A 94,839-nucleotide genomic window follows, 5' to 3' on the forward strand; every position below is an offset into this window, starting at 1 on the left:
TTTTAATTTTGTTGTATTTTTTTAAACATATTTTATACAATTATTTCTCTCTCAAATATTTCAAGCATGAAGTAAAATTTCTGGTTTTTCTTCCCTTTAAGATACATTTATCCACCCAAATAGGACAAGGTTTTAGTAGAAGTTCCGCTATATATAGGGCAAATTCAGGAACACTAAAACTTTTACAGCTTAAAAAGAGAAAGTTTTAGTGTATTAACAGCATTTAAGCTGACAGCAGCGAATGAAGCATCCGAGGGAAAAGCGCAAAGGATCGGAAAAGGAGAAAAAATTATACCTAAAATAGATCCTAGACGGAGAAATAGCCTCTGAAGCTAGTTTTTTATCGATTAGCAATATTAAAAAGTAAACCTCACACGAATCTCTTGGAGCTGTAGAATGATTTTCTCCTGAAGAGAACATCATTTGGGGGAAACCGGACAGTTACGCATTTTATCCAGCAATTGTTTATGAAATTTATGTTCAACCCAATCCAATTTCAAAATTTTCGGAGAGGGAATGACAGCTAATAATTTATGATAATATTCCTTTTTGATATCCAGTATTTGTTGTTCCGTAACCAACGTCTCCTCCACCACTTTCAACACCTGAGCATTGGTCAGGTTCTTGGCATCCCGGACAGCCTTGGTATTTTTTCGGATTTGGAATTCCTTATCCCGGATCTTTTTAACCATCTCATTATAAAGGGGCCAAAAAACAGCAGCTTCTTCAGGGGTCAAGTCTAGTGCCTGAGTAAAAAAAGCCACTTTCTGTGCCTCAAATTCATGTCGTTTTTTTTCTGTTAATTTAGATTCCTGTCCCCAAAGAGTCATTCCATACAGAGACAGCAAAATTGTTATCCAAAATCTCATATGCTTTTTAATAAAGTTCTGCATAAATCAAATCATAATCACTCACTTCCGTAGACAGATATTCCAGGATTTCTTCGCTCGTCGGATTAAAACTTCCGTCTAGGACTAAATCATCTGCAACTCCCTCTTCCGTATTCGCAACGATCTCCGTGCTCGCTTTTTTCAACATTTTATTGCCATCAATAAAATGAGGTACGACAAATTGAACGATAAGGAAAGCCAGCAAAAAGATGGCAGCCAACCCCATATAAGGTTTCAGTAAATTTACAAAAGAAACTTTCTGTGGCTTTTCTTCCTCCCTTATTCTCTCCAGCACCTGATCTGTCAAATGTCCAAAATATTCTTCAGGCACCGAGAAAGGATTTTTCTTTTTATATTTATCATCAAAATTATCCATCATTCAAAATTTAGAAATTGAACAATTCAGAATTGACTATCTATGATTCTCATATTTTCTTCTATCTTCTTCACTGCATTATGATAAGTAGCTTTCAGTGTTCCTACAGCAACATCCAGAATAGCAGCAATATCTTCATAAGGCATATCATCAAAATATTTCATATTGAATATCAGACGCTGGCGGTCGGTCAATTTCAATACTGCTTTCTGTAATTCTTTCTGAATTTCATCCCCGCTGAAATAGACATCACTTTCCAGAATATTTTCCAAAGCCTCTGTAATTTCCCCGGAATTTCCATATACTTTCCGCTTTTTCTCAGCTGAATTCAACTTGCAAATGCAACAGAATTCTGATTAATAATTTGTTTAAATATTTCGTTTGGCGTGAGGTATCCAAGTCTTTTACGAGGTCGATTATTGAGTTTATTTTCAATCCACTTAATCTGTTTGTTGGTTACTTCACTAAAGTCCTTACCCTTTGGGATATACTGCCTGATAAGCCCGTTGGTGTTTTCATTGGCACCACGTTCCCATGAGTGGTATGGTTTGCAAAAATAGAATTTTATTTCCAATTTTTGCGCAATTTCCTCGTGCTTTGCAAACTCCTTTCCATTGTCAGCCGTAATTGTGTGTATTAAGTTTTTCACTTTCCGCAGTGCCCATACTGCAATCTTAGCTACCGGGATGGCTTCTTTTCCCGACAACTTGCGTATCCAGACCCTGCTTGTTGCTCTGTCGTTAATGGTAAGAATGGCACCTTTGTGGTTCTTACCAATAATTGTATCTATCTCTAAATCACCAAATCTCTCCTTCAGTTCCACTATCTCGGGACGCTCATCAATATCCACCCTGCCTGGGATAAATCCTCGCCCTGCATTTTTAGAACCACGTTTGGCATACCTGCGACCTTGTCTGCGAAGATATTTGTGCAGTTTGCCACCCCGCCGCTTATCCTCCCAAATCCAGCGATATATCGTTTCGTGAGATACCATCGCAATTCCCTCCAAGCGGCTCCTGCCGACAATCTGCTCCGGGCTGAATCCTTTCTTCAACAGCTTTATTATCCGTTTTCTCATTGCCGGTGTAAGCACTTCCTTGCGATGTTTTTGCTGCTTGCGCCTGTCTGCTTTTCGCTGGGCAAGCTCCATGCTATAGCTACCACTTCGGGCGTCGCAATTGCGCTTTATCTCCCTGTAAACAGTGCTTTTATCTACTCCGATAGCTTCCGCTATTGCTTTTTTGCTCATCGGTATTTGCAACATCATAGAAATTGCATACCTTTGTTCCTCGGTTATATGTTTGCTCATCTGCAACTTTTTTTTCTTTGGACGGACAATTAAAGCAAAGATAGCAAACTTTATCCATTCAGAGTGAGAGAAAGGGGGACATTGTCTCTCTTTCCTCTCTGAAAAATAAATGTTTTTATTGCTTATTATCCGCACCCAAAAAGTTGCATTTATAAGTTGAACTCAAGTCATTCAAAAAGTTAATGGATTCATTCGTTGCAATCCGGTACATCCAGGTATATAATCCGGATTCATACCGAAATTCCTTTAGACCTTGCCATATTTTTACAAAAGTATTCTGTAGTATGTCGTTACTATCTTCATGGCTTAAGACGATTTTCCGGATGTGCCAATAGAGTTTCTCTTTGTATTTATCCACGAGCAACCGAAAAGCTTCTTCCTTCTTATTCTTAAGATGAAACAATTCTATTATTTCATTATCTGCTATAGACATACCGACAATTTTGCCTTGTTTTCAATTATATTGACAATAAAGTTCTCAAAAGGTTTATTTCTCCCCCCCTGGTTTTCTTCTCCATGGTGAAAAATTGATATCCTATTTTCTTTTTCTCAAAGCTGTATAAGTTTTGATTCCCCTTATATAATAGGCATATACAATACTTCCTTTATAAATACAGGAATCCTGTTTAGACACCGGGATAGGGGTATATTCTTTCCTCATCGTCCAAAAAGCACGATAAGCACGAAATACAGCAGAGGCATTGGCTCCTTGTCCCCGGAGGAGGAAAATAAAAAAAGCGACTGAATCCAGTAGCAAGCGGATTATAAAAAGTTTTCTCCACGTTTTTCGATCCAGATTTTTATAAAGCATTAACAAATTATTCCGATAATTCAAAAACAGCTTTCTGGGATGGTTCATCGGCAAAGAAGCCCCTCCCAGATGATATACGACAGAAGCCGGCTGGACCTTTAAAACATATCCCTGGTTTCGCATCCGCCAGCAAAGGTCAATTTCTTCCATATGAGCGAAAAAACGTTCATCCAATCCTCCACAAGCCAAATAGACCTCTCTCTTCACGCATAAGGCGGCCCCGCTACACCAGAAAGTCTCCACTACGTCATCATATTGTCCCCGGTCGGTTTCTGTCGTATTCAGCATTCTTCCCCGGCAAAAAGGAAATCCGTACCGATCTATATATCCTCCACAGGCTCCTGCGTATTCAAATTTTTCCTTATCCTTCCAGGCTTTAATTTTAGGTTGTATCGCAACAACCTCCGGTTCCTTTTCGAACAGGTCCTCTATCGGAGATAACCAACCGGAAGTCACTTCCACATCACTATTCAATAATACGACATAAGCCGAATCGAGTAAAGCTATCGCTTTATTATATCCCGCAGCAAAACCGTAATTTTTTTCAAAACGGATTACCTTAACCTCCGGAAAATCTTCTGCCAATACCTGCAAAGAACGATCGGTAGAACCATTATCCGCCACAATAACCTCGGCTTTTTCCGGATCGGTATGCCGGACTACAGCAGGTAAAAATTGTTTCAGCAATTTTTCCCCATTCCAATTCAATATGACGACAGAAAAACGGCTCATCGTTCTTTCTTAATTTTTATCTTGTTTTCTTCCGGCTTTTTTCCTTTATTTTCTTCTAAATAAACAGCTTCTTCCCTTTTGTGCTTCCACCGGCGATGCGACCATAACCAATATTCAGGAGCTTTCTGTATTTGTTGCTCCAAAAAGCAAGTATGCATACGGGTCAGTTCCCCCGGAGCTAAAAGAGCAGGTTCTCCGCAGAGATCCACAAAATCCACTTCATAATATCCCCGTTTTAATTTTTTCATCTGCAAAGAAATAACAGGCAAATTAAATTTCCGGGCAATTTTTTCCGTTCCCATAAAAACAGGGGTATCCTGATGCAAAAATTCCATCCAAAAATTCAAATTATTGACATTGGGAGTTTGGTCGGCAATAAAACCGGCCAAAAACAAACGTCCTTCCCGCAGATTACTGACAATCAGGCGTAAGATGTCATTTTTAGGCACAGGCCGTGCACCGAAACGGGAGCGAATCTCGATCATCAACTGATCCATTACTTTATTGTGCATCGGCTTATAAAGTGTATAAAAATCAATGTTTCCCTTTGTCCATAAAGCATAAGAAGCCATCCATTCCCAATTTCCGTAATGCCCCAATACCCCTATGACACTTCTCCCCTGATCGTAATATTTTTGAAGGATTTCCGTATGTTTAAATACACAGCGACGTCTCATTTCCTGTTCCGACATATGCCAGGGCTTATAGAGTTCAACGAAAATATCTCCCAGGTTCCGGTAAAATTTCTTTTCGATCCGTGTCAGTTCTGTTCCTTCTTTTTCAGGAAAAGCATTTCTCAAATTTGTCCGAACAACATTTCTCCGGTAACGAACCACATAATACAACAGGTAATACAAAATATCCGAAAAAAAATATAATACCCGCAAAGGTAAATAGCTAATTATCCAGATAAGTCCGCGTAATAGATAAGATACCATATATTTTAATTAAGAAGTCAAAGATAAACGCTTTCAAAATCATATCCAAAAACCAACCTATTTATCCACAACCAGAAAAGCAAACAAAACGATTTTCTATCATCTTAACCATTTTTGAGATTCCAGAATTTTAACTAAATTGCCCCCCATTTCATTTGAATACAACTCAATTGATAAATGGCGTTCGTTATTAAACATTTCCATAAACTTAAAAAAAGAGAAATGAAAACACATTTTACTATTTTCCTATTATTCGTTACCAGTTTATTTTCTCAGGCAGCTTCTCATAAACAGCAAATAAGCTCTCCCGACGGGAAATTAAAAGTCATCATTGAGATCGGAGACCTCATTCGTTGGTCGGTTCTGGACAATGACCAAACCCTCATTGCCCCTTCTCCGCTTTCTTTAACTTTGGGTAATCAGGAAAGCTGGGGGATCCAACCGAAATTACAAAAAGTAAGTAAACAATCTGCAGATAATATCATTACTTCTCCTTTTTATAAAAAGTCTCAAGTGATTGACCAATACAACCAACTGACACTCCAATTCAAAGGGAATTGGGCTTTGGTATTCCGGGCTTACAATGACGGAGTAGCTTACCGTTTCCGGAATCTTTCGGACAAATCACTTACCGTCGTAAGCGAAGAAGCTGTTTTCAATTTCGATAATGATTACGAAGCCTATGTGCCTTACGTTCACGCCCGGGATAAAAAGAACAAATCTTTCGAAGCTCAGTTCTTCAATTCATTTGAGAGTACTTATACTCACGATAAAATCTCGGCTTTGGACAAAGAACGGCTTATGTTTCTGCCCTTGGTTGTCGATGTGAAAAAAGGGAAAAAAGTACTCTTGACAGAAGCAGATCTGGAAAGTTACCCGGGTATGTACCTCAATACAGCTCAAGGGAACCATTCTTTCACCGGGGTTTTCGCCCCTTATCCCAAGACGACAGTACAAGGTGGGCACAATATGCTGCAACGCTTGGTAACCGCTAGAGAACCTTATATTGCCCGGATTCCGGGGAAACAGGATTTACCCTGGAGAGTAGTGATCATCTCGACAGCAGATAAACAATTAGCCAATTCCGACATGGTCTATAAATTAGCTTCTCCTTCCCGTATCGGGGACATTACCTGGATCAAGCCTGGAAAAGTAGCCTGGGAATGGTGGAACAATCTGAATATTTACGGGGTAGACTTTAAAGCCGGTATAAATAACAATACTTATAAATATTATATCGATTTCGCTTCCCAACAAGGGATAGAATATGTCATTCTGGATGAAGGATGGGCGGTAAATAAAAAGGCAGATATGATGCAAATTATTCCGGAAATCAACATTCAGGAGTTAGTAGATTATGCAACAGACCGGAATGTAGGTATCATTCTTTGGGCCGGTTACGAAGCCTTAAAAAAAGATCTGGAAAACATTTGCCGTCACTACGCGGACATGGGAGTAAAAGGATTTAAAGTCGACTTTTTCGATCGGGACGATCAGGAAATTGTAGATTTTACTTACCAAGCCGCTGAAACAGCCGCCAGATACAATCTTCTGCTGGATTTACACGGCATTTATAAACCTACCGGTTTACAACGTACTTACCCGAACGTATTGAATTTTGAAGGAGTATATGGCTTAGAAAATGTAAAATGGGCCCCGGATTCTGTCGACCAGGTCACTTACGATGTCATGATTCCCTTTATCCGAATGGTTGCAGGACCGATGGATTATACTCAGGGGGCTATGCGGAATGCAGCTAAAAGGACTTTCGCTCCGATTTATTCAGAACCGATGAGCCAGGGAACCCGTTGCCGTCAACTGGCCACTTATATTGTTTTCGAATCCCCTTTGAATATGCTGTGCGACAATCCCAGCAACTATAAGAGAGAACCGGAATCGCTAGCTTTTATAGCTCAAATCCCCGTTACCTGGGACGAGACCAAAGTACTGGAAGGCACAATTGGAGAAAACGTCATTATCGCCCGCAGAAAAGGAAACGATTGGTATATAGGAGGACTTACAAACTGGACTCCCCGTACAGCTGAACTGGACCTCAGTTTTCTAGGTAACAATGTTTATCAGGCCATTCTCTTTCAGGACGGGATCAATGCAGACCGGGCCGGACAGGATTACAAACGAACAGCATTCTCTCTGGGAGCCGAGAAACAGCTAGCGATCGAGATGGCCCCCGGTGGAGGTTTTGCCCTTATCCTTAAACAACAATAGAGGTATAAATATTTACAGGCAGTTCCTCCAAAAGATAGAAAATATTCAAAATTTTTCAGATAAATAAACGGCTTTTAAGCCTGACTGATAAGATTTTGCAAACCTTTAACGGACAATCCTCTGGTTCTTAGATACCTATTTATCAGAACCGAAAGTTTGTCCGTTAAAAGTTTGCAAGTTTTCTTCGTTCAGCCCCAATAAACCGTTAAACTGTTCCAGAATTTTTACCTATTCCTGTCTTTCCTTCAAAGAAAATCCCATCTGGCTTTGTTATTCCCGCACTAACTTTCCAGACATACGTTTGCGTAAAAAAATACATATTTTTTTACTTAACTAAACCAAAAATGCGGTAATTTCGTACAACTGAATGAAAAGAATGTTTAATTTTCTGATAGTATATGATCGAATTCAAGCCTATAACTTTAGCAGATAAATCTTTAATCACTTCTTATACCTTAGCGTACGCACCTCAGGATTGCGATTTTGCGTTTTCCAACCTATGTGCCTGGCACTTCAGTAACCAAAGCAGTTATACTGTGATAGACAATAGTCTGGTCGTTCGTTTCCACACAGAGGACAACCGGCTTATTTATTTAATGCCTATCGGTAAGGGGAATCTGGTACATATTGTTGAGCAATTGGACAAAGAAGCACAAAAGGAAGGTCATCCTTTACGCCTACAAGGGATATATCCGGAAACACAGGAAAAACTAGAAAAAATTTTTCCCACTCTCTTTGAGTACACCTCTTACCGGGATTTTGCCGATTATGTCTATTTACGGAAAGATTTGGTCGAATTAAAAGGGAAAAATTATCAACCCAAGCGGAATCACGTAAACAAATTTACCAAAGAATACTCTTACAGGTATACCCCTCTCACCCCGGAAATGCTCCCCCAATGTTTAGAATTCGAATCCCGCTGGAGTATCGAACACGACTATGTGGAACAGAACGGTCTGAAAGATGAACGCCGGGCATTGACCTATGCGATCCACCATTATGAAGAACTGAATCTAACAGGAGGAGCCATTTGGGTAAACGAAGAAATGGTTGCTTTTACCTTCGGAGCTCCCATCAATCAAAACACTTTCGACATCAACGTAGAAAAAGCCAATATACACATTGACGGGGCCTACAGCATCATCAACCGAGAGTTCGCCTCCCACCTTCCCGAACAATATACTTACATTAACCGGGAAGAAGACTTAGGTGTTCCCGGCTTGCGTCAATCCAAACTTTCCTATCATCCGGCGATTCTTTTGGAAAAATGCATCGCCACAAAAAAATAAAGTCATGGTTAAAGAGGAAGTGATTCGTTTATGGCGGATTTGTTTTCAGGATTCAGAAGATTTCATCCGTTTTTATTTCGACAAAAAATACCGGGAAGAAAATACGCTTACCCTGAGCGAAAACGGCCAAATCGTATCAGCCCTGCAAATGCTTCCCTACCAAATGACATGGAATGGGAATTTGATTCCCGTTTCTTACATCTCCGGAGCCTCCACTCTTCCGGAAGCCCGCAAAAAAGGATATATGTCCCAACTCCTATCAAAAGCTTTCGGGGTCATGAAAAACCAAAAAATCGCTTTTAGTATATTGATTCCTCAGGAAGACTATCTGTACGATTATTATGCTAAAACAGGATATGTCCCGGTTTTCGGTTATACTCCGGAGAACTATTATTTACCGGTAAAATATACTCACAAACAGGTAGAAATTCTTTCTTCCCAAAAATGTTTTTCTTCGCTGCCGGAGCTTTATTGTTATTTTAATCGGCAGATGTTAAAACGTCCCAATTGTGTCCAACATACTGCAGAAGATTTCAAAATTATTCTGGAAGATTTATATCTGTCGGGAGGTCATTTAATTTTATTTCGGCATATTTCAGGAGAAATCGGGGGACTGGCTTTTCTTCAGCCTTTACCGGACAAACTGCACATCAGTGAATTGTTGGCCGACTCTGAAGATGAAAAAAGCGCTTTGCTGAATACAGTGGCAGACCAATGGAACAAGAGTGAAATCGAATTAAAAACTCCGCCTCGTTCCGGGCATACAATCCGCCGGGGTATGGCCCGCATGATCGATACGTTACAAGTCCTAGGCATCTATGCTCAAACTCACCCTCACCGGACCATACTTCTTCAGCTAACAGACGAAATAGTGCCTTCAAATAGCGGATTCTATCGTTTAAAAAACGGGTCCGTCTTTCGAACAGATTCCGAAATACAACGTCCGGACCTGCAACTAGACATCCGAGAATTAACCCAGATGGTATTTAACTATCCGGCTTTTATCAGTCTTATGCTGGATTAAACCCCGGACTAAAAAAAATAAACGGCTCATTTCTTTCTCTTTTTTCCCTAAAGAATGTCCTTAAAACAGAAAGAAAAGGACTTTTTATTGCTAAATATTGTCATTTTCAGATTAATTGACTATTTTCGTGTGCTAATGGAATCGAGAAATATTAACGGCAGACTAACTATGGACCAAGACAACACGTTACTGAATGAAGGGCTAAACAATTCTTCAGAAGTACCAGCCAACGAAGTAAGTGACATCCTTCCTACGGAAGAAAACATTCCTTCAGAAGAAATTAAACCGGAAATTCCGGAAATCAATTTCGCTGTTTTAAAAACAGAGGAGATTGTTGCAGAAATGCAAAAGCTCATTGAAACCTGTCCGACGGGGCAAATTAAAGATGTAATGGAGAAGCTCCCGGAAATTTTTGAAAAACAATACAAGCAGGAATACGAGCAAGCTTTGGCAGATTTCACGGCTGACGGGACTCCTGCAGCAGACTTCAATTACAAAAATGAGAATAAAGAAAAGTTTTACGATCTTTATAAACTCTTTAAAGAAAAAAGAATTACTGCCGCAAAGCAGATCGAAGTAGACCGGGAAAAAAATCTTCAGATCAAGCTCCAGTTGATTGAAGAACTGAAAGAATTGGTACAAAAGGAAGAAGCACTCAATAAAACATTTCAGGAATTCAAAGATATACAAGAACGCTGGAGAAACACAGGCCTTGTTCCCCAAAACCGCGTGAATGATTTACTAGAGACCTATCATCACCACGTAGAAAATTTCTATAATTACATCAAAATCAACAAGGAGTTGAGAGATTTGGATCTGAAACGAAATCTGGATGCCAAAATCAATTTATGCGAGGAAGCGGAAAAACTGGTGGAAAACAAGGACATCAACGACGCTTTTAAACAATTGCAACTCCTCCATACCCGTTGGAAAGAAATTGGTCCTATTCCGAAAGAACAACAAGAACCTGTCTGGGAACGTTTTAAAGCTGCCACGAGTAAAATCAATGATAGTTACCACAAGTTTTTTGAAAGCCTGAAACAAGAACAGGAAGACAATCTGAAGGTAAAAGAAGAAATTTGCGGAAAAGCGGCCGCAATTGCAGCTGCGGAATACCAAGGTATCAAGGAATGGAATGCTGCTGCCCAAAACATTATCGAACTCCAGGAAGAATGGAAACATTCCGGAACCGTTCCTCAAAAAGAACGCAACCGGGTCTTTAAAACATTCAGGGCTTCCTGTGATACTTTCTTTAACCGGAAACGGGAATTTTACAAACAAATGCTGGAAGAACAGGAAAAGAATCTGGAACTGAAAACCAAGCTCTGTGAAAAAGTAGAAGCCATTAAAGACAGTACAGATTGGAAAATTACCACAGATAAAATTATTTCCTATCAAAAAGAATGGAAAAAAATAGGTCCTGCTCCCCGGAAATATTCCAACAAAATATGGTTCCGTTTTCGTGCAGCCTGTGACGAATTTTTTAATAACAAGAATGCCCACTTCAAGAGCATTGATTCCGAACAGGAAAAAAATCTGGAGGCCAAAAAAGCATTAATTGAAGAGGTAAAACAATTCCAACTAGTAGACGATAACGAAGAAAATATCAAAAAACTAAAAGAATTCCAAGCCCGTTGGAATGATATCGGATTTGTACCCATCAAAGAAAAAGAAGCCGTCCAAGAAGAATTCCGAAAAATCATAAATACTTATTTTGACAAATTGAATTTGGATGAATTTGATAAAAACCTGGAAAAATACAGGGCTAAAATCAATTCTCTGGACAGCAGCGAAAATAAAGAATTCAAAATTATCAACGAACGGGAAAAGTTGATTGTCAAAATTCGGCAACTAGAGAATGACATCCATACCTGGGAAAACAATATCGGGTTTATTGCAAAATCCAACAAATCCGAAGGTCTTATCCGGGAGTTAACGTCTAAGATAGAAAAAACCAAACAGCGATTAGCTTTATTGCAGGAAAAATTAAAGGCGATTGACAGCCTGATTTAATACTCATAAAAAATTTCCAATCCCTAAGGTTCTCTTTCGGCTTTAGGGATTTTTCATTTTTTAACGAGGGCATTCAGGGGGATATTCATTCTTTTTTTCTTGTGTACTCCGGTCTTATTTTTTACATTTGCAACTTCGAGAAATTAATAAAATTCAAGTTATCGTGTCAACAAAATATGTTTTCGTTACGGGTGGAGTGGCCTCTTCTTTAGGAAAAGGTATCATTGCGTCTTCTTTGGCAAAATTACTTCAGGCAAGAGGATATAAAGTTGCCAATCAAAAATTGGATCCCTATATCAACATTGATCCGGGAACATTAAATCCTTACGAACATGGAGAATGTTATGTTACCGATGACGGAGCGGAAACAGACCTGGATTTAGGACATTACGAAAGATTTACAGGTTGTCCCACTTCTCAAGCGAATAATATTACGACAGGCAGGATCTACCAGAACGTCATCAATAAAGAAAGACGGGGAGATTATTTAGGGAAAACGGTACAGATTGTCCCCCACATCACGGATGAAATCAAACGCAATATAAAACTACTCGGGAATAAAGGGGAATACGACGTCGTAATCACCGAAATCGGAGGTACTGTAGGCGATATTGAATCTTTACCTTTTTTGGAAGCTGTACGTCAGTTACGTTGGGAATTGGGAGAAAAATCCGTATTGATACATTTGACACTTGTCCCCTTTTTGTCGGCTTCCGGAGAGTTAAAGACCAAACCCACTCAACATTCTGTAAAATCTCTTTTGGAAATCGGAGTTCAACCGGATATATTAGTGCTCCGTACGGAACACAAATTAAACAACGACTTAAAACGGAAAGTTGCTTTATTCTGTAACGTACAGCCGGAAGCCGTGATTGAATCCATCGATGTTTCCACCATTTATGAGGTGCCGATTAAAATGGAAGAAGAAAAACTGGACGAAATCGTACTTGAAAAATTAGATCTTCCGTTGAACAGTGAACCGGATCTGGATTCGTGGAAAAAATTCCTTTACAAATTGAATAATTACCGACAGGAAGTACAAATTGGGCTGGTAGGCAAATACGTCGAGCTGCACGATGCCTATAAATCCATTGCCGAGGCTTTTACCCACGCAGGAGCTGTGAACGACTGTAAAGTGAACATCCATTGGATTCATAGTGAAACCTTAAATGAAGAAAATGCCGAAGAAACGCTTAAAAATCTGCATGGTATTTTAGTAGCACCCGGATTTGGCCACAGAGGAATTAACGGGAAATTGCTCGCCATTCATTATGCCCGGACAAACAACATCCCGTTTTTTGGAATTTGTCTGGGTATGCAAATGGCCGTCATTGAATTTGCCCGGAACGTTCTGCATCTGGAAGGAGCGGATTCCACAGAAATGGCAGCAAAAACCAAATATCCGGTCATCGATTTGATGGACAGTCAGAAAAATGTAACGGAAAAAGGAGGGACAATGCGTCTGGGAGCTTATAAATGTGAATTAAAAGAAGGCTCTAAAGCCTACGAAGCTTATGGACAAAAAATGGTAGAAGAAAGACATCGTCATCGTTACGAATTCAATAACGAATACAAAGAAGCTTTCGAAAAAGGTGGTATGATCACCACCGGCATCAATCCGGATACAGGATTGACGGAGATTATCGAAATACCTTCCCATAAATGGTTTATAGGAACTCAATTCCACCCGGAATATAAAAGTACTGTGGTGAAGCCTCATCCGCTGTTTGTTGCTTTTATAAAAGCCTGTCTCTCATAATAAAAAGCTAAAAATAAAATCGTAAATCAAAAATAGTAAGTCAATATATGGATAGAAATACAATCGTCGGTTTAGTACTTATTTTTGTCATTCTGATCGGGTTCTCCTATCTTACCCGGCCAAATGAAGAACAATTAAAAAGGATACAGGAACAACGGGATTCCATTGCCCGGGTCGAAGCAGAAAGAATGGCATTAGCTGCCCAACAGGAAAAAAAAGATTTTGAATTAAGCCAAGAAACGGATTCGTTGAAACCCCTGTCTCCGACAGTGTTTGTGCAAGACAGCCTGAAGGAAGAAATTATTACACTGGAAAACAATAAAATTCGTCTACAACTCAGTACCCAAGGAGGACGTATCGTCAATGTCGACTTAAAAGAATATTTTACACACGATTCCCTGCCTCTGATCTTATGGAAAGCGGATAAAAGCACTTTCGGCCTGAACTTTTATGCCCAAAACAAACAGATCAACACAGAGGAATTTCTTTTTGTTCCGAATACGACAGAAACTGTTCTCAATGCAACAGAAAGTGAAAAAACATTGTCTCTGAAACTCTTTTCAGGGGAAAACAAATACATCGAATTTATATACAAACTGGCACCGGACAGTTATATGGCAGATTTCAGTATCCGCACACACAATATGAACGATGTCATCGCTTCCAATTCTTCTTTCCTGACCTTATTCTGGGGAGTCGATATGCCGCAACTGGAAAAGAGCAAGGATTTCGAAAACCGTTATACAGGAGTTTACTATGATTTTTTAAGCGACGATGTAGAAAACATGTCTACAACCTCCAACGAAAAAGAAACGTTATCTACTAAAATCAAATGGGTCGCTTTCAAACAACAGTTTTTTTCTTCCATATTGATCGCTCAGGACGCTTTTACGGATGTTGCCCTTTCTTCAGATATCAGCAACGAACCGGGATACCTGAAAAAAGTCTATGCAGAAATTCCTTTAGCTTATTCCGGGAATAACAATGAAACATATAACATGCAATTCTTTTTCGGACCGAATTCTTATCCCATTCTGAAAGAATACGGGGCGGATATTGAATTACCGAAACTGGTCAATCTGGGTTGGAAATGGGTGGCTTGGTTTAACCGTTATGTCGTTATTCCCCTGTTCAACTTTTTGGAAAACCATGTCACCGGTAACTATGGACTGATCATCCTGCTGCTGACGTTAATTATCAAACTGGTGCTGTTTCCCCTTACCTACAAATCTTATCTGTCACAGGCTAAGATGAGGGTATTAAAGCCTCAGATCGACGAAATCAATAAAAAATACCCCAAAGAAAAAGCTCTTGAACGGCAGAAGGCAACCATGGCGCTTTACAAACGAGCGGGAGTAAATCCGATGGGGGGATGCCTGCCCATGTTGTTACAAATGCCGATATTGATTGCGCTTTTCTGGTTCTTCCCGGGAGCGATTGAACTCCGGCAAAAGAGTTTCCTTTGGGCTACAGACCTAGCTTCTTACGATTCGATTGCTACTCTCCCCTTCTCTATACCTTTCTACGGGGACCACGTCAGTCTGTTCTGCTTACTCATGACAGCAGTCAATATCATCTATATGGTCATGAACAATAAAAATCAACCCCAGAACGAACAGATGAAAGGCATGCAGACAATGATGTATATCATGCCTATTATGTTCCTATTCATTTTTAACAGCTATTCTTCGGGATTGAGTTATTATTATTTCGTCGCTACACTGATCACAATTCTGCAAACTTGGCTGATCCGTCGTTATGTAAACGATGAAAAATTGCTCAAGCAAATCGAATTAGCAAAAACAAAACCGGTAAAAAAATCAAAATTTCAGGAACGACTGGAACAAATGCAAAAAATGCAAGAACAAAAAAGAAGATAAATCCGAAAGAAAACTGTCTCCAAAAGTAAAATTTCGCTTTTAAAGAGTAGTGTTTTTTCAGGTAATCAAGATTAATCGACTTAACTTGTAATGAGTTAAGTCGATTTTGTATTCCCTTGAATATTTTTACGACCATAAGACCTAACAGCCGAAACGAAGGAATTCCTCAAATAAAAATCCCGCTCTTCCTTAACCGGCTTTCGTAATTAACGTCCTGCTGATAGACTAAACTTCGAAGCTGAAAAAAATCTTATAAAATTTATAAAATAATTTGGTTTATAATATAAACTAGTTTATATTTGCATCATAAAATAATTACAAATACGAAATTTACAACATAGAAAAGCACGTCCGATTGGGAAAAACACCGATTCTCCAGCGGGATTTAATAGAAAAAATTCTAATCTTAAATAATTATGGAAAACAAAAAATTAAATGAAAAAGAAAGTTTGGAGCTTATCGCCCGAATGATCCGCAACACACATGAAAATCTGGAAACCAGAGGTGGAAAATCTATGCTGGTGAATGGGTACACGACCTTTCTCACCTCTATTGTCATTTATTTCCTTGTGGGATACACACACAATCCTTATTATCATCTTTTGTGGTTTATCATTCCTGTCGTCGGAATAATCTGGAAATATATTGATAAACGTTCGCATCCCCAAAAAGTAACCACCTATATCGACCGGGTTGTCGGATACGTATGGATGGTCGCTGGCATTATTGTGTGGCTGTCTGCTTGTGCGGCTTTTTTCTCTGTTTTCAGCATGTTACCTATCTTATTTGTAGTCGCTTTAATGATCAACACAGCAACGATAATCACCGGTCTGGTCATAAAATTCAAGGCCCTTACCATCGGAGGGTCCGCAGGTATTCTCCTGAGTTTTTCCTTGCTCATTATTTTCGGCCTTAAGAGTATATTAATCTTTGCCCTTATCTTTTTACTCTGTATGATCATTCCGGGGCATATCTTGCAATATGCTGAAAAGAAGAAACGTTTAAAATCAAGAGCATATGTTTAAAGAATTGGATCCTTTGCTGCATTCGGAATTACGGCTAGCCGTCATGTCGATTCTGATTTCGGTAGAAGAAGCTGACTTTGTCTTTATTAAAGAACAGACAAAAGCTACCTCAGGCAATCTCAGCGTTCAAATCGACAAACTCAGTAAAGCCGGATATATCGAAATTACCAAAACTTTCAAAGGTAAAATGCCTCAGACACTTTGCCGTCTTACCCCAATCGGCAGGCAAGCCTTTGAAAATTATATAGAAGCTCTGAAAAGTTATATCGGGAACATCGGATAAAAAGCAAGCCTTAAAATATAACATATTACGAATCAATTAATTATGAAAAAATTTTTCATCATTTTAGGAATGCTGTGCTTTTATGCAAACGCATCAGCCCAATACGACAATCAATTTTATCATCCACAAAAAGATTGGATACCCTGTCATTTGCCGGTATATGAAGAAATTTATTTCCATCCACAAACGGATACGCTACATTCTCTCTTATGCAAACCGCAGGGAAAGCCCAAAGCCACTTTATTCTATATTCACGGTAATTCTGGGAATATTTCCTATCATTCCGGCCTTATCAACACTTTCGTGAAAGCCGGCTTTCAGGTATTTATCGCCGATTTCCGGGGATATGGGAAATCCTCCGGACATCCTACTCATCTCAATATTGCCGCTGACGGTCAACTTATACTGGATTCTCTCTTAAAACGTCCGGATGTAGAAAATACTACCTTCATCCTTTACGGAGCTTCTATCGGAACACAACTCGCAACAAAATTAGCAAAAGACAATCAGGACAAAATCGACGCTCTGGTCCTAGAAGGCGGCATGAGTTCCTTTGCTGATATTGCATTACAAAGTATACCGGAAGAACAACGGGAAATGGCGCGGCCTTTTCTGATCTTCCCTTATTCTGCCAAAACGGACATCACTGCCATCAATCGCCTTCCAAAACTCATTATTCACAGCCCGGATGACGAAACGGTTCCTTATCGTCAGGCACAGGAAGTATTCCAAAAAGCTCCGGAACCTAAATATTTTCTGCAAAGCCGGGGAAAACATCTAGAAGCCATAAAAATAGAACCAGATACAATTATCAAAGCCATTCAAAATCTTATTCAACTTAAAAAAGAAAACGATGAAAACCACTCCAAATTTATCACACAAATTACAAGTAAGGTTATTTTACCGGCAGCTGTTCACTTATGTTGTCATGATGCTGTTTCTCCTGTTTATCAATTATATCTGTTATAACGGATATTGGTGGGTAGTCTGGCCGGCAGCCGGTTGGGGAATAAGTCTCCTCTTTCAGTCCGTCAACGTCTTTTTACCCTTAAACAAAGAAGAAGAACAAATCTGAAAAACGGATTTTTATAAAGACCGTCTTCGATTTTAAAATCTCTATTTATTTCATTATTACTAAATCCAAATGCCATGAAAAAATTAACATTATCCCTTCTCATTAGCTGCCTGAGTAGTATTCTTTTAGCAGTCTCCACGCCCCCGATTCTTCCCATACAAGAACGAATCGAAAAAGGATTATACGCTTGTTTTACAGCACAATCCGCAGAACCACTGGCCTCTCTTTACACCGAACTGGAGAAGCAACATACACCGCTAGCCTCTTATTGGATGGCGTATACAAAATTTTACGAAGCAATATATGATTTAAAAACACAAAAAGTCGATTTAGCCAAAAACTGTATTCAGCAAGCCATAACTTTACTTGAAAATACAAAAAACAAAACATCGGAAGATTACGCTCTTTTGGCCTATATTCAAAGCTTTTCCCTACAGTATAAAACGGGGATGGAAGCCGGAAAAATTTCCAGTGAAGTCGCTGCAAACGGACAAAAAGCATTGCAACTCGATTCGACAAATTTAAGAGCCTGGTATATAGTAGGCAGCCATGATTTCTATTTACCTGCCACCTACGGAGGAGGACAAAAAGCGGAAAGTTATTTGAAAAAAGCAATTGAACTCTCTCCTCAACCTGTAACCAATCCCTGGTTTCCTTCCTGGGGAAAAGAAGAAGCCTACGACCTGCTGATCCGGTTTTATTTAAATAAAGAGAAAACGGCAGAAGCCCGTAAATATTACGAAGCCTTAAAAGCATCTTATCCCGAAAGTTATTTAATTGTTCAATATGAAGAAAAATTCCAATAAATATGAGATTTTTTTTCTTTTCCCTGTTTATCCTCTTTGGAATTTATCCCCTTAAAGCACAAAAATACTGGCAAGGGAAAGTACTGGATGTGAAACGTAATCCTCTATTTGCAGTAAATATTTACTTGAAGAACGATCCCAAACAAGGGACAATTTCAGATGAACAGGGAAACTTCACCTTATTTTATTCAGATACCACGTATCCGGATACATTAGTAGTATCTTTTATCGGATATCAGGCAATCTGTTTACCTATAGACAAAATTTCTTCGGGAAAACCGTTACAGATTATACTTCGGGAAAACAATCTGGAGCTGACAGAAATCGTCGTCAAAGCGAATCCTTCTCTCTCCCAGGAATTCTCGGTTAAAGAAATTACCCGCTTGGATATTTACAACACCCCCCTTTCTTCCGGAGATGCCTTGAAAATGATTACATTTTTGCCTTCTTCCACCAATACAACCGAAGGTGCTGAACCGGAATTACGAGGAAGTGCAGCAGGCCTGAGTAGAGTCGTCTTTAACGACGTACCTGTTTACAAACCCGTCCGAAATTCTCAAATTGACATGCCCGGACACTTTAGTATTTTCAATACGGAATTGCTGGGAACTCAAAATATTTATGCCGGTAATCCTCCTCTTATCTACGGCAATGCTCTAGCCGGACTGGCAGAAATCCGTACCTTAAACCGACAACCTTTACGTCAAACACAACTTTCTGCCTCTCTGGCAAATATCGGCTTGTTATATGCTCAACCTTTAGGAAAAAGAAACTTTATGCAAAGTTATGGGAATTACCAATTTTCAGTTCCTCTCCTTGGAATTAATCCGAATAAATACCTGAAGAGTTTTCGCTCTGAAGACTTAGGAATAAATCTTCATTTTGAAAACCGGAATCATTGGACTTTTAATCTTTATTCTTATGCAATAGACGAAAATTACGAAGGATATAATTATCTCTATAATTATAAAGGAAAAGTGCAAGCGGACAAACAACGGAATTTTTATATCTTAAATCTGAAGTACCGGAAAAACCAAATGCTAATTTCGTGGAATTCAGGCTTCGACTGGTCGAGAGAAACCTATTATTTCGGTAATATCTCCTCCAGACAAAAGGAATATATTTTATATAGCGGATGGGATCTTAAATATTTTCTGAATACAGCCTTTTATTTACAAGGTGGAATATCCCTCGAACATGCCCGCAGAAATTACGGGGGGAAAAGCCCCTATTATTTTTATGCCGTTCGTCCTCAGGATCCGATCTATCCGATGGATTTGACTATTTCAAATTCTAATCTCGAATGTTTCCTTTACTCCCGTTGGCAACCTTTTGCCCGGTTAAAAATAGGAATAGGAATCCGTAAAAATATTCCGGTGTCCGGACAAAAAAGTTACTGTTCCTATCAAAGCAATATCCGTTATACGCCGGCAGAAAATCATTCGATTCTCCTGGGTATTGGACAATATAATGGATATTCCGTACCCGGATATTTTTTACAAGCGTATACGCCGATTTCTTCCCGCCAATATTCCTTGGAGTATCAATTCCGGAAAAAGGAAACGGACCTGCAACTTGCCTGTTATATAAAAGAAGAAAAATATACAGATTATTTGACAGAGATAGGGACAAGTATTCCTTTAAAGAATAAACTGATTGGACTGGAAGCCGCATTCAGCCACAACTGGAGTAAATTTCACCTTTCTGTCAGCTATACTTTTCTGTATGCCCGTCAATATCAAAACGGACAACAATACAATGCCTCCAATCGAATGAATTATCTTCTAAAATTTTCAGCAACCTATCAATCTAGGCAATGGGGTTCGCTTTCCCTCTCCGGAATTGCCAGACCAGGTCTTTATTATACCCCCGTTTATTCCGGCCTCCCAGATGCGGAGAATTCTGTTTATATCCCCCTTTACGGAACCTATCATTCCCAACGGTATTCCGCTTATTCCACTTTTGGCATCACATATAACAAAATCTTAGCTTTCAAAAAAAATTATATGGTTTTATTCGCCACACTCAATAATATTTTAAACCGGAAAAATCAAAACGATATATTTTACGCATCCGACTATTCCCATATTTCCCAATATACTTATTATGCCAAAAGAATGTTGTATTTTGGTTTGCAATATAATTTTTAAACATTAAATTGCCTTTTTACGTAAAAAAAAGAAAAACTTATGGAAGAAAGAAAAATTACTATGCACGGAAACGCCCTTACATTAGTAGGGAAAGCGATCCAAGTGGGCGAAAAAGCTCCCGTATTTTATGGACTAGGAAAAAAATTGGAGCCTGTCAGTCTGGAAGAATTTGCAGATAAAACAGTGGTCATATCGGCCTTCCCCTCTATCGATACTCCTGTATGTTCTGCACAAATGCATCATTTCAATAAAATGGCCACCGATTTCAATAAAGATGTCGTCATTTTAGCCATCTCCTGCGACCTCCCTTTTGCACTGAATCGTTACTGTGCAGCCGAAGGCATCGACCGGGTGATTACGTTATCCGACTATAAAGATCTGGAATTCGGTTTAAAATATGGCTTCCTCATCGAAGAGTTGCGGCTGCTCACCCGGGGAATCGTCATTATCGGCAAAGATCAAAAGGTAAAATATGTAGAATATGTCCCGGAAATCACAGCAGAACCGGACTATGAAAAAGCAATGGAAGCTCTCAGGCAACTTTCGTAGCATCGACAAAAAATAACCGGATTTTCGATGAAATTTATCGAAAATCCGGACATTTTTAACAGTCGAATCAGATTTGCCGGAGCAAGTTAACCATCTCAATAGCACTGCTAACCGCATCAAATCCCTTATTTCCGGCTTTCGTCCCAGCCCTCTCTACGGCTTGTTCGATGGAATCCGTCGTCAATATACCAAAAATGACTGGTACTCCGGTTTGTATACCTGCTTGTGCCACTCCTTTCGTAGCCTCCGTAGCCACCATATCAAAATGAGGGGTTGCCCCGCGGATAACAGCCCCCAAACAGACAACAGCATCGTATTTTTTACTCTCGGCCATCTTTTTCGCCACCAGCGGAATCTCAAACGCTCCCGGCACCCAAGCTACTTCCAGGTTGTTTTCATCTCCTCCGTGGCGGACAAAAGCATCTACTGCTCCTCCCAATAATTTAGCCGTAATAAACTCGTTAAAACGTCCGGCAACAATCCCTATACGTTGCCCTTCCGCCAATAATTTTCCTTCTAAAATTTTCATGGTATTCGATAGTATTAATTATTATTTATTTTCTTTATTCTCCAATACTTCTTCTTTTTTCCAATCGTTCCGCACATGCAAAATATGCCCCATTTTTTTGTATTTGGTATACATATAAAATTCATTCTTCTCGTTACAGGTCATCTCTATCGGTTCCCGTCCCACGATTTCCAACCCGTAACCGTCCAGGCCTTTTATTTTTAACGGATTGTTTGTCATCAGAATCATCTTTTTTACCCCCAGATCGGCCAATATTTCCGCGCCCGTACCATACTCCCGCAAATCGGCTTTGAATCCAAGTGCCAAATTAGCTTCCACAGTATCCATGCCTCCATCCTGCAAGTGATAAGCCTTCAATTTATTGATCAGACCGATGCCCCGGCCTTCCTGCCGCATATACAACAATACCCCGCGTCCAGCCTTTTCTATCCGGCGTAAAGCCTCTGCCAATTGTTCCCCGCAATCGCAGCGCAAAGAACCGAAGGCGTCTCCCGTCAGGCATTCCGAATGTACCCGGCACAATACCGGTTCTCCGTCAGCAATATTCCCCTTTACTAATGCAACATGATGTTCCCCACTGATTTTATTAACATAACCATAAGCTTTGAATATACCATATTTCGTCGGCATTTCAGCTTCAGTAACCCTTTCGATCAGTATTTCAGTTTTCCGGCGATAAGCTATCAGGTCAGCTACAGAAATAATTTTCAACTTATGCTTTTTAGCAAAAGCTACTAATTCGGTTGTCCGCATCATCGTACCGTCCTCCCGCATAATTTCGCAACACAAACCACATTCTTTCAATCGGGCAATTTTCATCAGATCGACCGTTGCTTCTGTATGTCCCATTCGCTCCAGAACTCCTCCAGCTTTTGCTTCCAACGGAAACATATGGCCGGGACGACGGAAATCCGCAGGCTTTGCCCCTTCCTCCACACATTTCATAGCTGTTACAGAACGCTCTAAAGCAGAAATTCCCGTGGAAGTAGAAATATGATCGATCGATACCGTAAAAGCCGTAGCATGGTTATCCGTGTTATTGGCTACCATCTGCTGCAAATTCAATTTTTCCGTCAAAGCTTTACTCATCGGCATACAAATCAATCCCTTCGCATAGGACGCCATAAAATTTACATTTTCTAAAGTAGCATGTTCTGCCGCACATATTAAATCCCCCTCATTTTCCCGGTCAGGATCGTCGACCACCACAATCATCCTACCAGCTTTTAAGTCAGCCACGGCTTCTTCTATCGTATTAAACTTAATTTCTTCCATAACGTTTTAGTTAAATATAAGCTCGTTAAATAATCTCATGTATGTATTTCCTTTTCAAAATCCATTTGCTTCTAAAAATGACAAACTCAAACCTTTTGTATTCTCTTTTCCCATCAATTTTTCCACATAGCGGACAATCATATCATTTTCTAAATTTACGATATCTCCGGTACGTTTGCGGAGCAGAGTCGTCTCTTCCTGGGTATGAGGGATCACAGACACCCGGAAAACAGCCTCATCTACATAAGCAATTGTAAGGCTCACTCCATCTATAGCAATAGAACCTTTCTGAACGATATATCTTAAAAGATCAGCCCCTGTACTAACCGTAAACCACAAGGCATTATCCTCCCGTTGCACGTCCACGATCCGGCCGGTCCCATCGATATGTCCGGCCACCAAATGTCCTCCCAAACGACTGTTTAAACAAAGAGCACGTTCCAGATTTACCGGATCCCCCGGCCGTAACAATCCCAGATTACTGCGCCTCATGGTCTCCGGCATAACATCAGCCCGGAAAAAAGAATCTCCTAAAAAAGTTACGGTAAGGCAAACGCCGTTTGTCGCAATACTATCTCCGATTTTCGTATCTTTCAGCACTTTTTCCGCTTCTACTTCTATCACTACACTTTTCCCGCCCCGAAGCATACTCTTTATTTTTCCGATTTCTTCTATTATTCCTGTAAACATATTTTCCTTATTATTTTTTTACTTTTCCACGGATCAGAAAATCCATTCCGATTTTTTCCGCCTGCAGATCCTGCAAAACCACAGCATCCGACATCCGTCCGAAACCCTTCCCTTCTACGGGAGTCTTAGCTTCCCTGCCTCCAATCAGTTTCGGGGCAATAAAAGCAAAAACTTCATCCACTAAATTCTCCTGTAAAAAAGTATAATTCAATTCCCCTCCTCCTTCCAATAAAACGGAATCTATCCCCAGCCCTCCCAATTTATTCAACATATCCTTCAATGCGACCTTTCCTTCCTTTCTGGCACAAAGCAAAGTTCGCACACCGGCTTTCCGCAGCTCTTCCAAGACTTCTTCTTCAGCCGCCGTATAAGCAACAATAAGCGGATATTCCCGGGCTGTACGGACGAGCTGCGAATCGAGAGCGATATCGGCTTTTGTACAGACAACAATACGCACCGGCTGGCGGTGTTTATCTTCCAAACGACAATTCAAAAGAGGATCATCCGCCCTCACTGTCCCGGCTCCCACCAGAATTCCCCTATACTCAGACCGCATTTGATGTACCCGCAGCCGGGCAGCCTCTGCGGTAACCCATTTCGAATCCCCTTCCGCCGTCGCTATTTTACCATCCAAAGTCATAGCGGTCTTTAAAGCAACCCAAGGTTGTTTTGTCGTTATGTATTTTAAAAATATCCGATTTTGCTCCCTCAGCAGTTCTTGTTCTATACCGACAACGACTTCTATTCCAGCATTCCTCAATTTTTCAATCCCTTTGCCAGCGACCAAAGGATTAGGATCTGTAAGCCCTACTACCACCCGAGCAATTCCCTTTTCAATTACAATATCCGTACAAGGAGGGGTTTTCCCATAATGACAACAAGGCTCTAACGTCACATACAAGGCAGCGCCCCGGGTATCTTCCGTACAATTCTTAAAAGCATTCCGTTCAGCATGTAAGCCTCCATAAAATTCATGCCAGCCTTCCCCGATAATCCGTCCTTCTTTTACAACGACAGCCCCCACTAAGGGATTGGGATTGACAAACCCTTTTCCCCGGTCCGCCAATTCCATTGCCCGTCGCATAAAACGGCAATCTTCTGCAGAAAAATTTTGTTTTTCCATAACCAAATCCCTCAAAACAAAAAACCCGAACTTATCAGTTCGGGGCAATATTATATCAATCTATATAAAGATAGATCTACCTTTATCTTTATTCCTTCTATCATCCGGACTATACCGTCGGTACCGGATTTCCACCGGTTCAGTCTTCTGAAAAGAAGAGTCGCGGACTATCACCGCCGGTAGGGAGTTACACCCTGCCCCGAAGAAATATTTATATTCTCCACAAAAATAATGATTTCAACAGGAATTACAAAACTTATATCCAGTTTATTTTCTTTCTTAGTCTCCAGACTAAAAACCGAAATCATCAATCTGTACCTCCTTTTTTTCTGTTTCCTTAAAGCGACGGGCTTCTACCTGAACAGGATTTCCTTCAATGTGAATAGCCCTGAAAGGCCGGACGGGACATACGTATTCACATCCACCACATCCCACACAAATCTCCGGATTCACCTGAGGAATTGTCAACCCGTTCTTATAGGGAACCATCGTTACAGCCTGAGTCGGACAATGTTCAGAACAAGCCCCACAACTGGTTTCATCGGTATTGACAATGCAATTCTCCACCAGAAAAACGACCCGCCCTACTTGTGTCACATGCTTTTTCTCTTTAGTCAAAGGTAAAATCGCACCGTTCGGACATACCTCCGAGCAAACCGTACAGTCAAAATTACAAAAACCATCGTCAAAATACATCTTCGGTTGCATCATCCCTCCCAAACCGTATTCCATAAAGGCAGGCTTCAAAACATGAGAAGGACATTTGGCAATACAAAGATGGCAAGCCGTACAGTGTTTCAAAAGATGCTCCGTACTCACTGCTCCCGGAGGACTTATAGGATACTCCCGCTTATAAGCTTTATGCCGGACAAATGCACCAACTTTTTCCTGAGCCATTGCTTTCGGCACAACCAAAGCAGTGGCAAAGGCCGTAACCAAAAAACGGCGCTTGGATTCATCGGTCACTTTTACGACATTTTCCACAGGCTTTCCCTTCTTTAAAGGAGAAAAAGCAATCGCCCGCTGACGGCAATTCCCAATACAATCAAAACAATCCACACAACGGCTATAATCAATTCGATGCTTTTTACTATCAATACAGGAACTCTTACATTTCAAAGCACACAATCCGCAGCCGTTACATTTAGCCGTATCAATGCGCAGCTTAAACAGGGAATACTTCGACAGAAAACCGAGGACAGTACCTACCGGACATATCGTATTACAATAAGTCCTTCCGGAACGCCAAGCCAGTATTCCCACCCCTCCCAGTGTCAGCAATGCAATTAAAAAAGCAAATGTACTGAGGATCGTCACATGAACATAATAAAAAGTATAATTACCGAACTTTGTAAATAACCAGGCTAAACCATTATTTCCTACTAAATACAAAGGCCTGAAGATATCAGTCGCCATTCGCCCATAAGCACTGTAAGGATCGAACAAACTCAAGACAAAAGTAAATCCAAACAAAAAAGCGATTCCAATCCCGCCCACAACAAGCCAACGCACCACGTTCCGGGCTGGTCTATAACCGTATTTTTTCTTTTTATTCCATCGTTTGGAAACCCAGATAATTCCATCCTGAAAAATACCCAAAGGACAGACAGAAGAACAATACACCCGTCCCAAAAGAAAAGTCAAAACGATCCAGAAAACCAATATCCCCCCGCTTACCGCCATCAAAGCAGGTATAAACTGAACCCGGGGAAGAAAAGATCTCACACCGCTTATGCCCGCAAAATCCAGAAAATAAAAAGTAATCAGGGCAAAAAATACCACCGACACCAGAATACGTAACGTTCTCCACATATCTATTAGCGTTCAGAAACCGGAAACCTGATTTCCTGTTTTCTCATTCTTTAAATTCTGATTCTCTTCACCTTTAATTTATCGATATCCATCGTGCCTATACTCAGTTCTTCTCCTTTGGCCAAATGCCCGACCACCTCAAGCGGCATACTTTCTATCTGATTAAAAAATTTGGTAGCTGCCGTATCTACAGCGACAATGTCCGTAGAAATAAACAAACCTTTAGGATTTACCACATCGGCAGCCGATTTGCCCCGGGGACCATTCGTTTTCATCACCCGGTAAGCATCCACAATATTTAATACAGCCGGCTTCTCCAAAGTACAAATATCTGCAATACATTGTTGCAAATCGTTTTTATGAAAAAAACCGCGGTCCCAAACAATCCCCATATGATTTTTCATCGAAATGGTCATTTTCGCTCCGCCATGATTCTTTAATATCGGTACATTTATCCACACATCACTATCCAAGAGGGCATTATGGACTTTTGCCTTTTTCAAATTTTTAGCTCTGGGCAACTCAATCTCCCGGTAATAGCTCTCTTCATGAGCGGGTACTACCTTAGCCCCAGCAGCCTCCGCGGCCTCTTCAATCCCACTATTTTTATAACATTTCCGCCAATCGTCGCAAGTATGATCGAATACGACCACTTCTTTGGCTCCGGCAGCAAAACACTGCCGAATAATTTCAGCGACCAAATCCGGATTTGTGTTGCCTGCCAATTCCGGCGTCTTATCCCACCCGATATTCGGTTTTACAACCACTTTCTGCCCTGCTTTTACAAATTTTTCCATTCCCCCCATCTCTGTCATAGCCCTTCGAAACATTTCCACTGGTTCCCCTCCCATAACGGCTACCAAATCATAAGGCAAACCGGTTGTCAAATTTTGTCCGCTCTGAGCCAACACACTTAAAGGATTACTGATTTTTATGGTTGCTGCCACACCGGCAAGCGCTATAGCTTTTAAAAATTCCCGACGTTCCATTGTTAGATTATTAGCATTTTATAAATTCCAGACCTTTATTTAAACGTAAGTCCCCCTACATCAGCCAAGGGAAACGAAAGCAGGCTTCATCATACAGACAGTAATCCGCCTTTCCGTTTACAGCAAAAGTTTTCACCAATTTTGCATCAGCCAGCAATTGTTGAGCATAATGTAAAGTCGTACCGGTCTTTACCCGGTCCTCCACCAACAAAATCGTTTTTCCTTTCACTTCAAACCGGATTTCTTCCAGCAAACGAGGTTGAGGATATAACTGTTTTTGAGCGGCATCCCGTAGATTCAGTTTCAACAATTGTATCTCTCTATTTAAACGCTGATTGAGTAAAGCCGCCGGAATAATCCCTCCGTTTGCTATAGCAACAATCAGGTCGAAAGACTCTTTGAATTCAATTGTCCTGAATCTTTCTAAAACTTCAGCGAAACTTTTAGAATTCATATTTCGCCAATCCTTTAAGAGCCAGCCAGCCCCCTACAATTTGAAACAACATTCCCGGTAAACCCCATGTAAAATCCTGTACAGCAGCCATAAAGCTACCCGTTAACAACCATTCTGCCATCCCTCCGAATACCTGATACGCCACAATAACGACAGCAATGTGCAAAAGAGATAGCTTTTGAGTATAATGAGCTACGCCGGCAGCAACACCTGCCAATAAGGAGGATTTTATCAGTAATACAGGCAAAATAGCTAAGGAAGGCATCCCAAAAAGCAAACAATTCAACACAGGAGAAAAAATAGCTGTCAATAAACCCACCCGAAGGCCGAATTTATAGGCAGCGATCAAAGTAAAAAAGTAAATGGGCAACCACATTTTCCCCCCATCCGGAATAAAATGACACAACTGAGGTAAAAGCAAATTTCCCAATATAAAAATGGCCCCAAACAAATAGGTACGTGACTGAGATAAGCCCATACTGATTGGCTTAAAGGTAGTGATCAGATTCATAATCAAAATATTAAAGGTTCGATATACTTATTTTATCTCTTATTTTTAAAGAATATTCAAAGTTATTTTTTTTCCTTTATTTCTCTCATTTATAAAGAAAAATTAACTTACCATAAAATATTTTTCTCTTTTTCCCAGAGAATATGTAAAAATATAAAAATATTTATATACCTGAAATTTTTAAAAGTTTCAGGAAAGAATTCCTATTTTTTCAAAAACCAAATCTCACCGTTTCAGGGAATAAACCTCCCGGATTAAAATCTCTTATGCCGGAAAAAAGTTTGTTCCTCCAGAAAAGATAGCCAAGCATAAAGTCATAATCCCCTCCCTTTATCCTCGAAGCTCTCCCTAATACTTAAACATTTTCACATTAAAAAAACCAGAATCCACCCTGTAAAATAAAAACGTTTTCCTCTTTCAATTTTATAAGTATCAGTTAGTATTTTGATTAAAAATTATTTAATTTTGTCTTTCAATAAAACATAAATTTTACAGATATGTACGGAAAATTTCAAGATTTCTTGAAGACTGAGATTCAGTCTATAAAGGATGCCGGTTTATATAAAACCGAAAGACTGATCGCCACCCCTCAGGGAGCAGAGATCAAATTAACCACAGGTGAAACTGTATTAAACTTTTGTGCAAACAATTATTTGGGACTTTCTTCTGATCCTCGTGTAATTGAAGGTGCTAAAAAAGGTTTGGATGCTCGTGGCTACGGAATGTCATCAGTACGATTTATTTGTGGTACTCAGGACATCCATAAAGAACTTGAAGCGAAAATATCTCAATTCTTCGGAAAAGAAGATACCATTTTATATGCTGCTTGTTTCGACGCTAACGGAGGTGTATTTGAACCTTTATTCGGACAGGAAGACGCTATCATTTCTGACGAACTGAATCATGCTTCCATCATCGACGGAGTACGTTTATGTAAAGCTGTACGTTACCGTTACAAACATGCCAATATGCAGGATTTGGAGGAACAATTGAAATTAGCACAAGCCCAACGTTTCCGCATCATCGTAACGGATGGTGTTTTCTCTATGGACGGAGATATCGCAAAATTAAATGAAATTTGCGATCTGGCAGAGAAATACGATGCTTTGGTCATGGTGGATGACAGCCATGCTGCCGGATTTATCGGTAAGACCGGTAGAGGCACAGGAGAATACCATGGCGTAATGGACCGGATCGACATCCTTACCGGAACATTAGGAAAAGCGCTCGGCGGGGCTATGGGTGGTTATACCACGGGTAAAAAAGAAATCATTGAAATGTTACGTCAACGGTCCAGACCTTATTTGTTCTCCAACTCTTTGTCTCCGGCTATCTGTGGAGCTTCCATTGCTGTATTCGATATGTTGAGCGCCAGCACAGAATTACGCGACCGGGTAATGGAAAATGCAGAATATTTCCGCAACAAACTGACAGAAGCCGGTTTTGATATTAAACCATCCGAATCTGCTATTGCTGCCCTCATGTTATACGATGCTGTATTGTCTCAGGAATTTGCAGCAGAATTACAGAAAGAACATATTTATGTAACCGGTTTCTATTATCCGGTAGTACCGAAAGGACAGGCTCGTATTCGGATACAATTGTCGGCTGCACACACCCGTGAACAATTGGATCGTGCTATCGCTGCCTTCATTAAGATCGGAAAGAAATTAAATGTTATTAAATAAGTGTATCTACACTCTATTTATGTCTATTTATTGAAAACGGAGTTGTAAAAACTCCGTTTTTTTGTTTATACGATTTTCCCCCGAATATATTTAGGCTTCTTTTAACAGGATAATATAAAGAATTGTGTAAGTTTATCGGTTGAATAAAAAAATTCTTTTTTCTCTTTGTGAAGAAGAAGAGAGAAAGATACCCGTACCTGAAAACTTAACATCATGAACTTATTCCTCAAATGCTTTAAAAAGAAGCAAACCCCTCACAAACAGAATTTTATTACTCCTTCCTTATGCGAAGAATTGCTAAATTCTTTCCCCGACATGATGTTTATTCAGGATAAATCATTAAACATTATTCAAGTTTTAAATGCATCAATTTCTTTATTTCCTTACCCGGTAAAAGATATGATCGGAAAAAATATCGGGTTTATTCTAAAGAATTCTCCTCTCCTGGAGGATTATACCCACAAAGTGGAGACGGTGCTACAAACACGTCAGCCACAACGCTTTAAACTTTGTTTGCAAATTCACGGGGAAAAAGTATACTTTGACACTTATATCACCACGTTTTCAGGGGATCGCATCCTCACTTTTTTCCGGGATATCACAGAAAGTACAATAAATCAGATCGAAGCCGAAAAATTAAGGTCTTATCTGAGTCAAGCACTGGAAAATATGGCCATCCCTACTTCCATAAAAGACATGAATACCGAAAAATATATTTTTTGGAGCAAGCAATCCAGTATTTTCGGACTTTCGTCAGAGGCGATTCTCGGACAGGACGAGACTTTATTTATGGAAGAAAAACAGGCTCAAAAAGCACAGGAATTTGATCGGAATCTGGCCCATAGAAACGCAAGTTATCAAGGAATAGAAAAATTCATTCTGAACGATGGGAAAGAACACTCTTTAATGATAACTAAAAACATATTTCTTCACGGAAAAACAAAATGGCTGGTCTGTAGTTCATTAGACGTTACAGACATGCAACAACAACAAGAGAAAATAAAATCTGTGACACAAAAATTAATGCTAGCCCTCCATATCGCTAAATTAATGTTGTGGGCTTTTGATGTTCAAAAGCAAGTATTCGTCATAGACTCGGAACAGGCTGCTGGAAAAAGTAAAGAAACCCTCAAGTGGGACAGGGAATTTCCGGCCGAAAGTTTCTTTAATGCCCTGCATCCGGAAGACAGGGAAGAAACCCGCTCGAGCTTTTATCGTCTGATAAAAGGAGAAACAAATACCCTGCAAAAAATTATTCGGGCCGATTTCAGACAAAAAGGAAAATATATCTGGATTGAACTCCATGCTTCCGTAGAAAAAACAGATGCAAACGGACAGGTCACTCGTCTGATAGGCACGACGACTTCGGTAGACCAGCGCCAAAAAATGGCCAACTCACTGGTAGAAGCAAAAGAAAAACTGGAAATTACGAATTCCATTTTATCCTCTGTTTTAAGTCTTTCTAAAGTATTGCCTTGGGATTGCGATATTCCGACACAGACCTTTTCCTGCGATTATCATATATATCATCACGAAGATCAGAAAGCTCCTATCCAAGGGAAATATTACTGCACCGTAGAAAAATACGTCAATTCCATACATCCTGATTTTAAAGAACATATGCAAAAAGTCTTTGAAGAACTTCTCTGCGGGAAGCGAAAAAGTTTTCACGAGACCTATCAGGTACATTGGTACAATGACCGCGAATATGAATGGATCGACAAACAAGGGGCGATTTACGAATACGACTCAGCAGGCAAACCTAAAACGATTATCGGTTCCAGTATTGTAATCACAGAACGCAAACGAATGGAACAGAACCTTTTACTGGCTAAAGAACAGGCAGAAGAAAGTAATCGTTTAAAATCAGCCTTTTTAGCCAATATGAGTCACGAAATCCGAACTCCACTCAATGCAATTGTCGGTTTTTCCGAAGTATTGGCCCAAACCGACGAGCCCGAAGAAAGAAAAGAATACCTGGATATTATAGCCAATAATAATGCTCTTCTTTTACAGCTTATCGGAGATATTTTAGACTTGTCTAAGATTGAAGCCGGAACCTTAGAATTTATTTACACCGATGTAAATATAAATACACTGCTGGAAGAGGCAGAACAAATCAATAAGCTCAAAGTCAATCCGGAAAAAATAACGCTCTCGTTCCAACAAGGCCTGCCGGAATGCACGATCCGAACTGAAAAAAACCGGCTTTTGCAAGTTATTAACAATTTTATGACCAACGCCATTAAATTTACTCAAAATGGCAGCATTTCATTCGGCTACAAATTACAAGAAGATAAAACGCTTTACTTTTACGTCACGGATACGGGCTGTGGCATCCCGGCAGATAAAAGAGACCAGGTTTTCGGACGTTTCGTAAAATTAAATAACTTTACCCAAGGGACAGGATTAGGGTTGGCAATCAGTGAAACCATTATTAAACGTTTAGGAGGAAAGATCGGTGTCGAATCAGCGGAAGGACAAGGATCTACCTTTTGGTTTACTCTCCCTTATACCCCTCCTGCAAATTCCCCACAATCCGAGGCAAAACCGCTTCCTTTTCCCGCTCCTGCTTCAGAAATACAGCAAACAGAAAAACCTCTTATTCTGATTGCAGAGGATAATTTGAGCAATTATAAATTGTTCGAAGCCATACTTGCAAAAGACTATTTTCTTTTTCATGCTCCCGACGGAAAAAAAGCTGTCGATCTCTTCCAAAAATACCAGCCTCATCTTATACTTATGGATTTAAAAATGCCCCAAATGGATGGCTATGAAGCAATCCGGGAAATCCGGAAATTATCTTCTACCGTCCCCGTTATCGCCGTGACAGCCTTCGCTTTTGCAGAAGACGAACAAAAAGTATTCAAAAGCGGATTTAATGCCTATCTTTCTAAACCTGTTCATGCAAAATTATTAAAAGAAAAAATCCAGAATTTGATAAACCTTTAAAAGAGTTCCTAAGGTCCGATTATACGAAAAACATTCTTTCCCCCTTAGCAAGAAAGCAGAAGCCCGAGAGAAAATTATACAATTCCCTCAGAATTCTATTCTTCTTTCTGTCGCTAAGAAGGTTTTCTATTCTTCGATCAAGTCATTTACCAGTTTTTCAAAAAAACCTTTGTAGGAAGATACTCTCACTTTTCCTTCCAACCGTTCTTTTTTTTCGATTTCTGCCACCGTCAATGCATACCAACGGGCAGCTTTATAACGAATGGATTTATCCCGGCAATTTTCTTTAATCACGACCCCCCAGCTGTAAAGTTCCGCCTCTGGAATCTGTTCCTCATTCCATCTTTCTTCAGCTAATTCCGCATAAACTTTCCAATTTCCGGTCTTTTCAGCAGCATTCATACGGGCTTTCCGCACAATACTCCGCCAATTTTCTATTTTCTCAGCTTTTAAACGCTTGACGTAATTTTTAAAGCCCGCCTCATCAAATACATATTTCCCCTCTTTTTTCGTCACAAAACCCTCCGCTCCCACTGTCCAGACTTGCTGAATCTTCTTCAGGACTTCCTCCCGGCCGAATAAAGAGAAGAAATCAGTCCTATACTGAGAAACATACTTAAATAGTTCCGAATCTATATCGATCACATACTCCCGGAACAACTCCCAGTATTTTTTATTCTTCAGCCGCTCCGTTCCCAGTTCTCCCAAATAACTTTCGACCACTTCTCCCGCTTTATCCTTTAAACCCGCTCTTCCCAGGATCCGGATGTATTCCTCTACAAAAACAGGTTCCCGATCGCCTCTTTTATATTTTTCCGACAGGAATTGTAACCCTCTTCCTTCAAGAGCTGACACTACAATTTCTTTAAATTCTGAGAGATCCGGAATTCCAGCAGACAGATGCACCAATTTCCCTGTACTGTCCAAAAAGACCTGACAAAAAGGCGAAGTCAGGCCATAATTTTCCGCCCAACGTTTTCCTTCTTCACTCTTTTGATCCACGGTATAATTAATAAAATGATCATTCATTAAAGCCGCGATCTCCGGATCCCGGTATACGATCTCTGTCAAAGGCCTTCTCTCCCCTCCGACTAGGGTATAACAATCCACATAGATTCCTTTTTTTTCCTGCTGAGCCAGTGCCAGTATCTGTTCCCAGCTATTATCCGAGAATTTAACCCCCTCTGCCTTCCGCAGGGCTTCTTCCCCCATTTGCAAAATTTCTTCTGTCTGCGTTTGCCCGGAAGTCAAATAAATCACCTTCCCCTCTCCATTCACAAATAAATAAGCCGGTAATTTCTCAATTCCATAGGTCTTTAACAAGGGTTGTTCCGCTGAAATGTCTACCTGATAAGGAATAAAATGCCGGTTATAAAAATCCGCCATCCGATCTAAATTAAAAACATTATTTTCGACAAAAAGACACTTCCTACAACTTTTTTCCCGGAAATAAATAAATGCCGGCTTCTTCTCCTCCTTGGCTTTTACCAAAACCTCCTGCCAGCCTGAAGTCATAAAATTTACCGAACGGCTATTATTTTTTTTCACTTCTGCCAATCGCTGGGCTTCCCGTGCAGCATCTAACAAAACGAGAGGATCTTTTACTATTTTTGTCGGTTCAACAGTCAGCAATAAATCTCCAAAAGGCATAAAAAAAGCATAAACCGGATAAGGAGTTAATAATAATTTAGGCTCAAACGTCTTCCCTTCCTCCGTCTGCATATCCATATAAATCGGAACCAGATTACGTTCAAAGAAAAGTTTTACCGTTTCGTTGGAAAATATTCTTTTATCCGGCACTATATCGACAGCCACAAATACCAGCTTATTATCCCGGGCAGCCTGTAAACTGGCTTCTTCCCAAGTTACCACCGGTAAGTTTTTCTGGGCAACAACAGGGGAAAAAGCAAATCCCATCGTCCAACAGATTAAAAAATAAAAAGTATAGATTGATTTCATTCTTTTCTGTATTATACTATTTTCCCCAAATCTTCAACAGCCGCTGCTATAAAATCCGCTCCAGCTTGTTCCAATTCCTGTCTGTTTCCGAATCCGTACAATACGCCTCCGGCAGTGATCCCGTTTTGTTTCGCTCCTTCTATATCGTATTTCCGATCTCCGATCATCACGACTTCTTCCCGGTTAGAAATGGCATTTGCACGCAATACATACCGGATCACATCGGCTTTTTCCTGGCGTAATCCATCCAAAGTCGCACCTCCTACAAAAGTAAAATATGTTTCCAGTCCCAACTCCTTCACAATCTGAAAAGCAAAGACCTCTGGCTTGGAAGTACACAACAAAAGCTGTTTTCCCTCGGATTGCCATTTTTTAAAAAGGGCCGGTATCCCTTCATATACTTTATTTTCATGAACCCCTTGGCTACTATAGCGTTTGCGGTATTCCTGAACAGCAATCTCTGCCTCCTGAGCACTGAAATGATAAAACATACGAAAAGAATCTCCTAAAGGAGGACCGATAAAGCAATATAACTCCCGTAAATCCGGCACTTCTATGCCGAAATGTTTCAATGCGTAACGCACGGAACGGGTAATTCCTTCCCGAGAATCAATAACCGTACCATCCAGATCAAGTAATATGTATTTCTTATTCATTTGTATTCCGTTCATACAAAAATACCGGAATATTTTTAAATATAAACCCTCTCTAAAGAAGCTTCTGTTTCTTTGTGATATTTTAACAGGAACAGCGGGGGAAAATACTTCTTTTTGCTGCAGGTCGATTGATCAGTCTTCGTGAGGAACAATTCGCTGATAAGCAACCCTTCTCCGGACCGAGGATGAACTCAGGGGGCCGACAAATCATTCGAATCGGAAAAGAAGCACCGTTCAAGAATACCGACAGTATACCCCTTGCAAAAAGCGGATCGAACAGGCGATTCACAATTCAATTATATATCCTTCAATTTCAAAATATTGTAAGAGATATGCCGGTCATACACATCTGTTTGTTCGATCTTTTTGATATAACGGACAACCCGTACAGTCAGCGGGAGCACCAATACTTCATAAAGGGATTTCAGCAAGGCTTGGGTAGCTATCATAAGCAATAACTCCCGTCCCGGAATCAGACCTCCGAAAGCGACAGGGAAAAAAATCAGCGAATCGGCACTTTCGCCGACTAGCGTCGATACAATGGCCCGTAATGAAAAATGCTTTCCCTGGGAAGCCAGCTTCATCTTACTCATGATATAAGCATTCAGAAAAGAACCAGCCAGAAACGCACAAAGGCTGGCCACCACAATACGGGGCGTCATGCCAAATACAAAATTAAATTCTTCTTCTCCTTGCCAAAACGAAGCTGCCGGAAGTAACACGGCCAGCTGAGCGAATCCGACAACCAAAAAATTCATGGCAAACCCTGTCCAAATAATTAAACGGGCTTTTTTAAAGCCCCATACTTCGGCAATACAATCGTTTATAATATAAGATATAGGAAACACGATTAAACCCGCTGTAGCCGTTATTCCTCCGAGTTGAACCACCTTGGTTTCCAATAAATTAGAAGCGATCAGGCATACATTGAAAAGTATACCTAAAAGCATAAAGGGAATAGTAACCGTTTTTTGCATTTTCCTTGTTTTTTACGTGGTTCATCAAGCACACGGAGAGACAATGCGTCCCTCAAATGAGGCCCCAAAAATAGAAGTTTTTAATGAATCTGCAAAAAGTTGAGAACATTTAAATATTCCTATTCATCCAAGGGACGTCCGTTGTAAAAATCGAGAATTTTAGTTCTGAAAATAAAATCGTACTTTGCCTGAGCGGCTTCCGACAGAGACTTCGCTAAACGAGTTTTAGCATCATTAAACTGATAGCTGGTAGAACGTCCCGCATTGTATTTTTGCTCTTCATACCGGAAAGCTGTCCGGGAAGCTTCCACGGATTTTTCTGAAGAAAGATATTTTTCATGAGCGGCCACGGCATTGTAATAGGCCTGCTGGATCTCTTTATACAAATTCTGGCGCATATTTTCTAACATTAATTCCTGATTTTCAATCGAAATCCGGGCCGAACGAACCTGGTTACGGGTAGACATGCGATTGAAAATCGGTATGCTCAAATTTAAGCCTACCGATTCACTCCCATTTCGGCTTAACTGAGTGGAAAAAGAAGGATTACTCCCCCCCTCTCCTAAATTATAAGTATGGTAATAACTATTACTATAGGAGGCTCCCAAAGACAGCTGAGGATAATAGGCAGATTTTGCGATTTTCAAATTTTTCTCACTGCTTCGCAAACGAAATTCCGCAGCCATTACTGCAGGACGGTTTTTCACAGAGGCTGTAAAGACAGACTCCGGAGTCATCAAATGAACGATTTGCTCAATAAGGATATGCTCGATATCCGGCATTTCGATCTCAAATCCTTCTACTGTTTCCAGATTCAACAATTGACTCAAATCAAGTAAAGATAACTTTAAGGTATTCTGTGCCTGCGTTTTATTTAATTCTTCCTTGGCCAAAGAAGCTCTCGCATCAAATAATTCCGACTCTGGAACCTTCCCTCCCCTCACCAATATTTCAGTCCTCTCTACCTGTTCCCGATTCAGCCGGACTTGTTCTTCTGCAATCCGATACAATTCATGATTGAAAAGTACCTGTAAAAAATAAGAGGTTATATTCAGGGACAAATCTTCTTTGGCACGATCCAATTCTGCAATAGCAGCTTGTAAATTCAATTTTTCCATCTGGATTTGATGGTGGACACGAAATCCGGAAAAAACCGGAACGCGGGTGTTGATGTCCAAAGAACTGGACGACTGGCTTTGATCCTGATAAGTTCCGTCCCGTCCCGGTCCCCTCCCGAAATAAAAGTTCTGCCCCAGACCGGCATTTAAATCCGGCAAACGACTGTATTGGGCTGTATTGACATTTAATTCTTGATTCCTCTTTTCCAAGACCCTTTGCCGAACCTCAATATTATGCTCGATGGCATAATCGATACATTCTTTTAAAGTCCAAACACGCGAGGCAGGAGAAGGAGCCGTTTGTGCTGTTTCTGCCATTTGTCCGGAAACTGTCAGGCAAGCTCCTATACAAAACCCAAGCAGCCCACTATATTTTCTTATCATAAATACGAATTGTTAATTTACACCCTCATTATTGTTTCACAATTTTACCTCCTCTGATCTTATCCGATGTGGTCAGCCCCTCTTTTACCTGTATATTAATCCCGTCAGACAACCCTAACTTCACATAACGGCGTTGTAGTTCCAGCTCCGGTTCTTCTGCCGTCACAACCTGCACAAAAGTCGAATCCTGCTGAAACTCTACCGTACTTTCAGGTATAGTCAACACCTCCTGACAACGATCCAATATAATTTCCGCATTCGCACTATAACCAGCCCTCACAAATACAGAATCCGGCACTTCTGCTGCCGCCTTTATTTCAAATAAAATCGCGCCATTCTCCTCTATACTTTTGGGAGAAATATATTCTAATATCGCATTGAATTTCATATCCTGCAATGCGCCTATCGTCAAAGTAAGCGGCATACCTTCTTTGATACGTCCTACTTCCGTCTCGTCGATCTTCCCTTTAAAAATCATATCGCTCATATCAGCAATAGTAGCTATGGTCGTACCGTCGTTAAAATTATTAGACTGAATAACGGAATTCCCGACTTTTATCGGTACATCCAGTATCATACCGGTAATCGTAGCCCGAATTTGAGTATTACTGAATTGAGAAGACCGCTTTGCAATTCCGTCCCGGACGATTTCCAGATTATCCTGTGCATTTTGTAATTCCTCTTTTGCCCGCATCCATTCTGTCTCTGCCCGCTCAAATTCTTCACTAGCAATGACTTTCCCTTTATACAATTCTTTGGTTCTATCGTATTCTTTCTGCGTTTGCCTTAAATTAATCTGAGCCACATTTACCCGGGATTCTGCTGCACTCAACGTGCCCATTTCCGGAATGACTTTCACCTTTGCCAATACTTCTCCGGCCTTTACAGACTGTCCGGCTTCTTTACATACTTCCGATACAATCCCCGAAATCTGAGGTTTTATCAACACCTCATCCCGAGGTTCCACCTTGCCCGTAGCTACCGTCTTCTTTTCTATGGTTCCCACAACCGGCGTTACAATCTGATATTCAACCTTCACCGGACGGGACTTTTTCCATAGAAAAACAAAAGTCCAGATCAATACAAACACAAACAATCCAATAAAAATAAATTTGGTGTACTTTTTCATATCTATTTTATTAATTTTCTATAATCTCTATCTTATTTCCGCTTCCCTTTATTCTTCGCGTATCGCATCGATGGCCTTCACTTGTAAAGCACGCCAAGCCGGGATTATTCCCGCCATTACCCCACTCAACAACAATACAAAAGCTGCCAGAATAGCCATGGAAAAGGGAATCTGGGGATGCCGGAAAAAAGTATCCCGAGCTACGCTTCCCAACGCATTATCTACCAACGACAAAATACCCACTCCGCAAGCTAATCCCCAAAATCCGGCTAAAGCCGTCAAAACCAAACTTTCGTACATAATCTGCATCAGAATTGATTTCGGTTTTGCGCCCAAAGCCCGGCGAATACCGATTTCCCGTGTCCGTTCCCTCACCGTTACCATCATGATATTACTCACCCCCACCACACCAGCCAACAAAGTTCCCAAGCCCACAATCCAAATCAAAATACTGATCCCTAAAAACAACATTTTAAACATACGGAATTGTTTCTCTACATTCATGCTTTGTATCGCCATCGGATCGGTAGGAGAAATGGAATGACGGGCCTTCAACAAACCCGATATTTTTTCTTCCAGCTTTCCTATCCGGACATCCTCAACAGCGGTCAATGCAATACAATCCAATTCACCTCCCCGGTTATAGGTTTGCTGCATCACCGTAAAAGGCAAGATGATACTTTCTTTCGGATCTCCACCGATATTGACCTGCGTTATCGGTTCATTTACTCCGATCACCCGATAGTATATGCCTCCCACTTTCAACAAATGCCCCAACGGATTCTCCCCCTTTGTAAACATTTCCTCATAGACCTTCTTCCCGATCACACATACTTTTCTTCTATCCCTTATGTCGATTTCGTTCAAATAACGCCCATACAGCATACTCTGCGGTTCAATAAAGTTATACTCGGGATTCAATCCCTTGACATAATAAGCTCCGTATTTATCCCCCCTTACGACATTATTATCCTCCTTCCACTGGAATATAACCGGAGAAATATATTTCAATTCCGGTATATACGCCCGCAACATATCCATATCTTCATTCCGGAACTGCCACCTGCGTCCTTTCCGGAATCCCTTATAAGCTTCCGTCGTCACATTGGTGAAAAAGTAAGCGGAATTTTCTGCAAATCCTTCTACACCGGACTTCACACCGTTCTCCAGCCCATAACCGGCTCCCGACATAACGACCAACATAAATATTCCCCAAAACACTCCAAATGCGGTCAAAACACTCCGCATCTTATTCCGCGTTATGGTAATCCATATTTCATGCCAACGATCCAGATCAAACATCTTCTGCTAAACTTTTTGTTTATTAAATTCGATTCTCTTTTCCTTACTCATACCGTAAAGCTTCTATCGGTTTTATATGAACAGCTTTGCGGGCAGGAAAATATCCCGCTAAGATTCCGGCAACAATTAATACAACTGTAGCTGAAATCACAATGGGCAAATCGACAGTAGGATTTCTAAAAATATTCATCTCCTCTGTAGAACCTGCATCCGCCATAACATTATTCACCAATTCCGTCAAACCGACTCCCGCAACCATACCGATATAACCAAAAAAACCGGTAATCAGTAAAGCTTCCAAAATAATCAATTTCAATATGGAAAAAGGTGTCGCTCCCAAAGCCTTACGTATGCCAAATTCCTTGGTTCTCTCTTTCACTGTAATCAACATTATATTACTGATCCCTACAATACCGGCAATCAAAGTTCCGATTCCAATAATCCATACAAAAAGATTAATCCCCTTGAATATACCCATGGTTTGCATATAATTTTTCAATTTATTCCAAACCCATACGGCCTGACGATCCTGTATATCAAAAGTATGCTTCTGTCCCAATTTTGCCCTTAACTCGGTATCAAATGCTTCATTTTCCTCTGTCGTAGATAACCCCTCTACCATAAAATTAATATTTCGGTACCCTTCTGCCGGATTGTATATCCGCTGAGCTGTACTTAAAGGTACATAAACATCCGGTAATTGATCCCGGTCTTCTCCCTCATAAATTCCAATCACCTGATAGGCAACTCCATCGACAACCAAATATTTCCCAAGCGCTGCTTCCTCCCGGAACAAACCTTTGGCCGTCTTTTTGTGAATAACAATTACCTTACGCGCCTGTTGCATGTCTACTTCATTGATAAAACGTCCATTCCCCGCCTCCACCACAACGTTATCGATCTCTGCAAAATCAGGCTCCACTCCCCTTACCGTATTATTTCCATACTCCTTTCCATAAGAAATAACCGGATTCCAATGTATAATACTGGCAGAAAAGTAAGAGATAAAAGGAAATTCCCGCTTCAAATATCCTTTTTCCGTTTCGTCAAATTTTATAAGTCGTCCTTTTTGTAATCCTTTATAGGGCATACTGGTTTGCCCGGGCCAGATATAAACCGAATTTTTTGCCGCGTTTCCGAAACTCACAGAAACCCCATTTTTCAATCCGTTCCCCGCACCCAACAATAGTATTAACATAAATATCCCCCAAGCCATAGAAAAACCGGTCAAAAAAGTCCGGAGCTTATTTTTTCGGATGGTACTAAATATTTCCTGCCAGATATCAAACATGTCCTCTAAAACTTTAAATGAGCATTGAGAAAAATATAACCGCTAAAAATTCATCCCCACTCCTGCTAACGGCTATTTACCTCTATCGAACCGATAAGCCCGTCCTTTATATGAATAATCTTCCTGGTCCTTGCCGCTACATCAGGGGCATGAGTAACAATAATCATTGTCATCCCGTTCCGGTTAACTTCCTGCAAAATATTCATCACTTCTATGGAAGTCGTACTGTCTAAAGCCCCCGTCGGCTCATCAGCTAAAATGAGCTGAGGACTGGCCACCAAAGCCCGGGCTATCGCTACCCGTTGCTTCTGTCCTCCCGATAATTCGTTCGGCATATGCAATGCCCACTCATTCAATCCTAATCGCTCTAAATATTCCATAGCCATTAAATTCCGCTTTTTCCGGGATATTCCCTGATAATAAAGCGGAAGTGCTACATTTTCCAATGCATTTTTAAAAGAAATCAGATTGAAAGACTGAAAGACAAAACCGATCATTTTATTCCGGTATTCCGCAGCTTGCGTTTCGGAAAGATTTTTGATTAAGGTCCCGTTCAGGTAATAATTTCCCGTATCATAATTATCCAGGATTCCCAATATATTCAGAAGAGTAGATTTACCAGAGCCTGAAGCTCCCATAATAGAAACAAATTCTCCTTTTTCAATCGTTAAATCAATCCCCTTTAATACATGCAGAGGAGCCCCATTATTATAAGTTTTGTTGATATTCTCCAAATGTATCATGTATCTCAGTTTTATGCAAATCCTTCATGGTAAAATCTTAAAAGTTCCCCTTTGCCCCCCTATTCAAATTAATGTCATTCCCTCCATTGAAACGTTACTAACATTTATTTTGTAAACTCATAACATTTCTTAGACGCTCAAATATAGACAAACGTTACATATACTGTTTAAAAAAAATAATAAAGATTGAATAAATTATACTTAAAAAAGGAGAAAAGAATATTCATTTGACCAAAAGAATTCATCCTCTGAAAAACAGTTCACCTCTGGGGAATAGAATCAAAATAAAAAGGTATGAATAAAATGGTAGAATCAGTAGTTCCGGTATAAGTCCACCTCGGGCCATTTTCTAATAAACGGATAGCTTCCCGGTTGCAAGAATTCGTTATCCATTGGACGACCCTAATCCCGGAAGGCCGTCCGTATCGATTCACTACAAAAGAAAGTTTTATTTCCCCTTCCAGTCCTGCCCGTTTGGCGTCTTCCGGATAAATCAGAGAGTCCTGGACATAACGTTCAAAAGCTTCGATCCCTCCTACGGGCATCGGTCCTATTTTTCCCTTATTTTCCACCCGCACTCCTCCTTTCTCCTTTACTCCACCCACCCGGGCAAGCTGCTTCCGGAATTTTAACTCAGCATTGGGCTTTGCAGTATCTTTTTCCGGAAGGTCTGCTTCTGAAGAATCAGAAAGCGTTTGTACAACCGCATCCTCAACCGCCTCCGTTTTCAGATCTTGTTTCCGGTCGCGCCTTGCCAAATGCAAAATATTTACAGTATCCCTTTTCTCCACTGCCGCATATTGAGTCGACATCACTTTTTCCCGAGATTCCTTTTCCCAGAAAAAAAGCCCCAGAGTAATAAATACAAGGAAAATTGCAGCAATACCTGCACTCAAACGAATTATTCTTTTCTTACGGGGATATACCCGGTATTCTACTCGTTTAGATAAGTTTTCAATTATTTTTAACGGATCTTCTTTCGCTTCTCCCAATCCTTCCAAGGCTTCATACAAAAAAGGGTCGGACAAAGCCTCTCTCTCCAGAGAGTTAGCAGCCTTGCCTCTCTGTTTGCTACGCAAATACTCCGCTAAATCTTCCCCGTACTTCATCGGTTTACAATTTTCTTTTTACCGGCCACAAACCTTTCCCTTCCCTAAACTTTTTCTTCTGTATGCTAAAGCAAAGGAAAATTTCTTAAGCGATCACCCCCTTCTTTTGCATACACAATTTCAAATTACGTTTTCCGTTCTGTATAAAACTCTTTATCATTTTTAAAGAAAATCCCGTTGCTTCTTCTATTTCCTTATAAGAACGGTCTTCCATAAAAAAACGATAAATGCTAATCCGCTGTTTTTCCGGCAAAGACTCTATACATTTTAATAATACTTTTTCTTTCTGATCTTCTTCCCTGATATCCTCAAGATTAAAATCATCGCAAAATTCCATAAAATTTTCGTCTAAAGTAAGGATAGGATTTAAAGAACGTTTTCGAAGCTTCATCAGACAATAGTTCCTTACACATACATATAACCAAGGCCTGAAAAGACGGATGTCGTTCACCTGAACTTTAGTCAAAAGTTCCTCAAAAATATCCATTACAGCATCCTGAGCATCCTCGCTGTATTTGAAATACTTTAACGCCACCCCATACACCAAAGGTATATAGCGCTTATAAAGTTCAGCCAATTGTTCGGATTTATGACTCTCCCGATAATGGGCTAACAACTCCTCGTCACTGATATTTCCAGGTACTGCTTTCAAATATAATCTGTAAGGTATTTTACAAAGATGATTTTTTTAATAAAATAATGCAACATTTTTCCCGGAAAAGTTCAAATGTTGGAAAAGTTTTCCCTTCAAATGCAGAAATCTATAAAAAAAGAATCAGAATCAACTGTGCAATGATAACCCGAATAAACATCGTCAGCGGATAAACAGTGGCGTATGCGACAGAAGGATTATCACCCGTTACAATCATATTGGCATAATTTAAAGCCATGGGGTTGGACATGCTTCCGCACAACATTCCCGATACTGAACCGAAATCAACCTTCATTATTTTTAAAGCAATAAAAGCCACAATAAGCACAGGCACAATCGTAATGGCAAATCCCAAACCCAGCCATAGTAACCCCTCCGCACGGAAAACCGTCTCAAAAAAATGAACTCCCGCATCCAATCCTAAACAGGCTAAATACATTGATAACCCTAAAGCCCTCAACATTAAATTAGCACTACGGGTCGTATAAGTAATCATATGAAGCCGCGGCCCGAAAGCTCCCATCAAAATCCCCATAATAATAGGCCCCCCGGCTATACCTAATTTAACGGGGAAACTAACTCCTGGAATAACAAAAGGAATGGACCCCACAATCAACCCCAACACAATCCCCACAAATACAGCAACCAGATTGGGTTCTTTCAGGCTCATCACCTTATTCCCCAATACTTTTTCCACATTAGCAATAGCATTTGCCTCTCCGACGACAGTCAACTTATCCCCCAATTGAAGAACTAATTCCGGAGTCGCCAATAACTCCACCCCTGCCCGGTAAATCCGGGTGATATTGATACCAAAATGATTCCGCAACCGTAAAGATCCTAATTTTTTCCCATTGATTTCAGAACGCGTTACTAAAATCCGCTGAGATATCAGCTGGCTATCAATCGCATTCCAATCGATATCGTCCTTATTCCAATCGACATGCTCCTGTTCCCCAAACAACATGGCAAGTGTACCCACCTCCGTTTCCGAAGTGATCACTAATAGTCGATCCCCTTCCTGTAATACCGTATCGGAAGTCGGTATCGAAACTCTTCCATCCCGCCATAAACGCGATATTACAAATTTATGATAGGCCAACAATGCCGTTTCCCTGATCGTTTTACCGAATATCCCGGGATTACATACCTGAAAACCGACAATAAAGGTAGTATGGGATTTCATATCCTCTCCCGGAGTAGGAACCGTCCTATCCAGAAACATTTTGCGAATAACGACAAGGGCAATTATAACCCCCACCACTCCTAAAGGATAGGTCACAGCACATCCCAAAGCCGGATCCGTTTCTTCTATCTGTAGTTGCTTTAAAGTCTGCTGGGCTGCTCCCAGAGCCGGGGTGTTGGTTACCGCTCCGCTTAAAATACCGACCATATCCGACAAGGAAACCCCGGTAAAAATATGGAAAAGAATCGTCATGACAGTTCCCAACAACACTACAGCTAAAGCCAGCATATTCAAGGTAATTCCTCCTTTGCGAAAAGAACCGAAAAAACCGGGCCCCACCTGTAAGCCCAAAGCATATACAAAGAGGATCAAACCGAAACTTTCAGCATAGTTCAACATCTGTGGATCAATACTCAAGCCCAAATGACCGGCTAAAATTCCGATGAAAAATACAAAAGTTACTCCTAAAGAAATTCCCAGAATTTTTACTTTCCCCAACACTAACCCCATAGCCGTAATGAGGGAAACCACCACTACAGCCTGTATTACTGAATGGTCTATAAAAAGCTCTCTTAACCAATCCATTTTCTCAACAATAAAACCGAAGCAAAGGTAGTATTTTAAACTAAAGCAGACAAATACCGTTTTCTTCTAGTTTTTCAATATCCCTGTCCCCCATTATTTTGCGGTGAAATATAAAATCGTTAAAAAGTGTTGGTATTTAATAAGTTCCATCGACATTAAAACTATTTTTCTTATTTTTGTAATCGTAAAAATTGAGCCTATGAGTTATAGAAAGTTATTTACGTTTGTCTCTCTTTTGATTTCTCTGTTTTTTACCTCTTGCTCTTTGCAGCATCTTCCGGAAGTTCCTTTCTCTACCCAATTACGTCCTTTCTCCACAGAAGGAATGTTAATGCCAGCGACTTTAGCCTATTCTGATTATTTACCTAAGCCGGCAGAATTCATAGCTCCTGCCCCTGAAATTACAGATATTTTCAGCGGGGAAGAAAGATATCTGGTAAGAGCTAAAACAGAAAAATTATTCGATAAATGTAAAGAGTTGTGGATAGATTTTGGGCAAATCACAGAAAATTCTTTCGCATTTCCCCTTCCCAATGCACGTATTTTATCCCAATATGGCAGACGCCACAATCGTCCCCACACCGGTATCGATATCAAAACATTTGCCAACGATACGATTCGGGCGGCTTTCGACGGTATTATCCGAATCGCAGGCCGCGCCAGAGGGTATGGGAATGTGGTAGTGATCCGGCATTACAACGGTCTGGAAACGGTATATGGGCATAGTTCTAAACTCCTAGTAAAGGCCGGAGATAAAGTAAAAGCCGGAGATCCCCTCTCTTTGGAAGGACGCACAGGAAGAGCTACGACAGAACATTTGCACTTTGAAACCCGCATCAACGGTCAGCCTTTTGATCCGAACCTGATTATCGACTTTGCAGGTCAGAAATTACAAAACAAATGCCTGGTATTCACCCCTGACGAAAAAGGGAAAATTCATATCGACAAGTATTATAAAATGTACGAATAATTTTACTCTGCAAGTTCTTTTCCTTCGTCTATTTTTCCCGGATGTATTACCAATAAAGAAGGCAAAGAAGAAAACAAATCGGCATCGGCAGCAATGTGTACACAGGTATCGTAACTCAAAACAGCCAGGCGATTCACTCCTTGCAGGGCCTCCTGATTTCTCAAAGATACATCGGGAATCAAATTTTCAGGATATTGACTATATAAATTATCCAAATGGTTTTGCAAAGACATATTTTCTCCACTTTCTTCCCTATAACAGACGCGGATATTTACCCCTTTTGCTAAAAGTGCAACCATATATTCTGTCAGAAACAGATCTTCTTCTCCGCCAATGATCCAATAAATATATTCAGGACAATAAAAATGGCGGTTAACGAAGATCGCAACAGGACAATCGACCTCCCGCATCATTTTTTCTATTTTTTCCCGGTGGAGTATTCCGGGCAGATCGTAAGTTCCCCGACTGAGCATCCGAAAAAAACGATATAGTAAAGGCATACGTTGTTCCGTTAAGCGCTGTGCGTATTCCTGCATAAACTGTTGGCCCGCTCCTACAAATAAAAAACGGACCTTCTCTTTTTCAGCCATCCGGGCCACCTGGTATATCAGTTTATCCGTTACCTGATATCGTTCCGTAAGTTTTACGCCCAATCGTTCGGCCTCCCCTCTGATCGGCTGAAAACTCTTATAAGCATATTCAGCCGCTTTAGCCGGATTAACGTCTGCTCCCAAAGTAAAATGAGCCGCGATCAATTCTGTATCTTTCAACTGATGTTCCAGGAAAAAATGAATGACAGACAGAAGTACTTTCCCACTTTCCGGTTTCCCAAAGGAAAGCAATATTCTATTCTTTAATTCAACTATACCTTCTTTTACATGAAAGACTTTTTCAAAGAAAACCAGCAAAGGAGTCGTCATAAACGTGGTAATCAACGCCATCAAAACCAGAATGACAAAAATAGAAGGAGGCAATACCCCCATTTCGTAACCGATATTTAAAGCGACTAATTCCATGAGCCCCCTTGTGTTCATCAGAGTACCAATGATAAAACTGTCTTTCCAGCTTTCTCCTACCAGTCTGGAGGCAATAGCGCATCCTCCCAATTTACCGACAATAGCCACTCCCACAAATAGAGCACAAACTCCCCATAATTCAGGACTATTTAACAAACCGATTTCCGTTCTCAATCCTGTAAAAGCAAAAAATAAAGGCAGGAAAAAAACCAAAGCGACATCCTCTACTTTCTCCATCATCACTTTGCGGAAACCGATATTGGAAGGCATAACGACTCCCGCAATAAAAGCCCCAAACAAAGCGTGAATACCGATGATTTCAGTTGTTACAGCCGACAGAACTAAAACGATAAAGATAAAAGCGACAAAAGTCTTATTGATAACCTCGCTGGTCGCATATACATTCCCGATCTTTTTCAAGAAAGGACGAACGGCGAGAAACATAATCAAAATGTACAACAATGTCAAGCCTACAGTAAAAAGGGCACTAACAAAAGTACCGGCTTTAGCAATTGCAATGACAACTGCCAACAAACACCAGGCCGTCACATCATCATTGGCAGCCGAAGCAATAGACAAAATTCCGATATGTTTTTTCGTCAATCCCCTTTCCTGAACAATTCTGGCCAAAACAGGAAAAGCAGTAATACTCATTGAAATCCCGATAAAAAGAGCAAAAGGGAGAAACGCCGTATGCGTAACGGCATATTTCTCATACACCCAAAACGAAGTGACAATGCCCAAGAAAAAAGGGACCACAATTCCCGCATGACTGATCACCAGGGTTTCGTTCATCTTGTTCTTCAGTACCCCGAAATCCAATTCCATACCGATCACAAACATAAACAAAACCAGTCCAATCTGACTTAACAAATTCAAATTCATTAAAGAGGCCGGCGGAAAAAGCATTTCAAAAAAGTTCGGGAAAAAATATCCCAACAAAGAAGGCCCTAAGACAATCCCCGCAATAATTTCTCCCATGACTCCGGGTTGGCCGATATAGCTGAAAAGCCAGGAGAAAATGCGAACGGCCGCCAATATCACAATGATCTGAAACAGAAGTACAGCTAAAGGGCTGACTAAATTATCAGCAATAATACGCTGAAATAACTCAAAAGCCCCGCCTTCCTGTTGGACAACAGTAACCACCCCGATTTCTGCAAAACGTTCTCCCCGATGCAAGGCCGCATAGATCAGAAGCCCAAACAAAAGGAGCATCAATATATAGATCAGGTAATTTTTCTTGGATTTTTGCATTGGAAATTTTTTAATAATTTCCCCCGAAGATATAGATTTTTACCCAATTTTATATTTTCAAAAATTACTTATTTTGATTTACCCATTCAATCACTTGTTGCATTTCTGCAGGGGTAACTTGTCCCGCTTTAAAAAAGCGGATGATCCGGTCTTTGTCTACGGCTATTACACAAGAGGCATTGTTTACATCCCCCAAATTCCATCCCCGGCTTAAATAATTATTCGGGTCAAAATATACCTGAGCATTTGTGCCTCTTGTCCGCTTACGTGCCATCCGCTTAATCATTCCATTGGGAATCAAGGGTGCTGCTGCCATATTTACCACTCCGTAAGACTCAATTTTGGAACTATTCATCGGATGAGCTTTAAAATAATCCTGCAAATCTTCGTTCTGACTGGCATGTCCAGGATCCTGGTAAAATATTAACAACGCTTCCTTACCCAACATCGGTAAATTAATGGTGTCGTTTTTGACATTCAAAACTTTGACTTCCCCAACTTTTTCTCCAACCTGTGCCCAAGTCGTCTTTCCAGACAACCCTAAAGCCAATAAAATAATTAAAAAATACCGCATATCTCTCTTTTATTAAATTTTTAATGAAAAATATACGGCAAATCCTCCCCCACAGTTACAGGCTACTAAAGGATAAAAAGAAAACTCATAACTTAAAAATCTCGTATGAACTCAAAAATATAAATATGAAAACAAGGGAAATTATCGGTAATCTGATGGTATTGGGAACCATACTTATTTATAGTTTCAATACGAATTTTATGAAAGTACTTATGCCGGAATGGATCGGTCCGTTAGGACTGGTTCTCGCCCGATGCCTTATGTGTGCTGTTGGCTTCTGGATTATCGGCCTCTTTCTCCCCCGTACTCCCGAAAATAGTCCGGGGCGACGCGATATCGGCATGATGATGCTGGGCGGCGTTTTGGGAATAGGCGCAAATTTACTGTTATACCTTACAGGACTTAACATCACGGGGCCCGTAGATACTTTCGTTATCCGTACCCTCCAGCCGATTATTGTCTTGTTACTGGCTGTACTGATTTTACACGTAAAATTTACAAAATATAAAATGATCGGGATTATCCTCGGTCTCGGAGGAGCTCTCTATGTTTCGATCATGCCCCATAGCGGAAATGTAAAAGACTCCTTTACAGGTGATATCCTGGTCTTCGCTTCCACAGTAGCCAAATCCCTTTTTTTAGTATTAATCAAACCTTATACGCAAAAGTACAACGCTTTCGTAGTAATGAAATGGATGGGACTGGCAGCTTTTATTGTTACTTTTCCTTTTGGGATCCGGCAACTTTTACAAGCCTCCCTCTTCCACACAACCGCTCCGGTAGCTATTTGGCTGGAATTCGGGTTTATACTCCTCATCACCACGATGGGAGCTTATTACCTCTCGGTAAAAGCCCTGAACTATATCACTCCCTTTGTAGAAAGCGCCTATATTTATCTGCTCCCTGTTACCGGAGCAATTGTCACCATCGGAATGGGATTACAGAAATTTTCCTGGCACGACCCGATCGCTCTTGCCCTAATTGTTATCGGATTTATTTTTATCAACAAAAAAACACCTACAACCTCTCAAACCGCTAAGCCATAGAAAGGCAACTCTGAATTTATCCAGATATCCGGGAAATGTCAATTCGGTGCAAAGTGTCTTTATCCAGCAACAGCCTTTTCAGGCATGTCTTTTGGATAAATGACACAAAAGGGCACGTCCCTATAGGGTAACACCGATGATACCCCTCTCCGAAGACTCAATAAAATCGAGCATATAAGCCAATTCAGGACCGATTTCCATTATTTCCCGGATACGCCGGAGAGCATTTTCCAAACTGGTACCACACTGATAAATCTGTCGGTAAGCTTTGGCAATGTCATCGATCAAACCCTCTGAGAAATGACCTTCTTTCGCCAATATAAGAGCATTAATCCCATAATAAGTAATCGGATTATGAGCCGCTACAATATAAGGAGGCACATCTTTATTGGCCCGGCATCCATCGCGTACCAACGACCAGCTTCCTACCCGGCAACCGTGTTTTATAATCACTCCGCTTCCCAAAATAGCCTCATCATCGATAATACAATTTCCGGCCGTCTTCGCCCCATTTCCCAAAACACAATTATTTCCTAAATGGGTATCGTGAGCCAGATGAACTCCTTCCAATAAAAAGTTGCCATCCCCGACAATCGTACTATCAGTCGTATTGGTACCCCGGTTGATAATTACCTTTTCCCGGATCGTATTGTGATGCCCGATTTTCAATAAAGTATCCTCACCTTTAAACTTAAAATCCTGAGGAGTAGCACCAATTATAGCCCCCTGATATACTATATTATCTGTTCCCATACGCGTCCCACTCAGTATACTAGCATAGGGCATGATCGTACAATTATCGCCGATTTCCACATCTTTATCGATATAGGCGAAAGGATGAATCGTGACATTATCGCCGATTTTAGCTCCTTTATCTACATAAGCCAATGGACTGATCATAATTTCAATATTAAAGGTTAATTATTTTACTCCTCCTCCCAAAGCATGATACAAATTCACAACCGCCTGCATCCGTTGGAATTCATCAGCTATCCCCGACAACTGGGCGCTTAACAAAGATTGTTGAGCTGTCAGGACTTCCAGATAAGTAGAGGTTCCTAAGGTTAATAATTCCTGAGTATATTCTACGGATTTTTCCAAAGATTCGATCTGCTTTTCCCGTTGTACAATTTTATCCTGTGCCGTCTGGTAAAGATTTAAAGCATTGCTCACTTCACTTCCCGCATTCAGAATAGCCTGTTCAAAACTCAATAAGGCTTCCTGTTGCTGGGCTTTGGCAATTTTTAAACGGGCAATATTAGCTCCCCGATAAAAAAGAGGCTGAGTCAGGGAACCAATCACAGAAGCAATCATTTTCCCGGGATTCGTAATCAGATTCCCGGCCTGATTGGTCCAACCGTAAGTGCCATTTATTGTAATCTGGGGGTAAAAAGCGGCCCGGGCTTCATTTGTATTGTAGTATGTCCCCGCTAATGCCATCTCTGCCACTTTTACGTCCGGGCGGTTTCCCAACAACTGAATCGGAACTCCGGCTTGCAATACTGTCGGTAATTGCTGATCTTCTATTCTTCCTCTTGCAATTTTTTGCGGAGCTTGCCTCAGCAATAATGACAAGGAATTCTCCGTTTCCCGAATCTGATTTTTCAAATCCGCCATGGAGGCAAGAACCATATAATAATTGGCTTCACTCTGTACTACTCCGGCCTCATTCACCATAGCCGCCTCTTTCATCGCCCTCATGGTCTCCACATTCTTCTTCCAGAGTACAGAAGTTTCTTCCGTTATCTCCAACTGCTTATCCAGCATAAGCAACATATAATAATAATTGGCGATGGCTGCCACTACTTGCGTCTGTACAGCCTGCTGATAAGCTTCACTCTGTAGCAAAGCGGCTTTCGCAGCCCGTTTGGTATTTAAGATTTTACCGAAAAGGTCAATCTCCCAACTTCCCACTACCGGCAACGACCAGCTCCAACTTCCGTGCGACTTGTCAAAACTACTTACTCCTCCTTGAGGCGCCAAGGAAAGAGAAGGCAAATAAGACAAACGGGAGGTCATCAAGCTGGCCTGAGCCTCTTTCACCCTCAGCAAGGCCGCCTGTAAATCCGTATTTCTCTCCAAACCCAAGCGAATCAACGCCTGTAAATCCGGATCGGTAAATACCTGCTCCCAAGGGAGATTCGCCATATTTGAAGTATCAGAAACCAACGTATCTGTAGTCGAAACAGGATCTCTGTAAAGTCCCTGAGTATCTACTTCAGGCCGGCTATACTGCTTATATATATGGCAACTACTCAAAAGTAAAGCCATACACAACGGATATAATAGGATTTTTATCTTCATTTTATTCATTATTTCGTATACTGTTCAATCTCAGATTCTATTTCTGTATTATCTGTATCATGCCATTCCATCGGTTTAAGTTTTTCCTGCAGATATTCAAAAGCGACAAACAATGCCGGCACAATAAATATCTGACATATCATACCGATAAGCATACCTCCGATGGATCCCGTCCCTAACGTACTGTTACCATTTGCCCCTACTCCGTGAGCAAACATCAAAGGAATCAACCCGATAATCATCGCCAAGGATGTCATCAAAATAGGCCGTAAACGGGCAGAAGCACCCGATATAGCCGCATCTTTAATACTCATGCCCGTTTTTCGCCTGTCTAAGGCAAATTCCGTAATCAGAATGGCATTTTTCGCCAATAAACCAATCAACATAATAAGGGCAATCTGCATGTAAATATTATTTTCTACTCCCATTATCTGAGCAAAAATAAAACTTCCCATCAAACCGGAAGGCACAGAAAGGATAACGACCAAAGGCAATAAATAACTTTCATACTGTGCACTCAACAACAAATAAACAAATACCAGACAAAGGGCAAAAATGATAGCCGTTGTTCCCCCGCTACTCCCTTGTTCTTCACGGGTCATACCCGAAAATTCATACCCATATCCGGTCGGCAATTCAGCAGCAGCCACTTCTTCTATAGCCTTAATAGCCTGTCCGGAGCTATAGCCATCTGCTGCAGAACCGTTTACACTCATAGAAGTAAACATATTAAAACGTTTAATATTATCCGGGCCGTATACTTTTTTCAAAGTCATAAATTGAGTAATCGGAGCCATCTCATTGCCATTTCTCACTTTTATCCCCTGCAATGACTCGGGACTAACACGATATTTGGGATCGGCTTGTATCATGACACGGTAAAGCTTTCCAAAACGGTTAAAATTGGAAGCATAAATACCCCCGTAATATCCCTGCAAGGTCGTCAGAATATCATTCGGACTGATACCGGCTTGTTTACATTTTGCCGCATCGATCTCGATCATATACTGCGGGAAGGTAGGATTGAAGGAAGTTTGAGCCGTAGCAATTTCCGGTCTTTCCCTCAACTTCGCCAAAAAGTTTTGGGCAATTTCGTAAAAATCATCCAGATCGCCTCCTGTCTTGTCCTGTAAATTCAATTCATAACCGTTCGTAACACTATAGCCGGGAATCATCGGAGGAGCAAATAACAATACCCGGGCATCTTTGATAGCCGTTTTCGCCTGCATATAAAGTGAACCGATGATGGAATTGAGATCCTGCCCTTCTCCCTTCCGTTCCGACCAGTCTTTCAACTTTACAATCAATGTACCGTAAGAACTACCTTGTCCGGCCAGAAAACTGTAGCCGGTCACCTGCGTCCGGTTTGCCACAGCCGGATTAGCTGCGACCAAACTGTCCACTTGCTGCATGACATACTGGGTTCTTTCCTGAGAAGTCCCGGGAGCCATATCCACCACTACAAACAACGTCCCCGTATCTTCATTGGGCACTAATCCCGTCGGCGTAATATTCATCAATAAAATCAACAAAACAGCAGTGACTACTACTACCCCAAAAGCTAATATTTTGCGGTGTATAAAAAACAATATACTCTTCTCATATTTCTTCAACAGCCGGTCGTAAGCAACGTTAAAAGCGATATGAAAACGCTCGATAAAGGTCGTTTTTTTCTTTTTTTCTTCTTTCTGCTGATGCGGTTTCAGGAAAATAGCACACAAAGCCGGACTCAATGTCAACGCATTAATAGCGGACAATCCAATAGCAATCGCCATTGTCAAACCGAACTGACGGTAAAAAGTTCCGGATGTTCCCCCCATAAAGCTTACCGGAATAAAAACCGACATCATTACCAAAGTAATGGATACGATTGCTCCTCCCAACTCACTCATGGCATCAATAGAGGCTAAACGGGCCGACTTATATCCCTGATCCAGTTTCGCATGCACCCCTTCCACCACTACAATTGCATCATCTACTACAATCGCAATAGCCAAGACCATAGCACATAAGGTCAGTAAGTTGACACTAAATCCTATCAGATACAAACCAAAAAAGGTACCGATCAGGGCCACAGGAATGGCTATCGCCGGAATCAAAGTTGAACGAAAATCCTGCAAAAAGATATACACGACCAAAAATACCAGAATAAATGCCTCTATCAATGTCTTTAATACCTCATGTATAGACGCAAACAAAAAGTCATTTGCATTGATAAGGGTGGCAATTTTTACTCCGGAAGGCAAATCCTTCTCAATCTTATTCAAATAATCGCTGATATTATTGATAATTTCTGTTGCATTGGAACCCGCTGTCTGAAAAACGATAGCGGTTACTCCGGCATGTCCGTTTACCTTATTGTCATACCCGTAAGTCAATCGTCCCAACTCCACATTAGCTACATCCTTCAGCCGCAAGATCTCTCCCTCCGGAGTCGCCCGGATCACGATATCTTCAAACTCCTCTACAGTCTGCAAACGACCTTTATAGCGCATGATATACTGAAAAGACTGATCGCCTTTTTCTCCGAATTGTCCGGGCGCAGCTTCTATATTCTGTTCGGCCAAAGCAACCGTCACATCTCCCGGCATGAGTTTATACTGAGCCATTACATCTGGCTTTAACCAGATACGCATGGAATAATCCGTTCCAAAAACCATCACATCCCCTACTCCCGGGATACGCTTAATTTCCGGAACCGTATTAATATTCAGATAATTCTCTAAAAAATTAACATCGTATTTATCGTCGGAACTATACAAAGAAAAACCCATCAACATACTTGTCTGCCGCTTTTGAGTGATCACCCCGACTTGGGTTACTTCTACCGGCAGAAAACCTTGTGCCTTAGCCACACGGTTTTGTACGTTTACGGCAGCCATATCCGGGTCTGTTCCCTGTTTAAAATACACTTCTATCGACGCATCTCCTGTATTGGTTGCCGTAGAAGTCATGTACATCATATCTTCTACACCGTTAATCTGCTCTTCCAAAGGAGCGATCACACTGTTTAAAACGGTCTGGGCATTCGCTCCCGTATAAGTTGTATTCACACGTATAGTAGGAGGAGCAATATCCGGATACTGAGACACAGGGAGAGACACTAATCCCAATACCCCTAAAATAACGATTAGAATAGAAATAACCGTCGAAAGCACCGGACGGTTTATAAATTTATCTAATTTCATTTTCTTTTCTTTTTAACACAAATTATTTTTTCTCAGCTTCCCCTTGTTTCTGAGTCATAGCACTGATTTTAGCTGCTGATTCCTGCGGAGTAATGGGCTTGATCCGCTGTCCGTCTCTCAAGGTACCTACTCCTTCTATCACCACCTGATCTCCAGGATTTAAACCCGCAGTAACGACATAATTCTTTCCGTCATCTAAATTAAATATTTGTATTTCCGTATTTTTCAGGGTGGAATCAGCTTGTACTACATATACAAACTTTTTATCCTGTAGCTCATACGAAGCCTTTTGAGGTATTAAAAGAGCCTCTTCCATAACCGAAGGGATCTGTATAGATCCGGTTCCTCCGCTTCTCAATAAATATTGCGGGTTGTTAAATGCAGCCCTAACGCTCACAGCTCCGGTAGCCTGATCAATCACTCCACTGATTGTTTCAATCTTACCCTTCTCCGGATAAAGCGAACCATCAGCCAGTACTAATTCCACTTCGGGCATCTTTTGCAATACCCCTGTAGAGGAACCATCCTGCCGGATTAAATCCAATAATTGTTTTTCCGTCATCGAAAAATAAACATACATTTTCGAAATATCCGAAACTGTAGTCAAAGGCGTTGCGGTCGTAGGCCCTACTAAAGCTCCTACCCGAAAAGGGATCGTTCCTACTACTCCATCCGAAGGACTTACGACTTTTGTATAAGAAAGATTTTTTTCGGCATTCACTAACTGGGCCTCAGCCTGCGCCAGAGCCGCTTTCTGAGAAGCCAGCGTATTCTCAGCCATTTGTAAATCGTATTGACTGATAATATTCTTTTTCGTCAATTCCCGTTTGTTATCCGTAGTTAACTGTGCTGTCGCCACATTGGCCTTCGCCACGTTTACAGCAGCCCGCGCTACGTTTACAGCTTCTTCATACTGTACCGGATCAATTATAAATAAAGTTTCCCCCTTCCGGACTGTCGCTCCCTCATCCACACATAATTGAGTAATAAAACCACTTACATTTGGGCGAATCTCGATATCCTGCCGGCCTCGGATGGTAGCAGGATAAGAACTACTCAAAGCAACTGACTGAGGCTCCAACGTAATGACAGCATATTCTGCCGCTCCTCCAAAACCTGTTTGCTGCTTGGAACTACAAGCAAAAAGCGTCACACCGAATGCAACAATAAATAACTTACGAAACTGCATTTTCATTAGTTTTTGAATTTTCATATTATTTTTAATTGATATATCAGGGGATTAAATAAAAAGTCCAAAATTTTATAGGCGAAACTCTACAAAATTCATGCAAAACTACGATGATTTATGTTTATTATTTCAATAAATATGAAAAAAAAATTGATTTCAAACGATTTTTTTTGAAAATAAATTTAATTTCTGCCTAAAAAATAGTTGTGTAGAACGTTTATACGTAAAAATATTCAAAAAATATACGGGATATAAAGGAAGAGAAGAAAACACCCAGAAATGCTTTTCTCCTATAGCTTCCGGTAAATCGTATCCATTTTTAGCATTCCAGGGGAATACTTCCTTTTTTATACTCTACACACCCTTTTAATCTCTATCTTTGTCCTCCGATAAAAATCAGGCTATGGGTAAAAAAAACATGCTTTTTCATATACTAGCAGCTTTCACCATTATTATCTGGGGAATCACACTGATTTCCACAAAAATACTAATTTTCAACGGTTTAAGTCCAGCCGGCATTATGCTTTACCGTTTTGTGATCGCCTACGCCGTTCTTTGGATATTTTATCCTCGCCTCCCTAAAGTGAAAAAATGGAAAGACGAAGCGATATTTTTTGCAGCCGGACTTTTCGGAGGGACGATCTATTTCTTAACGGAAAATACGGCTGTTGGGATTACCAATACTTCCAACGTAGCTCTGATCGTTACTACAGCCCCTTTGCTCACTGCTTTTATAGCAAATTTTACCTTGAAAAACGAACCGTTAAAGCGTCATACCTTCCTCGGTTCCATCATCGCTTTAGGAGGTGTCTTTTTAATTGTCTTCAACGGTAATTTTATCCTTCAGTTAAACCCGGCAGGAGATTTATTATCTTTTTTCTCCGCTTTATCCTGGGCCATATATTCCATATTAATCAAAAAAATCAGTCATCAATATCCAGTGTTATTTACGACCAGGCGTGTTTTCTTTTACAGCATACTCACTCTTTTGCCCTGGTTTTGTTACGAACCCCTCCCCCTGGATTTTTCTATTCTTCTTCAAAAAGAAGTCATTTTCAATTTACTTTTCCTGAGCCTCATCGCTTCCTCCCTCTGTTTTTACATTTGGAATATCATCATTAAAAACTTAGGAGCTGTACATACAAATAATTATATTTATTTTATCAGTATTGTCACCCTGTTTGTTTCTTGGCTGGTATTAGATGAAAAAATCACCGCCTACGCCCTTCTGGGAGCCGTACTCATTCTTGCAGGAGTCTATCTGGCCGAACGAAAAACAAATAAAATAAAGTGATAAAATTTAACATATTTTCAAAGGAGCATTTCTATTTTCATTAAATTAATTCACAAATTATACTTAATTTTGCTAGGCATTCGATAAGACCCATTAAAATTACTTCTTCAACTTACTAAAGTATAATTTATGATCTTTACTACCGAAAATATCCTGCTTATTGGTTCTATTCTTTTATTTGTCAGCCTAATCGTGGGCAAAACCGGCTATCGTTTCGGAGTACCGGCTTTGCTGTTGTTCCTTATCGTTGGTATGTTATTTGGGAGTGACGGCCTGGGAATTCAATTCAACAATCCGCAACAAGCACAATTTATCGGCATGATTGCTTTGAGCATCATTCTGTTTTCTGGCGGAATGGATACCAAGATGACAGAAATCCGTCCCGTATTAGGAGAAGGCGTTGTTTTAGCCACGGCAGGAGTTTTTATAACCGCCTTAGTAACAGGCGGATTTATCTACTGGATCTCCGGCATGACGGGACAACACATCGCGCTTACATTGGTAGAAGCTCTGCTGCTGGCTTCCGTAATGTCTTCAACCGATTCAGCTTCTGTTTTCTCCATCCTCCGTTCTAAAAAACTACATTTGAAGTACAACTTACGCCCGATGCTGGAACTGGAAAGTGGAAGTAATGACCCGATGGCTTATCTGCTGACCATTCTTTTTATCCAAATGGTACAGGCGGAAAATATGGGTATCGGCTCGCTGGCTCTGGAATTGGTTATGCAACTGAGTATAGGAGCCATCTGTGGCTACCTGCTGGGACGTTTAGCTGTCTTAACCCTGAATAAAATCAACATCCAATACGAATCTCTTTATCCCGTATTATTACTGGCTCTGGTATTTTTCGTTTTCTCTTTTACGAATTTACTTCGGGGGAATGGTTATTTAGCAGTTTATATCGCAGGAGTTATTGTCGGGAACCGACCTTTTATTCATAAAAAAAGTGTCACTTCGTTTTTCGACGGATTTGCCTGGCTATGCCAGATCATCATGTTCCTTACCCTGGGGTTATTAGTAAATCCACACGAATTACTCGAGGTAGCCAGTCTTGGGTTACTGGTAGGCGTCTTTCTGATCCTGATAGCCCGTCCTGTCAGCGTATTCCTCTGCCTGCTACCCTTCCGAAAATTACCGATGAAAGGCCGCATTTTCGTTTCCTGGGTCGGTCTAAGGGGAGCCGTTCCGATTATTTTCGCAACCTATCCCCAAATTGCAGGAGTTCCGCATGCCGATCTGATATTCAATGTCGTATTCTTTATTACCATACTTTCTTTGCTCGTCCAGGGGATGAGCATTCCCTGGGTAGCCAAACGACTGAATCTGGGAATGCCGGAGCCCAAAACCGGAAATACGTTCGGAGTAGAGTTACCGGAAAGCATAAAGTCGGCTATGTCTGAAATTACCATCACCCCGGAATTGTTACAAAAGGGGAACCAATTGATGCACTTATCCCTACCGGATAATACACTGGTCGTTATGATTAACCGGGAAAACAATTACATGGTCCCCACTGGAAAAACACAATTAAAAACCGGAGATAAATTATTGGTAATTACCGATAACGACGAAGCCCTCCGAGATACATACGAGAGTTTAGGAGTAAAGGAATATACGCTGGAAAAAAACTAAAAGTCTTACAATATAAACGGAAAAATGATGTGGGATTTAATATTAAGATTAGTCGTCGCCTCCTGTTTCGGAGCACTTATCGGTCTGGATAGAGAATATCGGGCCAAAGAAGCAGGCCTGCGGACCCACTTCCTCGTATGCCTGGGAAGCGCCTTATTTATGATCGTCTCCCAACATGGTTTTTCGGACGTATTAGGAACGGCCGGCGTCGGACTCGATCCCAGCCGTATAGCTGCGCAAGTTGTCAGCGGAATCGGTTTTCTCGGTGCAGGTACTATTATTATACAAAAACAATTTGTCCGGGGACTCACCACAGCAGCCGGTTTATGGGCGACTGCCGCCATAGGACTTGTCATCGGCGGGGGAATGTATTATATCGGTATCGCCGGAGTCGTGCTTACACTAGCTGGCCTTGAATTAACCAATCTCTTTCTCCGGAAAGTGGGACTCCACAGTATTTTGCTGATTTTTACGACCAGTAAAAAGGAAAATCTGGGAATTATTACCAATGAAATCAATAGTCTAGGGCACCATATCACCAGTTATACAACCGATGAGGAACATTTCGGAGACACTAAAACCTACCATGTTACCATGGTCATCAAAACCCGCAAATTCGGAGAAGAAAGCCTATTGTTCCAATTTATACAATCCTTACCAGACCTGACCATCAATAAGATGGAATAAAAACGCTCCGTAGAAATGCCTCCAGGTCGAGACTCTGATTTTTTACAAACGGGCATTCCTCCAAATTCCAAAAGAACTTTCAGGACATTTCCGTAAAATAAATTAGAACAGACAGATTTTTTTCTTGCTAAAACTGAAGCAACATCGCCCCACAAGAATATCCCCCGCCAAATACTGTTAAGCCGACCAAATCTCCTTTCTGAATCCGATGCAAATTCTCCGACAAGGAAATAGCACAACTGGGACAACCTGTATTACCACGGTTCTCTATATTCATCAAAAAACACTCTTCAGGAAAACCGGTTTGGCGGGCAATATTGCGAATAATACGCTGATTCGCCTGATGGGAAGAAATATAATTCAAGTCGGAAAGCTTCTTTCCACACCTTTCTCCAGCCCTTTCCAAAGCCTCTACCATATAATGACAAGCATTAATAAACACATCGCGCCCTTCAGGCATGCCAATCCCTCCATTTCTGGGTCTCAGGTATACCGCACTGGTGGATTTTCCAATATGACCTAACCCCTGTGTATAGATACTCAAAATTTGAGCATCACTTTCCCTGTATTTTTCCGGAGAGATAAAAAAAGCAACTGCCCCATCCCCCCATAAATGTCCGCTTTGCGGATCCGTCTCGTTTGCATAAGCTGTATTATGCTCCGAGGCAATGACTAGGGCCCGATGAGCTTTCCCCATGGCAAAATATCCCTCTACGACCTCCATCGCATTAATAAAAGAAGAACAAGCTGACGACACACTGACACATTTAGCCCTCTCTGCATGATAACGTCTTTGTACCATATGAGCAATGGTAGCAACCGTATCATAAGGAGAATAAGTAGCAGCCACAATCAAATCTATACTTTCCATCGGATAAGGTAAATCTTCTACTCCGTTATCCACCGCTTTTATACCCATTGTATTTGTATTCTCCTCCTTTCCGGCCTTACTCCGGGTTTTAATACCTGTACGGGAATATATCCATTCCTCATCCAACCCGTTCACTTCTTTAAAATAAGAATTTTCAACCACCCCTTCAGGAATATAATGCGAGATTTTATTGACGTATAAATCCATTTTAGTTTTTCAATATTACAAAAAATTTCACAATCACGAGAATTTTGTGCAACAAGAACTATGCCAAATTATCGAGACGATCTGAAAGAGCCGGGAAATTTCAAAATTTGAAAAATAAATTCCTCCTGGAACTGTTTTTTGTCACAAACATTTAACCGATAAAGGAAGATTTACCGTAGCAGCCATTCGAGGGGGGGGCGAACTTTACAACTTCTATTACGTAAACATTACACATTCAAGTATTATTAAATGAAATACCATGGAATATCGAAAACTAGCAAATACAGATTTGGAACTATCCGTTATAACGTTTGGTTCTTGGGCAGCCGGAGGCTGGATGTGGGGAGCAACAAACCGGCAAGACGCAGTAAATGCCATACGGGCAGCCTATAATGAAGGAGTAACATCCATAGATACAGCCCCTATATACGGACAAGGAACCAGCGAAGAAATCGTCGGACAAGCAATTGAAGGAATAAAACGAGACAAAGTACAAATCCTGACAAAATACGGTATGCGCTGGGATTTAGCCAAAGGAGATTTTGCTTTTAAAAGCCAGGATAATGACGGACATCCCATCGATATCTATAAGTATGCTGGAAAAGAAAGTATTATAAAAGAATGTGAAGACAGTTTACGCCGGCTGAAAACAGATTACATCGATCTTTATCAGATCCATTGGCCGGATACAACAACTCCCATGAGCGAAACTTTCGAAGCCGTAGAAAGACTGATCGAACAAGGAAAAGTCCGCTATGCAGGCGTATGTAATTATGACGATCACTTATTGGCAGAAGCGGATCAATATATCTCCTGGGTATCGGATCAGATTCCATTTAGTATGGTAAACCGGGAAACAGAAAAAAAGACAATTCCCTGGTGTGTTCAGCATGGAAAATCTGTACTTGCCTACAGTCCGCTGGAACGAGGATTACTGACTGGCAAAATGACTCCGAACCATAAATTTGCACCAGGAGACCACCGGGCACATCATCCCTTTTTTACAGCCGAAAGTATTTTACGCACCAATGCTTTCCTGGAAAAAATCCGGCCTTTAGCCCACGAAAAAGGAGCTTCTCTTTCCCAATTGGTACTCCGCTGGACCATCGATCATCCCGGAATTACAATAGCCTTGGTAGGAGCCCGGAATCCGGAGCAGGCAGTTTCAAATGCACACGCCACCCATATCATTTTAAAGCGGGATGAAATGGATTTTATCAATAAACAACTGGAAGTACTTTTATAACCCCCATTCAAAATAAACTAAAATGTTATTTTCTACTTACGAACTGAAATCCTTAACTTTAAAAAACCGGATTGTCATGTCGCCCATGTGCCAGTATACAGCTAAAGACGGATTTGCAAACGACTGGCACCTGGTTCATCTGGGAAGCCGGGCTGTGGGAGGAGCCGCTGTCATCTTACAGGAAGCTACTGCCGTATCCCCGGAAGGACGGATTACGCCCAATGACCTGGGACTTTGGCAGGATGAACACATATCAAAACTGCAACAAATCACAACTTTCATTGAAGAACAGGGCGCCATCCCCGGTATTCAGCTAGCACATGCCGGTCGGAAGGCAAGTACTTCTGCCCAAAAGGACCAAAAAGGAAAATTTCTGAAACCTGCTGAAGGAGGATGGCCCATTGTTGCTCCCTCAGCAATTCCACAAAGGGCAGACAGCGGAATTCCAGAAGTTTTAGACAAAAAAGGAATAGAAAAAATCATAACTGATTTCTCTACAGCCACCCAAAGAGCTGTCAAAGCCGGTTATAAAATTCTGGAAATTCACGCTGCCCACGGTTATCTGTTACATGAGTTCCTTTCTCCTCTGTCGAATTTACGCACAGACGAATACGGAGGAAATTTTGAAAACCGGATACGTCTACTGACAGAAGTGGTCGACGCCGTTCGCAAAGTATGGCCCCCGGAACTCCCACTATGTGTCCGCATCTCCGCAACGGACTGGGCCAACGAAGGTTGGGACTGGTCTCAATCCGTACGCCTTGCGAACGTTTTATACGAAAGAGGGATAGACGTTTTAGACGTTTCCTCAGGAGGATTGATTCACACGGCCCCAATTCCGGTAAATTACGGCTACCAACTACCTTTTGCCAGTCAGATAAAAAAAGAAAGCTCTATTAAAATAGCTACAGTAGGCCTGATTACGGATGCTGTACAAGCAGAGACAATTTTAGTAAACGGAAATGCCGACCTGATTGTAATGGGCAGGGAACTATTACGAGATCCTTATTTTCCTCTCCATGCTTCGCAAAAACTCCAGGCTTCTATCCCCTGGCCCCTACCTTATAAAGATGTGGAACCTTAAACCTACTAAAAAAGCGGATTCCATTCCTAGAATCCCGGCTCTTTTTCAAAACCTCCCGGCAGCTTTTTCCTGTATTCGCTGAATAGCTTGCCGGGTTTCCGTCTGATCTGCAAAAGCTGTCAAACGAAAATAACCTTCCCCACTCGGCCCAAAACCAATCCCCGGAGTACCCACCACCTGACATTCCGTCAATAACCGGTCAAAAAACGCCCAGGAATTTATCCCTTCCGGAATCTTCAACCAAATATAAGGGGCATTTACTCCTCCATAAATTTCAAAACCGGCTTCTTTTAGTCCCTCCCGGATTATACGGGCATTCTCCATATAATACCGAATAATTCCCCGGATCTCTTTCTGGCCGGCCTCCGTATAAATAGCTTCAGCCGCCCGTTGGACGATATATGCCGTACCGTTAAATTTCGTGCATTGGCGGCGATTCCACAGACGGTTTACAGACACCTGCTCCCTATGCGGCATTTTTATTGTCAAAGCTTTAGGCACCACTGTATACCCGCAACGTAAACCGGTAAATCCGGCGGTCTTCGAAAAACTGCGAAATTCAATGGCAACTTCCTTCGCCCCCTGTATTTCATATATACTATGCGGTATATCTTCTTCCTGAATGTAAGCTGCATAAGCTGCATCAAATAAAATCAAAATCTTATTCTCCAAAGCATAGTCGACCCATTTCTTCAATTCCGATTTCGAAAGGGTCATACCGGTGGGATTATTCGGTAAACACAAATAAATGACATCCGGACAAACCAAAGGCAATTCCGGAATAAAATGATTTTCTGCCGTACAAGGAATATAAACAATATCACTCCATTGTCCATTTTCCAATAACTCTCCGGCTCTTCCCCCCATTACATTACTGTCCACATAAACGGGATACACAGGATCCGTGACGGCAATCCGATTTTCCCGGCTTAACATATCCGTAATATTGCCGATATCACTTTTCGCCCCGTCACTGATAAATACTTCATCGGTCTCTAAAGAAATACCCCTGGGCATAAAATCTTTCTGAATAATCGTCTGTCTCAAAAAATCATAGCCCTGCTCAGGTCCATATCCCCGGAACGTCTTACTCTCCGCCATTTCCTCTACCGCCTGGCGTAAAGCCTTTATAACAGATGGAACTAAAGGCTTTGTCACATCCCCAATCCCCAGACGAATCACTTCCGCCTCCGGATGAGCCGCTTTAAAAGCCTTCACCCGCCCAGCGATTTCTGAAAACAAATAACTTTCGGGTAATTTTAAAAATTGTTCATTTAACGACACCATATATTTTTATCCTATGGAAAATCCGCCAGACAAAATCAGATTTTCTTCATTTTTTCTCCTTGTATCTCTCCTTCAAACACAATCTCTGCTCCCCCCGTCATATAGACATGATTGTCTTTCCCCCACTCGATCTCCAGTTCCCCTCCCAACAAATGCACAGTTACTTTACGTTCGGATTTTCCGTTTAAAACGGCAGCCACCAAAGAAGCACAAGCTCCCGTACCACAAGCGAATGTCTCACCGGAACCCCTTTCCCAAACCCTCATCTTTAATTCGACGGGAGAAATCACTTCTACAAACTCAATATTGGTCCGTCGAGGGAAAAAAGGATGCAATTCCAGAGCAGGGCCAAGCGTTTTTACCTCTATTTCCCGGACTTCCGGCACAAATAAAACGGCATGGGGATTGCCCATCGAAACGCAGGTGATATAAAAAATCTTTTCCCTCAAGCGGAACGGTAAATTCACCACTTGTTCTCCTTCAAAAGCCACAGGTATTCTATCCGAACGCAATTCCGGCTCGCCCATATCCACCTTTACTCTTTTTACCTCCCCTTTTTCGGGAAAAAGAGTCAACAATTTTATTCCTGCTGCCGTCTCCAATTTTATTTCCGTTTTATGAGTATATCCTTTGTCATACACATATTTACCGACACAACGCGAGCCATTTCCACACATCGGTGACTCTGAACCATCGGCATTAAACATACGCATCCGAAAATCCGCCTCATCGGAAGGGTCAATCAGAATCAAGCCATCCGAACCTACGCCAAAATGCCGGTCACTTATTATCCGGGCCAACTGCGGAATATCTCCCAAGGCATCTCCCATCCCATACAGGTATACATAATCATTCCCAATACCTTGCATCTTTGTAAATTTCAGTTTTTCCATACTGATTTCCGATTTTCTAAATTCCGGTTCGGAGAGAACTCCGGCAAAATTCCGTATCCTCATTCTGAATACTGCACCTTCCTGTCATATATCTTCTAATCCCAACATCCCGCGGGTAATACAATAAGGATTGCGACGTTTATATTCCGACGCAAGATGCCTTCCGATAACCGTCGGATTTCCCAATAAAGAATCCCCCTCTAAATATTCCTTCAACGTATCATCTACTTCTTCATACGTCCGGGCTCCTAGTTGCTCCGTATCACTGGCCGAAATCCCCAAACCATCGGTCGGCAGCCCCTCTATACAGGCCTGTAAGGCTTTTCGCTTTGACAGCTCTGTTTCCTGCTCCACCCATGCACGGGCCAAAGCATACACTTCCGTTTTCCACAATCCGAATAGAGGAGTATAATCTCCCACATCTCCATGAAGTGTCCAGAACCCTAACATATATTCCGTCCTATTGTCTGTACTCAACACCATTCCTTTGTGTTGCTGAGCCAGATTATACAAATAAATCATCCGTAACCGGGCTTTGATATTTCCCCTCCGAACTTTGTCCTCCCGGGAAATCTCTTTTATTTTTACCTCCTCCATCTCCTCCCGGACAGATAAATACAAAGTCGTCAGATCCACTTCCCGGAAATCCGTACAAAAAGCGTTTCCTACCGCCCGGGCACGTTCTTTCTCCGCCTCAGTGTTCGTTTCAATGGTTATACTCCGGCCATAAAGAGAAATACCCAACTTACGACATGCTTCAGCAGCCAAGGCTGCTGTCAGAGCTGAATCAATTCCTCCGGAAACGCCCAATACCAAAGCTCGCAAATTATGCCTTACAACATAATCTTCCAGATCCCGTCGAATGAATTCTGCTATAGACAGCCAATTATTTTTTTGTATAGATATTTTCATAGTAATGGATAAAAGCATTATTTACCAACCGATTTCCCCCGGGAGTAGGATAATTCCCCGAAAAATACCAATCCCCGGCATGCCCCTCACAAGCTTTATGCAGATTCTTTATCGTTTGGTAAACGATTTCTATTCCTATATGACTTCCTTGCGGACGCACCATCTCAGCAATACGGGCTGAAATATCGTCATCCGTAAAAGGAGCATAAATTTCTTTGACATAGTTTATGATCTCTTCTTTGGGACGCCCCTGCTGTTCCTTACATTTCCGATACACCTCCTCAATGATCTTTTCCTGTCCTTTTTCCTTCAAAAGCTCAATGGCAGCATTAAAAGCGATAAATTCTTCCATACGCGACATATCGATCCCATAACAATCCGGATAACGAATCTGAGGAGAAGAAGAAACAACGACAATTTTCTTTGGATTTAACCGGGATAAAATTTTAATGATACTCTGTTTCAGCGTTGTTCCCCGGACAATACTATCGTCTATCACCACAATATTGTCCACTCCTTCCACAATAGTACCGTAAGTAATATCGTAAACATGTGTCGCCAAATCATTCCGGCTATTATTTTCTGCAATAAAAGTACGTAGTTTAATATCTTTGATAGCCAGCTTCTCGGTACGAATCCTCCGGGATAAGATTTGATCTGCACGATCAGACGAAACATTATCCGTCGTTCCCAATAACTCCACACTCTTCCTCGAATTCAAGTAATCATCCAGACCTTCCAGCATTCCGTAATAAGCGATTTCCGCCGTATTCGGAATAAAAGAAAATACAGTATTATCCGTATCATAACCAACACTCTTCAATATCTGATCCGTCAGTAAATTTCCCAGCATTTTCCGTTCCTGATAAATATCCCGGTCACTTCCCCTGGAAAAATAAATCCGCTCGAAAGAACAAGGAGTTATTTTTTCTGTAGAAGCAATCCGGGACAACTTCATTTCGCCGCTTTTCTTTATGATAAGTCCCTGTCCGGCTTCCAACTCCCGGACCTGTTCGGTACGTACATTCAAAATAGTCTGTATTACAGGACGTTCAGAAGCTACTACGATAATTTCTTCATCGGCATAATAAAAAGCAGGGCGAATTCCCCATTTATCCCGGAAAACAAAAGCATCCCCACTTCCTGTCAGCCCTCCGATTACAAATCCGCCATCCCATTTCCCGGAAGCGGTCCGGAGAATCGTCTCTAAATCCAGTTTTTCTTCTATGATACGGTTCAATTCCGTACCCGACAAACCCGGAGCACTGTATTGTTCATACAATTTCTCCACCTGACGGTCCAACAAATAACCGATTTGCTCCAGTATAATAAACGTATCCGCATTATGACGCGGATGTTGCCCTTTAGCTACAATATCTGCCAAGATCTCATCCACATTGGTCAAATTGAAATTACCTGCCAGACAAAGATTCCGGCTCCGCCAATTGTTACGTCTTAAAAAAGGATGTACATAAGACAAACCGGATTTACCGGTCGTACTATAACGCAAATGCCCTAAATACAATTCTCCGATAAAAGGCAATTTTTCAAAAGCAAGCTGTCCGTCTGCCTGCTGAAGAGTTATCTGTTGATTTACACGATCGAAAACCTCACTGATAGCCTCGTTCCCCAAAGCTCTTTCCCGGAAAATATACTCTTCTCCCGGCTGAGCATTCAATTTGACACATGCCATTCCAGCCCCTTCCTGTCCCCGGTTGTGTTGTTTTTCCATTAAAAGATAAAGCGTATTTAGACCGTATACAGCGGTTCCATACTTCTGATGATAATACTCGAAAGGTTTTAAAAGCCGGACAAGTGCTATACCACACTCATGTTTAATCGGATCACTCATATATTCTTTTTTATTCAAAAAATTATTTTTTCGATACTTCCAAGCCGGAAAAGGCATCCCAACCGGTTCTACTCTTCTCCGGCATTCTCTTATCAACGGATAAATAACAACTCCCGATACTTCGGTAAAGGCCACATCTCATCGTCTATATATAATTCCAACTTATCAATGTGATAACGAATTTTATCAAACAGAGGTAAGACTGTATCGTGATAAGCCATGGCCTTTTCTTTTTCATTCCTTATTTTATTCGCCTTTTTCCGGGCATTGGATAATTGTTCTACGATATTTTGTATCTCCGAGATATGGGTAGACAATCTTTCGATCATTTCCATATCATAGCGGGCCAAAGCATGCAATTTTTCAGAAGAGAATAACATACTCATACGGCCCACTTTTTCCAGCAATATATTCTGGTAACGGGAGGCTACCGGTATAATATGATTGATTGCCAAATCACCCAAAACCCGGCCTTCGATCTGCAATTTTTTCGTATAAGTCTCTACATATACTTCCTCCCGGGCCTCTAACTCCTTGGCCGTCATTACACCTTGGCTTTCAAACATTTTCACGACATCGGGTGCAATAAATTGCTGTAAAATTACCGGAATGGAAGTCTCACAATCTAATCCCCTCTCGTAGGCTTCCTTTTTCCACGCCTCGCTGTATCCGTTTCCGTCAAAACGAATCGGAGCAGATTTCCGGATATATTCTTTTATGACAGAATAAATGGCATTTTCTTTGGATTTTCCTTGCTGCATCAAATGGGCTACGTCTTTTTTAAACGTTGTCAATTGTTCTGCCACTGCTGTATTTAACACAATCATGGCTTTAGCGCAATTGGCGGAAGAACCGACAGCCCTGAACTCAAACCGATTCCCTGTAAAAGCAAAGGGAGAAGTCCTGTTCCGGTCGGTATTGTCAATCAATAATTCCGGAATATGGGTAATTCCATTCAAATGGAATCCGGCCTTGGCATCCATCCGGATCACATCTTCCGTATCGCTTTTTTCAATGCGATCCAATACTTCGCTCACTTGACTACCCAAAAAAGAAGAAATAATGGCAGGAGGCGCTTCGTTTGCCCCCAGACGATGCGCATTTGTTGCCGTAGAAATACAAGCTTTCAACAATCCATTATATTTGTAAACGGCCATCAATACATTGACTAAAAAAGTGACAAACTGCAAATTTTCCTGAGGGGCCTTTCCCGGAGACAACAAATTTATGCCGGTATCGGTTCCTAACGACCAATTACAATGTTTTCCGGAACCATTTATGCCCTTAAACGGCTTTTCATGCAAAAGCAAACGGAAACAATGCCGACGAGCTATTTTTTTCATCACAACCATCAGCAACTGGTTGTGATCATTGGCCAGATTCGTCCTCTCAAAAATAGGAGCCAGTTCAAATTGATTAGGAGCTACTTCATTGTGACGGGTCTTGACCGGAATTCCCAGTTTCAGACATTCGCACTCCAGATCTTTCATAAAAGCCATCACCCGTGTAGGGATAGTGCCGAAATAATGATCTTCCAGCTGTTGATTTTTAGCACTTTCATGTCCAATCAAAGTCCGCCCCGTCAACATCAAATCCGGGCGGGCTGCCCACAAACCTTCATCCACCAGAAAATATTCCTGTTCCCAGCCCAGATACGACATGACCTTTGAAACACCGGAATCGAACAAACGACACACTCCGGTTGCAGCTTTATTGACCGCCTGTTCTGCCTTCAACAAGGGCACTTTATAATCCAAAGCCTCTCCGGTATAAGAAATAAAAACCGTCGGAATACACAAAGTCGTATCTACAATAAAGGCAGGCGAAGTGGCATCCCAAGCACTATATCCGCGGGCTTCAAAAGTATTTCGGATACCGCCATTGGGGAAACTGGAAGCATCCGGCTCCTGCTGGATCAGCAATTTACCGGAAAATTCTTCTATCATTCCCCCTTTGCCATCCATTTCTACAAACGCATCGTGTTTCTCGGCCGTACCTCCCGTTAAAGGCTGAAACCAATGGGTATAATGCGTAACCCCTAATTTTAAGGCCCATTTTTTCATCCCTTGCGCTACGCTATCCGCAATTTCCCGACTCAAAGGTGTGCCTTTATCCACACTGTCTACTAACGTCCGAAAAGTTTCCTCAGGCAAATATTTTGCCATTTTTTCACGATTGAACACATGAATGCCAAAATACTCCGATGCAAGGGCCTCCGGTGACTTTACTTCCAAAGCTTTCCGTTTGATGGCCTCTTCCACCATTTTAAATCTCAAAGTAGTCATAAGCTTATAAATGTAGTGTGTAAATGTATAGTAGTATATTTTTAGCTATTCCAAACTTCTGATAGCCGTCATAAATACCCGCCCGGATGTAGCATTTATCCCCCGGAACATCTCCTCCAAAAGCCAATACATCAATTTTTCTGATTTTTTCCATAACCGATCTTTTCCATTTTGATAATGATAAAGCCGGAAAAACTCAAAAGTTATCGATCCCCTCCCATTTCTTTCCTAATCCTTTTTTGTCCATTTCGACAACAAATATATATTTTTTCAAAATAATCTATCATTTTTATAGGGTATATTTTAAAAATAATATATATTTTCCATACATACCCCCATAATTTATATACATCTTTTCAAAAATAACAAATTTATCAAATCAAAAACCTTCAACTTAAATTTAGGGGGCCTACCGTTCATACACCGGAACATTATTATTTTGAACAATTGAACCGTTCTATTTCGAAAATTCTATTTACTTAAACACCTAAAAACAATGCATAAAAAAATAAAATTATGGTATCTTTGAGGGGCATGTAGACACATCAAGACTGTAAAATAATTATAATGAACAAACGCTTAAATCCGGAACCCACTCCTTTAGAAGAAAAGTTACGGTATCACAGAAGACTCGGACATATTGTTCCTCCCCGCAAGATTATTAAAACTCCAGAACAAATCGAAGGGATTCGCCGGAGCGCACTTATCAACACAGCCGTACTCGACCATGTAGCCGCCCATATTCACGAAGGAATGTCCACTGAAGAAATCGATACCTTAGTTTATGATTTCACTCTCTCTCACGGAGCGATCCCGGCCCCCCTTCATTACGAGGGTTTTCCCAAAAGTGTATGCACCTCCATTAACGACGAAGTATGCCACGGCATACCGGATAAGAATATTCGCCTACAGGATGGCGACATCATTAATGTAGACGTATCCACCATCTTAAACGGCTATTTTTCCGACGCCTCTCGTATGTTTATGATCGGCAACGTCTCCCCAGCCTATCGGAAATTGGTAGACGTTACCCGCGAATGCCTGGAATTGGGAATAAAGGCCGCCCGTCCCTGGGGATTTCTGGGAGATATAGGCGAAGCCATACAAAAAAATGCAGAAAGCCACGGTTATTCTGTTGTCCGGGATTTCTGCGGACACGGGGTCGGACTCGCTTTCCACGAAAAACCAGAAGTAGAACATGTCGGTAAAAAAGGAAGCGGTATGCTATTAGTACCCGGTATGATCTTCACCATAGAACCGATGATTAACCTGGGAGACTATGAAATTTTTATCGATGAAGAAAACGACTGGACAGTCTATACAGCCGACGGCTCAGCTTCCGCTCAATGGGAAAATACAATTTTAATTACAGAAGAAGGGCCCGAAATTCTGACCTACTGAATGAGACCCACATTTGAAAACATTGCAATTACAAATACAGAAATGTATAAGGATAAAAATATCCGGGTTTAGAAAATAGAGAGGAGATCCGAATTCAATACCTGAACATAAAACATCCTTAGAAAACACTTCCTTCTGTAATTTACATAAAATACAAACTGGAAAGTTGACGTTTTTCTAGTCAATTTTTCAGTCTTTTCCGCTTAAAATCATTTGGCATATATTGGAATAGCTACTCTCGAGTTCGAGTTCCTAGTAAAACTCAAATGAATAAAATTTGAATGTTTAACTAAAGAAGGGGGAGGAATTAATTATGATGCCTGTTAAAAGATCTCAAAACTGGTTCCCGGGAATTTTCAATGATTTCTTCGGAAATGAATGGCTAGAAAAAGCAAATACAAATGCTCCGGCCATTAATATTATCGAAAATGAAAATGAATATAAAGTAAAATTGGCCACTCCGGGCAGGACGAAAAATGATTTTACGATCAAAATTGACGACGCAAATCAACTTCTGGTTTCTATGGAGAAAAAGAAGAACATAACGAAAATCACAAGCAAGGTAAATATCTCCGGAGAGAGTTTTCTTATATTCAATCTCAACAGACAATGATTTTACCGGACAATATCGATAAAGAGAAAATCGAAGCAAAGGTAGAACACGGGGCGTTGACCGTCAATCTTCCTAAAAAGAAAATGAACGAAATAAAGAAGATTGGAACTGCAATATATATTTTGATAAGAGGACAAGAAAGTAACAAATGAAAATAAAAGCATAACAGCTGCAAATATAATAACTAATATACAGCATTTTACGTGGTTTCTTTTGCATACTTACCTTCTGCCTCTGTCAATAAATCATACCCAATATGTGATGCAATAATTTTTATATCACAATCAGAAAGGAACGATTGTGAATTTGTAATCTGATCTATCCCTATAAATAATTCCTTGTCATCACCAAGACCACAAAGCCAAACAGCATTTAAACTTGTTACACCTACTTTACACCCATTTATGTCAAATTTGAAATTAGATTCAAAATCCCCGTATTGGTAACTTCCGTTTAAGTTCTCTGAATAATAAGTTTTCTCGAATTCTTTAAGCACTTTTGTTCGAGAACAAAGCATTTCCATTATTGATTTATCCGTAGAATTTTTCAAATCAATAATCTGTTGTTTCTCATTTAAAGAATACGTCTTGATAATGCCTGTTTTCTCTATGTTTTTTTTGCATCATTTTCTGTATCGTGATTGCCCGGAATAAACACGAATCCTTCTTTGGGAAGTTTTAGTTTTTCTATAATAGGAGTTATTACTACTTTTTCAAATTCCTTGAAAGCTGTATCAATATTTCCAAAGCTACACCCACCTTTATCAACTAAGTCTCCAGTAAAAATAACGAGATCTATATTCCCGTCTTTTTGTATTTCATCCATGCTTTGAATAAAATACGTTAACAGCGTTTTCATAGATGGCTCATCTTTTATTAGATGTAAATCTGAAAAATGTTAAATACATAAACTCATATTTCAACTATATTTTGTCAATTTAAAAATACCTGTTTATTTATGTTTCTTATAATTTTCCACCTGCTCCAGAACTTTCTGAAAAACCTCTTCATCCCATTGAGGAGGATAACCGTCTTTGTAAAGAAGATAGGTAAGCTGGCTGGCGAGTTTGCTTTTCAGGTTGTCGTTATTTAACCAATCGGCATAAACAGCGGTATCATCAATCAGTGTCTTGATTTTCTTTGCCAACTCAATACAACGATTATCCGCATACTCAAAACCGTGTTTATCTCGAACCTCAATAAGGACATCAAAGAAAGCTTTCTCCTCGAAAGTGATACCCAAAACCTTGAATTTCTCACTATCAGCTTTAAGCTCTTTCAGAATGTTCATCAGTTTGTTCGACAGCCCATTGATTTTGTATGAAACAATGTCACATACATCATTCACTACGTTCTGTGTCACTTCATTGGTGAATGTCAGCTTGTCCCGTGTGTTATAGGCATCTATCGTATCTTCAAGCATTTTCTGGAAATGTTCAGCCTGAATCTTGTTTGTCCGGCTGTATGCTCTGATGGCTTTAGCGACAAGTTTACAAAGAATTTGGAACTTGGTGAACGGCATTTTTATTTCATCGACCTCTTTGGCAAATGAGTCGCTGAAAATATTTTCTTCAATACCTTCATTCATTACTCGTTCCACACCACTTGCAAGAATCGCTTCCTGAACCATCTGTTCCACGTACCTGTTCATGCTTTCCGTGTCGTGCTCTGTGGCAGTCATTTTGTTCACGTATGAGCAGATACCCATAAAGCATTGGCTCCATGTTACCTCTTCTTCTGTCAGAATGCCGGCTGGGTTACAGATGTTATAAGCAGAGCGCAGCCGTTTAACATGTTCCTTGAAAAGTTTGAGAAAGGAAACCTCTCCTTTTCGTTCCACACTGTTGGCAAGGATATATTCAGCCGCTTCCTGAATGAACTGAAGTCGGGCAAGGTCATTGTTCCCGAAGAAACGGTCAAATACAAGTCCAGACAATCGTTCTTGCAAAAGTTGCAGTTCGTTCCGCAATACTTCACGTGCAACCTCCAAGTCTTCCTGAGGACCGACTTCACCACCATATTTTTTCATGGCCTTTTTCATCTCTTCGCGAATACCTATGTAGTCGATGATAAAGCCACACTCTTTTGTGCCGAATTTACGGTTTACACGTGAAATAGTCTGAATGAGCGTATGTTTCGATAACGGTTTGTCGTTATAAAGCATCGTAAGGCAAGGCACATCGAACCCCGTAATCCACATATCCACATTGATGGAGATATGGAAATTCGATTTTTCCGATTTGAACTCCGTATCAAGAAATTTACGATATTCCTTGTCTCCAAGCAGATTGTAAAATTCTTTTTCATCGTCCTTATCTCTGGTCATAACCATATTGACAAATGCGATGTCGTTCAGTTTGTTCTTTTCGTCTGCTGTCAATACAAGTTCGTTCAATGCTTTCTTTTTCTCGAACCAGTCGGGCTGCATCTTTCGCATGATTTTATACAACCTGAATGCTATTTTGCGGTCGGCGCAAGTAATCATAGCCTTTTGCAAACGGTCAGTTGTCTCAGTCCGACGCTTATAATCTTCGATAATGTCTTTGGCAACACGATGCAGGACATCTTCATCACCGATAATCATCTCCATACTTGACATGGCGGCTTTGCTCTTGGCAATATCCTCTGGTGTTGCCCCTTCGTCTGCACATAGGCGATAATACTCTTCTACTTTCTCTGCCTGTTCTTTATTGAGGAATACACGAGCTAATCGAGGATCATATTTGATTGGGACAGTGATGCCGTCATCCTCCGACTCCTTCATCGTATATTGATCTACAACCTTCCCAAATACATGTACGGTTTCGTCAATGGGTGTTCCCGTAAAGCCTACGTATGTAGCGTTCGGCAATGCATCCCGTAAATATTTGGCAAAGCCGTATGTGATTTTCGCCCCTATCTTGTCAGCTTCTCCTTCGGTTTGGATGGATAGTTTAGAACCTATATTGTTTTGGGAGCGATGGGCTTCATCACTTAGGCAAATGACATTAGAGCGTTCTGTCAACAATCCTGTAGTCTCTGCGAATTTCTGAATCGTGGTAATATAGACCCCGCCAGTCTTACGCATACTCATTTCTTCGGCAAGTTCCTTTCTTGTTTCAAAGACTTTTACAGCTTCGTCTTCAATATATTGTTTCGAACGGCAGAATAGTTTCCCGGTCTGTGTCTCCAAATCCTCCCTGTCTACTATGATGAGAATAGTAGGGCTACCCAGTTGCTTTCTGCATCGCAAAGCCAATTGGCGGGCAAGGAACAGCATGGTATATGTTTTTCCACACCCTGTGGCTCCGAAATATGTACCGCCCTTACCATCACCTCCGACAGAACGCAAATGATTCAGGATATAGTCTCGCAGTTTGCGTGTAGCAAAGAACTGCGGATAACGGCATACGATTTCAGTCGTGTCGTCTTCTTTTGTAGGATCGGGAAAATAGACATAGTCCCGTAATATCTCCAATATGCGTTCCGGAGAAAGTGCTCCGCGAATAAGTGTACGAAGTGTATCAAGTCCTTTTCCAGCTTTGTCCTCATTCTCAATCTTTTTCCATTCGTAGAAAAATTCAAATGGCGTGTATGTCGTGCCCAAAGCATTCTTTGCACCGTCGCTGATTACCGCCAATGCGCAATATTTCAGCAATGCCGGAATATCCCGCATATAGCGTGTGCAAATCTGCGTATGCGCATCGCGTATAGTAGCGTTTTGTTTGGTCGGGTTTTTCAACTCGATAATACAGACGGGTATGCCGTTTATGAAAAGCAATATGTCGGGACGGCGATTTTCACGTCCCTGTTCCATAACAAACTGATTGACACAACGGAAAACATTATGGTCGGGATACTTAAAGTCTATATATTCCAAACGAAACGGATTATCCCGACCATCGCTATATGCAAAATCATAACCGTCACGATAGAGCAAAAAAGCATTCCGGAGAGCGTAATAGTCATTCTGTCCACCTATATTGCGCAGGTTAGCAACGATACCGTCTATCTCTGAGGTGGTCAAATTCTTGTCTTTGTATTGAACGGCGAGAAAATTCCTTAAATCCTCTTCGATGAGTGGATCGGTATATTTCCTGTGAATGTCATCACCAAATGTATATTGCCAATGTGCCTCGCGGAGGAGCTCGATGGTTGCTTCCTCGAATTGACTTTCATAATATTTCCCTTTGTTTGCCATAGTCGCTGCTATTTAAGAATGTATGACATGTTGAAGCAATGCCGGACACACTTCGCGTGAAAGTCTGTCAGCTTCTTTTGCTATTTGCTTTGCTTCGTTGGCACATTTGTAGATATTGACGATAGCACGTTGAACGTCAATGGGAGGGAGAGGTATTTTTACACGACACATCTCATCAAATTCAAAAAATTCATGTGCACTTCCTTTGGACATATAACGAGCATATCTATCAAATTCAGGTCGTGACACCCACATCCATAAAAAATACGGCTCAATTATTTCCTCATTTGTGATTTTAAAGACTCCATAAGCTGAAGAAACTGTACAATCTGCTCCTGTTCTATAAGCCAGGGATATTTTTTCTCCGTTTCTTGTTGTTGCTCTATTATATCCGAACTGTCCAGTTCTCACAATCTTATCTGATTTAGAATTTAATGCGACTTGTTTCGGAGCCTGAAAAACTTTTGTATTTGCGATACCTTGAGATAATTGAACTGATAAATCGACATTTCGTTCATCACACTCTTTGATATACGGTCCAATTTCCTGTAAAGGATATTTATGCTTCAATTCCTGTATATAGCTTTGGCAGACTTGCATAAGAGGAGCAGCCTTAGCCTCGTTTTGTTCTTTGATCTCCCTAAATGCTTTCCATACATTCACCACTTTCTGTTGTTCGTCAGGAGATGGCAACGGAATAAGTAATTCGCTCAATTTATTTAGGTTGTATTCTGCTCTTTGACTACCAAAGTTGTCGTAATCTACATATCTGTAAAACTCATTTCGCCTAAGATAGAGAGTTAAAAACTCTGCAGATAATACTGATTGGTGTTCTTCCTTTATATAAAATACTTGATATAGGTGAGAGACAATACACATTCCTCCTGTTCTATAAGCCAGGGAACCGATATTTAATCTTGATGGGTTATAAACAATATCACCATGTCTAACAACTTTATAAGGCTTCAGATTGATATTATCAGTAAGAGCTTTAGTCGGTTGGAACTCACCATCACTATTCACCCCTTCAATCAGATCAATACCATATTTAAGTGAAGAGTTGTTTTCACGTCTTGGAGAAATATAATCTCCCAATCTAACCCATTTTATATGACTTATCCCCATATCACTCCTCCATTCCGTGTTGTTCCAAGAAAAAACGTTTTTGCTGTTCTATCTCCCTGCTCAACTCTTCTTCCGTTGGCATATAGGCCATATATTTGGCTGCAAAAAGTTGCTCGCTACCATTAAGGACAGAGTATTTTGCCATTACCTTGTCGGTTTCAGTACAAAGCAGTATGCCTATTGTCGGGTTATCACTCTCATCTTTTACAAGGCCGTCATACATTCGTACGTACATATCCAATTGCCCCACATCTGCGTGTGTCAGAGGATGTGTTTTCAATTCAAACAACACGTAACGCTTGAGCTTGATGTTATAGAACACAAGATCAATGTAAAAATCACCTGTGTCCGTTGAAATGTGTTTCTGCCTGTCGACAAATGCGAAACCACGTCCCAATTCCATGATAAATTGTTGCAGATGATCTATTAAGGCTTGCTCCAACTCGCTCTCGTCATATTTGCTGTCCTTACGAAAACCTAAAAACTCGGCAACCACCGGACTCTTTATATATTCCAATGGATCATTGACTTCAATATCGGGGGATGGCACTACCAGCCCTTCCCTTACACAAGCCATACGGCGGCCATAGTATTGTGTACCGATGTTGCGATTGAGTGTCCTCACACTCCACATCTGTTCCGATGCCTCTTTTACATACCACTCTCTGGCCTTAGGGTCTGCAACCTGTATAATCGAGCGGAAGTGCGACCATGTCAGATTGTGAACACGCGTGTTCACAATCTCCAAATCATTAAAACACAGGTAAAATTGGCGGAAGTAATCCAAATTGCGTTTACTGAATGTACTACCGTATTTAGGTGCCAGTTGCTCTGCTAATGTTTTAATCAACCGGGTGCCATACTGCGCACGAACTTCTCCATGCTGTTCTTCTTCCACTATTCGCCGCCCAATGTGCCAATAAGTAAGTACAGCAATCTGATTAGCAGCCGCGTATGCCTGTTGACGACCTTGTTCAATGATACTCCGAATATCAGAGACCAGTTTATCAGTTGTCATACCATGTTGCAGCTTATTCTTTTCCATAACCTAAAACTTTGAAAGCGTTTATAAGTTCCGTTTCGTTTGCATCCCATCTTTTCTTCAATTCATCAAATTTACAACTCATTTCTGAAAGGGCAGACTTATAGTCTATTTCCGTATCACGGTCTATAAATTCAATGTATCTGGATGGCACAAGAGAATATCCCTTTTCTTGAATTTCGTTACGATGTGCAGCATAGTATAATTCCGGCTCTGCATACTCGGCAAAATTCTCGGTTTGCCAATCGAGGTATATTTGACGTACTCTGTCTATTTCCGTTTCCGACAAGCGGACGTATTTCTTTTCGTATATGTCATTGTTCCATGTCCGCAAGTCAATGAAAAGAATTTCACCTGTACGGTCGCGAAGTTGTCTGCCATGCCATGGACCGCCTTTCTTGTTGTTATTCAAAATCCAAAGGGTGACGGATATATCGGTAGAATAGAACATGTTTCGCGGCAAAACGATAATAGCTTCTACTTTGTCGCTTTCGATTAGCTGTTTGCGTATTCCCTGCGTATCACTATCATCCAAAGCACCATTGGCAAGCAGGAATCCTGCGATTCCACGACTGACATTCAATTTGTTCAAGATATGAAGAATCCACGCATAGTTGGCATTGCTGGCAGGAGGAACTCCATAGCTTTGCCATCGGGGATCAGTCTCAAAACCTCCGTATTCGGCATATTTCTTCAAATTGAACGGCGGGTTAGCCATGATGTAATCAAACTTAAGTTCCTTATGCTGGTCATCAGAGAAAGTGGAGACAGCTCTATCACCCAAATGGTAAGAGATACCTCGGATAGCCAGATTCATCTTTGCAAGGCGATAGGTTGCCGGCTCTGATTCCTGCCCATACACATTGACAGCTTTAGTGTTTCCGCCGTGAGCCTCTATGAACTTTGCAGCTTGAACAAACATACCTCCGGAACCACAGCAAGGGTCATAGACCGTCCCATCAAAAGGTTCAATAAGAGAAGCGATAAGCTCTACGATAGAATGCGGCGTGTAAAATTCTCCTTCCTCTTTGTCTGCGTTGATGGAAAAAGCCTGTAAGAAATACTCATATACACGGCCTATGAGGTCGTGATCATTAAATTTCTGGGGATCTATCTTGTTTATTTCATCCACTACGCTTTTCAAAACTCCCGGTTCAAGGGCTGTTTTCGTGAAAATTTGCTGTGGAAGAGCATTTTTCAACTTAGGTTCGTTGTCATCCAAAGTTTTTATGGCCGTATCGAAAGCAATGGCCATACCAGTAGGCGAGGTAAGAATCAACTTATCCCAAAATGTTTCATCCGTTAGAAAAAACACTCCGTCCTGCATATATTGGTTGGGGCGAGAAAGTTGCAATTCAATGAAATCCGTATCATTAATGCCCTGTACTTCCACTATTTCATGCCTGATTTTCTCCTTTTGCTGTTTGAACCGTTCTCCTATGAATTTCAGGAATACAAGGGTCAACAGCAAATCGCGCTTATCTGTCATGGCTGCACGCCCACGCAGACTGTTACGACAGTTGAAAAGTATCGTTTCAAGAGTCTCTTCCTTTATCGGTTTATTCTGTTTCTTAGCCATTCTATTATTTTATCAGTTCTGTATTTAACTTAAAAGCATTTGCATCAATCCCCATTTGGTAAATCTTAATGTCAGGATTTAACTTTCGTGCAACGCTTATTATTTTTGATTTTTCATCTGCATTCATGTTGATTCCTAAATAGACAGACTCGAAACACTCTCCTCCGATTTTAGGAAAAGCTCGTACTTCCTTCCTATCAATCGGACCTTTATCATCATTCTGATCCGGTAATAATGCCATATATGTGGGACTAGGGTCTAAAATAAATAGCCTAATCTCTTGTTCATGCTCCCAAGCTTTTGCCTTTGTGGATAACTGATAATGGAAGAAATCTTTTGCATTCCTGAAATAATCAGGCTTCTCTACAATATCTTTATATTGGATTTCCACTTCGGAACAACCAATCATGATTTTTCCTTGTATTTTCGAAAGATACTTTTGGGCTTTTTCCATATCCAAACCAATACAGATACCTTTATGTTTGCTATAATAGCTCCACATCAAAATTGAATCATGTATCTTGGAAAGACTACATATCCACACCTCTTCTCTGGTTCTACGAAATAGATCTCTTTCCAATTCTTCGATTATTTCCGAAGTCAATCCTCCACACGCTTCTTGCGGAACATTGGAGAAATCAATTAACGATGGGTGGCAATCAAACGGGTCGTTCAACTGCGTAGCATTGGTAAATTGAAGATTACTATAATGCAACATCATCAATCCGCCATTGAAATCAAGATACTTATATAATTTATCTGTCTCCATAAACTTATTATTCCGTCCTCAATAAGTCATCCACAGTGACACCCAAAACTTTGGATATTTGAATTAGCGTTTCCACATTGGGTTGTGTTGTATTGGTAACCCATTTGGAGATTATAGCGGGATCTTTATCCAATTGTTCAGAGAGCCATTTATTACTTCTGTTTTTCTCTGCGAGAACGACTTTGATTCGGTTCAGTAATTTACGTTCCATATTCGTATGTCTATCCAATGTGACTACAAAGGAACAAATTATCTAGGAATATATTTGATATTACAGGTTATATATTGCGGAAGAAGTACAAAAAAGTGACTAAAACATCAATTTTAGCAATGCAAGTTTATGACATTTACTCTTTAGGGGGATGATAAACTCCGTTTTTACCCTCATATACAGGAACGGTTATTTTTGAATATTATATCTTTTATGGGAACTATATGGTATCAAATCTATAAGAGAATGATATATAATGACTATATATCAGATTGACACAAATCGCACTTCGGTTCAAGAGTGAAAAAAATATTGAAATCAAATACATAACTTCCGGTTTACAGTTGAAACAGGAGACACCCTGAAAAGGTAGGTCTCCTGTTTTTTCTCTTATTTCCGCAAACATTTTCACAATTGAACATTTAGCCTTTCAAACATTTAATTTATTTTTTATGTTTGCAGCTATAAAACCGAGGACAAACCTTTAACATTCCTTCTTTATGAATAGATTAACCTCTTTGATACTTATTTCTTTCCTCTTTTTCTGTAGTTCTTGCATTTCCAAGAAAAAATACCTCATAGCTGAAAACGGACGCCTTTCGGCTATCGAAAGAGGAGAAAAGTTACGGAAAGAACTGTCGGACTGCAAGGATGAAAATTCCCGACAGACCCTCCGTATCGACAGTCTGCTGACAGACACAACAGAATTAGGCGGAATCATCCGGGCTTATCGGAATCTTCTCTATTCCAATAAATCGGAACAGGAAAAATTAAACGCTATGATCCGGGAAAAAATGTCTGCTCTAGACGATAGGGAGAAAACTATACGTGAGCTGCAAAAACTGATCGATTCCCAAAACCTGAAAGTAAAAGAACTTTTGAGCAGTATCCAAGAGGCTTTAATGGGTTTCGGAAGTGATGAACTGAGTGTGCGGCAAAAAGACGGGAAAATATATGTCGCCATGTCAGATAAGCTTTTATTTGAATCAGGAAGCGCTAAAGTAGACAAAAGAGGTAAAGAAGCTTTATCCAAATTAGCCGGAGTATTAAATAAACAGACGGATATCGATGTTTTTATAGAAGGACATACCGATTCTAAACCTATCCATACGGTTCAATTCAAGGATAATTGGGACCTGAGTGTGATCCGTGCAACCTCCGTCGTCCGTATTCTGACGAAAGACTACAAAGTTAGTCCTTTGCAAATCCAACCTACCGGAAGGGGAGAATATATGCCTGTTGCCGACAACAAAACAGCCGATGGCCGGACTTTAAACCGACGAACTGAAATTATTATTGCCCCCAAATTGGATAAACTGTTGAAACTTTTACAAAACTAGACAAGACAACAGGATTTTCCGTTCAGTCTTAACGCCTACAGAAAAAGAAGCTATCTTAAAAATGCTTTTAGGATAGCTTCTTCTTTACATCAATTTTTCTTACTTCGCCCAACCTGCTGCCTGGATCTGTTCGAAATCGATAAGATCAGTACAGCCGGTAAAACAATCATTAAAAGTAGTGGGTTTTTTGAAAACAGTGGTATGCTCAGCCCTTTCATACAAATGCACCTTTACTCCCTCTACCATTGTATAAGGGGATTCTCCTTTCAATTTTGTACCCGAGAATGCAAAACTAAAAGTAGTCACATTAAGACAATCGTCGAAAATACTAACAGGTACGGTTTCCAAAGCAGAACAGGCATAAAAAATCTGTCCAAAACCCGTCACTTTTGTACAGTTTTCAAAAGTATTAGCCGGAACTTCTTTCAGTGCACACCATTTAAATGTTCCGAAAAAATCTGTCACCGCCGGATTATTAGCAAAGAGTCCCTCCGGAATAGAAGCTAATTTACTACAACCGTCAAAGCAACTTCTAAAAGTAGTGACAGCCTTGCAGGCAGAAAATAGTCCTGCCGGTAAAGTAACCAACGCAGAACAGCCATTAAAACATTCTCTGAAAGAAGTCACTTTCGGACAATTATTAAAAATTCCCGCAGGAATTTCTTCCAAAGCAGCAGCTTTATAAAAAGCCTTCTCGAAAGTGGTAACAGCCAGGAAAGATTCGTTTACGTCATTTGCAACAGATTTCAGATTTGAGCAATTCCAGAAAGCTTCTTTTAAGGAAGTCAAGCCTGTATTCCCCCATTGCTTTACAGCCGTAAAGTATTGAAAAGCATCTTTGTAGGTTACATTAAAAATAGCCTTATTTGTTCCTAATCCTGTCACTTTTCCTGAAATCTTTACCTCATATACACCTTCCTGAGCGTAAACATGGGTAGGCGTAACCGTTGTGACCGTTTCGACTTCACTCCCATCTCCCCAATCTACCGAACAATCTACTGTCCCCAACAAAGGCAACACAGCCGTAGCATTTGCAGGCACTGACAATTCAAAAATCATGGCTTCGGCCAGTGAAGACGCCTCCTGAACAACAGTAACAGTCTGCCCGGCATAATTTTGCTCAATACCGGCCACAATCATAATTTCCGCTGTCAAAGCATCATAAGAGGAATTTTTAGGAGCCGTTACAATCAAATAATCATTCTCGGCTTTTAATTCCAACCACTCTTGTTCACATACATACTGCCATACATGAGTATTCTGCATCTTGAGATGTATGGTATCTACACCTCCGGCCATTGTAAAATGAATGGAAGCAGGATCGACCGTTAAAGTCACCGCCGGAGCAGCTTCCTGAACAATCGGAATAACAGCCGTTTCCAAATTTTCCCCTTCACCTGAAACGATTGTAAGCTCTGCTGTAAGCGCCACCGGATATAAATTCTCCTCTGCCGTAACCCTTACTTTATTATCCGATTTTACGATGGTAAAGACAGTATTGGAAATACTGATACTCCACAATTTCTGGTTCGTCTTTACTTCTACCTCTAAAGATCCTCCCTTTATCGGAAATTCCAACTTTTCGGGTGTAACCGCTAAATCAGCCCCTTCTACTCCGCTCTGCTTTACAGTCAGTTTACAAGTTGCATTGTTTTCAACACTGCCAGCCCGCACCTCAACGACAGCTTCCCGGGAAGTGACGTGTTTATTTTGCGCTACCGTCAAGACAAGTGTATCTCCGTTCTGACGAATCTCAAACCAATCTTTTCTTTCTTCTACCCGATAAATCCAGTCGGTCTGATTAGTCTCTACAATAACTGACAAAGTTCCTCCCTGATCTGTAAAATCGACATTTCCCCTGCTTCCGTCTTCCGACAGTGTAATCGGAAACTCCTCTAAACCGGACACCAAATCCAGTTTAGCTATTGCTATCGTATTTTCGTCATCGGAACAGGCTCCAAACAGTAAGACTATTCCGAATATAATAAAAAATAATTTTTTCATGTTCCTCTATATAATCTATTATTTATTCCAAGCAGAAGGCATCGTATTATAATCACTCAATCCATTACAATTCCGGAAGCAGGCATCGTATTCGTTAAGTGTCACAAATTCTCCCCCGTAATTTCTTCTCTCATACAAATGCACTTTTTTCCCGCCAATTTCCGTGTAAGGAGATTCCCCCGTCAACGAGACACAATCCCGGAAAGTTCCCTTAAAAGAAACGACCTTCCGGTTATTATCAAACAATCCGGCCGGAATACCGGTTAAAGAAGTACAGGAAGTAAAACAATAAGAAAAAGTAGAAATCTCCGGACAATTTCGAAACAGTTCTTCCGGAATAGATGTCAAACTATAACAATAAGTAAATATTCCCACCATTTTTTCAGCTAACGTACAATTATTGAACAACTTTGCCGGAATATTTATCAAAGACTGAGCATTCCGGAAACAATAAGAAAAATCGGTTACTTTCAGACAATTCGCAAATAAATTTTCAGGAATAACCCGCAAAGTCATACAGTTTGTAAAGCAACTGTTAAAGTCAACCGCTTCTATACAATCTTTAAAAAGTCCTTCCGGTAATTCCACAAGGGGACAATCTCCAAAAGTATATACAAAAATCGTCGCCTTACTGCAATTCTCAAACATCCGGACCGGAAGTGAAGTCAAAGCCGTACATTTATAAAAACAATCGCGGAACGTCTCAGCGTTCACAGCACTTGCAAAAAGGCCTTCCGGTAATTCTTTCAAAGCTGTACAATTACTAAAAGCATTTTCAAAAGAGGTAACTTCAGCAAAAGAATCATCCGTATCAGGAGGCAATGACTCAATGTTGATACACCGATAAAAAGCATACCTCAAAGCAGTCAGTCCGGTCTTACCCCACTGTTTGATTCCGGAAAGGCATGCTCTCTGTTCATCCGAAAATCCAATCATGGAATACAATTCCGGGACTTCTCCAGAAATCCGGACAAGATAAGTACCGGCTGAAGTATACATGTGTCTGGGAGGAGCAACCGATATATTGTCTATTTTCATATCTATTTCTTCCGTCTGTCCATCGCCCCAATCTACGGAACATTTAACCAGTCCGCATATCGGTAACATAATCTGAGTCCGGGCCGGAACGGTATACTCCAATACCAAACTGTTATCATTTTGTACAACCGTAATGACAGCAGTGTCCGCATTTTCCTCTACTCCGGCAGTGACCAAAAGAGTAGCCGTCAACTGCTCTCCCGTTTCATTTTTCGCCGCTTTCAAAATCAAAGAACTATTTCCTTTCTCTACAGTCAACCAACCGGCAGAAGGAACAGCATCCCAAATTTCCTGATTTGTTTCCAGCTTCACTTCCGCAGTTCCCCCAGCGCAAGAAAGCGCAACCTTGTCCACGCTAAGCGTCAGAGAAGCGTCTTCCACCAAAGGTGTCTGTATCACTTCCTCCTCCTCATCCGAACAAGCTCCGAAAATAAGGAATACTCCAAGAATCAGATAAAAAATTTTCATAACATTAATTTTAGGTTTATAATTAGATAAATAGTTAATATTTTAAAAGCAAAAAAACAAAGCTCTCCAAAGCTCCTCTGTTTTATGAAAGCCACTTTTTCATTTTTTAAGATATTTTAAAAACAAAAATATAATTTTATCTTAAAAATTAGTAAATATCATCTTAAAATACTTCTCTATTATTATTCATTTTGCAAAATCTATTCCAATGTTATAAAAAGCGAAAAAACTTGAATGAATACACTCATTTTCTAAATTACAAAATCTGATTAAAAAATACGAACGAAAAAGAATCAATTAAAAATTTTTGTTAAAATACAAGAAGAACATACATACAATTTTCAAACGCCACTCCCTCGTCAGCAGAAAGAAAATGCTAGTGAAAGCAGGCCAAATAGGAGAAAACGATTTTTTAAGGGGAAAAAATTCCGAAAGCCAGCCAGGCAAAAGAACATAAACTCCCCAAAATTACACAAAAGGGACGTGCCCTAATGTGTAAATTTCGATTATGTCTGCACTATCAAAGATTACCCAAAACCAAAATAAAAAAGAGGTGAAAACATTGTTTTCCACCTCTTCTGAAGTAAGTTGTTGTTTTTCAAGAGAGCCACTTGCGAGACTTGAACTCGCGACCTACGCATTACGAATGCGTCGCTCTACCAGCTGAGCTAAAGTGGCATTTGCGGCTACAAAAGTAATAATTATTTGATAAGAAAAAATCAATTCTACAAAAATTATATAGCTATAAAGTTATTTTTATTTACCTATAAGCATAATTTTCCTTTCTTTTCACTTTATTCCCCTACGACCTGAAATACCTGCCGCAAAGTATTGCCTTCATCGTCTACAACTGTCAAAACATGCTTTCCTTCTGGAATATCGACCTCTATTTGATGAATATACCGGGTATCTCCCACATACCGATCATCAATATGCCAATAGACCTCTGCTGAAGAATTCCGGTGAGCCAGTTCAAATACAACAGCACTTCTCCGACCGCCGAAATCCCGGGGCACAAATACCCGCATTCCTTTCTGCGGATAAATCATTTCCATAACATCCCCCCTATCCGGTTCACAATCGGGACGATAAGGAGGAAGCTTCCGATAATCGCTATGAGTACGGGTATAATACCACTCCTGCACAGGCGTCAATACGAACCAAGGCTTTACCTGTATTTTATAAACCGGTTCACAATCCGAATTTACCTGCCATTTTTCCGTAGCATCCAAACTCACGAAACGATGATAAGGACAAATTGTAGTCCTTGTTCCGGCTCCGCATACTTCAAGGGTATCTTTTTCTTCGCAAATCATTGAAGCCCGATAGCCACTCTTGCGACATACCACCACCTCCTGCATTTCTTCTGCCGGTTTATACAAATGTCCTTCTACAGGCAACAATCCCGCCACCTCAAAAAGAATAGGAGCAGCAGCTCTCACCCCTACTAATCCCGGGCGCCCCTCCCCATCGGAGTTCCCTACCCAAACACCAATAACCCAATCTGCATTCACACCAATAGCCCAGGCATCCCGATAGCCGAAACTAGTCCCGGTTTTCCAAGCCAAATCCAAACGGGATGCAAAATTTTTCCAACCCGACTCCAATTCCGGTCGCTCGACCTCCCGCAATGCTTTTAATGTCAACCAAATGGAGGCCGCACTTAAAGGAGCTCTATCGGGAGTACAAGGGGTCTGTACGAAGAGATCCCCGCTTTGAGAAGATACTTTCTTTTCTTTCCAAAGTTTCAAGCGGTCATATTCTCCTTCATAATATTGTCCGTCCGCTTCATTATAATGCCGTAAAACGGACACCATACCCCCATACATATTACATAAATCCCACAAAGAGGTTTCTCCTCCTCCCAAGATAAGACTCAATCCATAATCGTCAGCCGGCCGGTTCAAACTGTGGATACCTAAGCCTTTCAACTCCCTGTAGAAACGGTTGTAATTATACTCTTTCAATAAGCGGACAAAGGGAATATTCAACGACATCGACAAAGCTTTATCCGCTGGCACAACTCCTTGAAAAGTACGATTAAAATTCGAAGGTGCATATCCCCCAAAACGGGAAGGGACATCCGGAATTAACGTCTTCGGCAAAATATAGCCGTTGTGTTGCATCAAAGCATATAAAGCCGGTTTCAAAATACTGCCTGAGCTCCGGACTGCCGGAATGATATCGACCTCATTTCCCCGGCTATTTCCCCAAGCCGGGGTATTCCCGATATAAGCCCGGACTTCTCCGGAAGGAATATGCGCCACTAAAACGGCAGCATTGTAAATATGATTTCCTCCCAGCATCCGATTGTGGCGACGTACAATTTCCGATACAGCTTTTTGTAAATAGGAATCTATATACGAATGACAGACCTCTCCCTTGCGGGTAATGTCTGCACGGGCTAATAAATGAGGAGCAATATTTTCCGGATAATATACATTTTCAGGCATAGGCTCTTCCAAAGCTAACCGATAATCCTCCTCTTCTATTTTACCTAAGCGATAGAGTTCCTTCAACAAACGATTTCTCTTTTCTTTCAACAAACGAACATTATTCAAAGCCGGCGCATTGGGCAAAACAGCTAAAAAAGCAGCTTCCGCCCAACTCAACTGCCCCGGATCCCGATCGAAATATTTCAATGCAGCCGCCTGTAAACCCACAATATTTTTACCGAATGGGGCATGAGCTGCATAAAGTTGTAAAATTTGTTCTTTGGAATAACTTTGTTCCAAACGGAGCGTTAAGAAAATCTCCCAAAACTTTTCCCGATAAGTACGGGGAGGATTTTTCCGGGCCAAGCGGATGACTTGCATACTGATCGTACTGCCTCCACTTACTACTCTTCCCGCCTTTATATTCCGATACATTGCCCTTGCCAAGGCAAACCAATCCACTCCCTTATGCTGCCAAAAACGCTTGTCTTCAAACGCGAATAGAGCCTCCTTGTACTTATCTGGCAAAACATTTGTTCCCGGAAACCGAAACTGCTCATCCTGGGCTACTTTTACCCCCATAATCTCTTCCTTTCGATCCAACAAGAGAGTGGAGTAAGAAACCTCAAACAAGGGGTTGGGCAATGCGTTCCACCAAAAAATCAAATACAGTAGATATAAAACTGAAAATAATATATAAAATCGATTTAACTTCATTTTTTCAATCCGTTAAAAGAGGATAAGCATTCCCTTGATCGGGTAAAGATATAAAAAGAAAAACTCCGGGAAAATATCTTCCAATAACTTGTTTCTTATCATTTCTATCTTCTTTTTTCTCGATAACAAGCCCTCAACGGGTAATAAAATGCACAAATCGATCGGCAAAATGAAGATACAATAAGATCCAAACCAGAAAGCGCAGGAATCGGCCTAGCAACATATAAAAGGCAGAAAGCTTGGGATTTACCTTATAAAAGCCCAAAGCAATCGCAAACAGATCTCCCACAAAGGGTAACCAGGTAAAAAAAGCCAAACCATATCCGTATTTATCAATACGGCTCTTTTGACGGGATAATTGTTCCGGCTTTACTTTAAACCATCGTTCCAGCCATTTCCATTTTCCCAACCAACCGATCCAATAAGATGTCAGTCCCCCTAACCAATTCCCCACAGTAGCGATCAGCAAACATCCCCACACATTTCCCCCTAGAGCAAGCACCCCGATTAAAAGTAAATCGGCACTGAAAGGTACAATAGTTGAAGCCAAAAAAGAACCGATAAAAAGTCCCCAATAACCTAGATCAATCAACGAATCCATAATACGTTCAAAAATAGGGAGAAATCTACAAAAGTTCAAGGATAAAAACGTATAAGTGTACAACTACATTAGTAGATTCGTTGCATTCGCCTGCTAAACGGGCACCCCTTCTTTAAAACATAAATGCTGGAAACGTTTAAACATCTTTACCTTTAAGCTTTTATACATTTAAACGATTTACAATAAAACTAAAAAACTTTTGCCGATTATTTTTCTTTCTATTAAATTTTTGTATTTTTGTGATCTGAAAATTTAACAACAAAATCAAAATGTGTTAAATTTACAACTTTTCAGAGGTTTTATATCATTAAAATAACATAGTATGAATATCTATTTTAGCTTTAAGGAAATATTTAGTGCTTTTATTGTACTTTTTGCAGTTATCGATATACTAGGATCTATCCCCATTATTTTAGCTTTAAAAGCTAAAAACAAAACAATCAGTGCAGAAAAAGCTGCCATTTTTTCTTTTGTCATACTGGTGGCCTTTTTATTTGTCGGAAATTCTTTACTGGCCTTGTTCAATGTAGACATTTCTTCTTTTGCCATGGCCGGAGCTTTGGTAATTTTTGTTTTGGCTGTAGAAATGATTTTTGGAATAGAAATATTCAAAAACGACGGGCCTACGGATTCGGCCACTCTTGTACCGCTTGTATTTCCTTTAATTGCCGGAGCGGCTTCGTTCACGACATTATTGTCGTTACGGGCGGAGTATAATATATTAAACATCATCATTGCTGTAGCTTTAAATTTATTATTCGTTTACTTTGTACTGAAAAAAGTGGATTATGTACAACGGGTAATTGGCAAAGGGGGAGTGTATGTCATGCGAAAATTTTTCGGAATCATATTACTTGCTATTGCAGTACGTCTTTTCACTGCTAATCTCAGTACATTACTGGATTCCTTAAAATAAATCAAAGGTGATCGATAAAATGAACAAAGCGGTTGGCATAAATCAGGTATAGAATCACCCACAAAAGAAAACGAGACATTCGACTTAAATACATCAGAAAAAGAGTCAATTTCGGTTTTGTCCGGTAGAATCCGAGTGCTACACTCGATACATCGCCGACAACCGGAATCCAGACCAATAAAGCCAATAAACTGCCGTATTTATCAATTTTCTTTTTTTGCTTTTCCAGTTGTTCCTCTTTTAAATGAAACCAACGTTTCATTTTCTCCTTATTGCCCGAATAACCGATATAATAAATGATCAATCCTCCCAACCAGTTGCCCGTTGTTGCAATAAAAAGGCAGCCCCAAGGATTAATACCTGCAGCCAACATCCCGACAAAAAGGATATCCGCCCCAATGGGTAAAAATAAAGATGATAAAAAAGACCCGGCAAATAAGCCGTAATATCCGTATTTGGAAAGTAATTCGGCTATTGTAAGGGTGATTATGTCAAGCCCCATAATTTACTATTTTATTAGGAGGCTTACGAAAAATGAATAATAAGGTTTAAAAAGAAAAACAAGAAATAAGGCCGGAAAAGTATGCAACACACCTTTCAAAATGCCTTTTGATTTTGTACAGATAGCTCTTTTATTTAAAAGCTTCTGTTATCGGCCGTCCAATCCACACCTGAGGTTGTTTTAATCCGAATATCCAGGCAATAGTTGCTGCCGTATCATAAATCATTGTACTATTATTTATGACACTTCCAGCCCGTACACCTTTCCCAAACACAACAAAAGGAATTTGCATTTCCTGTAATGTCTTTCCTCCATGTCCCTTCTCTTTGCCTCCGTGATCGGCGGTAAGGATAAAAACCGTTTCTTCATAAATTCCGGCATCTTGTACAGCTTGTACAATCTGGGCAATTTTACCATCCAATTCTTTTAATTTCGCATAATATTCAGGAGTATCATGTCCGTATTTATGCCCCACCTCATCCGGATTATTAAAAGCAATCATCATAAAAGTAGGCTTTTTCTCCCGGATATATTGCACTGCATCCTGAACAATAGGATCCGACTGCTCTTCCACAGGCGGTACATGAGCAAAATGATTGACAGCTTCTCTTTCACATAAATATTGCATTCCATCCCATTCAAAGACATAACCGATTTCCGCATCAGGCCTTTGATCCCTCAACAAACCAATTACTGTCGGAAACAGCCCGTAAGGAGAAAGTTCCCGGGAAGGGATCTCCGGTTTCTTGCTCCCCCAAGTCGTAAAACCATGGATCTCAGGGCTAGCTCCCATTATCATAGAGGCCCAATTGCACGCACTGGAAGAAGGTAAAACGGACCGAGATTCTAAAGTATAAGCTCCGCCTTTCATCATTATTCTCACCGTAGGCATATCGGCCTGAGGAATACTATAAGCCCCCCAACCATCCAAGCCAATCAAAACAACATGTTTCACCCCTTTTACCTTTCCAAAAAGCAAAGCTGTCACAAACAAAAAACCGATTAATAAAATAGTCCTTTTCATGATTCTTACATTCACTTTATTATTTAACACAGTAGCCAAATATATCACTTTTTTAAATAAAATTTTACTTTTCCGGAAAACTTTTACAAGTCCCGGAAATATAACTCCATCCGTAAATAAAAAATTATTAATATAAGGCAGTTAGGTACTAAAATTGGGGATCAATATACTTTCTGATGCCACTATTGAATAATCGGATTTTCTAATATTCAAAATCTTCCGGAAATAACACAATCGTTATCATAAACAGATCATAGAATAAAACTTAAACAGACGTTGTTTCTTTCTATTCAGGTCCCCAAATTATCCCTTTTCTTCTGGAAAAAGCTCTATGCATCATTCAAAAAAGTCGAAAAATAGTTTTAACATCATTTCCCGATAATTTTCATCCTTTAAGTTGTTTTTTCAGACCAGTTGAAAAATTTATAGGTAAAAAATACAAAGAAAAGAATATTCGACTATAAATTCAATTATTTTATAGCAGTCTACAAAGTCGAGTAAAGACAGAAAGAGGAGGACAAAACAACGTTTTTACAAGGGAAACTCTTTTAAGCCGAAAGGAGATAATCTCTTAAAAATAAAAATCACTCAGCCTTAAGGGATGTATCCCTCCAATACCACTACAACTCTAATTTTCATCCAGAGGGACGGACCTTTTTTGCGAAAAACAGATATTCTTAAGAATAAATTGAAGTAAAAATTACACAATAGGGACGTGCCCTACTGTGTAAATCCAATTAGGATTGTTTACTTTGACACTTACAAAAATAATCATGGATAAGAGTTACCAATTTTCAGAAAACTCTATATTGAAGCAAAAATTACACAGTAG

The 94,839-nt window shown here is 40.7% G+C and carries 77 protein-coding genes, 1 tRNA gene, 2 pseudogenes and 1 riboswitch; of the genes and pseudogenes, 26 read left to right on the forward strand and 54 right to left on the reverse strand.

The features are described 5' to 3' along the window. Nucleotides 1-419: 419 nt before the first annotated feature. The 7 genes from HMPREF9449_RS09300 to HMPREF9449_RS09330 form a co-directional block, all read right to left on the reverse strand. Nucleotides 420-869, reverse strand: coding sequence for a hypothetical protein (locus HMPREF9449_RS09300; RefSeq protein ID WP_009137003.1), 450 nt, complete (start codon nt 867-869; stop codon nt 420-422). A 7-nt stretch (nt 870-876) separates the two neighbouring features. Further along, nucleotides 877-1,266 (reverse strand): hypothetical protein, encoded by a 390-nt coding sequence (locus HMPREF9449_RS15910; protein WP_009137004.1) that lies wholly within the window; start codon nt 1,264-1,266, stop codon nt 877-879. Between the two features lie 26 nt (nt 1,267-1,292). Beyond that, nucleotides 1,293-1,598, reverse strand: coding sequence for a sigma-70 family RNA polymerase sigma factor (locus tag HMPREF9449_RS09310; protein ID WP_009137005.1), 306 nt, complete (start codon nt 1,596-1,598; stop codon nt 1,293-1,295). Beyond that, nucleotides 1,595-2,575: an IS30-like element IS4351 family transposase gene (locus HMPREF9449_RS09315; RefSeq protein WP_009136301.1), complete on the reverse strand. Its 981-nt coding sequence runs from the start codon at nt 2,573-2,575 to the stop codon at nt 1,595-1,597. The genes HMPREF9449_RS09310 and HMPREF9449_RS09315 overlap by 4 nt, the downstream gene beginning before the upstream one ends. 115 nt (nt 2,576-2,690) lie before the next feature. Further along, a complete protein-coding gene (locus HMPREF9449_RS09320; protein WP_009137006.1) occupies nt 2,691-3,008 on the reverse strand; it encodes an RNA polymerase sigma factor in 318 nt (105 codons plus the stop codon). A 102-nt stretch (nt 3,009-3,110) separates the two neighbouring features. Beyond that, nucleotides 3,111-4,118 (reverse strand): glycosyltransferase family 2 protein, encoded by a 1,008-nt coding sequence (locus tag HMPREF9449_RS09325; RefSeq protein WP_009137007.1) that lies wholly within the window; start codon nt 4,116-4,118, stop codon nt 3,111-3,113. Continuing rightward, nucleotides 4,115-5,056, reverse strand: coding sequence for a lysophospholipid acyltransferase family protein (locus tag HMPREF9449_RS09330; protein WP_009137008.1), 942 nt, complete (start codon nt 5,054-5,056; stop codon nt 4,115-4,117). The genes HMPREF9449_RS09325 and HMPREF9449_RS09330 overlap by 4 nt, the downstream gene beginning before the upstream one ends. A gap of 222 nt (nt 5,057-5,278) precedes the next feature. Here HMPREF9449_RS09330 and HMPREF9449_RS09335 point away from each other — a divergent pair, with 222 nt between their 5' ends. From HMPREF9449_RS09335 to tpx, 13 genes are all read left to right on the forward strand, one after another. Further along, a complete protein-coding gene (locus HMPREF9449_RS09335; RefSeq protein WP_009137010.1) occupies nt 5,279-7,282 on the forward strand; it encodes a glycoside hydrolase family 97 protein in 2,004 nt (667 codons plus the stop codon). A gap of 398 nt (nt 7,283-7,680) precedes the next feature. Further along, entirely contained in the window at nt 7,681-8,571 is an 891-nt protein-coding gene (locus HMPREF9449_RS09340; protein WP_009137011.1) for a DUF2156 domain-containing protein, read from the forward strand. Nucleotides 8,572-8,575: 4 nt separating this feature from the next. Beyond that, nucleotides 8,576-9,595 (forward strand): GNAT family N-acetyltransferase, encoded by a 1,020-nt coding sequence (locus HMPREF9449_RS09345; RefSeq protein ID WP_009137012.1) that lies wholly within the window; start codon nt 8,576-8,578, stop codon nt 9,593-9,595. Between the two features lie 168 nt (nt 9,596-9,763). Beyond that, nucleotides 9,764-11,608 (forward strand): DUF349 domain-containing protein, encoded by a 1,845-nt coding sequence (locus tag HMPREF9449_RS09350; RefSeq protein WP_040611761.1) that lies wholly within the window; start codon nt 9,764-9,766, stop codon nt 11,606-11,608. Between the two features lie 163 nt (nt 11,609-11,771). Further along, a complete protein-coding gene (locus HMPREF9449_RS09355) occupies nt 11,772-13,367 on the forward strand; it encodes a CTP synthase (RefSeq protein WP_009137014.1) in 1,596 nt (531 codons plus the stop codon). A 47-nt stretch (nt 13,368-13,414) separates the two neighbouring features. Next, nucleotides 13,415-15,247 (forward strand): membrane protein insertase YidC, encoded by a 1,833-nt coding sequence (gene yidC / locus HMPREF9449_RS09360; protein ID WP_009137015.1) that lies wholly within the window; start codon nt 13,415-13,417, stop codon nt 15,245-15,247. 416 nt (nt 15,248-15,663) lie between these two features. Further along, nucleotides 15,664-16,272: a hypothetical protein gene (locus HMPREF9449_RS09365; RefSeq protein ID WP_009137016.1), complete on the forward strand. Its 609-nt coding sequence runs from the start codon at nt 15,664-15,666 to the stop codon at nt 16,270-16,272. Next, nucleotides 16,265-16,555: a winged helix-turn-helix domain-containing protein gene (locus HMPREF9449_RS09370; RefSeq protein WP_009137017.1), complete on the forward strand. Its 291-nt coding sequence runs from the start codon at nt 16,265-16,267 to the stop codon at nt 16,553-16,555. Before HMPREF9449_RS09365 ends, HMPREF9449_RS09370 begins: the two co-directional genes overlap by 8 nt. A 42-nt stretch (nt 16,556-16,597) precedes the next feature. Next, on the forward strand, nt 16,598-17,524 hold the full coding sequence (locus HMPREF9449_RS09375) for an alpha/beta hydrolase (protein ID WP_009137018.1): 927 nt from the start codon (nt 16,598-16,600) through the stop codon (nt 17,522-17,524). After that, nucleotides 17,487-17,630 carry a 2TM domain-containing protein gene (locus HMPREF9449_RS17020; RefSeq protein WP_367400935.1) on the forward strand — a complete coding sequence of 48 codons (144 nt, stop codon included), beginning with the start codon at nt 17,487-17,489 and terminating at the stop codon, nt 17,628-17,630. Before HMPREF9449_RS09375 ends, HMPREF9449_RS17020 begins: the two co-directional genes overlap by 38 nt. Nucleotides 17,631-17,704: 74 nt before the next feature. Then, complete coding sequence (locus HMPREF9449_RS09380; RefSeq protein WP_009137019.1) at nt 17,705-18,436, forward strand: tetratricopeptide repeat protein; 732 nt, start codon at nt 17,705-17,707, stop codon at nt 18,434-18,436. Nucleotides 18,437-18,438: 2 nt separating this feature from the next. Then, the gene (locus HMPREF9449_RS09385; RefSeq protein ID WP_009137020.1) at nt 18,439-20,586 is read left to right on the forward strand and encodes a TonB-dependent receptor; all 2,148 of its coding nucleotides are present in this window, start codon (nt 18,439-18,441) and stop codon (nt 20,584-20,586) included. Nucleotides 20,587-20,625: 39 nt separating this feature from the next. After that, nucleotides 20,626-21,135, forward strand: coding sequence for a thiol peroxidase (tpx, locus tag HMPREF9449_RS09390; protein WP_009137021.1), 510 nt, complete (start codon nt 20,626-20,628; stop codon nt 21,133-21,135). 67 nt (nt 21,136-21,202) lie between these two features. Here the strand turns inward: tpx and ribH are convergent, their stop codons facing one another. The 8 genes from ribH to HMPREF9449_RS09430 all read right to left on the reverse strand — a co-directional run bounded on the left by ribH (nt 21,203) and on the right by HMPREF9449_RS09430 (nt 28,518). After that, nucleotides 21,203-21,664: a 6,7-dimethyl-8-ribityllumazine synthase gene (gene ribH / locus HMPREF9449_RS09395; RefSeq protein ID WP_009137022.1), complete on the reverse strand. Its 462-nt coding sequence runs from the start codon at nt 21,662-21,664 to the stop codon at nt 21,203-21,205. A 21-nt stretch (nt 21,665-21,685) separates the two neighbouring features. Next, on the reverse strand, nt 21,686-22,939 hold the full coding sequence (locus HMPREF9449_RS09400) for a bifunctional 3,4-dihydroxy-2-butanone-4-phosphate synthase/GTP cyclohydrolase II (protein WP_009137023.1): 1,254 nt from the start codon (nt 22,937-22,939) through the stop codon (nt 21,686-21,688). A gap of 54 nt (nt 22,940-22,993) precedes the next feature. Beyond that, complete coding sequence (locus HMPREF9449_RS09405; RefSeq protein ID WP_009137024.1) at nt 22,994-23,629, reverse strand: riboflavin synthase; 636 nt, start codon at nt 23,627-23,629, stop codon at nt 22,994-22,996. Nucleotides 23,630-23,639: 10 nt separating this feature from the next. Then, nucleotides 23,640-24,752 carry a bifunctional diaminohydroxyphosphoribosylaminopyrimidine deaminase/5-amino-6-(5-phosphoribosylamino)uracil reductase RibD gene (gene ribD, locus HMPREF9449_RS09410; protein WP_009137025.1) on the reverse strand — a complete coding sequence of 371 codons (1,113 nt, stop codon included), beginning with the start codon at nt 24,750-24,752 and terminating at the stop codon, nt 23,640-23,642. Nucleotides 24,753-24,840: 88 nt separating this feature from the next. Next, nucleotides 24,841-24,963, reverse strand: a riboswitch (FMN riboswitch). Between the two features lie 80 nt (nt 24,964-25,043). Then, nucleotides 25,044-26,564, reverse strand: a complete 1,521-nt coding sequence (locus tag HMPREF9449_RS09415; protein WP_009137027.1) for a 4Fe-4S binding protein — start codon at nt 26,562-26,564, stop codon at nt 25,044-25,046. Between the two features lie 50 nt (nt 26,565-26,614). Further along, nucleotides 26,615-27,553, reverse strand: a complete 939-nt coding sequence (locus HMPREF9449_RS09420) for a DUF362 domain-containing protein (RefSeq protein ID WP_009137028.1) — start codon at nt 27,551-27,553, stop codon at nt 26,615-26,617. Nucleotides 27,554-27,608: 55 nt separating this feature from the next. After that, on the reverse strand, nt 27,609-28,007 hold the full coding sequence (locus HMPREF9449_RS09425) for a phosphoribosyltransferase (RefSeq protein ID WP_009137029.1): 399 nt from the start codon (nt 28,005-28,007) through the stop codon (nt 27,609-27,611). After that, on the reverse strand, nt 27,997-28,518 hold the full coding sequence (locus tag HMPREF9449_RS09430) for a hypothetical protein (protein ID WP_009137030.1): 522 nt from the start codon (nt 28,516-28,518) through the stop codon (nt 27,997-27,999). The genes HMPREF9449_RS09425 and HMPREF9449_RS09430 overlap by 11 nt, the downstream gene beginning before the upstream one ends. A 497-nt stretch (nt 28,519-29,015) precedes the next feature. Here HMPREF9449_RS09430 and kbl point away from each other — a divergent pair, with 497 nt between their 5' ends. Together kbl and HMPREF9449_RS09440 are read left to right on the forward strand one after the other, a co-directional pair. Continuing rightward, on the forward strand, nt 29,016-30,206 hold the full coding sequence (gene kbl, locus HMPREF9449_RS09435) for a glycine C-acetyltransferase (RefSeq protein ID WP_009137031.1): 1,191 nt from the start codon (nt 29,016-29,018) through the stop codon (nt 30,204-30,206). A gap of 213 nt (nt 30,207-30,419) precedes the next feature. Beyond that, entirely contained in the window at nt 30,420-33,158 is a 2,739-nt protein-coding gene (locus HMPREF9449_RS09440; protein ID WP_009137032.1) for an ATP-binding protein, read from the forward strand. Between the two features lie 126 nt (nt 33,159-33,284). Here HMPREF9449_RS09440 and HMPREF9449_RS09445 read toward each other — a convergent pair whose 3' ends face one another. The 11 genes from HMPREF9449_RS09445 to HMPREF9449_RS09495 all read right to left on the reverse strand — a co-directional run bounded on the left by HMPREF9449_RS09445 (nt 33,285) and on the right by HMPREF9449_RS09495 (nt 46,249). Then, entirely contained in the window at nt 33,285-35,117 is a 1,833-nt protein-coding gene (locus tag HMPREF9449_RS09445) for a thioredoxin fold domain-containing protein (protein WP_040611323.1), read from the reverse strand. An 11-nt stretch (nt 35,118-35,128) separates the two neighbouring features. After that, nucleotides 35,129-35,773, reverse strand: coding sequence for an HAD hydrolase-like protein (locus HMPREF9449_RS09450; protein ID WP_040611766.1), 645 nt, complete (start codon nt 35,771-35,773; stop codon nt 35,129-35,131). Nucleotides 35,774-36,069: 296 nt separating this feature from the next. Then, entirely contained in the window at nt 36,070-36,750 is a 681-nt protein-coding gene (locus HMPREF9449_RS09455; protein WP_009137035.1) for a queuosine precursor transporter, read from the reverse strand. Nucleotides 36,751-36,869: 119 nt separating this feature from the next. Beyond that, the gene (locus HMPREF9449_RS09460; protein WP_009137036.1) at nt 36,870-38,252 is read right to left on the reverse strand and encodes a TolC family protein; all 1,383 of its coding nucleotides are present in this window, start codon (nt 38,250-38,252) and stop codon (nt 36,870-36,872) included. A gap of 28 nt (nt 38,253-38,280) precedes the next feature. Then, entirely contained in the window at nt 38,281-39,381 is a 1,101-nt protein-coding gene (locus HMPREF9449_RS09465; RefSeq protein WP_009137037.1) for an efflux RND transporter periplasmic adaptor subunit, read from the reverse strand. Between the two features lie 48 nt (nt 39,382-39,429). Then, complete coding sequence (locus HMPREF9449_RS09470; RefSeq protein WP_009137038.1) at nt 39,430-40,683, reverse strand: ABC transporter permease; 1,254 nt, start codon at nt 40,681-40,683, stop codon at nt 39,430-39,432. A 43-nt stretch (nt 40,684-40,726) separates the two neighbouring features. Further along, on the reverse strand, nt 40,727-41,974 hold the full coding sequence (locus tag HMPREF9449_RS09475; protein ID WP_009137039.1) for an ABC transporter permease: 1,248 nt from the start codon (nt 41,972-41,974) through the stop codon (nt 40,727-40,729). 65 nt (nt 41,975-42,039) lie between these two features. Next, nucleotides 42,040-42,717, reverse strand: coding sequence for an ABC transporter ATP-binding protein (locus tag HMPREF9449_RS09480; protein WP_009137040.1), 678 nt, complete (start codon nt 42,715-42,717; stop codon nt 42,040-42,042). A 260-nt stretch (nt 42,718-42,977) separates the two neighbouring features. Further along, the gene (locus HMPREF9449_RS15920) at nt 42,978-43,826 is read right to left on the reverse strand and encodes an energy transducer TonB (RefSeq protein ID WP_009137041.1); all 849 of its coding nucleotides are present in this window, start codon (nt 43,824-43,826) and stop codon (nt 42,978-42,980) included. A gap of 85 nt (nt 43,827-43,911) precedes the next feature. After that, nucleotides 43,912-44,478: an RNA polymerase sigma factor gene (locus HMPREF9449_RS09490; protein WP_009137042.1), complete on the reverse strand. Its 567-nt coding sequence runs from the start codon at nt 44,476-44,478 to the stop codon at nt 43,912-43,914. A gap of 109 nt (nt 44,479-44,587) precedes the next feature. After that, nucleotides 44,588-46,249 (reverse strand): putative transporter, encoded by a 1,662-nt coding sequence (locus tag HMPREF9449_RS09495; protein ID WP_009137043.1) that lies wholly within the window; start codon nt 46,247-46,249, stop codon nt 44,588-44,590. A gap of 199 nt (nt 46,250-46,448) precedes the next feature. Between HMPREF9449_RS09495 and HMPREF9449_RS09500 the strand changes: the two genes are divergently transcribed. Beyond that, nucleotides 46,449-47,219: a M23 family metallopeptidase gene (locus tag HMPREF9449_RS09500; protein ID WP_009137044.1), complete on the forward strand. Its 771-nt coding sequence runs from the start codon at nt 46,449-46,451 to the stop codon at nt 47,217-47,219. A 2-nt stretch (nt 47,220-47,221) separates the two neighbouring features. On the opposite strand, the gene HMPREF9449_RS09505 is transcribed toward HMPREF9449_RS09500, so the two are convergent. Then, nucleotides 47,222-49,492: a cation:proton antiporter gene (locus tag HMPREF9449_RS09505; protein WP_009137045.1), complete on the reverse strand. Its 2,271-nt coding sequence runs from the start codon at nt 49,490-49,492 to the stop codon at nt 47,222-47,224. Nucleotides 49,493-49,556: 64 nt separating this feature from the next. Continuing rightward, on the reverse strand, nt 49,557-50,066 hold the full coding sequence (locus tag HMPREF9449_RS09510; protein ID WP_009137046.1) for a YtfJ family protein: 510 nt from the start codon (nt 50,064-50,066) through the stop codon (nt 49,557-49,559). Between the two features lie 125 nt (nt 50,067-50,191). Between HMPREF9449_RS09510 and HMPREF9449_RS09515 the strand changes: the two genes are divergently transcribed. Continuing rightward, nucleotides 50,192-51,112 (forward strand): DMT family transporter, encoded by a 921-nt coding sequence (locus HMPREF9449_RS09515; RefSeq protein WP_147640047.1) that lies wholly within the window; start codon nt 50,192-50,194, stop codon nt 51,110-51,112. A 120-nt stretch (nt 51,113-51,232) separates the two neighbouring features. Here the strand turns inward: HMPREF9449_RS09515 and lpxA are convergent, their stop codons facing one another. From lpxA to HMPREF9449_RS09535, 4 genes are read right to left on the reverse strand one after another with little or no spacing between them, the layout of a single operon-like run. After that, a complete protein-coding gene (lpxA, locus tag HMPREF9449_RS09520) occupies nt 51,233-52,012 on the reverse strand; it encodes an acyl-ACP--UDP-N-acetylglucosamine O-acyltransferase (protein ID WP_009137048.1) in 780 nt (259 codons plus the stop codon). Nucleotides 52,013-52,033: 21 nt separating this feature from the next. Next, complete coding sequence (locus HMPREF9449_RS09525; RefSeq protein ID WP_009137049.1) at nt 52,034-53,416, reverse strand: TolC family protein; 1,383 nt, start codon at nt 53,414-53,416, stop codon at nt 52,034-52,036. Nucleotides 53,417-53,424: 8 nt separating this feature from the next. Next, complete coding sequence (locus HMPREF9449_RS09530; protein ID WP_009137050.1) at nt 53,425-56,604, reverse strand: efflux RND transporter permease subunit; 3,180 nt, start codon at nt 56,602-56,604, stop codon at nt 53,425-53,427. 22 nt (nt 56,605-56,626) lie between these two features. Next, nucleotides 56,627-57,799: an efflux RND transporter periplasmic adaptor subunit gene (locus HMPREF9449_RS09535; RefSeq protein WP_147640049.1), complete on the reverse strand. Its 1,173-nt coding sequence runs from the start codon at nt 57,797-57,799 to the stop codon at nt 56,627-56,629. Between the two features lie 397 nt (nt 57,800-58,196). Between HMPREF9449_RS09535 and HMPREF9449_RS09540 the strand changes: the two genes are divergently transcribed. The 3 genes from HMPREF9449_RS09540 (at nt 58,197) to HMPREF9449_RS09550 (ending at nt 61,406) form a co-directional block, all read left to right on the forward strand. Next, complete coding sequence (locus HMPREF9449_RS09540; protein WP_009137052.1) at nt 58,197-59,087, forward strand: DMT family transporter; 891 nt, start codon at nt 58,197-58,199, stop codon at nt 59,085-59,087. A gap of 129 nt (nt 59,088-59,216) precedes the next feature. Then, entirely contained in the window at nt 59,217-60,719 is a 1,503-nt protein-coding gene (locus tag HMPREF9449_RS09545) for a potassium/proton antiporter (RefSeq protein ID WP_009137053.1), read from the forward strand. A 24-nt stretch (nt 60,720-60,743) separates the two neighbouring features. Continuing rightward, a complete protein-coding gene (locus HMPREF9449_RS09550) occupies nt 60,744-61,406 on the forward strand; it encodes an MgtC/SapB family protein (protein WP_040611324.1) in 663 nt (220 codons plus the stop codon). A 127-nt stretch (nt 61,407-61,533) separates the two neighbouring features. Here HMPREF9449_RS09550 and HMPREF9449_RS09555 read toward each other — a convergent pair whose 3' ends face one another. Further along, on the reverse strand, nt 61,534-62,484 hold the full coding sequence (locus tag HMPREF9449_RS09555; RefSeq protein ID WP_009137055.1) for a 3-oxoacyl-ACP synthase III family protein: 951 nt from the start codon (nt 62,482-62,484) through the stop codon (nt 61,534-61,536). A gap of 259 nt (nt 62,485-62,743) precedes the next feature. Between HMPREF9449_RS09555 and HMPREF9449_RS09560 the strand changes: the two genes are divergently transcribed. Continuing rightward, on the forward strand, nt 62,744-63,730 hold the full coding sequence (locus tag HMPREF9449_RS09560; RefSeq protein WP_009137056.1) for an aldo/keto reductase: 987 nt from the start codon (nt 62,744-62,746) through the stop codon (nt 63,728-63,730). A 22-nt stretch (nt 63,731-63,752) separates the two neighbouring features. Continuing rightward, nucleotides 63,753-64,814, forward strand: coding sequence for an NADH:flavin oxidoreductase/NADH oxidase (locus HMPREF9449_RS09565; RefSeq protein WP_009137057.1), 1,062 nt, complete (start codon nt 63,753-63,755; stop codon nt 64,812-64,814). A 45-nt stretch (nt 64,815-64,859) separates the two neighbouring features. On the opposite strand, the gene HMPREF9449_RS09570 is transcribed toward HMPREF9449_RS09565, so the two are convergent. The 6 genes from HMPREF9449_RS09570 to HMPREF9449_RS16575 form a co-directional block, all read right to left on the reverse strand. Further along, complete coding sequence (locus HMPREF9449_RS09570; RefSeq protein WP_009137058.1) at nt 64,860-66,101, reverse strand: LL-diaminopimelate aminotransferase; 1,242 nt, start codon at nt 66,099-66,101, stop codon at nt 64,860-64,862. Nucleotides 66,102-66,136: 35 nt separating this feature from the next. Continuing rightward, nucleotides 66,137-66,994, reverse strand: a complete 858-nt coding sequence (dapF, locus tag HMPREF9449_RS09575) for a diaminopimelate epimerase (RefSeq protein WP_040611771.1) — start codon at nt 66,992-66,994, stop codon at nt 66,137-66,139. Nucleotides 66,995-67,078: 84 nt separating this feature from the next. After that, entirely contained in the window at nt 67,079-67,906 is an 828-nt protein-coding gene (gene nadE / locus HMPREF9449_RS15925; protein ID WP_050810417.1) for an NAD(+) synthase, read from the reverse strand. Then, nucleotides 67,881-69,758 carry an amidophosphoribosyltransferase gene (locus HMPREF9449_RS09585; RefSeq protein WP_009137061.1) on the reverse strand — a complete coding sequence of 626 codons (1,878 nt, stop codon included), beginning with the start codon at nt 69,756-69,758 and terminating at the stop codon, nt 67,881-67,883. The genes nadE and HMPREF9449_RS09585 overlap by 26 nt, the downstream gene beginning before the upstream one ends. Before the next feature lie 92 nt (nt 69,759-69,850). Next, nucleotides 69,851-72,043, reverse strand: coding sequence for a glutamine synthetase III family protein (locus tag HMPREF9449_RS09590; RefSeq protein ID WP_009137062.1), 2,193 nt, complete (start codon nt 72,041-72,043; stop codon nt 69,851-69,853). 4 nt (nt 72,044-72,047) lie between these two features. Then, nucleotides 72,048-72,197, reverse strand: a complete 150-nt coding sequence (locus HMPREF9449_RS16575; RefSeq protein ID WP_009137063.1) for a hypothetical protein — start codon at nt 72,195-72,197, stop codon at nt 72,048-72,050. 413 nt (nt 72,198-72,610) lie between these two features. On the opposite strand from HMPREF9449_RS16575, the gene map reads away from it, so the two are divergent. Together map and HMPREF9449_RS09600 are read left to right on the forward strand one after the other, a co-directional pair. Continuing rightward, on the forward strand, nt 72,611-73,444 hold the full coding sequence (gene map, locus HMPREF9449_RS09595; RefSeq protein ID WP_009137064.1) for a type I methionyl aminopeptidase: 834 nt from the start codon (nt 72,611-72,613) through the stop codon (nt 73,442-73,444). A gap of 313 nt (nt 73,445-73,757) precedes the next feature. Further along, nucleotides 73,758-74,209, forward strand: a pseudogene (locus HMPREF9449_RS09600) (Hsp20/alpha crystallin family protein). A 47-nt stretch (nt 74,210-74,256) separates the two neighbouring features. Here HMPREF9449_RS09600 and HMPREF9449_RS09605 read toward each other — a convergent pair. From HMPREF9449_RS09605 to HMPREF9449_RS09640, 8 genes and pseudogenes are all read right to left on the reverse strand, one after another. Next, nucleotides 74,257-74,607 (reverse strand): hypothetical protein, encoded by a 351-nt coding sequence (locus HMPREF9449_RS09605; protein WP_147640051.1) that lies wholly within the window; start codon nt 74,605-74,607, stop codon nt 74,257-74,259. A 56-nt stretch (nt 74,608-74,663) separates the two neighbouring features. Then, nucleotides 74,664-74,942: pseudogene (locus tag HMPREF9449_RS09610) on the reverse strand (metallophosphoesterase); the annotation flags it as partial. A gap of 66 nt (nt 74,943-75,008) precedes the next feature. Further along, nucleotides 75,009-78,236, reverse strand: coding sequence for a type I restriction endonuclease subunit R (locus HMPREF9449_RS09615; protein ID WP_009137069.1), 3,228 nt, complete (start codon nt 78,234-78,236; stop codon nt 75,009-75,011). Between the two features lie 12 nt (nt 78,237-78,248). Then, complete coding sequence (locus HMPREF9449_RS09620) at nt 78,249-79,331, reverse strand: restriction endonuclease subunit S (RefSeq protein ID WP_009137070.1); 1,083 nt, start codon at nt 79,329-79,331, stop codon at nt 78,249-78,251. A gap of 31 nt (nt 79,332-79,362) precedes the next feature. Next, nucleotides 79,363-80,406, reverse strand: a complete 1,044-nt coding sequence (locus HMPREF9449_RS09625; protein WP_040611327.1) for a PDDEXK nuclease domain-containing protein — start codon at nt 80,404-80,406, stop codon at nt 79,363-79,365. Then, a complete protein-coding gene (locus HMPREF9449_RS09630; protein ID WP_009137072.1) occupies nt 80,393-81,982 on the reverse strand; it encodes an N-6 DNA methylase in 1,590 nt (529 codons plus the stop codon). Before HMPREF9449_RS09630 ends, HMPREF9449_RS09625 begins: the two co-directional genes overlap by 14 nt. A gap of 4 nt (nt 81,983-81,986) precedes the next feature. Continuing rightward, a complete protein-coding gene (locus tag HMPREF9449_RS09635; protein WP_009137073.1) occupies nt 81,987-82,751 on the reverse strand; it encodes a DUF2971 domain-containing protein in 765 nt (254 codons plus the stop codon). Between the two features lie 7 nt (nt 82,752-82,758). Further along, complete coding sequence (locus tag HMPREF9449_RS09640) at nt 82,759-82,962, reverse strand: helix-turn-helix transcriptional regulator (RefSeq protein WP_004329795.1); 204 nt, start codon at nt 82,960-82,962, stop codon at nt 82,759-82,761. A gap of 500 nt (nt 82,963-83,462) precedes the next feature. Between HMPREF9449_RS09640 and HMPREF9449_RS09645 the strand changes: the two genes are divergently transcribed. Next, a complete protein-coding gene (locus HMPREF9449_RS09645) occupies nt 83,463-84,302 on the forward strand; it encodes an OmpA/MotB family protein (RefSeq protein WP_009137074.1) in 840 nt (279 codons plus the stop codon). Between the two features lie 99 nt (nt 84,303-84,401). Here HMPREF9449_RS09645 and HMPREF9449_RS09650 read toward each other — a convergent pair whose 3' ends face one another. From HMPREF9449_RS09650 to HMPREF9449_RS09670, 5 genes are all read right to left on the reverse strand, one after another. Then, nucleotides 84,402-86,306: a BACON domain-containing protein gene (locus HMPREF9449_RS09650; protein WP_009137075.1), complete on the reverse strand. Its 1,905-nt coding sequence runs from the start codon at nt 86,304-86,306 to the stop codon at nt 84,402-84,404. Between the two features lie 18 nt (nt 86,307-86,324). Continuing rightward, nucleotides 86,325-87,812, reverse strand: coding sequence for a BACON domain-containing protein (locus HMPREF9449_RS15930; RefSeq protein WP_009137076.1), 1,488 nt, complete (start codon nt 87,810-87,812; stop codon nt 86,325-86,327). 605 nt (nt 87,813-88,417) lie between these two features. Further along, nucleotides 88,418-88,490 (reverse strand) — tRNA-Thr (locus HMPREF9449_RS09660). Nucleotides 88,491-88,606: 116 nt separating this feature from the next. Beyond that, entirely contained in the window at nt 88,607-90,913 is a 2,307-nt protein-coding gene (pbpC, locus tag HMPREF9449_RS09665) for a penicillin-binding protein 1C (protein WP_232211412.1), read from the reverse strand. A 184-nt stretch (nt 90,914-91,097) separates the two neighbouring features. Then, entirely contained in the window at nt 91,098-91,565 is a 468-nt protein-coding gene (locus HMPREF9449_RS09670) for a YqaA family protein (protein ID WP_009137078.1), read from the reverse strand. Nucleotides 91,566-91,887: 322 nt separating this feature from the next. On the opposite strand from HMPREF9449_RS09670, the gene HMPREF9449_RS09675 reads away from it, so the two are divergent. Beyond that, nucleotides 91,888-92,481 carry a MarC family protein gene (locus tag HMPREF9449_RS09675; RefSeq protein ID WP_009137079.1) on the forward strand — a complete coding sequence of 198 codons (594 nt, stop codon included), beginning with the start codon at nt 91,888-91,890 and terminating at the stop codon, nt 92,479-92,481. Nucleotide 92,482: 1 nt separating this feature from the next. Here the strand turns inward: HMPREF9449_RS09675 and HMPREF9449_RS09680 are convergent, their stop codons facing one another. Next, nucleotides 92,483-92,983 carry a YqaA family protein gene (locus HMPREF9449_RS09680; RefSeq protein WP_009137080.1) on the reverse strand — a complete coding sequence of 167 codons (501 nt, stop codon included), beginning with the start codon at nt 92,981-92,983 and terminating at the stop codon, nt 92,483-92,485. Between the two features lie 130 nt (nt 92,984-93,113). Continuing rightward, nucleotides 93,114-94,007 carry an alkaline phosphatase gene (locus HMPREF9449_RS09685; protein ID WP_040611328.1) on the reverse strand — a complete coding sequence of 298 codons (894 nt, stop codon included), beginning with the start codon at nt 94,005-94,007 and terminating at the stop codon, nt 93,114-93,116. Between the last annotated feature and the right edge of the window lie 832 nt (nt 94,008-94,839).

The organism is Odoribacter laneus YIT 12061 (assembly GCF_000243215.1).
Taxonomy (GTDB): domain Bacteria; phylum Bacteroidota; class Bacteroidia; order Bacteroidales; family Marinifilaceae; genus Culturomica; species Culturomica lanea.

What these genes read in the sequence shown, in the direction of transcription:
- HMPREF9449_RS09330 (WP_009137008.1), bottom strand. Translation starts at nt 5,056, where the DNA reads ATGGTATCTTATCTATTACGCGGACTTATCTGGATAATTAGCTATTTA.
- HMPREF9449_RS09630 (WP_009137072.1), bottom strand. Translation starts at nt 81,982, where the DNA reads ATGGCTAAGAAACAGAATAAACCGATAAAGGAAGAGACTCTTGAAACG.
- HMPREF9449_RS09325 (WP_009137007.1), bottom strand. Translation starts at nt 4,118, where the DNA reads ATGAGCCGTTTTTCTGTCGTCATATTGAATTGGAATGGGGAAAAATTG.
- HMPREF9449_RS09530 (WP_009137050.1), bottom strand. Translation starts at nt 56,604, where the DNA reads ATGAAATTAGATAAATTTATAAACCGTCCGGTGCTTTCGACGGTTATT.
- HMPREF9449_RS09370 (WP_009137017.1), top strand. Translation starts at nt 16,265, where the DNA reads ATGTTTAAAGAATTGGATCCTTTGCTGCATTCGGAATTACGGCTAGCC.
- HMPREF9449_RS09645 (WP_009137074.1), top strand. Translation starts at nt 83,463, where the DNA reads ATGAATAGATTAACCTCTTTGATACTTATTTCTTTCCTCTTTTTCTGT.
- HMPREF9449_RS09470 (WP_009137038.1), bottom strand. Translation starts at nt 40,683, where the DNA reads ATGTTTGATCTGGATCGTTGGCATGAAATATGGATTACCATAACGCGG.
- HMPREF9449_RS09505 (WP_009137045.1), bottom strand. Translation starts at nt 49,492, where the DNA reads ATGCAAAAATCCAAGAAAAATTACCTGATCTATATATTGATGCTCCTT.
- HMPREF9449_RS09680 (WP_009137080.1), bottom strand. Translation starts at nt 92,983, where the DNA reads ATGGGGCTTGACATAATCACCCTTACAATAGCCGAATTACTTTCCAAA.
- map (WP_009137064.1), top strand. Translation starts at nt 72,611, where the DNA reads ATGAACAAACGCTTAAATCCGGAACCCACTCCTTTAGAAGAAAAGTTA.
- HMPREF9449_RS09320 (WP_009137006.1), bottom strand. Translation starts at nt 3,008, where the DNA reads ATGTCTATAGCAGATAATGAAATAATAGAATTGTTTCATCTTAAGAAT.
- HMPREF9449_RS09555 (WP_009137055.1), bottom strand. Translation starts at nt 62,484, where the DNA reads ATGGATTTATACGTCAATAAAATCTCGCATTATATTCCTGAAGGGGTG.
- ribH (WP_009137022.1), bottom strand. Translation starts at nt 21,664, where the DNA reads ATGAAAATTTTAGAAGGAAAATTATTGGCGGAAGGGCAACGTATAGGG.
- HMPREF9449_RS09685 (WP_040611328.1), bottom strand. Translation starts at nt 94,007, where the DNA reads ATGAAAAGGACTATTTTATTAATCGGTTTTTTGTTTGTGACAGCTTTG.
- HMPREF9449_RS09615 (WP_009137069.1), bottom strand. Translation starts at nt 78,236, where the DNA reads ATGGCAAACAAAGGGAAATATTATGAAAGTCAATTCGAGGAAGCAACC.
- HMPREF9449_RS09375 (WP_009137018.1), top strand. Translation starts at nt 16,598, where the DNA reads ATGAAAAAATTTTTCATCATTTTAGGAATGCTGTGCTTTTATGCAAAC.
- HMPREF9449_RS09365 (WP_009137016.1), top strand. Translation starts at nt 15,664, where the DNA reads ATGGAAAACAAAAAATTAAATGAAAAAGAAAGTTTGGAGCTTATCGCC.
- HMPREF9449_RS15910 (WP_009137004.1), bottom strand. Translation starts at nt 1,266, where the DNA reads ATGGATAATTTTGATGATAAATATAAAAAGAAAAATCCTTTCTCGGTG.
- HMPREF9449_RS09350 (WP_040611761.1), top strand. Translation starts at nt 9,764, where the DNA reads ATGGACCAAGACAACACGTTACTGAATGAAGGGCTAAACAATTCTTCA.
- HMPREF9449_RS09525 (WP_009137049.1), bottom strand. Translation starts at nt 53,416, where the DNA reads ATGAAGATAAAAATCCTATTATATCCGTTGTGTATGGCTTTACTTTTG.
- HMPREF9449_RS09670 (WP_009137078.1), bottom strand. Translation starts at nt 91,565, where the DNA reads ATGGATTCGTTGATTGATCTAGGTTATTGGGGACTTTTTATCGGTTCT.
- HMPREF9449_RS09475 (WP_009137039.1), bottom strand. Translation starts at nt 41,974, where the DNA reads ATGTTTGATATCTGGCAGGAAATATTTAGTACCATCCGAAAAAATAAG.
- HMPREF9449_RS09380 (WP_009137019.1), top strand. Translation starts at nt 17,705, where the DNA reads ATGAAAAAATTAACATTATCCCTTCTCATTAGCTGCCTGAGTAGTATT.
- HMPREF9449_RS09500 (WP_009137044.1), top strand. Translation starts at nt 46,449, where the DNA reads ATGAGTTATAGAAAGTTATTTACGTTTGTCTCTCTTTTGATTTCTCTG.
- HMPREF9449_RS09540 (WP_009137052.1), top strand. Translation starts at nt 58,197, where the DNA reads ATGGGTAAAAAAAACATGCTTTTTCATATACTAGCAGCTTTCACCATT.
- HMPREF9449_RS09335 (WP_009137010.1), top strand. Translation starts at nt 5,279, where the DNA reads ATGAAAACACATTTTACTATTTTCCTATTATTCGTTACCAGTTTATTT.
- HMPREF9449_RS09635 (WP_009137073.1), bottom strand. Translation starts at nt 82,751, where the DNA reads ATGGAGACAGATAAATTATATAAGTATCTTGATTTCAATGGCGGATTG.
- HMPREF9449_RS09535 (WP_147640049.1), bottom strand. Translation starts at nt 57,799, where the DNA reads ATGAAAATGCAGTTTCGTAAGTTATTTATTGTTGCATTCGGTGTGACG.
- HMPREF9449_RS09590 (WP_009137062.1), bottom strand. Translation starts at nt 72,043, where the DNA reads ATGACTACTTTGAGATTTAAAATGGTGGAAGAGGCCATCAAACGGAAA.
- HMPREF9449_RS09625 (WP_040611327.1), bottom strand. Translation starts at nt 80,406, where the DNA reads ATGGAAAAGAATAAGCTGCAACATGGTATGACAACTGATAAACTGGTC.
- HMPREF9449_RS09420 (WP_009137028.1), bottom strand. Translation starts at nt 27,553, where the DNA reads ATGGAACGTCGGGAATTTTTAAAAGCTATAGCGCTTGCCGGTGTGGCA.
- HMPREF9449_RS09440 (WP_009137032.1), top strand. Translation starts at nt 30,420, where the DNA reads ATGAACTTATTCCTCAAATGCTTTAAAAAGAAGCAAACCCCTCACAAA.
- HMPREF9449_RS09495 (WP_009137043.1), bottom strand. Translation starts at nt 46,249, where the DNA reads ATGGATTGGTTAAGAGAGCTTTTTATAGACCATTCAGTAATACAGGCT.
- HMPREF9449_RS09405 (WP_009137024.1), bottom strand. Translation starts at nt 23,629, where the DNA reads ATGTTTACAGGAATAATAGAAGAAATCGGAAAAATAAAGAGTATGCTT.
- HMPREF9449_RS09675 (WP_009137079.1), top strand. Translation starts at nt 91,888, where the DNA reads ATGAATATCTATTTTAGCTTTAAGGAAATATTTAGTGCTTTTATTGTA.
- HMPREF9449_RS09460 (WP_009137036.1), bottom strand. Translation starts at nt 38,252, where the DNA reads ATGATAAGAAAATATAGTGGGCTGCTTGGGTTTTGTATAGGAGCTTGC.
- HMPREF9449_RS09515 (WP_147640047.1), top strand. Translation starts at nt 50,192, where the DNA reads ATGAAAACAAGGGAAATTATCGGTAATCTGATGGTATTGGGAACCATA.
- HMPREF9449_RS09570 (WP_009137058.1), bottom strand. Translation starts at nt 66,101, where the DNA reads ATGGTGTCGTTAAATGAACAATTTTTAAAATTACCCGAAAGTTATTTG.
- HMPREF9449_RS09315 (WP_009136301.1), bottom strand. Translation starts at nt 2,575, where the DNA reads ATGAGCAAACATATAACCGAGGAACAAAGGTATGCAATTTCTATGATG.
- HMPREF9449_RS09345 (WP_009137012.1), top strand. Translation starts at nt 8,576, where the DNA reads ATGGTTAAAGAGGAAGTGATTCGTTTATGGCGGATTTGTTTTCAGGAT.
- HMPREF9449_RS15920 (WP_009137041.1), bottom strand. Translation starts at nt 43,826, where the DNA reads ATGAAGTACGGGGAAGATTTAGCGGAGTATTTGCGTAGCAAACAGAGA.
- tpx (WP_009137021.1), top strand. Translation starts at nt 20,626, where the DNA reads ATGGAAGAAAGAAAAATTACTATGCACGGAAACGCCCTTACATTAGTA.
- HMPREF9449_RS09545 (WP_009137053.1), top strand. Translation starts at nt 59,217, where the DNA reads ATGATCTTTACTACCGAAAATATCCTGCTTATTGGTTCTATTCTTTTA.
- HMPREF9449_RS09400 (WP_009137023.1), bottom strand. Translation starts at nt 22,939, where the DNA reads ATGGAAGAAATTAAGTTTAATACGATAGAAGAAGCCGTGGCTGACTTA.
- HMPREF9449_RS09585 (WP_009137061.1), bottom strand. Translation starts at nt 69,758, where the DNA reads ATGAGTGATCCGATTAAACATGAGTGTGGTATAGCACTTGTCCGGCTT.
- HMPREF9449_RS09510 (WP_009137046.1), bottom strand. Translation starts at nt 50,066, where the DNA reads ATGCGGTATTTTTTAATTATTTTATTGGCTTTAGGGTTGTCTGGAAAG.
- HMPREF9449_RS09480 (WP_009137040.1), bottom strand. Translation starts at nt 42,717, where the DNA reads ATGATACATTTGGAGAATATCAACAAAACTTATAATAATGGGGCTCCT.
- yidC (WP_009137015.1), top strand. Translation starts at nt 13,415, where the DNA reads ATGGATAGAAATACAATCGTCGGTTTAGTACTTATTTTTGTCATTCTG.
- HMPREF9449_RS09550 (WP_040611324.1), top strand. Translation starts at nt 60,744, where the DNA reads ATGATGTGGGATTTAATATTAAGATTAGTCGTCGCCTCCTGTTTCGGA.
- HMPREF9449_RS09565 (WP_009137057.1), top strand. Translation starts at nt 63,753, where the DNA reads ATGTTATTTTCTACTTACGAACTGAAATCCTTAACTTTAAAAAACCGG.
- ribD (WP_009137025.1), bottom strand. Translation starts at nt 24,752, where the DNA reads ATGGAAAAACAAAATTTTTCTGCAGAAGATTGCCGTTTTATGCGACGG.
- lpxA (WP_009137048.1), bottom strand. Translation starts at nt 52,012, where the DNA reads ATGATCAGTCCATTGGCTTATGTAGATAAAGGAGCTAAAATCGGCGAT.
- kbl (WP_009137031.1), top strand. Translation starts at nt 29,016, where the DNA reads ATGTACGGAAAATTTCAAGATTTCTTGAAGACTGAGATTCAGTCTATA.
- HMPREF9449_RS09640 (WP_004329795.1), bottom strand. Translation starts at nt 82,962, where the DNA reads ATGGAACGTAAATTACTGAACCGAATCAAAGTCGTTCTCGCAGAGAAA.
- HMPREF9449_RS09465 (WP_009137037.1), bottom strand. Translation starts at nt 39,381, where the DNA reads ATGAAAAAGTACACCAAATTTATTTTTATTGGATTGTTTGTGTTTGTA.
- HMPREF9449_RS15930 (WP_009137076.1), bottom strand. Translation starts at nt 87,812, where the DNA reads ATGAAAATTTTTTATCTGATTCTTGGAGTATTCCTTATTTTCGGAGCT.
- HMPREF9449_RS09415 (WP_009137027.1), bottom strand. Translation starts at nt 26,564, where the DNA reads ATGTGGAGAACGTTACGTATTCTGGTGTCGGTGGTATTTTTTGCCCTG.
- HMPREF9449_RS09450 (WP_040611766.1), bottom strand. Translation starts at nt 35,773, where the DNA reads ATGAATAAGAAATACATATTACTTGATCTGGATGGTACGGTTATTGAT.
- HMPREF9449_RS17020 (WP_367400935.1), top strand. Translation starts at nt 17,487, where the DNA reads ATGCTGTTTCTCCTGTTTATCAATTATATCTGTTATAACGGATATTGG.
- HMPREF9449_RS09385 (WP_009137020.1), top strand. Translation starts at nt 18,439, where the DNA reads ATGAGATTTTTTTTCTTTTCCCTGTTTATCCTCTTTGGAATTTATCCC.
- HMPREF9449_RS09560 (WP_009137056.1), top strand. Translation starts at nt 62,744, where the DNA reads ATGGAATATCGAAAACTAGCAAATACAGATTTGGAACTATCCGTTATA.
- HMPREF9449_RS09650 (WP_009137075.1), bottom strand. Translation starts at nt 86,306, where the DNA reads ATGAAAAAATTATTTTTTATTATATTCGGAATAGTCTTACTGTTTGGA.
- HMPREF9449_RS09340 (WP_009137011.1), top strand. Translation starts at nt 7,681, where the DNA reads ATGATCGAATTCAAGCCTATAACTTTAGCAGATAAATCTTTAATCACT.
- HMPREF9449_RS09445 (WP_040611323.1), bottom strand. Translation starts at nt 35,117, where the DNA reads ATGAAATCAATCTATACTTTTTATTTTTTAATCTGTTGGACGATGGGA.
- dapF (WP_040611771.1), bottom strand. Translation starts at nt 66,994, where the DNA reads ATGGAAAAACTGAAATTTACAAAGATGCAAGGTATTGGGAATGATTAT.
- HMPREF9449_RS09425 (WP_009137029.1), bottom strand. Translation starts at nt 28,007, where the DNA reads ATGAATTCTAAAAGTTTCGCTGAAGTTTTAGAAAGATTCAGGACAATT.
- nadE (WP_050810417.1), bottom strand. Translation starts at nt 67,906, where the DNA reads ATGAAAATATCTATACAAAAAAATAATTGGCTGTCTATAGCAGAATTC.
- HMPREF9449_RS16575 (WP_009137063.1), bottom strand. Translation starts at nt 72,197, where the DNA reads ATGGAAAAAATCAGAAAAATTGATGTATTGGCTTTTGGAGGAGATGTT.
- HMPREF9449_RS09430 (WP_009137030.1), bottom strand. Translation starts at nt 28,518, where the DNA reads ATGAATCTGATCACTACCTTTAAGCCAATCAGTATGGGCTTATCTCAG.
- HMPREF9449_RS09300 (WP_009137003.1), bottom strand. Translation starts at nt 869, where the DNA reads ATGAGATTTTGGATAACAATTTTGCTGTCTCTGTATGGAATGACTCTT.
- HMPREF9449_RS09455 (WP_009137035.1), bottom strand. Translation starts at nt 36,750, where the DNA reads ATGCAAAAAACGGTTACTATTCCCTTTATGCTTTTAGGTATACTTTTC.